Annotated in this window: 108 protein-coding genes, 2 tRNA genes, 1 other RNA gene and 1 pseudogene (1 of these 112 running past the window's edge); 67 read left to right on the top strand and 45 right to left on the bottom strand. The window is 32.2% G+C overall.

The genetic code is table 11. The annotated features are described in order from the left end of the window. On the bottom strand, positions 1–674 hold the 5' portion of the coding sequence (locus TD29_RS04250; RefSeq protein WP_040279128.1) for a TIGR03915 family putative DNA repair protein. The gene continues 100 nt to the left of window position 1, outside the view; the window shows 674 of its 774 coding nt (coding positions 1–674); its start codon is at positions 672–674; its stop codon lies off the left edge, out of view. Next, on the bottom strand, positions 675–1937 hold the full coding sequence (locus TD29_RS04245; RefSeq protein WP_040279163.1) for a putative DNA modification/repair radical SAM protein: 1263 nt from the start codon (positions 1935–1937) through the stop codon (positions 675–677). It abuts the gene before it with no gap. Between the two features lie 157 nt (positions 1938–2094). On the opposite strand from TD29_RS04245, the gene TD29_RS04240 reads away from it, so the two are divergent. After that, positions 2095–2703: a hypothetical protein gene (locus TD29_RS04240; protein ID WP_040279161.1), complete on the top strand. Its 609-nt coding sequence runs from the start codon at positions 2095–2097 to the stop codon at positions 2701–2703. Between the two features lie 2 nt (positions 2704–2705). Here the strand turns inward: TD29_RS04240 and TD29_RS04235 are convergent, their stop codons facing one another. Next, positions 2706–4226 carry a GH3 family domain-containing protein gene (locus TD29_RS04235; protein WP_040279126.1) on the bottom strand — a complete coding sequence of 507 codons (1521 nt, stop codon included), beginning with the start codon at positions 4224–4226 and terminating at the stop codon, positions 2706–2708. 140 nt (positions 4227–4366) lie between these two features. Here TD29_RS04235 and TD29_RS04230 point away from each other — a divergent pair, with 140 nt between their 5' ends. Both TD29_RS04230 and TD29_RS04225 read left to right on the top strand, forming a co-directional pair. After that, positions 4367–4876 carry a DUF421 domain-containing protein gene (locus tag TD29_RS04230; protein ID WP_040279124.1) on the top strand — a complete coding sequence of 170 codons (510 nt, stop codon included), beginning with the start codon at positions 4367–4369 and terminating at the stop codon, positions 4874–4876. Between the two features lie 24 nt (positions 4877–4900). Next, entirely contained in the window at positions 4901–5518 is a 618-nt protein-coding gene (locus tag TD29_RS04225; protein WP_040279123.1) for a LysE family translocator, read from the top strand. On the opposite strand, the gene bshA is transcribed toward TD29_RS04225, so the two are convergent. The 14 genes from bshA to TD29_RS04155 form a co-directional block, all read right to left on the bottom strand. Then, complete coding sequence (gene bshA, locus TD29_RS04220; RefSeq protein ID WP_040279120.1) at positions 5515–6651, bottom strand: N-acetyl-alpha-D-glucosaminyl L-malate synthase BshA; 1137 nt, start codon at positions 6649–6651, stop codon at positions 5515–5517. The genes TD29_RS04225 and bshA overlap by 4 nt on opposite strands. Before the next feature lie 30 nt (positions 6652–6681). Next, positions 6682–9636 (bottom strand): glycoside hydrolase family 3 N-terminal domain-containing protein, encoded by a 2955-nt coding sequence (locus TD29_RS04215; RefSeq protein WP_040279118.1) that lies wholly within the window; start codon positions 9634–9636, stop codon positions 6682–6684. Between the two features lie 134 nt (positions 9637–9770). Then, the gene (locus TD29_RS04210; protein ID WP_040279117.1) at positions 9771–10427 is read right to left on the bottom strand and encodes a hypothetical protein; all 657 of its coding nucleotides are present in this window, start codon (positions 10425–10427) and stop codon (positions 9771–9773) included. A gap of 8 nt (positions 10428–10435) precedes the next feature. Then, positions 10436–11659: a phosphoserine phosphatase SerB gene (gene serB / locus TD29_RS04205; RefSeq protein WP_040279160.1), complete on the bottom strand. Its 1224-nt coding sequence runs from the start codon at positions 11657–11659 to the stop codon at positions 10436–10438. A 68-nt stretch (positions 11660–11727) separates the two neighbouring features. Next, positions 11728–12213, bottom strand: coding sequence for a hypothetical protein (locus TD29_RS04200; RefSeq protein WP_040279115.1), 486 nt, complete (start codon positions 12211–12213; stop codon positions 11728–11730). A 35-nt stretch (positions 12214–12248) separates the two neighbouring features. Beyond that, on the bottom strand, positions 12249–13742 hold the full coding sequence (locus TD29_RS04195; RefSeq protein WP_040279114.1) for a PH domain-containing protein: 1494 nt from the start codon (positions 13740–13742) through the stop codon (positions 12249–12251). Continuing rightward, complete coding sequence (locus tag TD29_RS04190) at positions 13729–14247, bottom strand: PH domain-containing protein (RefSeq protein ID WP_040279113.1); 519 nt, start codon at positions 14245–14247, stop codon at positions 13729–13731. Before TD29_RS04190 ends, TD29_RS04195 begins: the two co-directional genes overlap by 14 nt. 15 nt (positions 14248–14262) lie before the next feature. Beyond that, on the bottom strand, positions 14263–14937 hold the full coding sequence (locus TD29_RS04185) for a hypothetical protein (RefSeq protein WP_152611460.1): 675 nt from the start codon (positions 14935–14937) through the stop codon (positions 14263–14265). Beyond that, positions 14934–15134 (bottom strand): hypothetical protein, encoded by a 201-nt coding sequence (locus TD29_RS04180; RefSeq protein ID WP_040279111.1) that lies wholly within the window; start codon positions 15132–15134, stop codon positions 14934–14936. Before TD29_RS04180 ends, TD29_RS04185 begins: the two co-directional genes overlap by 4 nt. 5 nt (positions 15135–15139) lie before the next feature. Then, entirely contained in the window at positions 15140–15931 is a 792-nt protein-coding gene (locus tag TD29_RS04175) for a (Fe-S)-binding protein (protein ID WP_040279109.1), read from the bottom strand. A gap of 71 nt (positions 15932–16002) precedes the next feature. Then, on the bottom strand, positions 16003–16344 hold the full coding sequence (locus TD29_RS04170) for a hypothetical protein (protein WP_241485203.1): 342 nt from the start codon (positions 16342–16344) through the stop codon (positions 16003–16005). Continuing rightward, positions 16344–17675, bottom strand: a complete 1332-nt coding sequence (locus tag TD29_RS04165) for a 4Fe-4S dicluster domain-containing protein (RefSeq protein WP_040279108.1) — start codon at positions 17673–17675, stop codon at positions 16344–16346. Before TD29_RS04165 ends, TD29_RS04170 begins: the two co-directional genes overlap by 1 nt. Before the next feature lie 14 nt (positions 17676–17689). Beyond that, positions 17690–18643, bottom strand: a complete 954-nt coding sequence (locus TD29_RS04160; RefSeq protein WP_040279106.1) for an MlaD family protein — start codon at positions 18641–18643, stop codon at positions 17690–17692. A gap of 78 nt (positions 18644–18721) precedes the next feature. Beyond that, positions 18722–19837 (bottom strand): N-acetylmuramoyl-L-alanine amidase family protein, encoded by a 1116-nt coding sequence (locus tag TD29_RS04155; protein WP_040279104.1) that lies wholly within the window; start codon positions 19835–19837, stop codon positions 18722–18724. 122 nt (positions 19838–19959) lie between these two features. Here TD29_RS04155 and TD29_RS04150 point away from each other — a divergent pair, with 122 nt between their 5' ends. The 9 genes from TD29_RS04150 to TD29_RS04110 all read left to right on the top strand — a co-directional run bounded on the left by TD29_RS04150 (position 19960) and on the right by TD29_RS04110 (position 28374). After that, positions 19960–22731 (top strand): putative LPS assembly protein LptD, encoded by a 2772-nt coding sequence (locus TD29_RS04150; protein ID WP_040279103.1) that lies wholly within the window; start codon positions 19960–19962, stop codon positions 22729–22731. Between the two features lie 9 nt (positions 22732–22740). Beyond that, complete coding sequence (locus TD29_RS04145) at positions 22741–23121, top strand: Rid family detoxifying hydrolase (protein WP_040279101.1); 381 nt, start codon at positions 22741–22743, stop codon at positions 23119–23121. Positions 23122–23229: 108 nt separating this feature from the next. Continuing rightward, the gene (locus TD29_RS04140) at positions 23230–23868 is read left to right on the top strand and encodes a peptidylprolyl isomerase (RefSeq protein WP_040279100.1); all 639 of its coding nucleotides are present in this window, start codon (positions 23230–23232) and stop codon (positions 23866–23868) included. After that, positions 23868–24575 (top strand): 16S rRNA (uracil(1498)-N(3))-methyltransferase, encoded by a 708-nt coding sequence (locus TD29_RS04135; protein ID WP_040279099.1) that lies wholly within the window; start codon positions 23868–23870, stop codon positions 24573–24575. The genes TD29_RS04140 and TD29_RS04135 overlap by 1 nt, the downstream gene beginning before the upstream one ends. A 149-nt stretch (positions 24576–24724) precedes the next feature. Then, positions 24725–25345, top strand: a complete 621-nt coding sequence (locus tag TD29_RS04130; RefSeq protein ID WP_394331530.1) for a DUF4159 domain-containing protein — start codon at positions 24725–24727, stop codon at positions 25343–25345. A gap of 11 nt (positions 25346–25356) precedes the next feature. Next, positions 25357–25539: a hypothetical protein gene (locus TD29_RS04125; RefSeq protein ID WP_040279098.1), complete on the top strand. Its 183-nt coding sequence runs from the start codon at positions 25357–25359 to the stop codon at positions 25537–25539. Positions 25540–25565: 26 nt separating this feature from the next. Next, positions 25566–26072 (top strand): TrmH family RNA methyltransferase, encoded by a 507-nt coding sequence (locus TD29_RS04120; protein ID WP_040279097.1) that lies wholly within the window; start codon positions 25566–25568, stop codon positions 26070–26072. Between the two features lie 24 nt (positions 26073–26096). Further along, positions 26097–27185: an AI-2E family transporter gene (locus tag TD29_RS04115; RefSeq protein WP_040279095.1), complete on the top strand. Its 1089-nt coding sequence runs from the start codon at positions 26097–26099 to the stop codon at positions 27183–27185. Between the two features lie 7 nt (positions 27186–27192). Beyond that, positions 27193–28374: a class I SAM-dependent methyltransferase gene (locus TD29_RS04110; protein ID WP_040279094.1), complete on the top strand. Its 1182-nt coding sequence runs from the start codon at positions 27193–27195 to the stop codon at positions 28372–28374. Between the two features lies 1 nt (position 28375). On the opposite strand, the gene TD29_RS04105 is transcribed toward TD29_RS04110, so the two are convergent. The 4 genes from TD29_RS04105 to TD29_RS04090 all read right to left on the bottom strand — a co-directional run bounded on the left by TD29_RS04105 (position 28376) and on the right by TD29_RS04090 (position 30261). After that, a complete protein-coding gene (locus tag TD29_RS04105) occupies positions 28376–28801 on the bottom strand; it encodes a hypothetical protein (protein WP_040279093.1) in 426 nt (141 codons plus the stop codon). Positions 28802–29101: 300 nt separating this feature from the next. Beyond that, positions 29102–29857, bottom strand: coding sequence for a hypothetical protein (locus TD29_RS04100; protein ID WP_040279091.1), 756 nt, complete (start codon positions 29855–29857; stop codon positions 29102–29104). 246 nt (positions 29858–30103) lie between these two features. Further along, a tRNA-Arg gene (locus TD29_RS04095) sits at positions 30104–30177 on the bottom strand. A 9-nt stretch (positions 30178–30186) separates the two neighbouring features. Then, positions 30187–30261, bottom strand: a tRNA-Pro gene (locus TD29_RS04090). 121 nt (positions 30262–30382) lie between these two features. On the opposite strand from TD29_RS04090, the gene TD29_RS04085 reads away from it, so the two are divergent. From TD29_RS04085 to TD29_RS04005, 17 genes are all read left to right on the top strand, one after another. Further along, positions 30383–31489 carry a PQQ-dependent sugar dehydrogenase gene (locus TD29_RS04085; protein ID WP_040279090.1) on the top strand — a complete coding sequence of 369 codons (1107 nt, stop codon included), beginning with the start codon at positions 30383–30385 and terminating at the stop codon, positions 31487–31489. Continuing rightward, a complete protein-coding gene (locus TD29_RS04080; protein ID WP_084203384.1) occupies positions 31486–31941 on the top strand; it encodes a c-type cytochrome in 456 nt (151 codons plus the stop codon). Before TD29_RS04085 ends, TD29_RS04080 begins: the two co-directional genes overlap by 4 nt. 50 nt (positions 31942–31991) lie before the next feature. Further along, complete coding sequence (gene udk, locus TD29_RS04075; RefSeq protein WP_040279089.1) at positions 31992–32600, top strand: uridine kinase; 609 nt, start codon at positions 31992–31994, stop codon at positions 32598–32600. A 2-nt stretch (positions 32601–32602) separates the two neighbouring features. Further along, a complete protein-coding gene (locus TD29_RS04070; protein WP_040279088.1) occupies positions 32603–32905 on the top strand; it encodes an FtsB family cell division protein in 303 nt (100 codons plus the stop codon). After that, positions 32898–34274, top strand: coding sequence for a methylmalonyl-CoA mutase subunit beta (locus TD29_RS04065; protein WP_040279087.1), 1377 nt, complete (start codon positions 32898–32900; stop codon positions 34272–34274). Before TD29_RS04070 ends, TD29_RS04065 begins: the two co-directional genes overlap by 8 nt. Positions 34275–34281: 7 nt before the next feature. Then, positions 34282–34950, top strand: coding sequence for a hypothetical protein (locus tag TD29_RS04060; protein ID WP_040279086.1), 669 nt, complete (start codon positions 34282–34284; stop codon positions 34948–34950). Between the two features lie 92 nt (positions 34951–35042). Continuing rightward, entirely contained in the window at positions 35043–37166 is a 2124-nt protein-coding gene (gene scpA, locus TD29_RS04055; protein ID WP_040279085.1) for a methylmalonyl-CoA mutase, read from the top strand. Between the two features lie 128 nt (positions 37167–37294). Further along, a complete protein-coding gene (locus TD29_RS04050) occupies positions 37295–38464 on the top strand; it encodes a hypothetical protein (protein ID WP_040279084.1) in 1170 nt (389 codons plus the stop codon). 34 nt (positions 38465–38498) lie between these two features. Further along, complete coding sequence (locus tag TD29_RS04045) at positions 38499–39002, top strand: hypothetical protein (RefSeq protein ID WP_052466970.1); 504 nt, start codon at positions 38499–38501, stop codon at positions 39000–39002. Between the two features lie 119 nt (positions 39003–39121). Continuing rightward, complete coding sequence (locus tag TD29_RS04040; RefSeq protein WP_040279082.1) at positions 39122–39886, top strand: ParA family protein; 765 nt, start codon at positions 39122–39124, stop codon at positions 39884–39886. Continuing rightward, on the top strand, positions 39886–40785 hold the full coding sequence (locus TD29_RS04035; protein ID WP_040279081.1) for a ParB/RepB/Spo0J family partition protein: 900 nt from the start codon (positions 39886–39888) through the stop codon (positions 40783–40785). Before TD29_RS04040 ends, TD29_RS04035 begins: the two co-directional genes overlap by 1 nt. Then, on the top strand, positions 40775–41362 hold the full coding sequence (locus TD29_RS04030) for a DUF5683 domain-containing protein (protein WP_040279079.1): 588 nt from the start codon (positions 40775–40777) through the stop codon (positions 41360–41362). The genes TD29_RS04035 and TD29_RS04030 overlap by 11 nt, the downstream gene beginning before the upstream one ends. 3 nt (positions 41363–41365) lie before the next feature. Then, positions 41366–42067, top strand: a complete 702-nt coding sequence (gene dapB / locus TD29_RS04025; protein WP_040279078.1) for a 4-hydroxy-tetrahydrodipicolinate reductase — start codon at positions 41366–41368, stop codon at positions 42065–42067. Positions 42068–42131: 64 nt separating this feature from the next. Beyond that, on the top strand, positions 42132–43709 hold the full coding sequence (lepB, locus tag TD29_RS04020; RefSeq protein WP_040279076.1) for a signal peptidase I: 1578 nt from the start codon (positions 42132–42134) through the stop codon (positions 43707–43709). 115 nt (positions 43710–43824) lie between these two features. Further along, positions 43825–44103 carry a hypothetical protein gene (locus TD29_RS04015; protein WP_040279075.1) on the top strand — a complete coding sequence of 93 codons (279 nt, stop codon included), beginning with the start codon at positions 43825–43827 and terminating at the stop codon, positions 44101–44103. Between the two features lie 12 nt (positions 44104–44115). After that, positions 44116–44733, top strand: coding sequence for a WbqC family protein (locus TD29_RS04010; RefSeq protein WP_040279074.1), 618 nt, complete (start codon positions 44116–44118; stop codon positions 44731–44733). Beyond that, positions 44733–45041 (top strand): DUF6122 family protein, encoded by a 309-nt coding sequence (locus tag TD29_RS04005; protein WP_040279072.1) that lies wholly within the window; start codon positions 44733–44735, stop codon positions 45039–45041. Before TD29_RS04010 ends, TD29_RS04005 begins: the two co-directional genes overlap by 1 nt. 113 nt (positions 45042–45154) lie before the next feature. On the opposite strand, the gene TD29_RS04000 is transcribed toward TD29_RS04005, so the two are convergent. The 8 genes from TD29_RS04000 to TD29_RS03970 form a co-directional block, all read right to left on the bottom strand. Further along, positions 45155–46177 carry an endonuclease/exonuclease/phosphatase family protein gene (locus TD29_RS04000; protein WP_040279071.1) on the bottom strand — a complete coding sequence of 341 codons (1023 nt, stop codon included), beginning with the start codon at positions 46175–46177 and terminating at the stop codon, positions 45155–45157. 5 nt (positions 46178–46182) lie between these two features. Continuing rightward, positions 46183–47058 (bottom strand): rhomboid family protein, encoded by an 876-nt coding sequence (locus tag TD29_RS03995; protein WP_040279070.1) that lies wholly within the window; start codon positions 47056–47058, stop codon positions 46183–46185. Then, positions 47055–47882 carry a rhomboid family intramembrane serine protease gene (locus tag TD29_RS03990; protein WP_040279069.1) on the bottom strand — a complete coding sequence of 276 codons (828 nt, stop codon included), beginning with the start codon at positions 47880–47882 and terminating at the stop codon, positions 47055–47057. Before TD29_RS03990 ends, TD29_RS03995 begins: the two co-directional genes overlap by 4 nt. A 3-nt stretch (positions 47883–47885) precedes the next feature. Then, positions 47886–49745 carry a DNA mismatch repair endonuclease MutL gene (mutL, locus tag TD29_RS03985; protein ID WP_040279067.1) on the bottom strand — a complete coding sequence of 620 codons (1860 nt, stop codon included), beginning with the start codon at positions 49743–49745 and terminating at the stop codon, positions 47886–47888. Continuing rightward, positions 49745–50032, bottom strand: a complete 288-nt coding sequence (locus tag TD29_RS03980) for a CD225/dispanin family protein (RefSeq protein WP_040279066.1) — start codon at positions 50030–50032, stop codon at positions 49745–49747. The genes mutL and TD29_RS03980 overlap by 1 nt, the downstream gene beginning before the upstream one ends. A gap of 3 nt (positions 50033–50035) precedes the next feature. After that, positions 50036–50257 carry a hypothetical protein gene (locus TD29_RS18355; RefSeq protein WP_152611459.1) on the bottom strand — a complete coding sequence of 74 codons (222 nt, stop codon included), beginning with the start codon at positions 50255–50257 and terminating at the stop codon, positions 50036–50038. Between the two features lie 235 nt (positions 50258–50492). After that, positions 50493–50975: a 6,7-dimethyl-8-ribityllumazine synthase gene (gene ribH / locus TD29_RS03975; RefSeq protein WP_040279065.1), complete on the bottom strand. Its 483-nt coding sequence runs from the start codon at positions 50973–50975 to the stop codon at positions 50493–50495. Between the two features lie 2 nt (positions 50976–50977). Continuing rightward, positions 50978–51751 carry a tetratricopeptide repeat protein gene (locus TD29_RS03970; protein ID WP_040279063.1) on the bottom strand — a complete coding sequence of 258 codons (774 nt, stop codon included), beginning with the start codon at positions 51749–51751 and terminating at the stop codon, positions 50978–50980. A 120-nt stretch (positions 51752–51871) separates the two neighbouring features. Here TD29_RS03970 and recF point away from each other — a divergent pair, with 120 nt between their 5' ends. The 8 genes from recF to TD29_RS03930 all read left to right on the top strand — a co-directional run bounded on the left by recF (position 51872) and on the right by TD29_RS03930 (position 60385). Further along, positions 51872–52951 carry a DNA replication/repair protein RecF gene (recF, locus tag TD29_RS03965; RefSeq protein WP_040279062.1) on the top strand — a complete coding sequence of 360 codons (1080 nt, stop codon included), beginning with the start codon at positions 51872–51874 and terminating at the stop codon, positions 52949–52951. A gap of 82 nt (positions 52952–53033) precedes the next feature. After that, complete coding sequence (locus TD29_RS03960) at positions 53034–53471, top strand: hypothetical protein (RefSeq protein WP_040279061.1); 438 nt, start codon at positions 53034–53036, stop codon at positions 53469–53471. A 61-nt stretch (positions 53472–53532) separates the two neighbouring features. Further along, positions 53533–53829: a DUF721 domain-containing protein gene (locus tag TD29_RS03955; RefSeq protein WP_040279153.1), complete on the top strand. Its 297-nt coding sequence runs from the start codon at positions 53533–53535 to the stop codon at positions 53827–53829. 27 nt (positions 53830–53856) lie between these two features. Further along, the gene (locus TD29_RS03950; protein ID WP_040279060.1) at positions 53857–54669 is read left to right on the top strand and encodes a metallophosphoesterase; all 813 of its coding nucleotides are present in this window, start codon (positions 53857–53859) and stop codon (positions 54667–54669) included. Between the two features lie 60 nt (positions 54670–54729). Further along, on the top strand, positions 54730–57144 hold the full coding sequence (locus TD29_RS03945; protein ID WP_040279059.1) for a penicillin acylase family protein: 2415 nt from the start codon (positions 54730–54732) through the stop codon (positions 57142–57144). 2 nt (positions 57145–57146) lie between these two features. Continuing rightward, on the top strand, positions 57147–57503 hold the full coding sequence (locus TD29_RS03940; RefSeq protein WP_040279058.1) for a hypothetical protein: 357 nt from the start codon (positions 57147–57149) through the stop codon (positions 57501–57503). A gap of 184 nt (positions 57504–57687) precedes the next feature. Beyond that, positions 57688–59931, top strand: a complete 2244-nt coding sequence (locus TD29_RS03935) for an FUSC family protein (protein ID WP_040279056.1) — start codon at positions 57688–57690, stop codon at positions 59929–59931. Between the two features lie 85 nt (positions 59932–60016). Next, complete coding sequence (locus tag TD29_RS03930) at positions 60017–60385, top strand: DUF2200 domain-containing protein (RefSeq protein ID WP_040279152.1); 369 nt, start codon at positions 60017–60019, stop codon at positions 60383–60385. A gap of 59 nt (positions 60386–60444) precedes the next feature. Here the strand turns inward: TD29_RS03930 and TD29_RS03925 are convergent, their stop codons facing one another. Next, the gene (locus TD29_RS03925; protein WP_040279055.1) at positions 60445–60864 is read right to left on the bottom strand and encodes a nucleoside-diphosphate kinase; all 420 of its coding nucleotides are present in this window, start codon (positions 60862–60864) and stop codon (positions 60445–60447) included. 266 nt (positions 60865–61130) lie between these two features. On the opposite strand from TD29_RS03925, the gene TD29_RS03920 reads away from it, so the two are divergent. Genes TD29_RS03920 through TD29_RS03910 form a run of 3 tightly spaced genes read left to right on the top strand, consistent with a single transcriptional unit; the run spans position 61131 to position 63923 of the window. After that, positions 61131–62147 carry a DHH family phosphoesterase gene (locus tag TD29_RS03920; RefSeq protein ID WP_040279054.1) on the top strand — a complete coding sequence of 339 codons (1017 nt, stop codon included), beginning with the start codon at positions 61131–61133 and terminating at the stop codon, positions 62145–62147. After that, positions 62147–62689 carry a gliding motility-associated peptidyl-prolyl isomerase GldI gene (gene gldI, locus TD29_RS03915; protein ID WP_040279052.1) on the top strand — a complete coding sequence of 181 codons (543 nt, stop codon included), beginning with the start codon at positions 62147–62149 and terminating at the stop codon, positions 62687–62689. Before TD29_RS03920 ends, gldI begins: the two co-directional genes overlap by 1 nt. 34 nt (positions 62690–62723) lie before the next feature. Continuing rightward, positions 62724–63923 (top strand): peptidylprolyl isomerase, encoded by a 1200-nt coding sequence (locus tag TD29_RS03910; protein ID WP_241485202.1) that lies wholly within the window; start codon positions 62724–62726, stop codon positions 63921–63923. A 73-nt stretch (positions 63924–63996) separates the two neighbouring features. Here TD29_RS03910 and TD29_RS03905 read toward each other — a convergent pair whose 3' ends face one another. After that, positions 63997–65460: an aminoacyl-histidine dipeptidase gene (locus TD29_RS03905; protein ID WP_040279050.1), complete on the bottom strand. Its 1464-nt coding sequence runs from the start codon at positions 65458–65460 to the stop codon at positions 63997–63999. A gap of 414 nt (positions 65461–65874) precedes the next feature. Between TD29_RS03905 and TD29_RS03900 the strand changes: the two genes are divergently transcribed. From TD29_RS03900 to TD29_RS03890, 3 genes are all read left to right on the top strand, one after another. Continuing rightward, positions 65875–66945: a DUF3810 domain-containing protein gene (locus tag TD29_RS03900; protein ID WP_040279048.1), complete on the top strand. Its 1071-nt coding sequence runs from the start codon at positions 65875–65877 to the stop codon at positions 66943–66945. Positions 66946–67043: 98 nt separating this feature from the next. Continuing rightward, positions 67044–70061 carry an amidohydrolase family protein gene (locus TD29_RS03895; RefSeq protein WP_052466968.1) on the top strand — a complete coding sequence of 1006 codons (3018 nt, stop codon included), beginning with the start codon at positions 67044–67046 and terminating at the stop codon, positions 70059–70061. Positions 70062–70144: 83 nt separating this feature from the next. Further along, positions 70145–71455, top strand: a complete 1311-nt coding sequence (locus tag TD29_RS03890; RefSeq protein WP_040279046.1) for an amidohydrolase family protein — start codon at positions 70145–70147, stop codon at positions 71453–71455. A gap of 72 nt (positions 71456–71527) precedes the next feature. Here TD29_RS03890 and TD29_RS03885 read toward each other — a convergent pair whose 3' ends face one another. After that, positions 71528–72334, bottom strand: coding sequence for a DUF6503 family protein (locus tag TD29_RS03885; protein WP_040279044.1), 807 nt, complete (start codon positions 72332–72334; stop codon positions 71528–71530). 117 nt (positions 72335–72451) lie between these two features. After that, entirely contained in the window at positions 72452–76861 is a 4410-nt protein-coding gene (locus tag TD29_RS03880; RefSeq protein ID WP_040279043.1) for a DUF7619 domain-containing protein, read from the bottom strand. A 198-nt stretch (positions 76862–77059) separates the two neighbouring features. On the opposite strand from TD29_RS03880, the gene TD29_RS03875 reads away from it, so the two are divergent. From TD29_RS03875 to TD29_RS03800, 16 genes are all read left to right on the top strand, one after another. Continuing rightward, a complete protein-coding gene (locus TD29_RS03875; protein WP_040279042.1) occupies positions 77060–77860 on the top strand; it encodes a TrmH family RNA methyltransferase in 801 nt (266 codons plus the stop codon). 2 nt (positions 77861–77862) lie between these two features. Continuing rightward, positions 77863–79098, top strand: a complete 1236-nt coding sequence (locus TD29_RS03870; protein WP_040279040.1) for a M48 family metallopeptidase — start codon at positions 77863–77865, stop codon at positions 79096–79098. Positions 79099–79186: 88 nt separating this feature from the next. Further along, positions 79187–79846: a hypothetical protein gene (locus TD29_RS03865; protein WP_152611458.1), complete on the top strand. Its 660-nt coding sequence runs from the start codon at positions 79187–79189 to the stop codon at positions 79844–79846. 112 nt (positions 79847–79958) lie between these two features. Beyond that, on the top strand, positions 79959–82163 hold the full coding sequence (locus TD29_RS03860) for a RelA/SpoT family protein (protein WP_040279038.1): 2205 nt from the start codon (positions 79959–79961) through the stop codon (positions 82161–82163). A gap of 107 nt (positions 82164–82270) precedes the next feature. After that, the gene (locus TD29_RS03855) at positions 82271–82726 is read left to right on the top strand and encodes a Fur family transcriptional regulator (protein ID WP_040279151.1); all 456 of its coding nucleotides are present in this window, start codon (positions 82271–82273) and stop codon (positions 82724–82726) included. Positions 82727–82733: 7 nt separating this feature from the next. Beyond that, positions 82734–84005, top strand: a complete 1272-nt coding sequence (locus TD29_RS03850; protein WP_040279036.1) for an adenylosuccinate synthase — start codon at positions 82734–82736, stop codon at positions 84003–84005. 6 nt (positions 84006–84011) lie between these two features. Then, positions 84012–84386 carry a hypothetical protein gene (locus tag TD29_RS03845; protein WP_040279035.1) on the top strand — a complete coding sequence of 125 codons (375 nt, stop codon included), beginning with the start codon at positions 84012–84014 and terminating at the stop codon, positions 84384–84386. A gap of 270 nt (positions 84387–84656) precedes the next feature. Continuing rightward, a complete protein-coding gene (locus TD29_RS03840) occupies positions 84657–86387 on the top strand; it encodes an OstA-like protein (protein WP_052466967.1) in 1731 nt (576 codons plus the stop codon). Continuing rightward, positions 86388–87566, top strand: coding sequence for an aspartate aminotransferase family protein (locus TD29_RS03835; RefSeq protein ID WP_040279033.1), 1179 nt, complete (start codon positions 86388–86390; stop codon positions 87564–87566). Between the two features lie 173 nt (positions 87567–87739). Continuing rightward, positions 87740–89143: a tetratricopeptide repeat protein gene (locus TD29_RS03830; RefSeq protein ID WP_040279032.1), complete on the top strand. Its 1404-nt coding sequence runs from the start codon at positions 87740–87742 to the stop codon at positions 89141–89143. Positions 89144–89229: 86 nt separating this feature from the next. Further along, a complete protein-coding gene (locus TD29_RS03825) occupies positions 89230–90225 on the top strand; it encodes a DUF368 domain-containing protein (RefSeq protein ID WP_040279031.1) in 996 nt (331 codons plus the stop codon). A 1-nt stretch (position 90226) separates the two neighbouring features. Continuing rightward, positions 90227–91243 carry a DUF368 domain-containing protein gene (locus TD29_RS03820; protein WP_040279030.1) on the top strand — a complete coding sequence of 339 codons (1017 nt, stop codon included), beginning with the start codon at positions 90227–90229 and terminating at the stop codon, positions 91241–91243. Further along, complete coding sequence (locus TD29_RS03815; RefSeq protein WP_040279028.1) at positions 91240–91980, top strand: shikimate dehydrogenase family protein; 741 nt, start codon at positions 91240–91242, stop codon at positions 91978–91980. The genes TD29_RS03820 and TD29_RS03815 overlap by 4 nt, the downstream gene beginning before the upstream one ends. A 79-nt stretch (positions 91981–92059) precedes the next feature. Continuing rightward, complete coding sequence (locus TD29_RS03810) at positions 92060–94072, top strand: DUF349 domain-containing protein (RefSeq protein ID WP_040279027.1); 2013 nt, start codon at positions 92060–92062, stop codon at positions 94070–94072. Between the two features lie 3 nt (positions 94073–94075). Then, positions 94076–94648 carry a hypothetical protein gene (locus tag TD29_RS03805; protein WP_040279026.1) on the top strand — a complete coding sequence of 191 codons (573 nt, stop codon included), beginning with the start codon at positions 94076–94078 and terminating at the stop codon, positions 94646–94648. A gap of 135 nt (positions 94649–94783) precedes the next feature. Beyond that, entirely contained in the window at positions 94784–95248 is a 465-nt protein-coding gene (locus tag TD29_RS03800) for a nuclear transport factor 2 family protein (RefSeq protein ID WP_040279025.1), read from the top strand. A 171-nt stretch (positions 95249–95419) separates the two neighbouring features. On the opposite strand, the gene TD29_RS03795 is transcribed toward TD29_RS03800, so the two are convergent. From TD29_RS03795 to TD29_RS03765, 7 genes are all read right to left on the bottom strand, one after another. Next, positions 95420–96217: a hypothetical protein gene (locus TD29_RS03795; protein ID WP_152611457.1), complete on the bottom strand. Its 798-nt coding sequence runs from the start codon at positions 96215–96217 to the stop codon at positions 95420–95422. A gap of 12 nt (positions 96218–96229) precedes the next feature. Further along, positions 96230–96778 (bottom strand): 1-acyl-sn-glycerol-3-phosphate acyltransferase, encoded by a 549-nt coding sequence (locus tag TD29_RS03790; protein ID WP_040279022.1) that lies wholly within the window; start codon positions 96776–96778, stop codon positions 96230–96232. 1 nt (position 96779) lies between these two features. Continuing rightward, positions 96780–97862, bottom strand: coding sequence for an iron-containing alcohol dehydrogenase family protein (locus TD29_RS03785; RefSeq protein ID WP_040279020.1), 1083 nt, complete (start codon positions 97860–97862; stop codon positions 96780–96782). Between the two features lie 46 nt (positions 97863–97908). Further along, positions 97909–98529, bottom strand: a complete 621-nt coding sequence (locus TD29_RS03780; RefSeq protein WP_040279018.1) for a CatA-like O-acetyltransferase — start codon at positions 98527–98529, stop codon at positions 97909–97911. Next, positions 98529–99233 carry an HAD family hydrolase gene (locus TD29_RS03775; protein ID WP_040279017.1) on the bottom strand — a complete coding sequence of 235 codons (705 nt, stop codon included), beginning with the start codon at positions 99231–99233 and terminating at the stop codon, positions 98529–98531. Before TD29_RS03775 ends, TD29_RS03780 begins: the two co-directional genes overlap by 1 nt. After that, a complete protein-coding gene (gene kdsB / locus TD29_RS03770; protein WP_040279016.1) occupies positions 99234–99962 on the bottom strand; it encodes a 3-deoxy-manno-octulosonate cytidylyltransferase in 729 nt (242 codons plus the stop codon). A 347-nt stretch (positions 99963–100309) separates the two neighbouring features. Then, the gene (locus TD29_RS03765) at positions 100310–101737 is read right to left on the bottom strand and encodes an ATP-dependent DNA helicase (RefSeq protein ID WP_040279014.1); all 1428 of its coding nucleotides are present in this window, start codon (positions 101735–101737) and stop codon (positions 100310–100312) included. 207 nt (positions 101738–101944) lie between these two features. On the opposite strand from TD29_RS03765, the gene TD29_RS03760 reads away from it, so the two are divergent. The 3 genes from TD29_RS03760 to TD29_RS03750 are packed head-to-tail and all read left to right on the top strand — an operon-like array spanning position 101945 to position 104050. Next, the gene (locus TD29_RS03760; RefSeq protein WP_241485201.1) at positions 101945–102685 is read left to right on the top strand and encodes a hypothetical protein; all 741 of its coding nucleotides are present in this window, start codon (positions 101945–101947) and stop codon (positions 102683–102685) included. 4 nt (positions 102686–102689) lie between these two features. Then, the gene (locus TD29_RS03755; RefSeq protein WP_040279013.1) at positions 102690–103493 is read left to right on the top strand and encodes a DUF3822 family protein; all 804 of its coding nucleotides are present in this window, start codon (positions 102690–102692) and stop codon (positions 103491–103493) included. Continuing rightward, the gene (locus TD29_RS03750) at positions 103493–104050 is read left to right on the top strand and encodes an RsmD family RNA methyltransferase (RefSeq protein WP_040279012.1); all 558 of its coding nucleotides are present in this window, start codon (positions 103493–103495) and stop codon (positions 104048–104050) included. The genes TD29_RS03755 and TD29_RS03750 overlap by 1 nt, the downstream gene beginning before the upstream one ends. A gap of 33 nt (positions 104051–104083) precedes the next feature. Here the strand turns inward: TD29_RS03750 and rnpB are convergent. After that, positions 104084–104394, bottom strand: an RNA gene (gene rnpB / locus TD29_RS17800) — RNase P RNA component class A. Positions 104395–104506: 112 nt separating this feature from the next. Here rnpB and TD29_RS03745 point away from each other — a divergent pair. The 4 genes and pseudogenes from TD29_RS03745 to TD29_RS03730 all read left to right on the top strand — a co-directional run bounded on the left by TD29_RS03745 (position 104507) and on the right by TD29_RS03730 (position 108161). Further along, a pseudogene (locus tag TD29_RS03745) lies at positions 104507–106250 on the top strand (DNA polymerase III subunit gamma/tau). Positions 106251–106260: 10 nt separating this feature from the next. Beyond that, positions 106261–106824, top strand: coding sequence for a hypothetical protein (locus tag TD29_RS03740; protein ID WP_152611456.1), 564 nt, complete (start codon positions 106261–106263; stop codon positions 106822–106824). Between the two features lie 2 nt (positions 106825–106826). Then, positions 106827–107408 carry a tRNA-(ms[2]io[6]A)-hydroxylase gene (gene miaE, locus TD29_RS03735; RefSeq protein WP_040279010.1) on the top strand — a complete coding sequence of 194 codons (582 nt, stop codon included), beginning with the start codon at positions 106827–106829 and terminating at the stop codon, positions 107406–107408. Positions 107409–107441: 33 nt separating this feature from the next. Continuing rightward, positions 107442–108161, top strand: a complete 720-nt coding sequence (locus tag TD29_RS03730; RefSeq protein WP_040279009.1) for a T9SS type A sorting domain-containing protein — start codon at positions 107442–107444, stop codon at positions 108159–108161. Positions 108162–108242: 81 nt separating this feature from the next. Here TD29_RS03730 and TD29_RS03725 read toward each other — a convergent pair whose 3' ends face one another. The 4 genes from TD29_RS03725 to TD29_RS03710 form a co-directional block, all read right to left on the bottom strand. Beyond that, the gene (locus tag TD29_RS03725) at positions 108243–108776 is read right to left on the bottom strand and encodes a porin family protein (protein ID WP_040279008.1); all 534 of its coding nucleotides are present in this window, start codon (positions 108774–108776) and stop codon (positions 108243–108245) included. Positions 108777–108935: 159 nt separating this feature from the next. Then, entirely contained in the window at positions 108936–109841 is a 906-nt protein-coding gene (locus tag TD29_RS03720; protein WP_040279006.1) for a Ppx/GppA phosphatase family protein, read from the bottom strand. Positions 109842–109844: 3 nt separating this feature from the next. Further along, positions 109845–111896 (bottom strand): polyphosphate kinase 1, encoded by a 2052-nt coding sequence (ppk1, locus tag TD29_RS03715; protein ID WP_040279005.1) that lies wholly within the window; start codon positions 111894–111896, stop codon positions 109845–109847. Then, on the bottom strand, positions 111896–112381 hold the full coding sequence (locus TD29_RS03710) for a SixA phosphatase family protein (protein ID WP_040279004.1): 486 nt from the start codon (positions 112379–112381) through the stop codon (positions 111896–111898). The genes ppk1 and TD29_RS03710 overlap by 1 nt, the downstream gene beginning before the upstream one ends. A gap of 338 nt (positions 112382–112719) precedes the next feature. Here TD29_RS03710 and TD29_RS03705 point away from each other — a divergent pair. Then, on the top strand, positions 112720–115343 hold a 2624-nt coding region (locus TD29_RS03705; RefSeq protein WP_174435335.1), incomplete at its 3' end, for a SprB repeat-containing protein.

Here is a 115343-nt window from a genome sequence, read left to right as displayed (position 1 = left end):
AAATAATCTTTCCATAATTGTTGAAATTCAAATTCTTGCTCAGCAAAAAAAGAGGAGTCTGTTTTTGTAAAATCAAATAATTTAGGAAATTCCATATTAACGATTTCAACATGTTCTAAATCATAATACAAACCATAATGACGTTTTATATCATAAATCATCCATTTTTGATCTGCATACCGTTTTCTAAAATGTTTTGAAATGAGAGGTAAAACATTAAAATCGGGCTCTATGCTTGCAAAATAAATAGAGTCTTTGGTTAATCTAAATCGCACAAAAGCTTCCATGCGGTGTTTTTCTCTACCTACCATTTTTGCAATTTGAGCAACCTTTAAAACCGATGCATGTGAATAATCTTTACCAACGCTAACGGTATTAGAAAACACATATTTTATGTAGTCTAATAATAAGTTTTCAACACCTATCTGTTCGCTTAAAAAAGCATAATACATTTGGTGTGTATGAGATGAAGATAGTTTTGTTTTAAGACCTTTGTATACGCGGTTTGCTTTGTTCTCTTCAGTTATAATTGAGATCGTTTCAGCAAACAAACCACTTTGTGCTGTACACTCATGTTCAATGCTTACATGTGTAAGTTTGTGCTCAAACACATAAAAAACTGCGCTTAGAAACCCATCAAAAGTGCCGTCGTAAATAAGTGTTTTATCTTGCATCTATCCAAATAAGCTCAATTGGTTACTTAAGGTCTTGGTGTATTTGCTCGTAGAATTTTGCAGTATTAACCCTTTTATTTTTTCTGCAGAAAGATCTCGTCGTTCAAATTGATTACTCTCACAAACCATAAAATACTGTGCTCTATTTAAAGCAATACCTATTTTTTTAAGATGCTCCCAATTTAAACGTCTAAAACGTCTCGCGTTTAAAATTTTATACACCGATTTCATACCTAAACCTGGTATTCTTGCCAACATTCGTTTATCTGCAGTATTGACATCTACAGGGAATTCATGAAGGTTTCTCAAAGCCCAACTCAATTTAGGATCAATATCTAAATCTAAATGCTGATGTTGTGCATTTAATATTTCACTAACATCAAAACCATAAAAACGCATGAGCCAATCGGTTTGATATAATCTATTTTCTCTAAGCATAGGTACTGCGCTCCCAATTTGAGGTAAACGATTGTCATAGCTTATTGGGACATAGCCAGAATAGTAAACACGTTTTAGATTATATGATTTATAAAAATGATTAGACGTTTGCATTATTTGAAAATCATTTTCGTCACTAGCACCAATTATCATTTGTGTGCTTTGACCTGCAGGCGCATATTTTGGTGTGCTTTTAATAAGTTTCTTTTCAGCTTTATACTGTATAATTTCATTTTTCACCTTAACCATAGGCTTTATAAAATCTGCTCTATTTTTATCTGGTGCTAATTTTTTTAAACCTGCCTCAGTGGGTATTTCTATATTCACACTCAACCTATCTGCATACAAACCTGCTTCTCTCATTAATTCATCTGACGCTCCAGGGATTGATTTTAAATGAATGTAGCCATTAAAGTTTTCTTCTAACCTTAATTTTTTTGCTACGGAAACGAGCCTTTCCATGGTATAATCTGCATTTTTAAATATTCCCGAACTTAAAAACAAGCCTTCAATATAATTACGTCTATAAAAATTGATGGTGAGATCCACCACTTCTTGAACTTTAAAAGCGGCACGTTTTATATCATTACTTTTTCTAGTTACACAATACGCGCAATCAAAAATACAATGATTGGTAAGTAAAATTTTTAGTAAAGAGACACAACGACCGTCCTCAGTGTAAGAATGACAAATACCCATTCCGGTAGAATCTCCCAAACCTTTGTTTTTGTTCGTTCTATTACTTCCACTAGACGAGCATGATACATCATACTTGGCTGCATCTGCTAGAATTTTTAATTTTTCCTGTGTACGTTGAAAAGACATGAGTAGAATTAATTTAAACGATAAAGATCGTAATTTTTCAAACATAATACTAATTATTTTTAAACATATGTTTGAAACAACATCGTTTTTCAAATGCGTTAATAATTACTTTAAAAATTGCAATCTTTACATGAAGAAATACCTAAACTTAGGCGTAATGAAATTAATCTTACACGTTTTAATTCTAACTATAAGTTCCTTTATGAGTGCACAACATATTATACCAGATTCTATAACTAAACAAGTGAATACAGCCTTAGCTTACTATCCGCAATTAGAGACTATACATATTGAGTTTAGGTTTAAGAAGACTATTAAAAAATCAACAATGCAAGCTCGACCTAGGTTTGGCAGTTTTTTCCGAAGTAAAAAAAATCGTAAGTATGTTATTTTAATTAGTGAAACGTTCAAAATTTCAGATACAACATTTAGAACTAGAGATATCCCTTTTGATATTTTTACGGGTTGGATTGGCCATGAATTAGGACATATTATGGATTATCAAGACCGAAATAAGCTTAATTTAATATGGTTTGGGATTAAATACTTATTATCAGACAATCATATTATTGAAGCCGAGCGTGCAGCCGATGGTTTTGCTGTATCTCATGGCATGGAAGATTACATATTAAAAACCAAAGATTTTATTTTAAATCATGCTGATATTACAGAAACCTATAAAAATAGAATAAAAAAATACTATCTATCTCCCGAGGAAATCATGGAGCTTGTTCAAACTAGAGATAGCCTTTTAATTAAAGACTAACGCTAGCTTACAAAAGCTTCCCAATCGTTAAATTTGTCCTCTCCCATGACCCGTTCCATTTTTACTTGTCCGCCTTTTTTCTTATTCTTAGCATTCCAATCATAGAATTTATCTGGAGCAATTAAATGCACAACTACACCATGCAATGCTTTACCTCTAGCCACTTTATAATTTTTATTTGCATTTTGCAAACTGTGATCTAATGCCTTAGCTACCGCGTCTTGATGTTTTTGATCTAGCTCAGTGCCTAAATACCAAAAATGATAAAACTCGCCATCATCACCTCGTTTAGCGCAAATGGTGTATTCTGGTATTGTAGTATCAAATTTCTCTTCTAATTCGCGCATTGCAGCATCCATTTTATTTACCGACAATTGAGAACCAACAGTATTTAAGAAGAATTTTGTACGACCAGTAATCTTAATTTCTGCACGTTCGATATCGGTAAATTCGATGGTATCACCAATTAAATAGCGCCAAGCTCCACTAACTGTACTTATGATTAAAGCATAATCTTGATCTAATTCAACCTCGTTTAAAGTTAACGCAGGAGCATCATTAGTTAATGATCCATCTTCATTAATATATTCTGGTTTAAATGGAACAAATTCAAAATAGATACCAGTATCTGTATTTAACTGCATAGCGTCGGTTTCTGGACGCACTTGTGTCGCTATATAACCTTCGCTGGCTAAATATGTATCTATAACAGTCACCGGTTTGCCCAATAAAGCTTGAAAGCTTTTTTTATAAGGGCCAAAAGCTACTCCACCTGAGGTATATACTTGTAAGTTAGGCCAAATATCATGAATATTATCAAGTTTATGATAGGTAATAACTTTTTGAAGCATAAGCTCTATCCAAGATGGAATACCACTTAGTGCTCCAATATCCCAATCTTTTGCGCGCTCAGCAATACGTTGCACACGATCGTCCCAATCATCAATTTTAGCAATCTCTTCGCCTGGTTTGTAATAGCTTCTAAACCATGACGGAATTCTACTTGCACTAATACCACTAATCTCGCCTTCGAGATGATCATCTTTTTCGTCTAAATCTGTTGAACTTCCCAACATCATGATTTCTTTTTCAAAAAAATCGGCAGGCAAATCAAAATTATTAAGGGCAAACACTTGTTTGATACCAGATTGTCTAATCGCTTCAATCATATCATTTGTAACAGGAATACGTTTACTCGTTTTACCCGTTGTACCAGAACTTAATGCAAAATATGACGGATTTCCAGGCCAAGTAACATCATGCTCATCTTCATGAAGTTTATGCCACCAATCATCATTCATTTTATTGTAATCGAAATAAGGAATTAATTCTGCAAAGCTGTTTTCAATATCATCAGATTCTAAAATAGATTTAAAATTATAATACTTTCCAAACTGTGTGTCTTTTGCTGTGTCTAGCAATAATTTTAATGTGTTTTGCTGATTTTCTACAGGAGAAGTTTCCGAAGTAAACGTATCCTTTAAATTTATAATCCCTTTGATTATGCTTCCTAAAATTGCCATGTGTTTTGCGTTTGTTCAAAAATCATGATAAAATACAACAAATATTAATTCTATTGCTAATACTATTAACCGTATCAGTTTGGATAATTGTATGCAGTTATTCTATTCCCTATTTTAGAACCCTAACAAAATCTAAAATTATGAAAGAGTGGTTTTCAATATCTTCGGAAAGTTTAATTGCCATTATACTAACAGCTATAGGCATTTACATTGCGCTAGTGATCATGACGCGAATAAGCGGAAAACGTAGTTTCTCCAAAATGTCTAGTTTTGATTTTGCTATAACCGTAGCCATAGGGTCTATTATCGCTACTGTTATTGTGTCTAAATCTGTGTCTTTACAACAAGGTATTATTGGTTTATTAAGTATTTATGTGATACAAATAAGTGTTGCCTTTGCTAGACGACTTAAATGGGTAGAACAAATAATGGATAACAAACCAACGTTACTCATGAAGGATGGTAAAATAATAGAAGGCAGCTTACAACGATGTCATGTTACCGAATCTGATCTTAAAGCAAAACTTAGAGAGGCTAACGTTATACAACTATCTGAAGTTAAAGCGGTTATTTTTGAGTCAACTGGAGATATATCTGTATTACATGGTAGCGACGACAAAGATATCGATGATTGGATCATGGACTTTTAAACTTACCTTACTCAAAACATTTATATGATTATACTTACTTGTATTATTTTAGGATTTGCAATTGCTGCCACTGGTAGCCTTAGTCCTAGTTTTTTAAATTTAACGGTTGTAAAATTTAGTTTAAAGAGTGGTCGGAAATCGGCTTACTATTTAATTGGAGGTTTTGCAACTGTATTATTTTTTCAAGCTAATATTGGCGCTTATTTATCTAGTGTTTTAATGAAAAACTCAGAATATATAACCATCATTCAAAAAATTGGAACTGGCATTTTAATTCTTTTATCTATCAACTTTTTTAGATTACACTTTACAAAAAAACAACATCAAAAAAAGGTAGATATAAAAAAGTCTAGAGCATATTTACATGGTATAGGCATGTCATTGTTAAACACATTCGCTATTCCCTTTTACTTTACGACAATATCTTTTTTAATTGGTTTAGACTACTTTGAATACACATTACTTAATAGCTTCTACTTTTCTATAGGATCCACTATTGGTTCATTCACCATTTATGCTTTATATGCAACTATAGCGAGCAGGATAGAACATAAATTAACGTATATAGCTACAAAATTGAATTTTATTATTGGGTGCTTAACAGGTGTTGTTGGTATAGGTAATTTGTTATATCTAATTTAAAGTACCATACACTGTTTTAAAGTGTCTTCATAAATGGCTTCATATTGAGGTACAACTTCAAGTATTCCAAATTTATTAGCAACCACTTTTGCATTCTTTTTAAACGCATCTAAAAGATTAGGATCTTTTAATATTTTGAGTGCATTTTTAGACATATCATCTACATCATTTATTTCACTTAAATAGCCCGAAACGCCATGTTCATTTACTTCTGGTATACCTCCTGTATTACTTGATATTACTGGCACTCCAGATGCCATAGCTTCTAAAGCTGATAATCCAAAACTCTCGGTTAAGGATGGTAATAGAAATAAATCACTAAAACAGAGTATTTTGTCTATTTCATTACTATTTCCGAAGAAAACAACCTTATCACTTATACCTAACTTTTCACATAAACGTTCTGCTGGTTCTCGTTCTGGGCCTTCACCAACCATCATTAGTTTAGCGGGAATTTCTTTTTGGATTTTATGAAATATTTTAATCACATCAGGTATTTGCTTTACCTCTCTAAAATTAGAAATATGCGTAATTATTTTCTCGTCATCTGTAGCCATCATTGCTCGTTGGCAATCTGTAAATTTAGGTGCATACTTCACTAAATCTATAAAGTTAGGCACGACATGAATGTCTTTTTTAATTTCAAATAAGCGCAACGTGTCTTCCTTTAAACTTTGAGACACAGATGTTACAGCATCTGATTTATTAATGCTAAATGTTACTGCAGGTTTATAAAATGGATGACTACCAACAAGCGTAATATCTGTACCATGAAGTGTGGTTACTATAGGCACATAGATTCCTTCTTCTTGCAACATTTTTTTAGCCATATAAGCTGCATATGCATGAGGAATAGCGTAGTGCACATGTAAAATTTCAATTTTATGAAGCTTTACCATATCTACCAATTTACTAGATAATGCTAACTCATACGGTTGATATAAAAACAGCGGATATTCTGGAACATTAACTTCATGATAATGTACATTATGACTCAACAATTCTAAACGAACTGGTTGACTATAGGTTATAAAATGTATTTCGTGACCTCGCTTGGAAAGTTCTAATCCTAACTCTGTGGCTACAACTCCACTTCCTCCAAAGGTTGGGTAACATACTATTCCTATTCGCATTGTCTTTATACTATTTTCTAGATTATAAACTTAATTACTTTGGCTTACTATCGTTTCATTATCATCTTCAACAATAATGGCTTCGTAAATTAATCGTTGTATTTCTGTTCTAATGTTTTCTTTTAGCAATCTATTTTTACCTGCTTTAGGATAGGTTCTATTCGCTAAAAAGATATACACTAATTCTTCATCAGGATCTGCCCAAGCATAGGTTCCTGTAAATCCAGAATGCCCAAAACTCTTCATAGACAAACAACCACATGTTGGACCTTCTTCTCCTAATTGTGGTTTGTCGAAACCAATGCCTCGCCTTACATTTTTATGCTTATAATATGTGGTATTAAATTTATCTATGGTTTCTGGTTTTAAATATCGTTTACCACCATAGAACCCTTTTTGCAAATACATTTGCATAATTTTAGCCACATCATTTGCATTACTAAAAACACCTGCATGTCCTCCTACTCCGTTCTGCATTGCAGCTCCCATATCGTGAACATAACCACGTACTTCTTTATATCTATAATAATCATCTACTTCTGTAGGGATCAAATTGCGGTCTGAAAACTTTGGCGACGGATTATACGTTGTATAATTAGCACCTAACGACTTGTAAAAATGTTCTTGCACCAACTCATCTAATGGCTTTTTGTAATACCCTTCGATATATTTTTTTAAAATGTAATAAGGCAAATCACTGTAACGATAGCGTTGCGTTGAAAGTAAATCGGTTTCTCTTATTATTTTTTGAATAGAGTCTGGATAGTCTGATCGTAAATACATTTGTTCAGCCACTTTAATATTAAATTTTGGCGTTGCTGTGCGTCTGTAATATTTTGGATCTGGTTTTCTCGTGGCAGAATCTAAAGTTGCTACATAAAATGGAACCCAAGGTCGCAATCGTGCATAATGTGATAACATTTGCTTTATAGTCACATTCTTTTTATTTGTATTTAAATATTCAGGTAGTATTTGAGATAATTTTGTGTTTAAAGACAAAGCTTTCTTTTCTTCTAGCTCCATTAATAACGGAAGTGTTGCTAAAATTTTAGTGAGAGAAGCCACATCATACATATCTTCAAATGTTACTTTTTCTTTACCATCATAGGTATGCTTTCCAAAATTTTTATTGTAAATCACTTTTCCTTTACGCGCAACTAATAATTGAATACCAGGTGTCATTTTTTGATCAACAGCATATTGCGCAATAGAATCTAAACGTTCTAGTTTTTTTGAACTCATCCCAACGCGTTCTGGTAAACCATAGCTAAGTGATTGCATTGCGGTATATTTTATACCATCACCAACTTTAAAATGCTCACCTAAAGACACAGGAATGGTTCCTTTAGCAGCAACACCTCCAAAAATAGTTTGCGCAGATATTTGTTGGGCAATATCACTATTTTGATAACTCATTATGATACCTTCAATATTCTCTGTGGTAGACAAATCAATCATCGCATATGGTCTCGCAAAAACATCAAGTATTACTGTATTAGTTCTAGCAATTTCATACAACCATACTAGCTCTTTATCTTTAAACTTATAACCTTGCCACGGATTATCATTCTTTTTATGAAACCCAACAATAACCGTATTATAATTTTGAAGTTTGGTAATAAGTTCATCTAATCTATTAGCTTGCACTCTATGAACTTTGGCATACTTTTTAAGCTCATTATAAAATGTAGATCCTGAGCTATCGCCTAATTCTACGTAAGCAATTTTCTTAGTTTCTAAATTCCGTAGAGGTAAAACATGTTCTTTGTTTTTTAGAACAGTTGTTGAAGCTTCCATTAATTCTTCATACAAGACGTCATCCTTTAAACGATTTAAATCTTCTACTAAGGTTGAAGTACCAATAGGTTCATAATGATCTAAACCTACTTTAAATTTTGCCATTAATATTTTCTTTACAGAGTGCGCTAGACGTTCTTCGGTAATTTCTTTGTTATTATAGGCTTCAATAATTTTCGCAATTGCTTTTGGTACATCTTCGGAAATGAGCAACACGTCATTTCCCGCTTTTAAAGCTGCTAAATCTATCTCGCCAGGCGTACTATAATTTGAAACCCCTTTCATTTCTAGAGCATCAGTAAAAATAAGTCCTTTAAATCCTAAGCTATCTTTTAAGATATCTGTAACAATATGTTTTGATAATGATGAAGGAAAGCCATCACGAGGCTCTAAACTCGGCACATTTAAATGCGCTACCATGACACTAGACAAGCCTTTTTTAATCAACTCACGATAAGGATATAATTCTATAGAATCTATACGTTTTTCATTAAAGTTGATCGTTGGTAAAGTTTTATGAGAATCGCTATCTGTATCACCATGTCCAGGAAAATGCTTAGCATTGGCTAATACGCCTGCATCTTGCATACCTTTCATGAATGCTAGTCCTTTTTCTGTGACGTTATCTCGATCTTCTCCAAAAGAGCGATTACCAATAATTGGATTTTTAGGATTTGTATTAATATCTACAACTGGAGCAAAATTAAAATGCACACCAATACGTTTGCAATGTTCACCAATATGATATCCTGTTCGTTCAACTAATGCATTATCACTTATAGCACCTAAAGTCATATTCCAAGGAAAAGCGTATGTAGAATCTAAACGCATACTTAAACCCCATTCTGCATCCATACCTATTAACAAAGGTGTTTTAGAAATAGCTTGGTATAAATTATTCTGTTTCGCTTGAGCTACAGGTCCACCAGTAGAAAATATTAATCCTCCAATATGATATCTATTAATGAGATTGGCTACAGCGGTTTGATTAGATTTTTTAGCATCAGAAAACGCTCTAACCATAAAGAGTTGTCCCACTTTTTCCTCGATAGACATTTTACTGTACACACTATCTACCCATTTTTGTTGCGCTTCATAATTTTTATGCGCTAAAGGATGACTCGCATCTTGAGCAATCACGTTTGGTATAAGGGTAAGGCAAAAAATAAAGGACAATATATATCGCATAAAATAAAGGTCTTTGAGGGTTGTTCTTATACAGAACTAAAAACTATGCCAAAATAGTATTTTTGAGATGAAGAATAAAAGACTTTATGATAGATTTATAAAGAAGTTTGTAAACAAAAAAAATTGCCTTTTAACTATAACTTAAAAAATCGACTAATCTTATCAAAAAATGATGGTGATTCTAGCGTCGCAGCATTATCATTAAACGTGAGATTTTCGTCAAGATTTTCTAATGCATCTTTAGCCTCTTCTCTAACCTCTAATTGTGTTGCGTTTTCAGCAATATGCTTCATACGATTAATCCAACTACTTACTTCGGCAATGTCATCATCCTCATCATATTCTATTAAAAACCAATCTAGCAAATTCAAAAGCTGCAAATTCAACTGTTCTTCATTACTAATATGAAGTGCAGAGGTTATGACATTAATAATTTCAATATAAATAGTTTCATCTTTAGAATAGATGTCTTCAGTTTCTATATCTTCAAGAACCTCAATATATTCTGGCTTAATTTGTTTTGTCTGTGCTAATACAATAACACGTTTAATTTCATCTAATAAAAATTGATTGAAAGCTACCGAAAACTCAGACAATGCCTCATAAACGATACTTAAGCTTGAGAATTCTCTAGGTAGTGTATTGACACAATAATTTTTAATAGCATCTGGATTTTCATTGGCAAATTTGACAATATCTTTAGCAAAACGTCTTGATACTTTTTCATCAGCATTAATCCAATTTTTTAATTGCTCTTTTTCATGACGTTTTAATTGTGCTATGATATCCATTTCTCTTGTTATTTTAACAAATCAATATGTCTATCGTGATAACCTAATAAATACAATACACCATCTAACCCAACACTAGAAATAGAACTTTGTGCATTATCTTTTACTTTTGGCTTGGCATGAAATGCAATCCCTAGTCCTGCTAAATTAAGCATTGGCAAATCATTAGCACCATCACCAACAGCAATGGTTTGACTTATATGAATACCTTCATTTTTAGCTATGTCTTTAAGATATTCGGCTTTTTTATTTCCATCTACAATGTCACCCAAATATCCTCCTGTTAGTACTCCATCTTTTATTTCTAATTGGTTAGCATAGACATAATCCATACCTAATTTTTTTTGTAGATAATGTCCAAAATAGGTGAATCCTCCAGACAAAATTGCTGTTTTAAAACCGTAACTTTTTAAAGTGTCAATCAATCGTTTTGCACCTTTTGTAATGGGTAAATTAACGGCAACCTCCTCTAAAACGTCTTCACGTAAACCTTTAAGCAATTTCATACGTCGCTTAAAACTCTCGTTAAAATCAATTTCACCTTGCATTGCCGACTCTGTAATGGCTTTAACTTCATCACCAACACCAGCCAATTCAGCAAGTTTATCAATAACTTCGGCTTGTATAAGCGTAGAATCCATATCAAAACACACTAAGCGCCTATTTCTTCGGTAAATATTATCTTCTTGAAATGCAATATCTACATCCAAATCTCTAGATATTTGCATGAATTTTTTAGTCACCTCTTCTTTACAAATAATTTTACCTCTAACCGATAATTGAATGGATGAACGCGGATAATCATCAGTGTTTGTTAATGAAATACGACCAGTAAGCCTTTTAATAGCATCAATGTTTAAGTTGATTTCTGAAATAACTTTGGTTACTTCGGAAATTTGCTCGGCTGAAAGTTTTTCACCTAATATGGTAATTATGTATTTATCTTTACCTTGTTGACTTACCCAACTTTCATAGTTTTCGGAAGTAATTGGACTAAACTTTGCGGTAATTCCTAACTCATAAGCCTTAAATAATAATTCTTTTAAAACAGATGCCGAGTTCTCACCAGATTGTACCTCAAACATTATCCCTAAAGACAACGTATCATGAATATTTGCTTGACCAATATCTAAAATTTTAGCATCATATTGTGCTAAAACGCTTGTTAAGCTTGATGTTAAACCAGGTTTATCCTGTCCCGAAATATTGAATAAAAAAATCTCATTAGACATGATGTTTTCTTCCAATTCTTTTAAAACAGCCTCTTTATTCCTATTCATTAATACGTATTTTCAATACATTATTTTAAAAATCTTCCGTGCCAACTTTCGCTAGCTGGAACTTCCCAATTTTCTTTAAACTCAGCTATATTATTGACCATATTATTGAACACAATTGTATTTTTTGAAACCGCTTTGTCTTTAGCCATTTTCTTAAAATCAATTAATGTTTTATGAGCTACAAATTCTCCTTGCTTGTATGAAACATTCATTTTATCCATTAAATCAACATTATAATCTTTTTCTAATTGTTGAATAAAATGTACTGAAGCGTCAATACTACACCCTGTAGCCATATTTAAATTTTGGTTTAAAGCAATAACTATAAACCTTTTATATTCAATTGTATATCCAGATTGCAAGTCGCTTCCATGAGCGGTCCAATTTTCAATAAAGATATCTAGTTTTTCTTTTATTTCTAAAAGTTCTACCTCAGAAAATGATCTATTGGCTTGGTAGATCCAAACGCGTGATTCTTCTGGGAGTGTATTAAAATCAACTAACATAATTCTTCTTTTTTTCTATAAACAAAAATACAATTTTACATCCAATCCTTATCTTGAGATTCTACCTTAAATAATAAATAATCATAAATAGATCTTGCCTCCTGTTCTAAAACATAAGGGATTTTCAAAACCTTAGACGCTGTATAAATGTATACAGATGAAATTTCTATTCGTTTCTGAAACATGGATTGCTTTAGTTTTACGGCTTGAATTTTATGAATTTCTAGAATATTGGTTGTAGTGTCAATAAATCCGCTTCCTATGGTGATAAATTCATCATCTATTTTATAATACGATTTACTATATGTTTTAATAATATATAGAACAGCCAATACAATTAAAGCAATATTGATGTACCACATCCTATTTCCGAAGATAAGAAAACCAGGTATATTTATAATTGAGATTAAAAATATCATTTTATAAGCTAAAATGCGTTTGTAATATGGTTTTGGCTTTGAGGCCTCTATTTCACTGTCATAATTGACTAATAATTTTCCTAGTAAATGGTCTAATTGATGTTTTTCTAAGGCGATGATTTCAAAGTTTTTTCTTTGCTTTGCATTAACCATAGCTTGCTTTACTGAGAGCGTATGGAGTCCGAAATAGTGCTTAATTCGATTTGTAGTTACTACAATATTTTGAATTCTACTTGGCGTTAAGCTCAATGATACTTTATTAAATAAACCTTTATTAATCTCAATTGTTTTTTTGTTTTCTATAACCTGTAGATTAAAATTTACTATAAACGTTTTGACAATTGAAAACAACATGGAGATCAAAACGATAATAAAAACAAGAATTGCATTTGCTATTAAAACATTAACAATACTCCCTTCATTTATTTGAATGCTGTCTTCTAGCCGATCAATAAAACTCAAATTATTGATATAATCTTTAAATTCATAATATAAACCAAAAACAAAAGAAGCAATAATTGCAAAACTTCTTAAATGATTTTTTGAGATACCTTCTAACAATAAGCGCTTTGGAGAGGCTTTAAAAAAGACATTATTCTCAATAACTTCATGATTTTCATCATGTAATTGAGACGATACACTGTATAATTCAGATTTAAGTTGTAAGGCTGTTGACCTGTCTAAAGCACTTATTTCTATTTCTGATTTTTGATCTCCTGCAGTTTCTATATTCACAGAAACGACATTGATGAGCTGTTGTAACCAGTTTTGTTTAAGATATACATTTTGGATTTTTGACTTCGGAATAATGGTATTATCCTTATTAATTATACCTCGTGTTAAATGAAAATCATCTAAACTCACATGAAACTTGAAGTTTTGATAGTTTAGAATAGCTATGATTAGAATAACAAATAATACAAAAAGGAGTATCAATATTAAATTTGTTGGTGTTAAAAACCCCAAGTATTTCTTTTTCATTATGGAAAACCCGAATGCTAAAAAAAATACACCAAATTTTCTAAAAAACTGAAACGTTTTAAAGGCAAATATAATGAGAATACCTTTTGAAGATTGTCTTGTTGGCTGAGAGAAATTAGTGGTTTCCATTGACTTTAGCGCTTAGAAAGTCATTTATTTGCTTAGCCTCTTCAAATGGTAAACCATCAATTTTTAAATCACTACCAGATTCACCAGCTGTAAAGATTTTTAATGTAGAAAGTTTTAATTTTCTAGCCAACCAACTGCGAGACTCTTCAATATGTTGAATTCTAGAAATAGGTACTGTTGTGATAGAATTTACGAGTAGTCCTTTTGAATAAATAATATCTTTATCACGTATGGCATACTTTCGCTTTTTAAAGGCTAGAATAGATAATATTAAGTTGCATACACATACAAGTAAGGCAAATCCAAAGATGTACATAGAGGCATCAGGTAACTCTTCTTTTTCTATGATGAATTTACCTGCCAATACAACTAACCCAATACAAATTACATAAACAAGAGCTTTATTTAAAAGGATAATTTTTAAGTAATTTTTTGAAATAGGCTTAAGCGCAACAGAAGAGATCTGTGGTAATGTGTCAATCTCTATTTGTTGATTTAGAAACATGATATGGATTTGAGCTTAGTCTTCTACTAATTCTATATAAGTGATTACCTTTTTCTTCACATAACGACTTTCGCTTAAATCATAGAAGTGATCTTCATTAAAGTACACTCTAAACTCTTTTTTTAAGTTTGATTTTTTCAAAAGTTTTGTGCCTACAAATTGACCGTGTACTAAAAAAACATGCTTTTTATCATAAGAATCTACAAGCTCGATATAGGAAATGGCATCGTTATTTAATGAGACTATTTTACCTTCAATGTTTAAATCTGCTTCTGTTGGAGGTGCTGGAGGTGGTGGAGGAACATCATTAAACTCACGATTTAACTCATCATCTTCTTCAATAAAATCGACTAATTGATCTTCTGAAAACAGAGCCATGAAATCTTCAAGACACGTTGTTGTCATCAACATACCAACTTCTTCTCCTATAGATTCAAAATCTTCTAACCCTTTGTCAGACAATTCTTTTGATTTTTTCTTGTGACTATTATAACTTTTAAGTAAGCATAAGCCTAAAGCCATTTTCTTTTGGTTTAGAGACTTACCTTCAGTAAATAAGGTTGTATCTTCACTAATGCAAGTACAGGTATCATCGGTAATTAACTGGAGTACTTCATCTCTTGATAAATCTTGTCCGAATGCAAAACCCATTGTTAACAACAGGAAAATTAAAGTAAGTCTTTTTCTCATGATTTTTTATTGTGTTTTTTAAAATTTCTATAGGTTAAAAACCCATACATTAAGCAACCAAATACAAAGTAAAAGGCTAATCTAGGCCAAGAAAACCCTCTTCCCATAAAATAGTCAAATATAGCAACTACAATTGTAAAAATTGTACCACCAATGAGACCAGCTGTAATGACTCGTTTTTTACTTATCTCTGCCATCGTAGTTATAAGTCTTGTGCGTTAGCAATCAATTCGGCAATGTCCATAACTTCAATATCGCCTTCTTTTTCTTTGTTTTTTACACCATCGGTCATCATGGTATTACAAAACGGACAACCAGCGGCAATAATTTGTGGTTTTACCTCTATGGCTTGCTCAGTACGTTCTACATTGACTTCTTTATTTCCTGGTTCGGCATCTTTAAACATTTGTGCTCCTCCTGCTCCACAGCATAAACCTCTTGATTTACAACTTTTCATTTCGACTAGCTCAGCATCTAGTTTTCTAATAAGATCTCTAGGTGCTTCGTAAACATTATTTGCTCGCCCTAAATAACATGGATCATGAAAAGTAATTCGTTTTCCTTTAAATTTACCACCTTCAATTGTTAGACGATTATCGGCTAATAACGTTTTTAAAAACTGCGTGTGATGCATTACCTCATAATTACCACCTAATCCTGGATATTCATTTTTAATGGTATTAAAACAATGCGGACAAGAGGTTACAATTTTCTTTACCTCATAAGCATTCATAACTTCAATATTAGTAACGGCTTGCATTTGAAACAAGAATTCGTTTCCTGCTCGTTTAGCAGGATCTCCTGTACAACTTTCTTCGGTTCCTAATACAGTAAATTCTACGTTTGCCTTATTTAACAACTTAACAAATGCTTTGGTTATCTTTTTTGCTCTGTCATCAAAGCTTCCTGCGCATCCTACCCAAAATAATACTTCGGGTTGTTTACCAGCTGCCATAAATTCTGCCATTGTTGGCACTTTGAGTAATTCGCTCATACTTATATTTTTATGTTCTAAAATGCGATACTTAATGTATTACTTCGGAAATTAGAACTATTTTGTTTTAGTTAATCTTCTTCTATAATTGCTGCAAAATCTTTTTTAGCAATTCTTATGTAAATGGCGAGTTTTTTGTCACCTTCTTTCATTTTATTTACTGGATCGTAGCTTTCTAACTTTGCTCTTCTCATGGCTTCAACACCTATAGCTTCCTTTTGAAAATCAGTACAATAATCGCATAATACTTTTATTAGCTTAACATCTTTAACTTCGTTTTGACGGTATTCTATAAGTGTATACGATTTAATTTGTAATGAATCTTTTTTATAAGATTGTGCGCTTATAGCTATAGAATTTATTAAAAAGACTATAAGGCAAAGGAGTTGATATTTCCGAAGAAAAACAATCATTAATTTTCGTCTTTCCAGTTTAAACGATCCATTTGGTTGTAAGGCCAAGGTGCGCCATTATTTTCAATATTGGTCATCATATTATTGAGTTCCATAGGTGCTGCACTTTGCTCCATCACTAAATATTGACGCATTTGCATGATAATATTTAATGGATCTATACTTACAGGACAAGCTTCAACACATGCGTTACAACTTGTACAAGCCCAAAGTTCTTCGTTGGTAATATAATCGCCTAATAATTGTTTCCCATCATCATTAAACACACCTTTATTGGCATCGATATTTTTACCGACTTCTACAAGACGATCTCTTGTATCCATCATAATTTTACGAGGTGATAGCTTTTTACCTGTTTGATTTGCTGGACATTCGCTAGTGCATCGTCCGCACTCTGTACATGTATAAGCGTTTAATAAATTCACCCAACTTAAATCTTGAACATCACTAGCTCCAAATTTTGCAGGAACTTCATCTTCTGTGCCTTCTGGTGCGGCTGCAAATGGATCTGCGTTTGGATCCATCATCATCATAACTTCGGTAGTTACAGCTTCTAGATTAGAAAATTGACCTTTAGGTTTTAAATTTCCGTAGAACGTATTAGGAAAAGCTAATAGGATGTGTAAATGCTTAGAAAAGTATAAGTAATTTAAAAATGCGAGAATGCCTAAAATATGCATCCACCATGCTGCTCTTTCAATAATGATAAGTGTTGCATTTGATAATCCATCAAAAATTGGCAGTAACCATTGGCTTATAGGAAATGAACCTGCTGTGTGATAACCTTCAGCTCCATTGAGTTGTAATTGTAAATCTGCACCATTCATGGTTAAAAATAAACACATGAGTACAACTTCAAAATATAAAATGATATTACCATCACTTTTAGGCCAACCTTTCATTTCTGAGCTCATAAAACGTTTAAGTTTTATAACATTTCGTCGTATCCAAAATACGACAACTGAAACCAAAACTGCAAACGCTAAGAGTTCAAAAGTCCCTATTAGTATATCATATATTTCTCCTGCTCCAGAAAAAATACGGTGTGTACCAATGAGTCCATCAATAATGATTTCTAGTACTTCTATATTTATAATAACAAACCCTACATAAACAATAATATGTAAAAAACCAGCAATTGGTCGAACAACCATTTTACTTTGACCCAAAGCTATTTTAGCCATGTTTTTCCAACGTTGAGGCTTATCATCGCTGGTATCAACATCTTGACCTAGTTTAATATTACGTCTTAATTTTCTAACATTATTAGCAAAATATCCAAGACCTATGAAAAGCGCTATGGCAAATATAATTTGTGGTAGAATACCCATATATGATTGATTTATTAGTCTTTATCTTCAATTTCGTTGCCGTCGGCATCGTAACGTTTAGGTTTTTTTCCGAAGATAGAAAAATGTACATAACGTTTAGGATTTAATTTCATGTCTTCTAGTAATTGCTCCATTTGCAATGCTGCTCCCTCTAGGTTTTGGTATAAACCTTCATCTTTTAAAAGTTTACCTATAGAACCTTCTCCATTTTCTATACTTGTCATTAAATTATTAACGGTTGCCAGTGTATTATCAAGACTAGCAACGGTTTCAGAAAGTTTCACATCTTTTAAATCTCCTGTAATAACGGCTAAATCTTGTGATATTGAATCAAAATTACTGAGTATTGAACTTAATTTTTCATCATTATTTTTAACTAAAGCATTTACAGAATAAGACACCGATTTAAAAGATTTCATGGTTTCATTTAACTCTGCGATGGCACTTTTAATTCCGCTATCAGATTCATCTATTACTAAACCGTTAAGGTTGATCAATAAAGAATCTGCAGAGGATAGTGTCGCGTCTAGATTACCGCTAATATCAGAAAAACTATTGGTAAGACTAGAAACGAGGTCTTCTTCAACTTCAGACGCTATAAAATCACCGGGTTTTGCTCTTTCTCCTTCGTTACTTACAACAATGGCTAATGCATTTCCACCCATTAATCCGGTTTTATACAATCTCACTTTAGATTGTTTAGAAAAATCTAATTGATCATCTACAGTAAAAGAAACTCGTGTTTTTCCTGTATTAAAATCATAAATGATATTTTGAATTTTACCAACATCATTCCCTTTTACTGTTACAGGTGAAGCTTTGGTTAAGGCGTTGTAATCAAACTCTGTAAAATAGGTGTCATCAGAGCTAAATAGATTTTTTCCGCCAAGATAATTGATTAAAAAGTACATTAACAATAAACCCGAAAGAACGAGTACTGCTGCTTTAATTTCTCTTGAGATTTTCAAATTTTTCAATTTTGAGGTTACAACAAAATTAACAATAATAATATAAAGAATGTTTCTAATTAGAAATAAAGAAGTTTTCTAATTCGTTGCTGTTGATATGGCTTCGGAAACATCTATTTTATTTCCATCTTTATAAGCTACAACAAAACAGTCTTTATAACCTTTTGCTACAGCCTTTTGTTGCATTTGTTTAATAGCGTTATAATCTGAAGTATAGCCATAATAATACTTATAAACCTTACCTACTTTCTCTCTTGAGATGTCTGACAAACCTTTAAAATTATAGGATTTTGGAGCTATTTCTCTAGAGCTGGCAGCAATTTGCACTTTAAACACCACATTTTCTATGATTTGTGATTCTCCTGTAATTTCAACGGTTTCAATTTCGGTACCTTGATAAATATTTTCACCAACATTTTGCTCTACATAGGATTTATAACCCATAATCGCTTTTTTGATACCAGAAGCCATTTTTGTTTGTCCAGACTTAGTGTTTAAAAATTTCCCTTCGGCATTATTGGTTAAGAAACCTACCTCAATAAGAACACTAGGCATATATGTATTGTGCAACACCCACAAACTAGCTTGTTTTAAACCTCTACTTTTACGTTTTAGGCCTTTTTCAAAATTATCTTCAACCATTCTAGCCAGTTTGATACTGTTTTCTGTGTATTCTTCAGATAAAAGTCCAAGTACAATTAGAGATTCTGGAGAGTCAGGATCAAAGCCTTCATAGTGTTTTTCATAATCTGATTCTAAGAAAATAACTTCGTTTTCCTTTTTAGCTATTTCCATATTACGCTTTGTATTGGCTACTCCAAGTACAAAGGTTTCTGTGCCTGAGGCTTGAGAGCTGTGTGCATTACAGTGCACAGATACAAATAAATCGGCATCAGCATCATTTGCTATTTTTGCACGTCCTCTAAGCGTTACAAATACATCTTTTGTTCGGGTATAAATAACTTTGATGTCTTTATTTTTCTCTAACTCTTTACCAACTTGAAGTGTTATTTTAAGAGCAATGTCAGACTCTTTATGGCCATTACCAGTGTTACCAGAATCATGACCACCATGACCAGCATCTAGAACAACGACAAATTTGTCCTTATCCTTTTGAAATCCATGTGCAGTTGTTAAAATACTGGTAAATAAAAAACCTACCAATACTAATATATTACGTGATGTCGTTTTCATACGTGTTTAACGTTTTATCAACTCGTTTTATTTTAAGAATCACAGCATTAGGTCCTCTAATGATTTGAGACTTAATATAAATTGAATGAATTATAAATTAATCATAAAAAATCTATGTAATTTTGGGAATTCAAAAACCGAGCCATACTTTAGCAAAAATACATTTAAAAGCATTGCGTACAAAAAGCTTACACATACTTTTTACCTTAAGTTTTACCATGTTTATTAACATGTTTTGCTTGGCTCAAGAATTGCCTAAACCTAAGGAGCCTATAAAACCTACAACAAAAAATGACACTACTATTGTTAGTGTAGGTAAAATTCTCGACACTCCTAAAAACTTAAAGGAAACCGATAGTACAAAAACGGATTCTATTCCGAAGAAAAAAGAAACACTAGAAAGCATTGTAAAGTATAAAGCCACAGATTATGTGCGCATGAACCAGCGTAAAAACACGACCACTTTATTTAACGAAGCCGAAGTAAACTATGGCGACATGAATATTAAATCTGGTATTATTGTCATTAATCATGGTAAAGATTTAGTATATGCAGGACGTGTAAAAGATAGTTTAGGTAATTATTCTCAAGCACCTGTATTTACACAAGGAGAAAGTGTGGTTGAGCCTGATTCTATTATTTTTAATACGGTTAGTAAAAAAGCTATAATATTTAATTCTAAAACAGAGCAAAGTGGAGGAACCATTATAGCCGAGAAAACCAAAATGGAAAATGACTCCACTTTGTTTATACAAAATGGAAAATTTACAACATCAGAAAATCTCGATGATCCAGAATATTATTTCTTAATGCGAACCGCAAAAGTTGTACCTGGTGTGAAAGTGGTTACCGGTTTAACCAATTTATTTATTTACGATGTACCAACACCAATTGGCTTACCCTTTGCTTACTTTCCGATGTCTAAAAAACGTACTTCTGGAGTAATTATGCCAACACCTGGACAAGAATTAGCAAATGATCGTGGGTATTTTTTACAAAATGGAGGCTATTATTTTGCCATAAGTGATTATTTAGATTTAGCAGTATTAGGTGATTATTATACCAATGGTAGTTATGGTTTACGTTTTGAATCTAATTATGCATTACGTTATAAATTTAAAGGAAATGTAAGCTTTAGATATGAAAATCTAATCAATAGTGAAGCCGGTTTTCCCGATTTTTTAAAGTCTACTATTTATAATATTCGTTGGTCTCATTCTCAAGACGCTAAAGCAAATCCTAATTCTCGATTTTCGGCATTTGTAAACTTGGGTAGTAGCGAGTATTATAGAGAATCTATTAACCAATTAAATTTAGCCAATACACAAAATAACACCTTGTCGTCTTCTGTATCTTATTCTAAAACCTTTCAAGGAGAACCGCAAGTCAATCTAAATGTTACTGCGACACATTCTCAAAACACAAATACTCAAGAAATTAATATGACCTTACCTACAGTGCAAGCTAGTGTTGGTCGTGTATATCCTTTTGCTCCAAAAACAGGATCAAAAAAAGGTATTATTGAAAATATAAATTTTCAATATAATGTAAGAGGTGAAAATAGGATTCAAACTACAGACTCCTTATTTTTTAAGTCTGAAATGTTTGATGATGCACAAATTGGTGCTTTACATTCTATTCCTGTTACTACAAATTTTAAGGTCTTTGATTATTTTAGTATGAGTGCCAGTATGAATTTTGAAGAAAATTGGACCTTTAACACCATTAATAAGTATGAAGATGTAGACGGTACGGTTATTACAGAAGAGCTAAATCAATTTGATCGCTTCTTTACTTACAACCTTAGTACCAGTATTGGAACCACAGTTTATGGTATGTTCGATTTCAGAAAAGAAGGAAAAGATCCTGCAATACAACAAATTCGTCATGTTATGCGACCATCTATAAGCTATAACATTAATCCAGCTTTTGATCAATATTATGATACGTTTGAGACAGCAAATGCAGATGGAGAAACTGTAGATGAAGTTAATAGAGAATTCACAAGGTTTGAAGGCTCTCTCTTTGGTACACCTAACAAGACATTTTCTAGCTCAATGGGTATCTCATTAAGTAATAATTTTGAAGCTAAAGTTAGAGATAAAGACAGCACAGCAACCGAACCAAAGAAAATTAAATTATTAAATAGTTTAAACTTTTCTACATCGTATAACTTTGCAGGAGATTCTTTACAATGGAGTCCATTGCGAGTTTCTGGTGGTACAACCATATTAAAAGACAAAATGAATATCAATTTTGGTATGGTTCTGGATCCTTATGCATTAGATAATAACAATAGAAAAATTGACGCCTTTAACATTAATAATGGTGGTAGTTTATTTAGATTAACATCTGCCAATTTAAATCTTAGTTATACGCTTTCTAGTTCAACATTTGTGAGCACTGGAAATGAAGACGATCCTGCCATGCAAAATAATTTAAGAAGTGGTGGTCGAGCTGATGATCTATTTGGTAAACCTCAAGATTTTGCCGACCAACGATTAACAGATGATGAAAATGACCAAGATGACAAAGAGGTAGAATCTGAACTCTATAACTTTAAAATACCTTGGAGTTTAAGATTAGCATATGCTGTTAATTACGGTAACTCTGCTAGACAAAATGCCATTTCGAGTAATTCACTCATGTTCTCTGGTGACGTAGAAATATCACCAATGTGGTCTATTGGAGCATCCTCAGGTTATGACTTTGTAAACAAAGGCTTTACTCAAACACAACTACGTTTTGAACGTGATCTACTAAGTTGGAGAATGAATTTTACTTGGGTTCCTTTTGGACCTTATAATTCATGGAATTTCTTTATCGGTATTAAATCGAGCTTACTTAAAGATCTTAAATACGACAAGCGTAAACAAAGTGATCAACGACTATAATAAGATCTTATGAAAACGATAATTAATACACCCAATGCTCCTGCTCCTATTGGACCTTACAATCAGGCCGTTTTAACAGGCAACACCTTATATACATCTGGACAAATTGCAATTAATGTGCAATCTGGCGAATTGGTTTTAGATTCTATTTCTTCGGAAACGGAACAAGTCATGCAAAATTTGAAAGCTGTATTAAAAGCCGCAGACATGACTTTTGAAAATGTTATCAAGTCATCAATATTTATTAGTGACATGAACAATTTTAGCCATATCAATGACGTATATAGTAAATACTTTGATGCAGAAACTGCTCCTGCTAGAGAAACTGTAGAAGTTGCTAATTTACCTAAATTTGTAAACGTCGAAATTAGTATGATTGCAGTAAAATAAACTATTTTTAGAGTTATAAACAATCATTTCTTGAGAACTTCATTTCACAACCGTTATATATATGTTTCAAGCTAGTACTTTTGAAACAAATTATAAATACACCATATTATGCTTAAAAATCTACTTGTCACTGCCTTACTATTTTCTACTACAATTGTAATTGCACAAAAGGATTTTGAAAAATCATTAGATTCTATTCAAACGCTAGATGATGTCACTATTTTCTTTAAAAAGAATAACACTGTAAAAGGCAAAGTCATTGTTTTTAATGAGGAAAAACACAAAACTCGTATGGCAGAAGACATCTTAAATATGGGTTTAGGATCTAAAAAATACTTTAAAGATGCACCTCAAAAAACGTATTATAAAGTGATTGAAAAAAATGAAATCCCATATTATAGAGTAAGTTGTGTATATATTGATGGTAGAAAGCGATCTATTAAAGATGTAAATATCATTAGAAACCAAGTAATTGCAAAATATCAAGACGGTTATAGGTTTACCGATTTAGCCAAACAATTTTCAATGGATAACACGGCCAAACAAGGAGGCGATTTAGGTTGGTTTACAAATGGGGATTTACACCCAGAGTTTGAAAGACAAGTAATTGAAGGCGATTATAGAAAAGATGATATTTTTAAAATCGACATTCCAGATATTAGCGCTTACTACGTGGTTTTAATCACCCATGACAAACGCTTAATAAAAGAGTCGAAAGTTTTAAAAGTGACTGAACCTAGAAAATAATGCAACTCTTTTATAATAAAGACTTAACACAACACGATACAGAACTTCGCTTTACCAAAGAGGAAAGCAAACATATTGTAAAAGTTTTACGTAAGTCTATTGGTGATATTTTACACATAACAAATGGTGACGGTTGGTTGTTTACTGCGGAAATTATTCTGGCCGATTTAAAAAATTGCATCGCAAAAATTACATCTCATACATTACAGCCTAAAAAAAATTATAAGCTTCATCTTGCCGTAGCACCAACAAAAATGAATGATCGCTATGAATGGTTTCTAGAAAAAGCTACCGAAATTGGCATTGACAGTATTACACCAATTTTTTGTGATAATAGCGAACGAAAAGTTATCAAAGCAGAACGTTATGAAAAAATCTTACAGTCTGCCATGAAACAATCCTTAACCTGTTATTTACCCAAATTAAATAAAGCGATATCAGTTAAAGATTTTATGACACAAAAGTTTGATGGGCAAACATTTATTGCGCATTGTGAGCAAACAAATAAAAAGTCGCTCAAACAAAGTTTAAAACCAAACCAAGATATTACGCTCTTAATTGGGCCTGAAGGTGATTTTAGTTTAAAAGAAATTAATTTAGCACTACAACATAATTTTACACCTGTAACTCTTGGAGACACACGACTACGAACAGAAACTGCTGCAATTGTTGCATGTCACTCTGTAGTATTTACCAATGAATCTTAAAAAGTCATTGACTTTATAAACTAAATATTTTGGTAAACATTGAAGAAATTAACGTTATTTAAACGGGTTTCAGTACTTTTAATTTCTATTTTTGATTTATGAGGTTTATTTCTAAATATTTTACAATTCACACTTTAATAGTATTGATTTTGGCTAGTATTACAACAGTCAACAGTAATGCTCAGGATTTAGCAATTGTGAAATATAAAGGAGGTGGTGATTGGTATAGTAATCCAACTGCGCTTCCTAATCTTATTAGCTATTGCAATGCCAATATTAAAACCAAAATGAAAACAAAACCGCAAGTTGTAGAGGTTGGTAGTATTGATATTTTTCAATTTCCTTTGTTGCACATGACAGGTCATGGTAATGTGTTTTTTTCTGATGAAGATGCTAAAAACCTAAACAAATACTTAACATCTGGTGGTTTTTTACACATTGATGACAATTATGGTATGGAACCTTATATTAAAAAGGAACTCAAAAAAGTATTCCCAAATCTCGATTTGCTAGAGCTTCCAAAAAATCATGAGATTTTTAATACAGCTTATAAATTCCCTGAAGGCTTGCCTAAAATACATGAGCACGATGGTAAACGACCACAAGCCTTGGGCATTTTTCATAAAAACAGACTGGTTCTTTTATTTACATTTGAAAGTGATCTTGGTGATGGTTGGGAAGATCCCGAAGTTCATAACGATCCTGAAGATGTTAGAGAAAAAGCACTTAAAATGGGAGCAAATATTGTAAAATATGCTTTTGAGAATTAAAACTTTTAACTATGAAAACTGTATTTTTTAAAGGCATTGGTTTGGTTTTAGTTATCGTATTTTTACTTTTACCATTGGCTGAGATAAACTCACACACCTATACTTTAGGAATTTCTAATTTTAATTATGCCTGCGAATGCTTTGGCTGTTTTTCAGTACCTTTTGATTGTAATGGGTTAAGAATTTTTAACTAGAACCTTAATACTGTATTATACTTAAAATGCAACTAGACCACTACTCTATTAATTTTAATGCTCATACATTTCCAATTACAGTTATTTGTGAAAACGTCACCAATGCGCCAAATATTGGCAGTTTGTTTAGAACAGCAGATGCTTTTGGTGTTGAAGAGTTGGTGTTTTGTGGAGCACATATACCATTAGGTAGAAAGATGACCAAAACATCTAGAGCTACTGAGAAATCTGTTAAATTTAAACAAGCAGCCGAAGCTTTAACTGTGGTTTCTGAGTTAAAACAGAAAGACTATACTATTATCGCGCTAGAAATCACCTCAAAAAGCAAGGCATTGGTAGATTTTATATTTCCGAAGCATAAACCCATTGCTTTAGTTATTGGAGATGAGAATTTTGGGGTTTCAGACACAATATTAAAACTTTGCGATGCAGTGATTCACATTGATATGTTTGGCCAAAATAGCAGTATGAATGTGGTACAAGCCACAAGTGTAACTTTATATGAAATAACAAAGCAAATAAAACAGTCTTAACTAAAGTCTTTATATATTTACTACATGAATTCTAGAATAATAGCAAATGGCATATTAAAAGCAGTTGGCGTAATTGTTGGCATTGCCTTGATTTTGTTTTTTTTATACAAAATACAATCTGTTATTATTTACATTCTTATTGCAGGAGTGATTTCTCTTATTGGCAGACCTATTGTCATGTTTTTAAGAAAGCGATTAAAATTTAACAACACGATTGCTGTTGTTGCCACAATGCTATTTTTAGTCGGTATTTTTGCAGGTATTGTTAGTTTGTTAATTCCGCTTTTGGTAGAACAAGGACATAACTTATCTCTATTAGATATAGATCAACTTAGAGGAAATATTGAATCTTTATATACAGAATCAATTAGTTATTTAGAGCTCAATCATATTGACGCAGAAGAAGCGATAAAAGAATCGAAAATTTTGTCTAATATGGATTATAGTATCATACCAAATTTTCTAAATAGCTTTGTATCTGGATTGGGAAGCTTTAGTATAGGCTTAATGTCTGTGTTGTTTATCGCTTTTTTCTTTTTAAAAGATAGCAGTCTATTAAAAAAAGGGATCATGACTTTTGTACCTATTGACAAAGAGATGAACACAAATCGTTCTATGTCAAAAATATCAGATTTGTTATCACGTTATTTTGTTGGGCTATTCCTTCAAATATTTATTCTATTTGTTATTTACACTATAGGTTTGTTAATTATAGGTGTTAAAAATGCCGTAGTTATTGCATTTTTATGCGCTCTCATTAATCTAATCCCATATCTAGGACCATTGATTGGCGGAGTTTTAATGCTGTTTTTAGTAATGACTAATAATCTTGGAGAGAGCTTTAATGACATCGTTTTACCAAATCTCATGTACACGTTTATCGTTATAGGAGTCGCTCAATTGGTTGATAATTTCTTTAGCCAGCCTTTTATTTTCTCTAAAAGTGTAAAATCGCATCCCTTAGAAATTTTCTTGATCATTATTATTGCAGGACTCATTTTTGGAGTGGTTGGCATGATTGTCGCTGTTCCTGTTTATACAGCTATAAAAGTGGTTTTAAAAGAGTTTTTAGCAGATAATAAATTGGTAAAAAAACTAACCAAAGGCATATAATTTTTTTTTGAATTCTGACATTTTAAATACCGAAATACAAGCGTTTATTTCTAATAATCTTACAACAAACATATCTAAGATTTTATTAAAAGGCACCAATTTTGAAACCGTGTCAACACAGGAAATTATAGAGCAAATTGAAGCAAAAGCTAAAAGCAAAAAGAAACTTCCTAATTGGTTTTCTTCGGAAAAGATATACTACCCAAATAAGTTAAATATAGAACAAACGTCATCTGAAATTACTGCAAATTATAAATCCACATTATTTAAAGGAAATTCTATTATTGATATTACTGGTGGTTTTGGTGTAGACTGTTTTTATTTTGCAAAACAGTTTGAAGAGGTTGTACACTGTGAGATTAATGAAAACTTATCTAAAATTGTTAACTACAACTATACGCAACTTAATGTTAAAAACATAAAGACCGTTGCCTTAGATGGAATCGATTATTTGTTATCTAATGAAAAACATTACGACTGGATTTATATAGATCCTTCTAGAAGACATGAGAAAAAAGGAAAAGTGTTTTTTCTAAACGATTGTTTACCAAATGTACCATTTCATTTAGATACGTTATTTAATTATACAACCAATATAGCCATAAAAACCTCTCCACTATTAGACTTAACTATTGGAATAAATGAATTAAAACATGTAAAAGACATTCATGTAGTTGCAGTTAAAAATGAAGTTAAAGAACTCATTTGGGTTTTAGAAAAAGGGTTTACAGGAAATATATCTATTAAAACGGTAAATATTATAAATAACAATATAGAAGCATTTTCATTTAAATTAAATGATGAATCCATAAATATGTCGAGCTATAGTGAACCTCAAAAGTATTTATATGAGCCCAATGCTGCTATTTTAAAATCTGGTGCTTTTAACAGTGTCTCAAAACAATTAAATGTCTCAAAACTCCATCAACATTCACATCTCTATACTAGCAATGAGCTCACAATGTTTCCTGGTAGATCTTTTAAAATTGAATCTATAATTGATTACAACAAAAAAAATATAAAGGCACTAAATATTTCAAAAGCCAATATTACAACTAGAAATTTTCCTGAGACTGTACAATTAATAAGAAAGAAGCATAACATAAAAGATGGTGGAAACACCTATCTCTTTTTTACAACTAACTATCTTAATAATAAAATTATAGTAATAGGTTCTAAAACTAATTGAGTTATAAAGTATCTGGAGATCCAGCAACTAAATAATTATCGGCTCCAATTACCATGTCATAGCTCATACACTGATCCATAGAATGCACAACTTTATCATCCTGCAATCCTGTTGTGTTTTTAGAAATGTTAAAAATAATCTCATCAGGAGCAAATGTTAAATACCCAGACTGATCATTAGGTGCAATATTATCTACAGTATGTAAAATTGTTCCGTCAATAGATACAACTTGTAACGTAATAGAAATCGAACCGTTGTTGGTAATTCTCGCCTGAGGATCTTGATCTAAGCAATCAGATTGTACATTAGGGCTTTCAGGAAAAGCTTGTTGTTGCAGCTCTTCATTTTCAATTGATTCATTTGAACAATTAAAAAGCGTAGTCATAACAATTGCACATGCAATTGCATTTTTAAGTAGGTTTTTCATCGATTTGGGGTTTAATGAAATTCACCGCAAATATAGTTGTAAAATTAAATAATACAAGCTTTTTTATCGTTGAAACACAATAATTATTCGACGAAATACATTTTTTAGATAAAACTATCGATGAAATACATGATTAATTGACAACAAATCGACTAAAATTTTAACATACAAATGTTCGTAAAGCCCAGTAATACTTGATGTTTTGAGAAATACCAAAAAAGCAGTATTGACTTTCAGCATATAGCGCTAGAACACAGACGATTGACTGTTAAAATTGAATAAAAAGTTATTAACAATTCATTATTTATTCTCTACTAATCTATTTTTAAGTGAATTTTCTGACTTTAAACGCTTCAAATATGTAGCAAATTTCAGAAGATCTAACTCTTGAGAGTCATCAATTTTATGAGTTTTAATATATGCTAAAATTTCAGTAGCGCTCTTCTCATATCGTTTTTTAATATCTTTTCTTTTAGTTGAAAGTTTGATTAACCTCTCAGAATTATCAACATAGTAATAATTTATTTTTTCTTTATAATAAGCAGGTTTTGCTTTATCATAACTACTTTTAGCCTCCTTTGCTTTAACATAAGAATACGATATGCGCTTTAATAGTATATCACTAGTATTTAAAATATTAAAATAATCAATCATGTCCTGTCCAAATGCATCCTTATAAACAACCGCTTTATAAAATTGATTGGTGCCATTAAATGAAATTTTAACATCTTTTAATCTTTTAATATTATATACATCATCATTATCTCCTTTAATTTCAATTTCATTAGATATGGGATTATATCTAGCTGAATAAACGGTTGACTTTCCATTTACGTTTATCGAAGCTGTTTGAAAATCATCTATTATTTTTTTGTTCGCTTGAGTTACAGGAAAACTAATAGCTCTACTTTCAGAAAAAAAGTTGTTGTAGTCATAACTTTGACCAACTCCTACTTGATCATAACAACCAGCAGCTACACAATCTGGTACTGCATCTTGAGCTGTTACTGTTAAAGTGCCAACTATGAGTGTGGCTAATAAAAATAAATGTTTCATAATACTGAATATGTTAGTTAGACAAAATAATGATTTAAATTGATAAGCATCAAAAACTAGACCATTATGTTAAAATTTTAACAAATTTATTATAGAAAAACAAAAAAACAGCATAAAACTTAACCTTAATGGATTAAAATCTTAATTATTTTATGAAAACCGTTATCACTTAGTGTTGAATTTAAAAATGAAAGATATTATTATTAAAAAACAAAAAAGTCTTACCAATTAAGGTAAGACTTTTTGTGAGCCCTGAAGGATTCGAACCTTCGACCGCCTCCTTAGAAGGGAGGTGCTCTATCCAGCTGAGCTAAGAGCCCTCAATAAAGTCGGGGTGGCAGGATTCGAACCTGCGGCCTCCACGTCCCAAACGTGGCGCGATAACCGGGCTACGCTACACCCCGAATTTGGTTATCTCATATTTTAAGAATAATAAGTTTCTCAAAATTTCGAGGTGCAAATATATACCTTTTCTTTAAAAATTGACAACTTTTATTATTAAATTTAAACATAAAATTTATTTTCATGAAAATTCTAGTACAATCTCTTATTATTACCGGTTTATTAAGTTTTGTTGCCTGTGCACAAGATAAAAACCCAATTAACACAGAACATTCTTACGAACTCGTTGTATCAGAATTAATTAACCCTTGGGGATTTACTTTTTTACCTGACCAAAGCATGCTAATTAATGAAAAAGAAGGTAAGATTATTCATTATAAAAACGGAATAAAAACTGAAGTTAAAGGTGTACCAAAAGTTTACAATCGCGGACAAGGTGGCTTATTAGATATTAAATTACATCCTAAATTTAAAAATAATGGATGGCTTTACTTAACATACGCATCATCTGAAGGTGAAAACAAAGGAGGACATACAGCTATCATGAGAGCTAAATATGCTAACGATTCATTATTTGAACAAAAAGTGCTTTATAAGGCCACTCCAAATACAACTAAAGGTCAACATTTTGGTTCGAGAATAGTATTTGATGATAATGGGTATTTGTTTTTTACTATTGGCGAGCGAGGAAATCGTGATGATAACCCTCAAGATATTACTAGAGATGGTGGCAAGGTTTATAGATTACATGATGATGGCACTATTCCAACAGACAATCCATTTGTGGATCATGAAAATGCTAAAACAGCCATCTATTCTTATGGACACAGAAATCCTCAAGGTATGGTCATACATCCAGAAACTAGAGATATCTGGACTCATGAGCATGGACCAAAAGGAGGTGATGAAATTAACATCATAAAAGCTGGAAACAATTATGGTTGGCCAATAATAACCTATGGTGTTAATTATATAGGCACTAAAATAACAGATGACACTGCAAAACCCGGAATGGAACAACCGTTACATTATTGGACACCTTCTATAGCGCCAAGTGGTATGGAATTTATTTCAAGTGATAACTATAAAGGATGGGAAAACAATTTATTGGTGGGATCTTTAAAGTTTCAGTATTTAGATAATTGCTATATTGAAGACGGAAAAGTTATCAAAGAAGAACGTTTATTAGACGGCTTAGGTCGTGTGAGATCAATAAATCAAGGACCTGATGGATACATTTATGTAGGAATAGAAAATTTAGGTATCGTAAAACTAATTAAAACAAAATGATGAAAATAACTTATGTATTAGGATTAACGCTTTTGTTAATATCGTGTAATTCTTCGGAAAAAAAGAAAGAACTCTCAGTTGTAACTATTTCCGAAGAAAATATAAATCAACAAAGTTCTGCACTTAAAGAAAGTATAATACGTGGTAAAAGCATTTACGACGATTTTTGTGTCTCTTGTCATTTACCTAACGGAAAAGGTGTACCTAAGGCATTTCCTCCTTTAGCAAATTCAGACTATCTTAAAAATAATCGAGCAAAAAGCTTAAAAGCTATTAAATATGGTCAGTCTGGCGAGATTACAGTAAATGGTCAAAAATATAATGGTGTAATGTCTCCATTAGGGTTAGAAAATAACGAAATTGCCGATGTCATGAACTATATTACAAACAGTTGGGGTAATTCAAACGATAAGTTAACAACTGTAGATGAAGTTTCGAAAATTGAACCTTGATATTACATCATAATTGCTAAATTTGTCACCAAAATATTAGTCTTTTATATATGCTTATTATAGGAATTGCCGGTGGAACTGGATGCGGAAAAACAACAGTTGTAAATCAAATACTTAACGAATTACCAGAAGGTGAAGTTGGAATAATATCCCAAGATTCATACTACATGGATACAACACACTTAAGTTACGAAGAGCGTGTTAAAATTAATTTTGACCATCCAAGATCTATAGATTTTGAATTGTTAGAACAACATTTAAGAGAATTAAAAGCTGGAAACGCAATTGACCAACCAGTATACTCGTTTGTTAAACATAATCGTACTGGTGATATTGTAAAAACAAACCCAAGAAAAGTTATTATTGTTGAAGGTATTTTAATACTTACAAATCCAGAATTACGTAAATTATTTGACATCAAAATTTTTGTGCATGCAGATAGTGACGAACGACTAATTAGACGTTTAAAACGTGACATAACTGAGCGTGGACGAGATATTAATGAAGTTTTAACACGTTACCAAAATACGTTAAAACCTATGCACCAACAATTTATTGAACCCATGAAAGAATATGCAGATATCATCATACCAAACAATAAATATAACACGGTTGCTGTAAATATAGTTAAGACTATTATTAATGAAAAACTAAGTTAAATATCAAGAAGTTTAGAAACATATTTATTATTGTATTTGTCTTTTTTGCTATTTGGATGCTTTTTATAGACTCTAATTCGCTTTTAATTCATCGTGAACTCAATGAAGATATTTCAGATTTGGAAGACGAGAAAGCCTATTATAAAAATGAAATAGAAAAAGACCAAAAAGCCATAAAAGAATTAAGTACAGATGACGGTATTGAAAAACTAGCTCGAGAGAAATATTATATGAAGAAAGAAAATGAAGATATTTACATCATAGAATACGAAGACAGCTTAAAATTAGAACACAACAATGAGTAAAATACTATTTAATAATTTTACTAAAGTATCTTCTAAACAATGGAAACAAAAAATCCAGGTAGATTTAAAAGGTGCAGATTATAATGATACATTAATTTGGCATACAAATGAAGGTATTGATGTTAAACCATTTTACCATAAAGACGACATAGATACTAAACCTAACGTGGTAAACTCAAAAGCCACAGCGTTTAAAATTTGTCAGTCTATTTATGTTTCAAATACAGCAAAATCCAATGCTAAAGCCATAGATGCTTTATCTAGAGGTGCAGAGTCTGTAGAATTTATTATTCCTTCAAAAGACATTCTAGCCAAAGATCTCCTTAAAAACATAGACACCTCCTCTACTCTAATATCATTAAAATTACTTTTTTTATCTTCGGAATATGTAAAAACCATCACAAAAGAACATTCCGTAGATATCCAAATCGATATCATTGGACAACTTGCTAAAACAGGAAATTGGTTTGATAATCTAAAAAATGACCACACACACTTTGAAACCATTATAAAACACACTAATTTAATTACAATACATGCTAATTTGTATCAAAATGCTGGTGCAAATATGGTGCAACAACTTGCTTATGCTTTAGCACACGTCAATGAATATTTCAATCACTTAGATAATAGCATTGATAGCCAATCAAAAGAAAACATTAAAGTTGCCTTTAATATTTCCGTAGGTACAAATTATTTTTTCGAAATTGCTAAATTAAGAGCCTTACGAATATTGTTTAAAGCACTTTCTAGTGATTATGGTTTTAATACCAATTGCCAAATAAATGTTACGCCAACAAAACGAAACAAAACCTTATATGACTACAATACCAATATGTTGCGCACAACAACAGAATGTATGAGTGCCATTTTAGGAGGAGCAAATCGTATTACAAATCTAACTTATGATGCCATATATCATAAAGATAATGAGTTTGGCGAACGTATTGCTAGAAATCAATTACTCGTATTAAAAGAGGAAAGTTATTTTGATAAAGTTGATAATCCTGCAGATGGTGCGTATTATATAGAAGCGTTAACAACGCAATTATGTGATAAAGCTTTGGAGCTATTTAAAGATATTGAAATAAATGGCGGATTTTTATCACAGCTTAAATCTGGCACTATTCAGAAAAAAATAAAAGAAAGTGCAACAAAAGAACAAGATCAATTTAATGCTGGAGATATTACCTTATTAGGCACCAATAAACACCCAAATATGCAGGATAAAATGAAAGATGCTTTAGAACTTTATCCTTTTGTTAAAACCAATCCTATAAAAACTTTAATTGAACCTATAATTGAAAAACGATTAGCTGAAACTTTAGAGCAACAGCGTTTAAATGAAGAACAATCAACCGAAAATTAATATAATCATGAAATACAAATTAATATTACTTGCCATTTCTTTATGTCTATTTAATTGTAAAGATGAAACTAAAACTAAAGAACAAAGTCCTAACCAAATTGTAGATTTTGACTATAAATTTCCAAGTGTTCAAAAGCTCATTGACTGTGAAGGCGTTGATAACGGTATTTACCAAGAAGCAATACAATCATTTGAAGAAGATCTTGCCAACTTCTATACACCAGGAACTCCTGTTCTATCAAGAGCTTATAGCCTTTTTGTAAGTCAGGCAATATCAAATAAAGTAGATTATTCTAAAATGGTTTCAGATCATACAAAAAAGGTCCTAGAAGCGCTCAAACAAGATAAAACCCTTTGGACAACCAATCCTGATGGTAGTAAAGTTGATTTTTCACACCCTATTTTTAAGTGTATTGGAGAAAATATCAAAGATGAACAACTACAACAAACATTTAGCGCTTTAATTGAAACTAACAGTATGAGTATTAGAATGTTTGAAGGCCAATTAAAACGTAATACCTTTGGCATGAAGGACGATAAATATTTAGCTGCATACGTGGCTTTAGAGTTGTACTACGGAAAAATTTATGATAGAGACCTAAGTAAATCAACAGAAACCTTTGCTAAGGGTAAATCACAAACAGAACATGCAGCTGGTGACGGTCACAACCATTAAATGAATGAATTACAGATGAATCAATCATGTTATCAATATTTATTCTAAGTCATATAAAATCTACAATTCATTTATAGAAAAATAGTCGTAAAATAATGCGTAAAAACATTCAACATATTACCTTATCATCTACTACTAACCATGACAAGTCAGTAAGCGAAAAGACATTTAGAACTGCCGAAGATATTGATATCAAATCTTCCTACACTAAAGATGATTTATCAAATGTAGAGCATATAAATTTTGTAGCAGGAATTGCGCCCAACCTTCGTGGACCGTATTCTACAATGTATGTAAGAAGACCATGGACAATACGTCAATATGCAGGTTTTTCAACTGCCGAAGACAGTAACGCTTTTTATCGTAGAAACCTTGCTGCTGGCCAAAAAGGACTTTCCGTGGCATTTGATTTAGCAACACATCGTGGTTATGATAGTGATCATGAACGCGTTGTAGGCGATGTAGGAAAAGCAGGTGTCGCCATAGATTCGGTTGAGGATATGAAAATTCTCTTTGACCAAATTCCTTTAGATAAAATGTCGGTTTCAATGACGATGAATGGTGCTGTGTTACCAATTATGGCATTTTATATTGTAGCTGCCGAAGAACAAGGTGTTGATCCCAAAGAGTTAGCCGGTACGATACAAAACGATATCTTAAAGGAGTTTATGGTGAGAAACACCTATATCTATCCTCCTACACCTTCCATGAAAATTATCTCAGATATTTTTGAATATACGAGTAAAAACATGCCAAAATTTAACAGTATAAGTATTTCAGGTTATCATATGCAAGAAGCTGGAGCAACCTGTGATATAGAATTGGCGTATACCTTAGCCGATGGTTTAGAATACATAAAAAAAGGATTAGAAGCAGGAATGGATATTGACACCTTCGCTCCTAGATTATCTTTCTTTTGGGCCATTGGTATGAACCATTTTATGGAAATTGCTAAAATGCGAGCAGCTAGAATGTTATGGGCAAAATTAGTGAGTCAATTTAACCCTAAAAATCAAAAATCTCTAGCTTTACGCACACACTGCCAAACATCTGGCTGGAGCCTCACTGAGCAAGACCCTTTTAATAATGTCGCGCGAACAACAATTGAAGCTGCTGCTGCTGCTTTTGGTGGCACACAAAGTTTACATACCAATGCTTTAGATGAAGCCATTGCTTTACCAACAGACTTTTCTGCGCGTATTGCGAGAAATACGCAAATTTTTTTACAGGCCGAAACAGGAATTACAAAAACTGTTGATCCGTGGGCAGGAAGTTATTACGTTGAAAAACTTACACATGATATTGCTCAAAAAGCTTGGACATTAATTGAAGAAGTTGAAGAACTTGGCGGAATGACAAAAGCCATTGAAGCAGGTATCCCAAAATTACGAATAGAAGAAGCTGCAGCTCGTAAACAAGCGCGAATAGATTCTAACCAAGACGTTATTGTTGGTGTTAATAAATATCGTTTAAACGAAGAAGACCCTATTTCAACACTAGAAGTTGATAACCAAACGGTAAGAATAGGCCAAATAAAGCGCCTAGAACATATAAAAGCTACAAGAAACACAGAAGCTGTTAGCAATGCATTATTAAAATTAACTGAAGCTGCTCGCTCAAAACAAGGAAATTTATTAGCTTTAGCCGTAAATGCAGCGAGAGAACGTGCTACTTTAGGTGAAATTAGTGATGCTCTCGAAAACGTGTTTGGACGTTATAAAGCACAAATTAAAACATTTTCTGGTGTGTATAGTAAAGAAATAAAAGACGATAACAGCTTTCAAAAGGCAAGGCTACTCGCAGATCAATTTGCTGATCAAGATGGTCGTAGACCTCGTATCATGATTGCCAAAATGGGACAAGATGGTCATGATCGTGGAGCTAAAGTCGTAGCTACTGGTTATGCCGATGTAGGCTTTGATGTGGATATTGGTCCGCTATTTCAAACACCAAAAGAAGCTGCTAAGCAAGCTGTTGAAAATGATGTGCATATTTTAGGTGTATCTTCCTTAGCTGCAGGACATAAAACTCTCGTACCTCAAGTGATAGAAGAACTAAAAAACTATGGTCGAGATGATATTATGGTCATCGTTGGAGGCGTCATCCCAAAGCAAGATTATCAATATTTATTTGACGCTGGAGCAGTTGCCGTTTTTGGTCCTGGAACTAAAATTAGTGATGCAGCAATTAAGATCTTGGAGGTTTTGATTGATTAAAAAACTAATACAAATTTTATAATTTTACTTAATATTTTCACATTTAAAATATTACACAAAAAGTTGTAGTTTAGCATTTTATAAACCAAAAACGAACTGCTGAGTTAAAGCATAATACCTTCTAACTTATGATTAAAAAATACTATGTTGTTATAATCTTTTTTCTGATAAATGCTCACATTGTATTCGCACAAAACTTTGATATTCCAGGAGAAGTTTTGGTAAATGGAAATTTTCAAAAAGGTCTATTTTCAAATAATATAGATAATTCTAATGATAAGCTAAGTTTTAAATTCACTAGTGATAATAAAATAATTAATCTTAAAGACAAGCAAGGGATAGTGTTTAAATTTGACGCTTTAAATCAAATTTACCAGACTCTAAATACAGCTGACTCAGTAAAACTTTACATTCTTCTTGTTGAAGGAAAAGCATCACTTTTTAGCAACATAGAATCAAATCAGTATTTCATTCAAAACCTATCTAAAGACTCAAAATCGATTAAACTAGAAGATTTCAATAAAGATTATAAAAGAAATTTTGGTATTTTATCTGTGGTATTTGAAGATTGTTTGGAAGTAAGATCTCAATTAAAAAATGAATCAATTAATAAAAAAACTCTAATTACTTTAACAGAAAGTTATAATAAGTGTGAGTCATACACAGAAGGTTACCAATTAACATCAAAACAGAAATTAAATTTAAAATATAAGTTTCAAAAAACAATATATTCTTTTGATTTTGGAGGCGGTATCTACTTTAATAGTTTTGAGTCTATTGTTCGCGATGCTCAATCTAGTGTTTCTGAAAGTAACAATACAGGATTCAGTGTTTTTGCTGGTATAAATGTATCGCCTTCTCATTTTGGCAGACTTAGAGATAAACTTTATTTTGACATCTCTCTAAACTATATAAGCACACCAGCATTTGAAAACGAATTTTTTGATATAGAAAGAAGCTCATTTTTATTAAATGTATCACCTACTTTCTATTTTAGACATCAAAAAAAAATAAATCCATTTGTACGAGTTAATTTTGGCTTAAACTTTACTGATTACGACTTAAAATCTAATGGAACTTCAATATTTTCAGACATATCAGGTTCAGGAACTAGCTTTATTTATGGATTTGAAACAGGTATTCAAATTAGCAAAAGTTTTGAATTAGTATTTCTATATCAGCCTAAAACTCAAGAAACTTATTCTGTTTTTTTAAATAATAATTTTGAAATTGACGTAGAGACAAGTGCTTTTGCATTAAAAGCATCATATATCATAAACTTTAAAAAGAAACCTTAAACGATAATTATTGGGTATTTATTTAAAATTATAATTGAACCGTAATCATTACACATTAAAAGGCAACACACTCACACTTTTTGTTAAACCCGCTCCTATTGTTGTGAGTGTTTTAATGTTTGTGTTTAGCTTTATGCTTTTTACTCTTCCCATAGTTGGATTGATACGTTACATTTCCGAAGGAAACGGAATCAAAGCAGGATTTTTTCTAATGATTTTTATCTTTAGTTTATTAGGTTTTTACCTCCTACGTATTGCGCTTTGGAATACCTACGGAAAAGAGGAAATTACATTTTCAAACAATCTATGTACATATACAGCAAACTACCGATGGTTTAAAGATGGTGTAAAAACGGAATACTTTGACACTATAAATTTTGCGAAAAACCCAGTTGGTTATTTAGAAGACAATAATTACACACTTGTGATTGAAGACTTTAATGCCGAAAATGAGATAATGTGCGTTATAAAAATGCCTGAAACCACATTAGAACAATTAATTAGAGAACTAAAAGAAAACATTGGCAATGCTTACTAATTTCAATAGATAAAATCTTCACGAAGTGTTAACAACTTCAATTTCCAAAACTCACAAATAATCGTATTTTTACGCTAGAGAAATTTTGAAATCTCTTTAAACCTAAACCAAATCATTTAATGGGTAAAATCATTGCAATTGCCAATCAAAAAGGAGGTGTTGGTAAAACAACAACATCTGTAAACTTAGCAGCTTCATTAGGTGTGCTAGAAAAAAAAGTATTGCTTATTGATGCAGATCCTCAAGCCAATGCAACTTCTGGCTTAGGACTAGATGTAGAGCAAGTTGAAATTGGAACTTATCAATTACTAGAACACACAGCAACTGCAGAACAATGTATTATTGCTGCAGATTCTCCAAATGTAGATATAATACCTGCACATATTGATCTTGTGGCTATAGAAATAGAACTTGTTGATAAGGAAGACCGTGAATATATGCTTGAAAGAGCTATTGGTCACTTAAAATCATCTTACGACTATATTTTAATAGATTGTGCACCATCACTTGGTTTGCTAACACTTAATGCATTAACATCTGCCGACTCTGTAATTATACCTATTCAATGTGAGTATTTTGCATTAGAAGGTTTGGGTAAATTATTAAATACGGTAAAAAGTGTTCAAAAAATTCATAATAAAAATTTAGATATTGAAGGCTTACTATTAACCATGTTCGATTCTCGTTTACGCTTGTCTAATCAGGTTGTAGAAGAAGTCCAAAAACATTTTAGTAATATGGTTTTTGAAACCATAATTCAAAGAAATGTAAGATTAGGAGAAGCGCCAAGTTATGGAGAAAGCATCATTAAATATGATGTAAGTAGTAAAGGCGCAACCAACTATTTAAGTTTAGCTAAAGAAATTATAAATAAAAACGCATAATGGCTAAGGCAACAAAAAAACAAGCACTTGGTAGAGGTTTATCAGCATTGCTGAAAGACCCTTCTAACGATATACAATCTGCTCAAGACAAAAACGCTGATACTATTATTGGCAATATCGTTGAATTAGATTTAGATGCTATTGAGATTAATCCCTTTCAACCAAGAACTAATTTTAATGAAGAAACCCTAAGAGAATTAGCGTCTTCTATTAAAGAACTTGGTGTTATACAACCCATAACAGTTAGAAAATTAGAGTTTAATAAGTTTCAACTAGTTTCAGGTGAGCGACGTTTTAGAGCATCAAAACTTATAGGATTAGCTACAATTCCTGCGTATATTAGAATCGCTAACGACCAAGAGTCGTTAGAAATGGCATTGGTTGAAAACATACAAAGGCAAGATTTAGATCCAATAGAAATTGCCTTATCGTATCAACGATTAATTGATGAAATTGCACTAACCCAAGAACAAATGAGCGAGCGTGTAGGTAAAAAACGATCTACTATCGCTAACTATTTACGTTTATTAAAATTAGACCCAATTATTCAAACTGGTATGAGAGATGGTTTTATTTCTATGGGTCATGGTCGTGCCATGATTAATATAGAAAACCAAAACGACCAATTAGATATCTACGAGAAAATAATAACAGATAAATTATCGGTTAGAGCTACTGAGGCTTTGGTAAAAAACTATAACCAACCTACCAATAAGAAAACGGTTGAATCCCAAGAACTTCCTAAATTTGTTAAAAAAGGTGTAAAAGAATTTTCTGAATACTTTGGGCATAAAATTGCCGTTAAAGTGTCAAAGAATGGTAAAGGTCAAATTACAATTCCGTTTCATTCTGAAGAAGATTTTAATCGTATAAAAAAATTAGTTCAAAGTGCTAAATAAATTAGTCTATACCAGTATTTTATTTCTCCTTTTCAGTTCTATTACATTTGCACAAAATGATAAAACGACTGATGAAGTAGACACAAATTTAATGGTTGTTCAAGATTCTATCTCCACAAAAAAAAGAGCACCTTTAGATGTGCTTGCGCCTTCAAAAGCAGCATTTTACTCTGCTGTGCTTCCTGGATTAGGTCAAGCCTACAATAAAAAATATTGGAAAATCCCATTAGTTTACGCAGCTATAGGAATTCCCGTTTATCTCTACATTCAAAATGATAAAGATCTTGATTTATATAGAGATGCCTACAAAAGACGTTTAGCTGGTTTTAGCGATGATCCGTTTCAAAATATCTCTGACGACGGACTTATTAGAGCGCAACAACAGTTGAGACGAAACAAAGAATTAGCATTATTAATTGCAATTGGCATGTACGCATTAAACATTGTAGATGCCAACGTTGATGCACACCTACTCCAATTTAATGTGGATGAAGATCTTTCTCTTAGACCACATTTTAAGTACAATCAAATGGAAAATAATACCAATCTAGGCTTAACCCTAAATTTCAAATTCTAAACTATGAAAATTGCATTGTTAGGCTACGGAAAAATGGGTAAAGCAATTGAAACCATTGCTTTAGATCGTGGTCACGAGATTATATTAAAAGTCTCAAGTGCTTCGGAAAGTTTTACACTCCAAAACTGTGATGTTGCCATAGACTTTAGTCTACCAACTTCTGCAGTTGCTAACATTTCAAAATGTTTAGAAGCTGGTGTTCCAGTAATATCAGGAACAACAGGATGGCTAGATGATTATGATAAGATGGTCTCACTTTGCGACACTAAGCAAGGCACATTTTTATATGCATCAAATTTTAGCTTAGGAGTAAACATATTTTTTGAGCTCAATAAGACCTTAGCTAAATTAATGGCCAAATTACCAGAGTATAACGTTTCCGTAGAAGAAATTCATCATACACAAAAATTAGATGCACCTAGCGGAACCGCAATTACACTTGCAAACGGTATAATTGACGAAACAAATTATGAAAAATGGACCTTAGATACGCCAAACCAAAATGAGATTGGTATTTTTGCAAAGCGTATTGAAAACGTTCCTGGAACTCATGATGTAAACTATGACTCTGAAGTAGATAGCATTCAAATTAAACATACTGCGCATAGCCGACAAGGTTTTGCTTTAGGTGCTGTGATCGCTGCAGAATATGTTCATGATAAAATAGGAGTATTTACGATGAAAGATGTCTTAAATATTAGTTAATAGCTAAGTTAGATGTAACGTTTTTAAATACTTTTCAACTCATTAAAGAAATTAAACTATAGATATGACAATTACACAATGGTTAATCTTTATTCTAGTGATCCAAATCATTCATGGTCTTGGAACCTGGAAGCTTTACGTTAAAGCTGGTCGTCAAGCATGGGAAGCTTTTATTCCTGTGTATAACGCAGTGGTATTAATGAAAATCATTAATCGTCCTTGGTGGTGGACTATCCTACTCTTTGTTCCTATTGTAAACCTCATTATGTTACCAGTAGTTTGGGTAGAAACAGCTAGAAGTTTTGGTAAAAACGAATTTCTAGACACCTTTTTGGCAGTAATATCTTTAGGGTTTTACAATTTCTATCTTAATTACGCTGCAGATCTAAACTATATCGAAGATAGAGATTTAGAACCAAAATCTAGTTCTGGAGATTGGACAAGTTCTATTTTATTTGCTATTGTTGCAGCAACTATTGTGCATACTTATTTTATTCAACCCTTTACAATTCCGAGTTCATCACTAGAAAAATCGTTATTAGTTGGAGATTTCTTATTTGTAAGTAAGTTTCATTATGGAGCTAGAATCCCTATGACAACGGTTGCCACACCAATGGTGCATGATACCATTCCTGGTTTAAATGTAAAATCTTATGTGTTTGATGATAAGTTTGAAGATCGTAAAACCTCTTTAAAAAACAAATTACAGCTACCTTACATGAGGATTCCTGGATTTGAAGATATTGAACGTAATGATATTGTAGTTTTCAATCAGCCAGCAGATACATTGTTGGATATGAATAAATTTTCACCAGATCGTAATTATTACAAACCAATAGACAAGAAAACTAATTTAGTTAAGCGCTGCGTTGGTGTACCAGGAGATTCTCTTGAAGTAAGAAACGGCTACGTTTATATCAATGGTAAATTAAATGAATTACCAGATCGTGCTAAACTTCAATTTGCATACGAAGTCAAATTAAAAGGATCGTATAGCAGTGAACAAATTTATGGAGGATTAAAACGTTATGATATTACCGATGTTTACCCTACATCTCAAAACACATTGCTTATTGAGGCAACTGTAGATGCTGCAGCTCAAGCCAAAAACCATCCAAACATTGCCAGTATTACTAGAAGCGAAACACCAAGAGGTATCGATTCTAATGCTCTTTTTCCAAGAGCTGCAGGTTATGATTGGAGTTATGATAATTTTGGACCAATTTACATCCCAAAGAAAGGTGAAACCATTGAATTAAATATGGAAGACTTACCACTTTATAAACGTGTAATTGGCGAATACGAAAGAAACAGTATTGTTACGAGAGGTAATCAAATATTCATCAATGATCAACCAGCAACATCTTACACTTTTAAACAAGATTATTACTGGATGATGGGAGATAATAGAAACAACTCAATTGATGCTCGTGCTTGGGGTTACGTTCCGTTTGACCACGTTGTTGGCAAACCTGTCTTTATTTGGATGAGCTGGGACGGACTTAAAAATCCACGTTGGGAACGATGGTTCACAACTGTAGGTGGTTCTGGCAACCCTGTGTCTTATTTAATTCCTTTTTTAGTGTTATTAGCCGCTTGGTTTGGCTTTAACGCTTGGCGAAGAAAGAAAAACGCTAAGTAAATATTTCATAACTTTAGTCTCATTTCTATAAGTAAAACATATAGAAATTTTATAGTATTAATTTTAACTTTAGCTATATCAATGATATAGTGAAAGTTCCCTTAAAATTATAATTATGAAAACTAATTTATTTGACGTCAAAGCTATCATAAATAGCTATGCTGAGCAATCAAATACATCTGAAACTGAAGTTATTGAGCAACTTAAAGTTTATTATTTTAATAAAGAAGTCAATAAAAACCTGAAACTTTATAAAAAAGGCAAGAAAAAAGTGAGAGATATTACTAAAGATTTAAAAATCTCTCATCGTAAGTTTTACGCTATTTTAGAGCAAAAAAATATAGCACATAAAAAATATAATAAAGCGAATTCTAGTATAACACTAGACCGTTAATACGTTAATAAATTGAGCTTACTTCATCCTACATATTTTCCTAACGTTGCCCATTTTGTAGCGATGCTTACTACAACAGATCTAGTATTTGAGGTTTGTGATAACTATCAAAAACAAACCTATCGTAATCGTACCTCAATTTATGGTGCCAATGGGAAATTAGATTTAAATATTCCTGTGATATATTCTCAAAAAAACAGGCAAATTTTTAAAGACGTTAAAATTTTTAATGAAGAAAATTGGCAAAGTCAGCACCTCAAATCATTAGAGTCTGCTTATAGAACATCACCATTTTACGAGTTTTATATTGATGATTTAATGCCTTTATTTACTTCGGAATTTGACACCGTCATGGCATTTAATTTTAAATGTTTAGAGCTTATTTTTGAATGCCTGCAACTTCCGTTTGAGTATACTGTTACAAAAACTTTTGATATCAAAGCTATAGAAACAATTGACGCAAGACCATTAGCAAATAGCAGAAAAGAAATTCTACAAAATTTCACACCTTATGCACAAGTGTTTGATGATAAACATGGGTTTTTAAACAATTTAAGCATTCTAGATCTATTATTTAATGAAGGCCCAAATACCGAGTTATATCTTAAATCTCAAACTTTAAACTTGTAATGTTACAACCCATCGTACATTACGGCATTCATTTTATAGTGCCAATAGTAGTTGCTCTTATCTTTTTTAGAGAAAACTGGAAAGTAGCTTCATTAATCATGTTGGCTGCAATACTTATCGATTTAGACCATTTGCTTGCCAACCCAATTTTTGACCCTACACGATGCAGTATAAATTATCATCCGCTACACTCCTATTATGCTATTGGTGTTTATATGGTGTTGACGCTTATCAAAAAAACTAGAGTGATTGGATTAGGCTTATTAATTCACATGGTAGCAGATTGGGTAGATTGTTTGCTGATGTAAGTGCATTGTTAGGCTAAAACTATCTTACAATATTACTATTATTGCCTATTTAAAATTTCCGAAGAAAAAAAACTTAGTTGCGTAAGCATAATACACTTAAAAATGAAAGCTACCTACTTAATCTTCACTTTAGCCATCACAGGATAGTGATCGCTATACTTAACATCAAACGTTTTAAATGCATTAATTTCAAAGGTGTCATCAACTAACACAAAATCGATACGAACAGGAAAAAATTTAAAATCAAATGTTCTACCAAAACCATTACCTGCTTGCTTAAAAGCGTCTAGCATGTCGCCTTTTATTTCTTTATAAACATATGAATAAGCTGTATTATTAAAGTCGCCAGAAATGATGGTTTTATAAGGCGATTTATTTTTATGATCTAAAAATTGCTCGGCTTGCGACTGTTGCATTTTAAAAGTTGAACTCACTCTTTTGAATAAGTTTTCAGAATTTTCTTTAGATAACTTCTCTACTGCTGGATCAATTCCTGAGGATTGTAAATGCACATTATAAACACGTAAGGTGTCTTTACCTTTCACAACATCTACAAAAATAGCGTTGTTTGATGTATGCGGAAATTCTATGGATCCAGAATTTATAATAGGAAATTTAGTGTAAATAGCTTGACCATTTTTTACCTTCTTTCCTGTGAGTTCAATATATTTATAAGGAAACATACGAAGGTTAACATCATCATCTGATCTATATTCTTGCATGCAGAGAATATCTGGATTTTTTTTTGAAATAAACGCAGACATATTTGCTTTAAGGTTTGTATCCTTTATCCAATCAAACACATTAAACAAACGCACATTGTAATTCATTACTGAAATGTTCTCTGCATCATCAATATTTTTGGAAGAGGATAATTTATACAATGAAAACACATAACTATAACCTAAAGCTAAAACAACTAAAGAGACCATTAATTGCTTTTTAACTTTAAGCAACCAGTAGATTACAAACAGTATATTAACAATTATTAAAAATGGTACAGCTAGACTAAGAACTGATAGAAACGCAAATTTTTTAGGTTCGATATACGGTAAAACATAAGACAAAAGCAAAGCAAATGCGATCAATGAATTGATAACAAATATGAGTTTATCATATAGCTTAAGCTTTTTCATCTGGTTTAATTCTTTCCTGCTTTAAATAAAAATGCTTTCTCTTCTTTTGTTAAACTCTCATAGCCACTTTTACTAATTTTATCTAGTATAAGGTCTATTTTCTTTTGGTTATTAAACTCATTGAACTCTTCTTTATTGTGACCTGCCATCGTATTTTTCTTATTACGATGCACCGTTTTAAGAGGCGATTTTTTACTAAATAAATTAGTAATATTATCCATAAGTTTTGCAAAACCAAAACCTATATCATTTCCTTTTACTAATTGTGTAGCGTAGAGATACCCAATTAAACTTCCGCCTAAATGCGCAACTTTTCCGCCTTGATTAACACCAAAAAGTCCAATCACATCAATAACGACTATAGCTGCACCAATATGCCATAGTTTTATAGATATTGAAAAGAAACGTGTTTCGCGATTAGGCATATAGGCACATAAAAAAATCAATAATGCATTCACTCCTGCAGACGCTCCAACTAATGAGCCAACGGTAAAAGAAAATGAATCTGGCAATACATTATAAACCAATAAAAAAGAAAGGCCACCAGCTAAGATACCTAAAAAATAAATAGTTAAAGATTGCCTTGACGGAAACAAATTAACCATACTTCGAGATACAAAATACAAAACCACCATATTAAATAAAAGGTGAAAAAAATCGTAATGTGTAAATCCGTACGTCAATAAAGTCCAAGGCTTAAAGATAAAATCTGAAAGCTCTTTTGGCAGTTCCAACCAGGACAACGTATATGATCTAGGGATATGTCGAATCACTTGAATCAACCATCCAATAAAAAAAATCAAGACATTAATAGCCATGATTTTTTCAAAAACGTTTAAATTTTTGAGTTTGTCTTTAAAGTCGTTATTTAATGAGGTCATCTATCCCAACGATTTTTATTAAACTGTGTTTTTTTCCAATACCACATAATCAAGAAGCCTGTAATTGCTCCACCTACGTGAGCCATATATGCTGTATTACTTGGACTAAAGAAGGATTGACCAGTTACTGCCGAAATAACATCTAAAATAATAATTCCAGGAATAAAGTACTTCGCCTTAATAGGTATTGGCAAAAAAATCATCATCAATTTAGCTTCAGGATTCATCATCCCAAAAGCAGCTAAAATACCCATAATACAACCAGAAGCTCCAACCATTGAAGCCATTGTAGCTTTATTCATTTCAAAAAGTGCACCAAACGTATCACTTTGTATTTGCGGACCAGCATAATTATAATTGGTTAGTACATCAATTAATCCTGTTCTAAACAACTCAGGCACAATGTAGTTTCCTTCAATAGCATTTATATTTGAAATCGCATGAATCACCTCTTGGCTTAATCCAAGACCTGAAATACCTTGAGCTGCCGTATAATATTTAAAATAATAATACCCAAGCTGAAAGAGCATGGCTCCTAATCCTGCCGATATATAAAGAAATAAAAACTTCTTTGACCCTAATTGCGTCTCAACCGCAGTACCAAACATCCATAAAGCAAACATATTAAATAAAATATGAGTTACGCCTCCATGCATAAACATGTGCGTGATAATTTGCCACGGCATGAAAAAATTATTCTCAGGAAAATATAAGGCAAACCATTGCTGAAATAATTGACCATTTCCAATAGTAAGAGTCCCAATAAACATGATTACGTTAATAATAATCAAATGTTTTACCGTATCTGTTATTCCTCTAATCATAGGTTATATAAATTTTTTATCAAAGTCATCTACACTCATAGTAATAAATGTCACTTTATTAGTAGGAGAAACCGTAGGTTCTTTACAAGCAAATAAACTATTAACTAGATGTTCTTGTTCAAAACGCGATAAACTTTGACCCGTTTTAATTGCCAAGCTTTTTGCCATAGACTTGGCCAACAAATCTGTAGCACTAAAATGACTATCTGGCACTTCTTGCTCAACATCACTAATAAGCTGTTCTAAAATAATAGAAACTTCACTTTCAGGCACATTAACTGGCACACCAGTGATTTCTATTTTTTCTTCGGAAAATGATAAAAACACAAACCCTGTATGTTCTAAATCTACTTTTAACTTTGTAAGTATATCCATTTCTGAAGTAGAGAACTCTAAACTTAAAGGAAACAGAAGTTGTTGACTTACAGACTCCTTAACCGTTAAGTGTTTAAGTAACCCTTCATACAGCACACGTTGATGAGACCGATGCTGATCGAGAATCATCATTCCAGATTTTATGGTACTTATAATGTATTTATTGTGTAATTGATAGGTGGTTTGTTTGTTTTCAATTTGTTTATCTCCATTAAATAATGAGGTGTTTTCTGGCTCACTTTCAAACCGTACTTCGCTAAAATCGTTCTCGGTTTTAGTGCCTTTAGATTCTAAACCTACATACAAACTTTCCCATTGGGCTGCAGGTTCTTTTTTATAACTAGAAGTTGAACCATTAGATCTACTAAGTGATTTATCTTCTCGAAACGGGTTAAAAGAACGATCCACCTCTACTGTTGGAGTTGGTGCACTTTTAGTTTCAAAATTGTATGGTGTGTCGAGGTTGTTATCACGATCAAAGTCTAAAACTGGTGCAATATTAAATTGCCCTAAACTATGTTTTACTGCAGAACGTAAAATGGCATACAATGTATGTTCATCATCAAACTTAATTTCGGTTTTTGTAGGATGAATATTAATATCAATACTCTTTGGGTCTACTGTAAGATTTAAAAAATAGCTAGGATGACTACCATCTTTTACCAAGCCGTCAAAAGCAGAGTTTATAGCATGATTTAAATAAGCGCTTTTTATAAAACGATTATTAACAAAGAAAAATTGTTCATTTCTTGTGCGCTTTGCAAATTCGGGCTTACCTACAAATCCGGAGATTTTTAGCACTTCAGTTTCTTCTTCAACAGGAACCAGTTTCTCGTTTGTTTTATTTCCGAAGATATTAACAACACGCTGTCTGTAATTACTTTTAGGAAGATTGAAACTCTCACTACCATTGTGATACATCAAAAATTCTAGATCTGGATGTGCCAGAGCTACACGTTGAAATTCATCTACGATATGTCTAAGCTCAACGTTATTAGATTTCAAAAAATTGCGTCGTGCAGGAATATTAAAAAACAAATGTTTAACGCAAAGCGAAGTGCCTGTTGGTGTCACTGTCACTTCTTGATTTTTAATCTCACTACCTTCAATTTCTATGATGGTACCAAGTTCATCTTGATCTTGTTTTGTTTTTAACTCCACATGAGCAATGGCAGCTATACTTGCCAACGCCTCACCGCGAAAGCCTTTTGTATTGAGACTAAATAAATCTTCGGCAGAACGTATTTTTGAGGTGGCATGACGCTCAAAACTTAAACGAGCATCTGTAGCGCTCATACCTTTACCGTTATCTATTACTTGAATTAAAGTTTTACCAGAATCTTTAATTACTAATTTTATTGAGGTTGCACCTGCATCAATAGAATTTTCTAGTAATTCTTTTACTACAGATGCTGGTCGTTGTACAACTTCACCTGCTGCGATTTGGTTTGCAACATGGTCTGGTAACAATTGAATAATGTCTGCCATTAGCGTTTAAGGGAGAATATTGATAAATCGAAATCTATGATAATTAGAAAGACAAGAATTAAAGCAGCGATAATATATAAAATACGACGATTGGCACCAGTTTTATCACCATTGTATTTATAATCATCAATGGCACTGCTAAATTTATTTTTCAAGCCGTTGTTATTTCCAACTGTGACTCTGTACTCATCAAACTTGTGTTTAAGTTCAAACGGATTTCCTTCACCTTTGTAATAACGTGGTTTATAATCAAATTTTTTATTTTTTCTTTTGCCTAAAATTCCCATAATCTACGTTGTTTGGTAATGTGTTAAAAGATACCATAATGCAATTATCATACCTAAAATAACGAGTAATAGCGGTAATGAAATTGCACGCTTACTTCTATGTTTACCATGTCGTTTAACAGCTTCCCATTGGGTTTTAAGATGTTCGTCGTCATTACGAGATGATTTTTGATTTCTCGGAATGTAATTAAAACTCTTGCTTTTTCGTTGTTTGAATAAACTCACTGCTTCACGCGTCTTAGTAATTCAAAAGTACAGAATTTACTAGGAAAATTGGGATTTTGACTCCTAAAAATTGTTAACATTTGTATCTCTCGCAATCCCGAAAGCTTTCGGGAGCTAAGTCGGAAAGCTCACTTAGATGAAATTAATTTTCCCTTCAGAATTATTAATAATCGAGAAATAGATTATATTATTTTGAGCAATAGAATTGTAAGTTAAAATTTCCGAAGAAAAAACCTTATTTAGAACGTAAGGTTGCCATTTTGATAGCTGCAATACCTGCTTCGGTACCTTTATTGCCATGCTTTCCTCCAGAACGATCTATAGATTGTTGCATAGTATTATCGGTAAGTACACAGAAGATAACTGGAGTATTGGTTGCGATATTTAAATCTTTAATGCCTTGAGTAACACCTTCACAAACAAAATCAAAGTGTTTGGTTTCGCCTTGAATTACGCACCCAATAGCAATGACAGCATCTACCTGTTGTTCAATCATTTTTTTGCTTCCGTAGATCAACTCAAAACTTCCAGGAACGCTCCAAGTAATGATGTTTTCTGGTAATGCACCACAATCTTCTAAGGCATCAATTGCACCTTTTAGAAGTCCGTTAGTGATGGTATCATTCCATTCTGAAACAACAATCCCAAACCGAAAATCTTTCGCGTTTGGGATTGTGTTTTTATCGTAACTAGATAAATTATGATTTACAGTTGCCATATTTAGTTTTTAGCTTCTGATCTTCCTATAAAGATATCAATATTTTTTGCTTGATCTGAAGTATCAAATTCAGCTTTGATACGCTTGTAATATTCTAAAGCTTTAGCATTGTTTCCTAAAGATTGTGCAACGTTAGCAGCTTTTAAAAGATACATTGGTGTTGTATAATCGTTTGTTGAAGCCGTGATTGCTTTTTCGTAATATTCTAATGCTTCTGGTAATTGATTTAATTGTACAAATGCATCACCCATTCCTCCTTTTGCAATTGGTCCTAAAACGGCATCATTAGTACTAAAGTCACCTAAATATTTAACAGCATTTGTATAATCTTTAAGATTTAAATACGCCATACCTGCATAATAATTAGCTAAATTTCCTGCAGGTGTAGATCCATATTGATCAACGATATCTGTTAATCCTAATTTACCACCAACACCATTAAGGGCTAATGTATAAAGAGAATCTTTGTTTGCACCAGCAACTGCTTCGTCAAAAGATTTTTGAGCAGAGTACATTTCATTCATTGCCTCATCAGCTTTTGGCTCAGCAATAAACTTCTTATAACCTAAGTACCCTAACATAATTAATGCAGCTACTCCAATGATAATAAAAATACCTTTTTGATTCTTCGCAACAAAATCTTCGGCTTTATTAGCACTTTCATCAAGTGTATTAAATACTTCAGCAGTTGTAGATTCTTCCTCTAAACCTTCAATTGTTTCAGCTTTCTCTTTGACAGCTTTTGGTTTATATCCTCTTTTCTTATATGTTGCCATAATTCTTTATTTGTGGCGCAAAAATAAAATTTTTATTGGGATTTAAAAGGTAAATTATTTGTTATTTTTACTTCCGCGTATAATAATAACGACCAAACACAAATATTCCCTTTTAATTTTATGATTTTAAACACGTTAAGCTTAGTTAATTACAAAAATTTCGAGCAACAAGATTTCGAATTTGATACTAAAATTAACTGTTTCGTCGGTTCTAATGGTGTTGGTAAAACAAATGCACTAGATGCGATTTATCATTTATCCTTCGGAAAAAGTTACTTCAACCCAATTGCGTCTCAAAATATAAAACACAACGAATCCTTTTTTGTTGTAGATGGTATTTTTGACAAAAATGATAAAACTGAAAAAGTAGTCGTGTCTTTAAAACGCGGACAAAAAAAAGTGATCAAACGCAACGGTAAAGCCTATGATAAGTTTAGTGATCATATTGGATTGATACCCTTAGTAATTATTTCTCCTGCAGATCGTGATTTAATTATTGAAGGTAGTGATACACGAAGAAAATTTATAGATAGCGTTATTTCTCAAAGCGACAAGCCTTACCTTAATAATTTAATAAATTATAATAAAGTACTTTCACAACGTAATGCTTTGTTAAAATATTTCGCCTTAAATAATACTTTTAATGCGCAAACTTTAGAGGTGTATAATGATCAATTAGACACCTACGGAAGCGAGATTTTTAAAACTCGAGACACCTTTCTCAAAACATTTATTCCTATTTTTAAAGCACGCTATAAAGCGATTAGTAATGATAATGAAGAGGTAAATCTCAATTATAAAAGTGATTTGTTTGATGATGATTTAAAAACGTTACTAGCCAAAAACATTAATAAAGACAAAGCCATCCAATATACTAGTGTAGGGATTCATAAAGATGACCTTAATTTTGAAATTGAAACCTACCCAATTAAAAAGTTTGGAAGCCAAGGTCAACAAAAATCATTTTTAATAGCTCTAAAGCTAGCACAGTTTGATTTTATTAAACAACAAAATGGAGTGACTCCTCTCCTATTATTAGATGATATTTTTGATAAATTAGATGAAAATCGAGTTGCTCAAATTATTAGATTAGTTGATAATGATGATTTTGGTCAGTTATTTATAAGTGATACACATGCTGAACGTACAGAAAATGTAGTGAAGCAAATTCATCAATCCTATAAGATTTTTAAGTTATAAACCATTAATTCAAAAATTAACTATCATTCAGGGCGTAGCGAAAAATCTCATCATTAAAAATACTTTTATTACATTTAAAACTATGACTTACAAAAAACTTTTTATTCTCATTATAACCATAGCGTTTTTTAATTGCTCTAGTACTCCTAATGATGTACTGCCTCAAGTTTCTGGCTATTGGGAAATAGATGAAGTTACCTTAAGTGATGGCTCCAAACGAGACTATAATTTTAATGACACAATCGATTATATTGAAATTTCTGATAGCTTGTCAGGTTTCCGAAGAAAACTAAAACCAAACTTTTCAGGAACTTTTGAAACGTCAAATAATGAAGAACGTTTTAACATTAAAATAGAAAACGATAGTCTAAATATATATTATAAAACACCTTTTGCCCAATGGAAAGAAACAGTTTTAAGTGCCAATGAATCTCAATTAATTATTCTTAATAATACCAATAAAGATGTGTATATTTATAAGCGTTATGAATCTTTCGATTTAAAATTAGAAACTGAGTAAATCCAATTTCCGTAGATATATTATATAAACAAATAAATCTCCGATGTCTCGGAGAATGAATATGGCAAAACGACACAACGATAATTTACCAATTAGTGACATTCTAAAAGAATTTGTTGAAGCAAACAAACTACAGTCTGGTTTAGACAAAGTAGATGTAAGAGATGCTTGGGCTAAAATGATGGGAAATGGTGTTAATAATTACACAACAGATGTATCTCTTGATAGAGATGTACTCTATGTAGCATTGAGTTCTAGTGTGCTTCGCGAAGAATTAAGCTATGGTAAACAAAAAATTGTTGATATGCTTAACGAATCTATTGGGAAAAAAGTAGTGAATAAACTAGTTTTGCGCTAAATCACCAAAGCCTCTAGTTATATTTACATGCCCAAATTTTCCAGAAGAATATTCATAAAAAGAGTAAGTCTTGCTATTACAGCGCTATTAGTAATAGATGCTTTTTGGTTTGAAAAATATATTATCGATTGGAATTACTTTGATATCTCAAAAGGTACTGAACCTAAGATAAAAACAATTCAAATTTCAGATTTACATATTGAAAAACTAAAATCCTTTCACATCTCTATTGCTGAAAAAATTAATGCGCTAAAGCCTGATCTCATATTTATAACTGGAGATGCTGTAAATACAACAGAAGACATTGAAATATTATATTCATTTTTAAAATTAATTGATAAAACCATACTAAAATACGCCATTTTAGGAAATTGGGAATATTGGGGAAAAGTAGATGTAGCACAATTAAAAACAATGTATGCCAAAACCAATTGTGAGTTATTAATTAACGAAAATAGAACGGTAACCCTTAAAAATCGCCAAATTTCTATAATTGGTCTTGATGATTTAATTGGTGGAACGCCAAATTATAACATAGCTAAAACGCATCTAGAAACCTCAAACACCAATATCGTGTTATCTCATTGTCCGCAATACAGAGATACCATTGCAAAACTTGATGAAGACGCACAAATTGACCTCATTTTATCTGGTCATACACATGGTGGTCAAATCGCTTTTTTAGGATATGCTCCTGTAACTCCTGTGGGTAGCGGACGCTATCTTAAAGGTTGGTATAACAATATTGAACCAAAAATGTACGTTTCTAAAGGCATAGGAACCAGTTTATATCCTATTCGATTTGGAGCACGAGCCGAAATGGTTGAGATAGACCTTTAAATTCCATTTAAAATTCTCACATTATTTCAGTAATTTCATGCGAAATTATATATCAACCACATGAAATACATCAAACTTATCATATCGTTTGTACTTACGATCGTCGTGTTTTATGCACTCAACACAAAACTTGGTGCAATTCCTCCTATTGGTAAATTCTTAAATCCTGCAGGTGGTGTTTGGCAAAATGAAACCAATGAGGTTCTCGACGGAAATGTGAATATTCAAGGTTTGTCTGCTTCAGTAACCATTCATTATGACGAACAATTGATTCCGCATATTTTTGCAGAAAATGAAGTTGATTTATACAAAGCTCAAGGATATATAACCGCTAAACATAGACTCTGGCAAATGGAATTTCAAACGCATGCAGCTGCAGGACGTTTATCTGAAATTGTTGGTAGCGATGCATTAAGTTACGATCGTACAGCACGTAGACGTGGTATGGGATTTGGCGCAGATAAATCATTAGAAAAAATGCAAGAAGACCCAGAAGTTATTGCTTTTTTAGAAGCTTATCGTGATGGTGTAAATAGTTATATAGAAACATTAGATGCCAAAAATCTACCTGTAGAATACAAATTATTAGACTATAAACCAGAACCATGGACCACAAAAAAAACTGCACTTTTACTCATGTATATGACAAAAATGCTAGCTGGAGGTGATGATGATTTAGAATACACAAATATGTTACGCAAATTTGGTAAAGATCGTTTTGACTTGCTCTTTCCAGACTTTTATGACATTACAGACCCAATCATCCCAAAAGAAACCGATTGGAGTTATATTGACGTTGACATTACAAAAACGCCTCAAAGTGAATTACCTCAAGATACCATTTCACAAACTATAGAAAAACCACATCCTGATAATGGCAGTAATAATTGGGCAGTATCTGGAGCAAAATCTGTAACCGGAAATCCTATTCTGGCTAATGATCCTCATTTAGGCTTAAACATACCTTCCATTTGGTTTGTAATGCAATTAAGCACACCAAATCACAATACAATGGGAGCAACATTACCTGGAGCATTAGGAGTTATTTCAGGATTTAACACTCATGTTTCTTGGGGAGAAACTAATGCTACTCGTGATGTATTAGATTGGTATAAAATTAAGTTTAAAGACAGTACTAGAACACAATATAAATATGGTAACGATTGGAAAAATACAAATGTTCGTGTTGAAGAAATTAAAGTAAGAGGTGCTAAAACCTTTATAGACTCAGTAATTTACACACATCATGGACCAGTAACTTACGACCATAATTTTATGGGTGACAATGAAAAATCTGGTTATGCTATGAAATGGATTGGACATACAGGAGGCAATAATCAACGACCATTTTTAGCATTAAATAAAGCCAAAAATTATGAAGATTATGTCACTGCTTTAAAAGATTACACTGCTCCTGCTCAAAACTTTGTATTCGCGTCTACCGATGGTGATATTGCCATTTGGATTCAAGGCTTATTTCCTAATAAATGGAAAGGTCAAGGTAAATTTTTATTAGATGGTTCTAATCCCGACCATGATTGGCAAAGTTTCATTCCGCAAGCATTTAATGCACATACTAAAAATCCTGAACGTGGTTTTGTAAGCTCGGCAAACCAACATCCTGTAGATGAGCAATATCCTTTTTATGTATTTAATGATGGATATGAAACTTATAGAAACCGTGTTATAAATGACTTTTTCAACTCAAAAGATACCTTTTCGGTAAACGATTTTAAAAATCTTCATAATAATAACTACAATTTGAAAGCGGCTGAGTTATTACCTTATATGTTTAAAACTATGGATGTGAGTAGTTTGACTTCCGAAGAAAAAGAAATTTACAATCAAGTTAAATTGTGGGATTTTAATAACGATATAGAAAAACTGGGACCAAGTATTTGGAGAGCTTGGTGGTATAAATTGTACCCAATGATATGGGATGAATTTGATAGCGAAACAGAAGCTATGACCTCTCCTTTTGCCTATCAATCTATTTATTTATTAACCAATCAACCAAACGATCCCTTTATGGATATAATGGAAACACCAAATAAAGAAAACGCACACGACTTGTTTTTATTAGCATTTAAAGAGGCGGCAAAAGAGCTGTTAGATTGGAAAGCCACGCATGGTGAATATCATTGGCAAGCTTACAAAGCTACTCGCGTTAGCCACTTGCTACAAGGGTTACCAGCATTTTCTAGATTTGACTTACCTATTGGTGGAGATGCCAGTATTGTTAATGCAACTTCAGAAACACATGGTCCTTCATGGCGAATGATTGTAGAAATGAGTTCACCTCCAAAAGCTTTAGGAATTTACCCAGGAGGGCAATCAGGAAATCCAGGAAGTATGTATTATGATAATTTTGTTGATGATTGGGCAATTGGTAAGTATCATGAATTAAACTTTTTACCAAATGCAACGTCAACCAATCACATTATGGCAACCCAAATGTTAACACCAAGCAATTAATTATGAGCAAAACTAATAGTATCAACTTCGTCGTTACCATAATCATCGCGGCAATATTATCTCAATTCTTACCGTGGTGGTCTGTGATGGTTGCAGGATTTGTGTCTGCATTATTTTTTAATCTGAAACGTGCTGCTACATTTTTTGTGCCTTTTCTAGCTATATTTTGCTTTTGGTCCATTTATGCCTTTATTATGAGTAGCGCAAATGATTTTACATTAGCAAAAAAAATTGCTGTACTCCTACCACTGGGAGGAAATCCTTATGTATTAATTTTGGTTACAGGATTAATTGGCGGTTTTGCTGCAGGAATTGCCGCAATTTTTGGGAATATACTTGGTAGTTTGGTTAGGAAGTAAATTAAAAAGATTCAAATTAAACTTATTTAAGATTTATCGTTTCTAAGCAATAACGTAACTCATCTTTAAATAGTCATAACATTTTTCTTATCATCAAAATAATATAAAATTTGAATTTGACTTCTACTTATAAGTTATTCTTCATTTCTATTCCCTTAACTTTGCTTTCTAATTGCAAAACCTTTTGAACGAACTACTCAAACAACTAGAATTATTTTTTAAAAGCTCAGACTTTTACAAAGGCATTCGTTTGGGTGTAGCTATTATCATTCCGTTTATAGTGCTCTACCTTTTGGGTTATTTTGATTATGCTCCTGCAATTGTTGTAGGTGTATTTTTAAATGCACCTGGAGATATACCAGGAAGTGTAAAACGAAAGGTCAATGCTATTTTAATTAGTATTGCTTTAACGATGGTAATTACCGCTATCATTTTATTCTCAAAACCACTTCTTCCCCTATTAATCATTGCAATTGCCTTAATTTCATTTGCAGTATCACTCATTTCGGTATATGGATTTAGAGCATCTATGGTCTCTTTTTCTAGCTTGTTAGCCATGGTTTTAGCTTTTGCTATTCATAAGGAAACTGCTCAAGACATCTTTGTTCATGTTGGTTTAATGGGAATTGGAGGCCTTTGGTATTTAGTTGTATCCTACATCTTTCAAAAATTAGCTCCTAGAAAGGACCAAGACCAATTATTATCTGACACTTTATTTTTAATTGGTGATTATTTAAAATTACGCGCCAAATTACTAACTAAAACCTCTAAACGTGATGAGATTTTAAAGCAGACCTTTACACTGCAACATCAAATCAATGAAAAACATGAGACCTTACGAGAAACACTATTTTCTGAACGTAAACGTTCAGGACGTTCTCGTTATGAAGAAAAACAACTACTCATTTTCATATCCTCAATCAATATTTTTGAATTGATAGAAGCTACACATTTAGATTATAAAATGATTGACCGCATTTTTGGCGAACGTAAAGAATTCTTAAAAGCCTCCAAAAAGCTCAACAAAATTATGGGTAATCACCTCATACGTTTATCAGAATTATTAATTCAAAATGACAAAATCCCAAATAAAGAAAACCTTCTTACTGCTCTAGCAAAGGCTAACGATTCTATAAATGATTATGTAGCTACCGTTAAGCTCCCAAAAGCGCGTGAAGGCGCACTAATGTTAAGAAATCTATACGATTACCAAGAGCAATTACTTCAAGAAATAAGAGCGATTAGACGAGTCATGGCTAATGTCAAAGACGCCTCTAAAGTGTCCATCAAACGACAAGATTCTAGTCAGTTTTTAACACTTCAAGAGTATAGACTTAATGTATTAATTCAAAATCTAAGTTTCGATTCTACCATATTTAGACATTCGTTACGGTTAATGATAGCTATTGTATTTGCTTATTTGCTTGGCTATTATCTAGATATAAAAAATACATATTGGATTCTATTAACCATAATTGTTATCATGCGACCAAGTTATGGTCTTACTAAAGAGCGTTCAAAAGATAGAATTATTGGTACTCTCATAGGAGCTGCCATTTCTGTAGGTATTGTAGTGATCACACAAAATACAATGGTTTATGCCGTTCTAGCTATTGTCTCGTTAATTTTGGCGTTTTCGTTAATTCAACAAAACTATAAATCAGGTGCAGCTCTAGTCACTATAAGTGTTGTTTTTGTGTATTCATTGGCTAATCCAAATGCCTTTGAGGTTATTCAATATCGAGTTATAGATACAGTTATTGGAGCTATAATTGCTATAGTAGCTAACTATTTAATTTTACCAAGTTGGGAAGCCAACAATTTAAAACAGGTCATTTGTAAAGCCATAAAAATGAATAACAATTATCTTTTGGCAACACAAAACTTGTATCAAGATAATACAGTACATAAACATGCTTATAATTTAGCAAGAAAAGAAGCCTTTTTAGCTATAAGTCATTTAAATGCTGCATTTCAAAGATTAACACAAGATCCAAAATCAAAGCAAAAAGAATTTCAACTTATTTATGAAATTGTAACACTAAATCAAACAATGGTTTCTGCAATTGCATCTATAGGCAGTTTCATTATTAATCATAAAACAACAGCAGTTTCTAGAGAATTTGATGTGCTTATTGCTAAAATTTCAAACACATTACAATTAACCTATGGTTATCTAGATGATAATAGTACTGCGGAAATTTTAGAAGAATTGCCATTAGAAGATGCACAAGATAAGCTTTATACAAAATACAAGGACTTGTCTAATTTACGTGATGAAAACATCAAAAAAGGACATACCGAAATAGATACAGAAACGCTTCATGGCTTGCAGGAAGCCTATCTCATTGCTAATCATATGAATTGGTTACAATCACTATCAGAACATCTTAAAAAAGCAACACGCAGTTACAATACTGCTTTATAACTGCCATTAGAGATTATTTTATTTTAAAAATAACTAACTTCGTTTGCAGCAAATTTCAGCATTAAAAATTAAAACTAGACAAATTATGAGTACAACACCAGAACACGATGCACGAATTGCAAACATGAAATTTTTCTCTGTATATCCGCATTATGTTACAAAAGTGGAAAAAAAAGGTAGAACCATTGAAGAATTACATCAAGTGATAGAATGGCTCACTGGCTACACTGAAAAAGATTTACAACAGCATATAGATGACAAAATCACTTTCGAAACTTTTTTTAAAAATGCAAAAATACATCCTAATGCGCACCTCATTAAGGGTGTTATTTGTGGTTATCGTATTGAAGAGATCACAACTACGTTAACAAAACAAACTCGGTATTTAGATAAATTAATTGATGAATTGGCAAGAGGTCGTAAAATGGAAAAAATTTTAAGAGTAGAGAAATAGAGCAACAAAAAAAGCGCAACCATTGGTTGCGCTTTTTTAATATTGTAAAAATGTTCTAATTAAAACATCTCTCTACCTGAAAAATGGAAAGCACCTTCAATAGCTGCGTTTTCATCGCTATCACTACCATGAACTGCATTTTCTCCCATAGAAGCTGCGTATAATTTTCTAATCGTACCTTCTGCTGCATCGTCAGGATTTGTAGCACCAATTAAAGTTCTAAAATCTTCAACTGCATTTTCTTTTTCTAAAATTGCAGCAACAACTGGTCCTCTTGTCATGTACTCAACTAATTCACCGTAAAAAGGTCTTTCACTATGAACTTCGTAAAATGCTTGAGCATCACGAGTTGTTAAATGAGTTAATTTCATTGCTACGATTCTAAAACCTGAAGCAGTGATTTTTTCTAAAATTGCACCAACATTCCCTTTTTCAACAGAATCTGGTTTAAGCATTGTAAATGTTCTATTTGTAGCCATTTTATTTTTGATTAAATATATTTAGTATTAAATAGGTGTTTATCAAACTGTAAATCAACATGTCATACATAACAATGACAAAAGTGTTTTTACAATTTTGTGCAAAAGTAATCTATTTATCAAGAAATACAATGTTTTATAAACGACAATTTTACGATTCAAATATCAACTATTTAAAGAACTTCCTGTAAAGTTCATTTTGAGAACCTCGTATTTATTGATAAAAAAACGAACCAAAAAAATGAAAATATGTATCTTCGTAACCTATGAATAAAGAAGATATTAAAAGCATAAAAGAACTGTTAAGTTCTCCAAAAAAAATAGTTATAATTCCTCATAAAAATCCTGATGGTGATGCCATTGGCTCTACACTTGGATTATTGCATTATTTAAACACTTATAATCATGAGGCTGTTATAATTGCTCCAAATGATTATCCAGATTTTCTAAAATGGATGCCTGGAGAAGCTTCTGTTTTAAAATATGACCAACATAAAGACGAGTGTGATGCCTTGCTCATTTCCGCAGAACTAATTTTTACTCTAGATTTTAATTCTCTTGGAAGAATTGGTGCTATGCAAGATGCTGTGGCAAATACCAAAGCCATTAAAATTATGATTGATCATCATCAACAACCTGATGATTATGCACAATTTATGTACTCTGATGTGAGCATGTCTTCTACCTGTGAAATGGTTTATAACTTTATTGATATGTTGGACGACACAAATAAAGTTGATGCTGATATCGCGACTTGCTTATATACTGGGATTATGACAGATACTGGCTCGTTTCGTTTTCCATCAACCACAAGTGCAACACATAAAATTATAGGAAACCTGATTGAAAAAGGTGCTAATAACGCTCAAATTCATAATAATATTATGGATACTAACAGTTATGAACGTACGCAGTTATTAGGTAAAGCACTGAGTAATTTAAAAGTAATACCAGAATATAGAACAGCGTACATCACATTAACGCAAGAAGAACTCAATAGTTTTAACTTTAAAAAAGGAGATACCGAAGGTTTTGTAAATTACGGTTTATCTTTAAAAGGCATTATTTTTGCTGCTATTTTTATAGAAAGTCAGCAAGATAATATCATTAAAATATCATTGCGTAGTAAAGGTGATTTTTCGGTAAATGAACTATCACGTGCTCACTTTGAAGGTGGAGGACATACCAATGCGGCAGGTGGAAAAAGTGATTTGAACATGAGCGATACCATTGATAAATTTATTAGTATATTGCCTCAATATAAAAAAGACCTCAAAGCTTAATGAAATATATCACTCTTTTTATAATCGCTGTAGTGCTTTTTAGCTGTAAAACGCCTGAAGCACGTCAACCTGAGTCTGTACAATCAGGTTCTTTTTATAAAGAATCTGCAGAGCGTAATAAAAAATTAAACGCGAGAGAACGCACAAAAATTGAAGCTATAATGGCACAAAATCCTGAATATGATTATGTCGCTTCAAATAGCGGATTTTGGTACAGATACCACACCAAAGTTGAAATGGATACGACTACTGCTAGTTTTGGAGACATTGTTAACTTTACATATAACGTTAAAGATTTTAATGGGAATACTATTTACTCTGAAAAGGAACTTGGCAACCAAACTTATATCATGGATCAACAAGAGATTTTCACAGGTTTACGCGAAGGTTTAAAATTGATGAAGCCAACAGAGACTGTCACATTTCTATTTCCGTCGCAAAAAGCCTACGGATATTATGGTGACAAAAATAGAATTGGAACCAATATCCCTTTAATAGTCAAAGTAACTTTAAATAATATAACACAAAAAACCAATAATTAGAATGAAATTGATTAGTAAAACACTCCAGATTTTAATGCTATGTTTAGTAGTAACTGTAGTTTCATGTAAGGAAGAGTATCCTGATTTGGAAGATGGTCTCTATGCCGAAATAGTAACTAGTAAAGACACTATGATTGCTAAATTATTTTACGACAAAGTGCCTGTAACTGTTGCTAATTTTGTTGCATTAGCTGAAGGAACTCACCCTATGATGACAGAAGAATTTAAAGGAAAACCATATTATGATAGTCTTACATTTCATCGTGTGATGGATAAATTTATGATTCAAGGTGGTGATCATACTGCAACAGGTACCGGAAATCCTGGATATCGTTTTACTGCAGATTTTGACCCAACATTAAATCATGATAAGCCAGGAATGCTATCTATGGCAAACAGCGGCGGATTTAACACTAATGGAAGTCAATTTTTTATAACAGAAGTACCTTACCCAAGTTTAAATGCCTATGATGCTAATGGAGAATTAAAACCTTGTGAGCAACGTGGTACAAGCTGTCATTCAGTATTTGGAGAATTAGTTAAAGGTATTGAGGTACAAGATGCTATTTCTAATGTTGCTGTTGATCCTAGATCAAAAAAGCCTATTGAACCTGTATATATTTTAAAAGTAAATATTTTAAGAAAAGGATCTGCTGCTAAATCATTTAATGCAGCTAAAGTTTTTGAAGCAGAATTACCAAATGTTGAAGCAGAAATTAAACAAATAAAAGAAGACCAAAAAGCAAAAGTTGAAGAAGAACGTCTAGAGCGTGAAGAAAAAATTGCAACAGCTTCTGCAGAAACTAAACCACGTATAGAAGAGTATACTTCTAAAACAACTGCATTGGCCTCTGGACTTAAAAAGTTAGTGCTAACAGAAGGTAAAAATGAAAAAGCTAAAGCAGGAGATTCTGTAAAAGTATTCTACGAAGGTTATTATACAGATGGTCGTTTATTTGATAGTGATCGTGTTGAAATCGCTGAAAAGTATGGTATGTTTAACCAAAACCGTGCAGATGCAAATGCTTATGGTCCTACACGAATGTATGTAAGTCCTAATGCACAAATGATTCCAGGGTTTAAAGAAGCGCTAACAACTTTAAATGTTGGAGAAAAAGCATTCTTTTATTTACCTTCACATCTAGCTTATGGTGAACGCGGTAATAGAGGTATACCTCCTAATACAGATTTAACTTTTATAGTTGAATTAGTAGAAGTGGTTAAGAAAAAGTAAGTCCCTTTATAAGTATAAACAAAAAAGGCGATTTCAATATGAAATCGCCTTTTTTACGTTAATATAATTTTTGTTATTTCTTCGGAATATGCTTTAAAATTTCCAATACAAATTCCCAATATTTTTGAGCTGAAGATATTTGAGCACGTTCATCTGGAGAGTGAGCTCCTTTGATGTTTGGACCAAAACTAATCATATCCATTTCAGGATAATGAGTGCCTAAAATTCCACATTCTAAACCAGCGTGACACGCAGCAACATGTGGTTCTTCTCCTCCATTAAGTTTTTTATAAAGTGGCACCATAACTTTTAAAATGTCACTATCCATATTTGGTGTCCAACCAGGATATTCTCCTCCAAATTCGACTTCGCAACCTGTTAATTCAAAGGTAGCACGCAGCATATTAGCCAAATCCCATTTAGAACTCTCTACCGAGCTTCTTGTTAAACAGCCAATTTTAACAGCACCATCTTTTACAATTACACGAGCCACATTATTTGAAGTTTCTACCAAATCTTTAATATCTGCACTCATTCTATGCACACCATTTAAAGCAGCATATAATGCTCTTGTTAATCCTTCTTGAACTCCTAAATCCATAATATGTGTTGGTGTCTCAATTCTAGACACTTCAATCACCATATCTGGTTCCATAGTTTTATATTCTTTTTTTATAGCTTCGGAAATATCTTTCATTTCAGACATAAAAGCCTCTTCATGAACAGCATCTATAGCTACAATAGCATTGCTTTCTCTCGGAATAGCATTTCGTAGACTTCCACCATCAATTTCAGAAATACGCAAACCATAATTCTCAAAACCATCAAACAGCACTCTATTCATGATTTTATTTGCATTGCCTAAACCTTCGTGAATTTGCATACCACTATGTCCTCCTTGTAAACCTTTGACGGTAACTTTAAATCCTATTTTAAACTCAGGAGTTTCTTCTTGCTCATACGTTCTTGTAGCAGTTACATCTACTCCTCCTGCACAACCTACTCCAATTTCATCATCTTCTTCGGTATCTAGATTTAAAAGTATATCTCCATCAAGTAAACCTCCTTTTAAACCCATGGCTCCTGTCATTCCTGTTTCTTCATCAATAGTGAATAAGGCTTCAAGCGCTGGATGAGCAATATCCTTACTTTCAAGAATTGCCATAATAGTTGCCACTCCTAAACCGTTGTCTGCTCCTAATGTAGTTCCTTTTGCACGTACCCAATCTCCATCAACATACATATCAATACCTTGTGTATCAAAATCGAAAACAGTATCATTATTTTTTTGATGTACCATATCTAAATGCGATTGCATCACTATGGCTTTACGATCTTCCATACCAGACGTTGCTGGTTTTTTAATAATCACATTACCAACTTCATCTTCTATAGTTTCTAAACCTAAGCTTGCGCCAAAGTCTTTCATGAATTTAATCACGCGTTCTTCTTTTTTAGAAGGTCTTGGTACTGCATTTAGATCTGCAAATTTATTCCAAAGGGCTTTTGGTTCTAATTCTCTTATTTCTGCACTCATATAAATTATAACGTTTTAAATTAAGGAGGATTTAGAGTTTTTCCTCTTCGGAAATAGCAACTCTACCATCCATTTTGCAAAGTTACAAATTGTAGGTCAACTAGCTCAAACATCCTGCAAGGTTTTTGAAACCTTGTAAGTATCTATAAAAACCTAATTAATACTTATTAAAATATCTACAAGGTCTAAAAGCACCTTGCAGGATAATAGTGTTTATTAACACAATAACCTCTCTCGCTACTCCTGATTGCAGTGACAGCCTTTTGGAACAAAAGCTATAACGAAAAGCAGGAAACCAACTTTACTAAGCAATAAAAAGCTGCGGTTCACACACCAATTGTAACATTTTAAAATGCCTACAAGCTTTTTAAAACCTTGCAGGATAATACGTCATACTTTTAGTATTTTTGAACCATGCTCAAACACAAAAAGCTTATCATAGCATTGTCTATTATTCCTCAGGTTATTATTCTGAAAATCATAGCAAACTTCCCTAATTTTGTAGAGAAAGTCTACAGTCATGGCATTTATATTTGGATTTCTAAAGCCATGCGCTTTGTATTTGGATGGTTACCATTTTCGGTTGGCGATGTGCTGTACACCTTACTAAGTTTGTATATTTTAAGATGGTTATTTCTAAATAGAAAGCGTATAATTAAAGACACTAAACATTGGTTTTTAGATGTGTTATCTGCAATTTCGGTGGGTTATTTTGCATTTCATTTACTTTGGGCTTTTAATTATTACCGTTTACCACTGCATAAATCTTTAGACATTGATCATGATTATACCACTCAAGAATTGGTAAATTTAACACAACAACTCATTACAAAAACAAATGCTTTGCAACTAGAATTAGCAAAAACTGATTCGCTAAAGGTCATTATGCCTTACTCTAAATCTGAAATTTTAAAAATGATTCCTCAAGGTTATGATAAACTCTCAAACGTATTTCCATACTTAGAATACCAACCTCGAAGTATTAAAAAGTCATTGTACAGCACTCCTTTAACGTATATGGGTTTTTCGGGATATCTAAATCCGTTTACAAATGAAGCACAGGTTGATGGCTTAATTCCGTCGTATAAATTCCCAACAACTGGAAGTCATGAAGTGGCGCACCAACTAGGATATGCGGCCGAAAATGAAGCCAATTTTATTGGTAGTATGGCTGCCATGCATCATCCAGATGTCTATTTTAAATATTCTGGACATGCCTTTGCTTTGCGTCATTGCTTAGGAGAAATTTACAAGCGAGACACTATAGTTTACCAGGAGCTATTGCCATCATTACACAAAGGTATTCTATACAATTATCAAGAGGTAAGAGACTTTTGGAATGATTATCAAAATCCAACAGAGCCATTGTTTAAAGCTACATATAACAATTTTCTAAAAACTAATAACCAAGCTGGTGGCATGGAAAGCTATAGCTATGTGGTTGCCCTTTTAGTAAATTATCATAAAAAACATCCTTTAAACTAGTTTGCCTTTTACTTCGGAAACGTTAAAACTCCAATTTTAGTCTATGGTTATGTTGATAATTATTTATCTTTAGAAGGAATAATTAATCAACCAATTATATGAATAAAATCAAGTTCGCAATGGCGCTCTGCTTTTGCAGTTTTGCATTATTTGCACAAGACTATTTCCCCAAAAATGATGGTGTAAAAACCAAAAGCACAAATTTTAAAGCCTTCACTAATGCTAAAATTTATGTGACTCCAACTCAAATTATTGAGTCTGGCACTCTTCTCATTAAAGATGGTAAAGTTGTAGCTTCTGGTCCACAAGTGAGTATCCCTAAAAACTCAACAGTTGTTAATTTAAAAGGTAAAACGATTTACCCATCTTTTATTGACATGTATTCTAACTTTGGTGTAAAAAAACCAGAACGTACTGGTCGAGGTCGTGGGCAAACACCTCAATATGGACCAAGTAGATCTGGTTATTATTGGAGTGATCATGTGATGCCTGAAAATAAGGCATTAGATAAATTCAACTATGATTCTAAAACTGCAAACGACTTATTAAAAGCAGGTTTTGGTGTTGTTAATACCCATATTGAAGATGGTATCGTTAGAGGCTCTGGAACTCTAGTTGCACTAAACTCAATTGATGGCAATGACATACGTATTTTAGACCCAAACTCTGCGCAGTACTTTTCTTTTGAAAAAAGCGCAACGTCTAGACAGTCATATCCAAGTTCTATCATGGGAAGTATGGCCTTATTACGACAAATGTATTCTGATGCTAATTGGTATGCTAATGGCAATAGTAAAACAAAAGATTTATCTCTAGAAGCATTAAATGCGAACAAAAAGCTCGTACAAATTTTTGGAGCTGGTAGTCGAGCAAACGCAATGCGTGCAGACAAAGTTGGTGATGCCTATGGCGTTCAATATGTAATTTTAGGTGGTGGAGACGAATATGAGCGTATCTTAGATATTAAAGCAACAAATGCATCATACATTATACCTGTTAATTTTCAAAATGCTTACGACGTAGAAAATGCTTTTTTAAGCAATTCACTATCATTAAGTGATATGAAAGCATGGAACCAAGAACCAGCAAATGCTAATATTCTTGCAAACAATGGGATTAACTTCGCATTTACAACTCATAATTTAAAAGCGACCAAAACGTTTATTCCTAATCTTATTAAGGCTATAGAATACGGACTTTCAAAAGAAAGAGCTTTACAAGCCTTAACAACTGTTCCTGCGCAATTGTTAGGAAAGTCTTCGGAAATTGGCGCACTACAAAAAGGGTTTCAGGCGAATTTCTTAATTACATCTGGAGATATTTTTGAAAAGAAAACTACAATTTTTGAAAACTGGGTTCAAGGACAAAAAACGGTGTTAGAAGATATGAACATCCAAGACCTTACAGGAGATTATGAATTTAATTTAGCTGGTGAATCTTATAAAATGGCTTTAAAAGGTAAACCTAGTAAATTAAAATCTGAAATTACGAGTAACAATAAAAAGCGTGGCTCTAAAGTCTCTTTTACAGATGATTGGTTGAGTATTTCCATGACAACAAAAGATTCTACCGAGCAACAATTTATTAGAATAATTGCAAATGCTACAAATGGAAATACGCTAAACGGAAAGGCAGTATTTCCTGAAGGTAATGAAGTTACTTTCTACGCCAAGAAAAAGAATACAGCTAAAAAGCCTTCCGAAGACAAAGAAAAAAATAAAAAGGAAGACGATGAAGATGCAACCGCTTCAAAAGACATCATGCCTATCACCTACCCAAATATGGCTTATGGTTTTGCAGAATTACCAAAACAAGAAACACTCCTTTTTAAGAATGCAACGGTTTGGACAAATGAAAAAGACGGAATTTTAGAACACACAGATGTTTTAATCAAAAATGGAAAAATCACTAAAATAGGGAATGATTTATCTGACGGTAATGCAAAAGTTATTGATGCCACTGGAAAACATTTAACCTCTGGTATTATTGATGAACATTCGCATATTGCTGCGGCTTCTGTCAATGAAGGTGGACATAATTCGTCTGCAGAGGTAACTATAGAAGATGTTATTGATGATGAAGATATCGATATTTATAGAAACCTTGCAGGTGGTGTAACCTCTATTCAAATTTTACATGGATCTGCAAATCCTATTGGAGGACGCTCAGCGATTATTAAATTAAAATGGGGAGAATCTGCTGAAAATTTAATTTATAATGATAGTCCGAAATTTATAAAATTCGCGCTTGGAGAAAACGTAAAACAATCAAATTGGGGAGATAATGCAAGAAATAGATTTCCTCAAACTAGAATGGGAGTTGAACAAGTATACATTGATTACTTCACAAGAGCAAAAGCCTATGATGCCTTAAAAAAAAGTGGAAAGCCATATCGTAAGGATATTGAAATGGAGGTTCTTGCTGAAATTTTAAACAAAGAACGTTTTATCTCTTGCCATTCCTATGTACAGAGCGAAATTAATATGCTCATGAAGGTGGCCGAAAAATTTGATTTTAACATCAACACCTTTACTCATATTCTTGAAGGTTACAAAGTAGCCGATAAAATGAAAGCACATGGTGTTGGTGGATCAACCTTTAGCGATTGGTGGGCTTACAAATATGAAGTGAATGATGCCATCCCTTACAATGCTGCTATTATGCATAATGCCGGAGTTGTGGTTGCCATAAATAGTGATGATGGTGAGATGTCTCGTCGTTTAAATCAAGAAGCAGCAAAATCGGTTAAATATGGAGATGTTAGTGAAGAAGATGCTTGGAAATTTGTAACCTTAAATCCAGCTAAATTACTACACTTAGATAAGCGTGTTGGAAGCATAAAGGTTGGTAAAGATGCTGATGTAGTTTTATGGACAGATCACCCAATGTCAATTTATGCAAAAGCAGAAAAAACAATTATTGAAGGCGTTACTTATTTTGATTTAAAACGTGACGAAATTTTGCGTGCACAAATCAAAAAAGAAAAAAGTGAACTTATTAATGCGATGATGAAAGCAAAAAATAAAGGCTTAAAAACACAACCTATAAAAAAGAAAGAGAAAGATCAAATGCATTGTGATTATATGGGACATTACTCTCAAGCACATAGTCATTAAGCGTATCACTACAATTAGTGATTACAAATTAAATCCAATTATTGTATGATACTAGATTATAAATAATTGATAAACCAGTTAAAATGAAATATAAAAATATAAAATTAATGTTGTTTGCAGTGATGAGCTTTTCAATAAGCTTTGCCCAGCAAACACCTGCTCCTAAACAAAGTAAAACTATAGCTATTACAGGAGCAACCGCTCATATTGGAAACGGAGAAATCGTTGAAAATAGTATCATTATTTTTGAAGATGGCAAACTAACGTCTGTGGCAGATATGACGCGTATAAAAATGGATATGTCTGGTATAGACATTATTGATGCTAGTGGCAAACATGTGTATCCAGGGTTTATTGTACCAAATTCCACATTAGGTTTAGTAGAAATTAGTGCAGTAAGAGCAACCAATGACGATAATGAATTAGGCTCATGGAATCCACACATTAGGAGTTTAATTGCTTACAACTCTGAGTCTAAAATTGTAGAATCTATGAGGCCAAATGGTGTGTTACTAGGACAAATAACACCTCGAGGTGGACGAATCTCTGGCACATCTTCTGTTGTACAATTTGATGCTTGGAACTGGGAAGATGCTGTTATAAAAGAAGATGATGGCATCCATATGAATTGGCCAAATAGTTTTTCTAGAGGACGTTGGTGGTTAGGAGAAGATCCTGCCATGAAACTTAATAAAAACTACGACAAGCAAGTTACCGAAATCACAGACTTCTTTCAAGCTACAAAAACCTATATGGCTGGAGATAAAACCTCAACTCATTTACCATATGAAGCGACCAATGGACTATTTGATAATACCAAAACCTTATACATTCATGTAGATGACGAAAAGGGTATCACAGATGCAGTTAACTTTGCTAAAGCTAATAAAGTTTCTAAAACTGTAATTGTTGGTGGTTACGAAGCTCATAAAGTTGCAAGTGTATTGAAGCAAAATAATATAGCCGTGTTATTACAACGTGTGCATACAAGACCAGATCAAACAGATGATGATTATGATATGCCATTTAAATTAGCAAAACTCCTTACAGATAAGGGAGTGACTGTGGCTTTAGAAACAAGCGGACAAATGGAACGCATGAATTCTCGTAACCTTCCTTTTTATGCAGGAACAACAGTTGCCCATGGCTTAACAAAAGAACAAGCTTTACAATTAATTACATTAAATCCTGCTAAAATTTTAGGAATTGACAAAATGTATGGTACACTAGAAGTTGGTAAAAGTGCAACATTATTTATAAGTGAAGGTGATGCCTTAGATATGAGAACAAATCGTGTAACTCATGCTTTTATTGATGGTAGATTATTAAGCCTAGATACACATCAAACTGAATTATGGCAACGCTATTCTAACAAATACAAAACACAAAACTAATACGAAGTATAAACCCATAAAAAAACCTGTTAGCCGTTTAAACTAACAGGTTTTTTTATATCATTTACTTATTTATTCAGTCACGTATTCTGCGTTATCTGGCTTAGCAAATACTGAGGCTTCTTTTAAATCTGTGGTTAATACAATATCGGTAAAATCTGTGGCTTTCCGTTCTGTTGTTGGCACACCATCTTCAACATTAAACCACGTTAATCGCTTTGGAAGTTTTATTCCATTAACCTTTTGCCAATCGCTATATTGTATAAACGACCATTTTTTACTTTTCTCTTTAGAAAAATAGGTTACCGTATATGCAAGCCATGCCATTTCTCCTGTTTTAGAATCGTAATAGATAATGTATTCATCGTCTGGTGATTCTCCTACTCCACTTTCGTAAGAAATTTTAATTCCTGGATAAGATTGTCCTTCAAAACTTAAAGGTTCAACATCCTCGTAATTAATTCCATCATCTGCTAATACAAAAGGCATTGCATAGAAATAGAACATTAAATTATAATAAAATTTAGGTTTAACGTTGCCTACATCATCTTGTTTTTTTAGTAACCACGCGTCTTTACCATCATAACCAATGTTATATGCTGGTGTTTCTATAAGAGAAAATCTATTATTTAGATCTGTTGTCGTAATTTCTGTACCAGATTCTTTATCAATCGTAAACTTTAGAGTTTTCATTGATTTCCATGTGTCAATACCTCCATGTGTTTTAAACACTTTAGAAATATGTTCTGGATAGACACTCGTTGTAACGTCTAAGTTTTCTTCGGAATAATCAATAGACTCAACAGCATTGGCCTCTTTGTTGTCTTTACAAGATGTAAAAACAAATAATACAATTAGTAATAACGATGATAATTTCATTAGATATTTTTGTTTTGGTTAATTTATTATAATAAATGCATTTGACGAAGTTACTCTGAAAAGCTTACAAAAAAAGCCTTAGAAATATCTAAGGCTTTTTAAACGAATTAAATTCAATTATTCTATAATCAGTTTTTTAACTAAACTTTTGTTATTTGCGTGTAATTCAATAAAATAGAAACCACTTTGTAAATCGGCAATATCTAATTCTAGATTATTTCCTTCGGAAATGTGCTGTTCTAATACTTGTTTGCCTTGGAGATCGATAATGTTAACGGTTACATTTCCGAAGTTAGAAGCATTTAAACGAATATTTACCACATTTTTAGCCGGATTTGGAAACATATTAAAAGCTATAAAATTTGAATCGGTAACCGAAAGTGCATCTTCTACAAATTCTGTGTTAAAAGTATTGGTTACTATAGGTGCATTATAATCAAAGAAAATAGATGCCGTATTTGGGATAATGTCTCCAATATCATATCCAGATTTTGGTTTAATCCTGAAGTGTACAAATCCTTGACTAGCATCAACATCATCTTGCTCTGCAGCTAAGTTGATATCTTCAAAAAACCACTCTAAATCGGTTTCTGTTCTTGTGACTACGTAATCATGACTAGATCGCAACATTTGGAATGTGGTCTCATCTAATTGACTATCTAATGCATTGTCGATTCTCACAAATTCGGCAGCTGCTGTTCCTAAGTTTTGGAAACGAATGGTGTAATACAACCACTCATCTGACGCTACAAAACTATCATAATTTACGCGTGGTCCATGAGATTCTCTCATATCGTTTGGATCCCAAGATCCAACTACCATTTCGGATAATGTTGAGAAATTATTAGTAGCAACAAGGTCATTACTATTTGTAACATAATTTGCTGTATTGGTCACAATGTCTCCTAAATCTAAAGTAGCAGGACAAGTTATTGAAATGTCAATATACTCAACTGCTCCAGGTTGTAGGTTGACAAAATCTACTGTAAACCCTGTTGCAGTGTTATTAATGGTATAATTAGGATTTACACTTGTTACTCCGTTATACACAAGAAGTGGGTCTACAATAAACTCTACTGTGCCAGAGGCTATGGTTGTAAATCCATGGTTTTCTAATACAAGATTGTTTTCATGAGTAAAACCAGGTCTTGGTGGTGTCCAGTAATTAATTAAATACACTGCTAGATCTTCACAACTTTGTTCTTCTATTACTGGGAAATCTACAGTTTCTGTTGCTCCATTAGCAACTGAAATTGAATCATATATACTTGTTGTGATATCGTAACATCCTTCAGATTCTTGGTATAAATTAAATGTAAAATCATACACATCTGTCTCATTAATTGTTACAATTTGAAATGAACCAGTTGATGAGTTTACGATGTTCATATTTCCGTCGTTATTCACTTCATACGTAAAATAACCATTAGAGAAATTAGGTTCGGCCACATCAAACATTGAGTTTGTATTTTCATCTATAAATGCATTAACTTCTATTATACCTACTGCACTAGAACAATACACGTCAAAATCAAACTGCTCTGAACAACAAGCACTACCTGTAGCACAACTTACAGAAGCATCAGTATCAAAGACTACTGAAATTGTTCCGCCTGAAGAAGTAAAACTCATCCCTGTAAAATCACCATCATTTCCATAAGGCAAGTTTGAATTTAATACAGTACCATTTGAATCTATAATAGAGATTTCGTCAAAGTTAACTTCGGCTCCACCTGAATTAAAGAAAATGGTAAGTGGTTCTCCACTATCACTTTGAAAACTAAACTCTGAGGTGTCATTATTGCCATAGCAATACGTTGTATTAAAGCCACCATCATCACAAATAATGGTTTGATTAGGGTTTGGTCTTGTTGTAAAACTTTCTTCAGTACAACCTGTAGCATCTCCATTAGTATTGTAAGCAATGACAGTTACATAATAGGTTGTATCATAATCTAACGTACCAATATCATAAGTTAAAACGCTTCCTACATCTTCATTATCAAAAACGTCTATTCCGCCCGATGTGGTACCTATAGATAATTTATAACCTGTAACTAAGCCAGAGGCCATAGTCCATGTTAGTTCAACATTCTCATTAACATTATCATCACCATTTACAGGAGTTGTTAATGTTGATGTACACAATGGTACAGCTGTTGTATCAAAACAACTTACATCATAATCTAACGGTTCATAATTTTGATCGGCACATGCAAAAACTTCATCAGAGTCAACATAAACTGTAAGCGTGTCACCTGTAGACATAAATGTTAAACCTGTAAGATCTCCATTGTTTCCATAGCCACTGTATATTACAGTACCATCTGAATCTACAACTGTTAACTCGTCCCATCCATCTTCTACTTCTCCAGAATTAAAAATGACTTGCACTGGAGAACCATCTACACTCGTATATGTGTATTGATCTGCTGAGTTAATTTCATAACAATAGGTTGTGTTTACTGGTGCATCTTCACAATTTATTTCAATTGGACAATCTTCAGACATAATGTTAAACGTCTCAACAGAAAAACAAGTATTACTAATATTTTGAACATTTACAAAAATAGCCTGAGGGTTTGTAATCGCAGTATATTCTTCGGGTATAGTGATTGCATTAGCTTGATTAAAGGCATCATTATTAGTAAGATGAAAGCTTATATTAAAGTTAGTTGGATCGTCACCATTAAATAATTGTGCGTATATTGTTGTTAAGTCGAATACACCAGCAGATCCACATGCTATGATATCATCTGGTTGCGTTGTAATAGGTGTTTCTCCTAACTCAACATAAGTTTCTCCATAAGCAGAACACCCAGTAATTTCATCTGTAACAGTCACAGAGTATAAGCCAGCTTCAAAAACAATAATTTCTTGATCTGTTAAACCATTACTCCATACATAAGTTAAGTTTCCACCAGAAGCACCATTTACAAAAGGCGATAAAATCACTTCTTGCCCAGAACAAATAGTGTTTGGTTCGTTATAAAACAAAACTTCTAAACTTGAATTAAAGTTGACATATAAGCTTTCAATTGAAAAATTACCTGTAGAAATTTCTTCTATTCTAACATATATTGTTGTTGTGTTTGCACTCATACTAAAATTCTCAGGATTAGTAATGGCGTCAGTTTGTGTTTCGGCATTAGTTAGAGCTAAGTAATATGTAAACGTATAGTCTGTAACAGTTTGACCATTTAGCATATTAACTTCTTGCGTTGTTAAATCGACATCAATAATATCGTTAGGAGAATCAGCACATACATTAATAATTGCAGATGATGAAGCAACACAATTTACATCCACAATTAACTCCAATAACCCTACATATGAACAATCACCATATATTGTAGAGACTCTAAAATAAACTGTTTGACTTAAGGGTATGATATTAAAATAAGGAGAAGCTATAGGATTAACATCATTATAGGCATCAGGTTCTGTTTCATAATACGTTACAACTACTGTTGAGTTATCAGCACCATTTAATATTTCTAATGATTTACTTTCTAAATCAAATAGTGCTAAACCATCATCATCGTCATCACAAACTACAAGTGGTGTTGGGTTTGAAACAAAGTTAAAATCGTTTATAACCACTTCAAAATCTGTAAAAGAGTCACAGAAATTTGCAGAGGACACATAAAATTGATAATAACCCGTTTGAGTTACTTCTAATGTCGAGTTATATTCACCTGATAGTAAAATTCCATCATAGTACCATGAATAGCTAAAATTAGGATCATTTAATCCAGAATCTACTATAATTGAGGTACCGTTACAAATTTCATACACATCTAATAAGTTGGGTATTGGAGTAGAATTAACGACAAGGTCAAATGAAGTTTGCTCTAAATTACCTGTAGATAACTGCATAACATTAACGTAGATTGTTTGCGGATTGGTAACATTAGTGTAAATATTAGGTAATGGGTTTAATTGAGCATCTGCATCTTGTAATGTAGCATAATATGAAACAGCATAACTATTTGGACTTAATCCAGCTAAAATTTCTTGATTTTTTTGTGATAAATCAAACTGAGCAAACTCACCATTACCATCATCACAAGCAAAATAATCCGTTGGTTGATTAATCACAAAAGGACCTTCGTTACATAAAACTTCTGCTATCCAACCTGTAGTATTACCAGCATCATTACTAACAAAATGTAGCGTTAAACAACCCGATGTGCTATTTGCTTCTATAAAACCAGGAGAATCGACACCAGAATAACTTCCAATTAAAGGACTATTAACAGAAGTCCCATCATAAATTGATAAAACATCTTGATTTATTTGAGTAGAAAACTCTAAAAAGTTTATAGACATATAGCCACCTTCATTTGGTGAACATAACGTTAGCGTAAAATCTTCATTACTATTATAGGTTGAATCAGCTCCTCCAGAATCTGTGAGTAGAAAATCACACTCAGTCCAAGAACCATTTTGCATGGTAAGGTCTTGAGCTTTTATAAACGTTGTAAAAAAAAGGGCAATTAGCGGAATGAGTAATTTTGCTTTCATAAATAAGAGTTTGTTTGGTTGTTACAAGTTACAAATCAATATCAATTAACATAAGATATGTATCACTATTATAACAACATAAGTATAAGTTTTCCTACCCTATAATTGTATTTATCTAATTCTCTTAGTAGATTAATGCACTATATAACTGATAAAATGTAAATTTGCTAACTTTCATCAATACCCAATTTTAACAGCATGAATCACAAAGCAATCACGAGTACACAAAACCAACTTATAAAGCAAATTGTTGTTTTAAAAGAAAAATCTCGTGAGCGAAAAAAAACGGGTCTTTTTATAATTGAAGGTCAACGTGAGCTCATGCTTGCCATCAAAGCTCATTATAGTATTAAAACAGTGTTATTTTACCCAGAGTTGATTTCAAATGATGATTTAAATTTACTTATTTCTTCGGAAATAGAACGCATCCAAATCTCTAGAGATGTGTTTGAAAAATTGGCTCATCGTAGCTCTACGGAAGGCATTATTGCAATTGTTGAAATGAAACAGCATAGATTGGAAGATCTAAAATTTCTGAAGAAAAACCCTTTAATTTTAGTTGCAGAAGCGCCAGAAAAACCTGGTAATATTGGCGCAATACTCCGTACAGCAGATGCTGCAAATATAGATGCTGTTATCATTGCCAATCCCAAAGGTGATTTGTACAATCCAAATATTGTAAGATCTAGTGTTGGCTGTGTGTTTACAAATCAAATTGCAATTGGTAGTACAAATGAGATTATTGCCTTTTTAAATAAAAACGAGATCAATATTTACAGTGCTATTTTGCAAGAAGCTATAAATTATCATGAGCAGGATTACACCACATCTACAGCTATAGTTGTTGGCACCGAAGCTACAGGCTTAAGTGATGCATGGCGAGAAGCATCAACTCAAAATATTAAAATCCCTATGCAAGGAGAGATTGACAGTATGAATGTATCTGTTGCTGCCGGAATTTTGATTTTTGAGGTTAAACGTCAACGAAATTTTAATTAAATATGACAGCAACTACACTATACTACATTATCATTTTTATAATCGTTATCAATTTTATCATTGACAAGGTTTTAGATTACCTCAATGCAAAAAATTACGACAATCCAATTCCTACAGAATTACAGGATGTTTATGACGATACCGAATACAAAAAATCCCAAACCTATAAAAAAACCAATTACAAATTTGGCATTTGGAGCGCGCTGTTTTCAATAGTGCTTACTTTAGGGTTTCTGCTTTTTGATGGATTTGAATATGTAGACAACATCGCAAGACAATTTAGCGACAACTCTATTGTGATTGCTTTAATTTTCTTCGGAATAATTATGCTTGGTAGTGATATCGTTTCTACACCATTTAGCTATTATAAAACCTTTGTGATAGAAGAACGCTTCGGTTTTAATAAAACCACAAAAAAAACCTTTATACTTGATAAATTAAAAGGCCTTGTAATGATGGCAATTATTGGTGGCGGAATTCTTGCGCTCATCATTTGGTTTTACGAGCAAACACAAGAGTTATTTTGGTTGTACGCTTGGGGAATTGTGACCATTTTCACCATATTTATGAATATGTTTTACTCCAAATTAATTGTGCCTTTATTTAATAAACAAACCCCTTTAGAAGATGGGACTTTGCGTAATAAAATTTCGGCATATGCAACATCTGTAGGTTTTAATCTCGATAAGATTTTTATCATAGATGGTTCTAAACGCAGTACAAAAGCTAATGCCTATTTTTCTGGTTTTGGGAGTGAAAAACGTGTGACACTATTTGATACCTTGGTCAAAGAATTAGACGACGAAGAAATTGTGGCAGTACTTGCACATGAGGTTGGGCATTATAAAAAGAAACACATTATTTTTAATTTGGTAGCATCTATTGCTTTAACTGGATTAACGTTGTTTGTATTGTCTGTATTTATTTCAAATCCGTTGTTATCAAATGCGTTAGGCGTTAAAATCCCAAGTTTCCATGTTGGTATGATTGCTTTTGGGTTGCTCTATTCGCCGATTTCCGAAGTAACAGGTTTAATAATGAATCAACTCTCGCGTAAATTTGAATATCAAGCAGATGACTATGCAAAAACAACTTATAAAGGAGAACCTTTAATATCATCACTTAAAAAATTATCAAAAAATAGCTTGAGCAATTTAACGCCTCATCCTGCTTATGTTTTTATGCATTATTCACATCCTACGTTGCTAGAAAGAGTAAGGAATTTACAGGATTCTTAATTAAAAAAACGTGTTGAAATATTAAAATAACGTAATTTTTTACGCAACCTTTTTGTGAATCCCACATCTATCTAATAAACAACAACTTATGCGACTTAAAACAACTTTTCTACTATTTTGTTTTCCTTTGCTAATGATGTCGAGATGTGAAGACCCATTTCCTGCTGGTCTTGAGACAACGGTTAGTGGTAAATTAATTGATGAAACTAGTAATACACCATTACAGGGTCAAAAATTAAGATTAAGTGAAAATTTACAAAATGCACCTTTTAGATATATAGATTCTACACTAACAGATATTGACGGATATTATTCAATGACATTTACAACTTCTGGAGAAGGAATTAGATACTATCTTGAAGCAGAACGAACTGATTCTATTTGGGATAATCAATATGGTATAAGAGAAATAGATAGTATTGGTCACTTCAATACAATTAATTTAGACTTTTTAAAATTATACCCATACACCATAAATATCACTGGTGAAAATTTGATAGATGCAACAATTTATATGAATAGCTTGTACACTTTAAACAATACTATTAACCCCTTATTGGGATCAAATTTCTCAGAAACAAGATCTTTATTTATTAGTCCGTATTATAATCATCAACTCAAATTTTATAGACCTTTAGAAAACGGTGAAGATGAAATATACGTACACATAATTGAAGCGTCAAATATCTATGATGAAAATGTAATCAATATAACGCTAACAGACGATCTATTTGAAACTGTAAATTAATTGTAATTTACAACCAGTATATAATTTTTAAGTTTTATACTTTTGATGAACTTCTTATACAAAACCCTAAAAACACATTGCACAATAAAATTATTGTGCTTACTTTAGTTCTATGACAGAGGAAGCCATAGAAAAAGAAAATGCAGAGATTGCAAAAGCCTATAAAAATCTTTTAAAAGTAAGTTATCAAACGCTTACTAAAGAAGACAAGCTACTCATTCGCCAAGCGTTTGAGGTGGCTTTAGATGCGCATAAAGATCAACGTCGAAAATCTGGAGAAGCTTATATTTTTCACCCAATTGCAGTAGCAAGAATTGTGGCAAGTGAGATAGGCTTAGATGCAACAAGTATTGCCTCTGCTCTACTTCATGATGTTGTTGAAGATAGTCCAGATTACACAAAAGATGATATTGCTCGACTTTTTGGTGAAACTATTGCTCGTATTGTTGATGGATTAACAAAAATCTCATCCCTTAGTAAAGAGACAGATGTTTCTACTCAGGCTGAGAATTTTAGAAAAATGCTACTCACACTCAATGATGATGTGCGTGTGATTATTATTAAAATTGCCGACCGTCTCCATAATATGCAAACTATGGACTCTATGCGACCAGACAAGCAAGAGAAAATAGCTTCAGAAACCCTATACATATACGCACCTTTAGCTCACAGAATAGGTTTATACAACATCAAGACAGAGCTCGAAGATCTTGGTATGAAATATACTGAGCCTGAAGTTTACGACGACATCTTAGAGAAAATGCAAGAGAGTAAACAAGAACAGGATGAATACATAAAAACATTTTCAAAAGTCATTGAAGACTCCTTAGATAAAGAAGGCTTAAACTATGAAATTAAAGGACGTCCAAAATCTATTTATTCCATTAGAAAAAAGATCTTAAAACAAGGTGTAGATTTTGATGAAGTTTATGACAAATTTGCGGTAAGAATTATTTATAAATCAGATTTTAAGAATGAAAAATTCTTAGCCTGGAAAATTTATTCTATCGTCACCGATCATTTTACACCCAATCCAACACGACTTCGTGATTGGATCTCTTCACCTAAATCTACAGGTTACGAAGCACTTCATATTACGGTTATGGGTCCAAAAAATAGATGGGTTGAAGTACAAGTACGTAGTGAACGCATGAATGAAATTGCAGAAAAAGGGTACGCTGCGCACTACAAATATAAAGAAGGAAATGCTGAAGATGCTCTAGACACTTGGATTGGAAAACTACAAGAAGCCTTAGAAAGTAATGAAACCAATGCCGTAGATTTTGTAGAACAGTTTAAACTCAACCTCTACTCAAAAGAAATCTTTGTGTTCTCTCCCAAAGGAGACTTAAAGTCTTTACCAAAAGGTGCCACACCTCTAGATTTTGCATTTAGTGTACATACTGAAGTAGGAATGAAAACCAAAGGTGCCAAAGTAAATGGCAGACTGGTACCACTAAGTCATGAACTCAACAGTGGTGATCACGTTGAGATTTTAACTTCGGAAACGATAAAACCTAACCGAAATTGGTTAGATTATGCAACCACAGCTAGAGCCTTAAGCAAAATAAAATCGGCACTAAAAGCAGATAAAAAAGACCTTGCCGAACAAGGAAAAGAAATTTTAAGACGAAAATTAAAGCAACTCAAAATTGCATTAGATGAAAAGTCTATCAATGAAATGGTTACCCATTTTAAATTAAAAACAAGTTTAGATTTATTTTACCGTGTTGGGATAGGCACTATTGACAACTCAATGCTCAAAGACTATGCTTCATCAAGAAGCAATATGTTTATGAGTTATATTAAAAATAAAATTCGAAAACCTTCTGTTGCTCCAGATATTGACAAAGATGAAATCACCTCTAAATATGACCAACTCGTTTTTGGAAAAGAAGAAGAAAAATTAGACTATAAACTATCTACTTGCTGTAACCCTATTCCTGGTGATCCCGTTTTTGGATTCTTAACAATTAATGACGGTATTAAAGTTCATAAAAAAAATTGCCCAAATGCCTTAAGTATGCAATCTAATTATGCATACCGAGTCATGACTGCAAAATGGATAGACTCCTCACAACAAGTATTTGCGACACAAATAAAATTATCAGGAATCGATAACCTTGGTCTAGTTAATAATATTACTCAAGTGATTTCTTCTAACATGCATGTTAATATGAAGAGCATTAGCTTTGAGTCTGATGATGGCATTTTTACAGGAAAAATAAATGTCGTCGTACCTAACATAACCATGTTAAAAAAGCTCATTGATAATCTTAAAAAAATTAATGGAATCGATAAAGTAACAAGAGTTTAAAACCTAAAATTAACGCTTCCATTTTTTAGCTAAAATTTATAATATTTTTGGTTTAAAAATGTGTAAATTTGGAGCTTGAAGAAATGAAAACTCCACACGAGTTAAAAATGAGCAAAAAAACAGAACAGACTAACCAAGAGATTGTAAAAAACGTTTTTACAAAGTTTCTAGAAGAAAAAGGGCATAGAAAAACACCTGAACGCTACGCGATACTTCAAGAAATCTATGAAAATGAAGAACATTTTGATATAGAATCTTTGTATATCAAAATGAAAAATAAAAACTATCGTGTTAGTCGAGCTACGCTATACAATACCATTGAAATTTTAATGGAATGTGCACTAGTTAGAAAACATCAATTTGGTCAAAACCAAGCGCACTACGAGAAATCGTATTTTGACAAACAACATGATCATGTGATTATGACTGATACAGGAGAAGTTATAGAATTTTGTGACCCTCGTATTCAATCTATCAAAAAAACAATTGAAGAGGTTTTTGATATATCGATCTCTAACCACTCTTTATATTTCTACGGAACAAAAAATAAACCAACTAATTAATTACACAATGGCAGTAGATCTACTACTAGGATTACAATGGGGCGACGAAGGCAAAGGAAAAATTGTTGATGTACTCACCTCCAAATACAATATTATTGCTCGTTTTCAAGGCGGACCAAATGCAGGTCACACCCTAGAATTTGACGGTATCAAACATGTATTGAGAACGATACCTTCTGGGATTTTTCATACAGAATCTATGAACGTTATTGGTAATGGTGTCGTTATTGATCCTGTTGTTTTTGTGCAAGAACTTGATGGTTTAGATCAATTTAAATTAGATTACAAGTCCAATTTAATTATTTCTAGAAAAGCACATGTCATTTTACCTACACATCGCTTATTAGATGCGGCCTCAGAAACCTCTAAAGGAAAAGCTAAAATTGGCTCAACCCTTAAAGGTATTGGTCCAACTTATATGGATAAAACTGGTCGTAACGGTATTAGAATTGGTGATTTAGAACAAGACAATTGGAAAGAAAAATATAGAGCTTTAGCAAACAAGCATGAAGCCATGATTGGATTTTACAATGTAGATATTCAATACGATTTAAAAGAAATGGAAGAAGAATTCTTTACTGCTGTAGAGCGTTTAAAAGAATTACAGTTTATTGATAGTGAAGAATACTTAAACCAAGCCTTAAAAGCAGATAAGCCAATTTTGGCAGAAGGTGCTCAAGGCTCATTATTAGATATCGATTTTGGAACCTATCCATTTGTAACATCATCCAACACTACGGCTTCTGGAGCATGTACAGGTTTAGGTGTTGCGCCAAACAAAATTGGTGAAGTATTCGGTATTTTTAAAGCTTACACGACTCGTGTTGGTTCTGGCCCTTTTCCTACAGAATTATTTGATGAAGTTGGATCTGATATGGCAAGAGTTGGTCATGAATTTGGAGCAGTTACAGGACGACCAAGACGTTGTGGTTGGTTAGACCTAGTGGCTCTTAAATACGCATGCCAAGTAAATGGTGTGACACAATTAAGTATGATGAAAGGTGATGTACTTTCTGGATTTAAAACCTTAAAAGTATGTACAGCTTACAAATACAACGGTGAAACTATTACACACTTACCATTTAATATAGAAGAAGAAAACGTTACTCCTATTTATACAGATTTTAAAGGTTGGAAAGATGATTTAACTAAAATGCGAAACGTGTCTGAATTTCCTTCGGAATTAAATGACTACATCTCATTTCTAGAAAAAGAATTAGAAATCCCAATAACCATAGTTTCTGTAGGACCAGATCGTACACAGACTATTCACAGATAAATATTAATGAAATCTGTTTTATACTGTATTATAATTCTATCTTTTTTTAATGTTTTTGAGCGTCGTTGTTCAAATTTTAAATCTGGAAGTTTTAAATACAAAAACACAGATTATCACGAATGGACTTTTATTAGAAACGACACTCTTCAAATAGAAGAAAATTCTGCTTCTGGTGTTATCATTTATAGTAAAATAGAATGGTTGACAGATTGTAAGTACAAACTTATTTGTACTAAAGTTGACAATTCCACTGTAGATGATTCCGAATTTATAGGTACCGAATTTATAACTACTATTTATGACACGAGTAATAGTAGTTATAAATGTCGTACATCAAGCACATTAGGAACCATGGAATTTGAGATTATAAAAACTAAATAACACTGTAAACTTTAAACAGGCTTATACTCTATTGTCACATTATGTCGTTATTTTACATGATAAAATATGTATCACAGTAGTACTTTTTTTTACGATAAAAATGTTATTTAAAACGCCGTGAATCCTAATGTCTCTAGTACATCAGTTCAATTTCTCTACTAAAAATCTGTTAACAGTTACATTTCCGAAGAGATAATAGTTATTTTTGAAATAAATTAAACAGCCTTGACTCTAGCATTAAGATATTTACTACTCATTACATGTTGTTTTATGACAGCAGTTTCTCATGCGCAACAACCCAAGAAAATCTATATAGAATATTCGGGTTTTACAGTTAGAGACTCATTAAAAGGAGAAAATATTACGACGTTTGTACGAAGTGACCAAGGCCAAATTCATATTGTTCATGAAGGTATAGATATGTGGTGCGATAAGGCATTGTATTACCAAAATGAAGATTTTATTGAAGCGTATAGTAATGTGAGAATGAAGCAAGGCGATACGATAAATATGAGTTCAGATTATGCTGAATATAGTGGTATTACTCAATTAGCAATTGCTGCAGGTAAAGTGATTTTAACAGAGCCACAATCTACACTAACTACAGATACACTCTACTTTGATCGCACCAAACAACAGGCTTATTATAACAGTAAGGGTAAGGTTGTTAGAGATTCATCTGGTACAATTACGAGTCAAATTGGGAGGTATTATATGAATGAGAGTAAATACCGATTTTTAAAAGATGTCATTTTAGTGAATCCTGAATATACACTAGAAACAAATCAGCTCGATTTTTATTCTGAAACAGGCCACGCTTTTATGTATGGTCCTTCTACCATAACAGGTGACGTAAGCAAAGTATATTCTGAACGTGGTTTTTACGACACCAACAATGATTTTGGATACTTTATAAAAAACTCTAAAATAGATTATGATAATCTTCAAATTGAAGGTGATAGTTTATATTTTGATCGTAATCGCAGTTTTGCTTCTGCAGATAATAATATTACAGTAACTGATACGGTAAATAAGACCATAATAAGAGGTCATCATGGTGAAGTATTTAGAGCTAAAGATTCTTTATTTATTACCAAACGTGCTTTAGCGATAACAGTTCAAGAAAACGATTCATTATATATACATGCAGATACGTTGATGGTTACTGGCAAACCAGAGCATAGAATCACTAGAGCGTTTTATAATGCAAAAATGTATAAAAGTGATATGAGTGGAAAAGCAGATTCTATTCATGCCGATCATAAGTCTGGATTAACTCAACTTATCAATTTAAAGCGTTTTAATACAGGTGATGCCTTTTCTATTGCCAGAAAACCTCTCATTTGGAATTTAGGCAATCAAATGTCTGGAGATTCGATACATCTTATTTCTAATGTTGAAAAAGAAGAATTAGACTCCCTTAAAGTTTTCAATAATGCATTTTTAATTAGCAAAGACACCTTAGGTGATGGTTTTAATCAAATTAAAGGGCAACGACTAATTGGCTTGTTTAAAAACAATGAACTTTATAATGTAGATATTATTAAAAATGCTGAAATTATTTTTTACAGTAGAGATGATAAGGACACTTTAATAGGGATTAATAAATCAAAATCTGGTAGTATTAATCTTCAGTTTGATGGACCATATAAAGTGATTACACTTTTAAATCAGGTAGATGGTGAAATTTATCCGGAGAGCCAATTTCCGAAGAATGCACGAAAATTTAGAGGTTTTGACTGGAGAGGTGACGAACAACCAAAAAGTGTAGACGATTTATTTAGTGAGGATCCTCCATTAAATTTACCAATAATAAAAGGCTTAGATCCTTATGTTGAAGATGAAGAATTTGTGGATGAAGCACTTTTAAAACGTATTGAAAAAGCGGGTGAAAAAGATAAAGACGAGATTAATAAAGCAGGACGTCAATTACCAAAACCCACTAAAAAAAGAGATTCTACACAGCAAATTTTAAAACCTTTAGTTAAAAAAGGGAATTAAATGACATCAGATTTTTATAAATACCAAGCACAAACCACGCCTCACCCATTGGCTATGACTATTTCACATGCCGAAGGTTCATATATTTATGATACCACCCAAAAGGCGTATTTAGATTTTGTAGCTGGTGTTTCTGCTTGTAGTTTAGGCCATAAACACCCTAAGGTCGTTGCTGCTATTAAAAACCAATTAGACAAATATCTACACGTAATGGTTTATGGGGAATACATCCAAGAACCTGCTGTAGAATTAACAAAACTACTAGCATTACATCTCCCTAAACCTCTAGAAAAGACATATTTAACCAATTCTGGTGCAGAAGCCGTTGATGGTGCTATAAAACTCGCTAGACGTGTTACAGGTAGAAGTGAGATTATTGCAGCACATCATGCTTATCATGGCAACACTATGGGAGCTCTAAGTGTTATGGGATTTGAAGAACGCAAACAACCGTTTAGACCTTTAATCCCAGATGTGAGCTTCATTAGCTTTAATACTTTTGAAGATCTATCAAAAATCACAACCAAAACTGCTGCTGTTATTTTAGAAACCATACAAGGAGGTGCAGGTTTTATAGAGCCTAAAGCGGGTTACCTAGAAAAAGTTAGGCAACAATGTGATGCTGTTGGCGCTTTATTAATTTTAGATGAAATTCAACCAGGAATTGGACGCACAGGTAAATTATTTGGTTTTGAGCATTATAATTGTACACCAGATATTTTAGTTACTGGAAAAGGATTAGGTGGCGGAATGCCAATTGGAGCCTTTACAGCGTCATCAGCTCATATGAATTTACTGCAGGACAACCCTAAACTTGGCCATATCACAACTTTTGGTGGACATCCTGTAATTGCTGCGGCAGCCTTAGCTACATTACAAGAAATTACAGAAGGTAATTTAATGGCTCTAGCTTTAGAAAAAGAACAATTAATTAGACACTATTTAAAGCATTCTTTGATTACTGAAATTCGCGGACGAGGATTAATGTTAGCTGCAATTACAACATCAGCAAACATTACAAATGACGTGATTTTAAAATGTAAAGACGAACAATTAATTCTATTTTGGCTTCTGTTTGAACCTAAAGCAATCCGAATTACGCCACCTTTAACGATCTCAAATGACGAAATTATTAAAGGTTGTAAGATCATTTTAAGGGTTTTAGATTCAATTTCTTAATATTTTTCTCAACAAACAATATCAGATAATGCATTGTTTTTAAACCACTTAAACCAAACCATCTAAATGTTAACTACAAGTGTTAACTACTTTGTTAAAAACATTGAACCAAAAAAAACAAAATCCATTCTTGATAACTGTACATTTATTTAAACAAACAATGCTATTTGCTTATGGAGTTTGGTCTACCCGAAGACAACAATAATATCTCGCTTAAAAAATTTGAATCGATGCTCAAAACGAATAATGTTTTGTTCTTTGATTCTAATGAATTTGAAAACATTATACATCACTATTTAGAAATAGGGAAAATAGCGTTGGCAAAAAAAGCGATTAAATTAGGTCTAGATCAACACCCTTCTTCAATCAACTTAAAACTATTTCAAACCGAAATTCTAGTATTAGAAAATAAGTTTGATGACGCCAATAAAGTACTTGAAGCGCTTCATGTTATAGAGCCAAATAACGAAGAAGTTTACATCCAAAAAGCCAATGTGTTATCTAAACAAGATATGCATGAAAAAGCAGTAAATACATTGTTGATTGCTTTAGATTTAGCTACAAATAATGAAGGGATTGGTGATTTGTATGCCTTAATTGGTATGGAATACTTATTTCTAGATCAATTTGAAAATGCAAAACTATATTTTAAAAAGTGTTTAGATATAGACTTAGAAGATTATTCAGCTCTATATAATATCATCTACTGTTATGATTTTCTTGAGGAACACAATGACGCGATTACATTTTTAAATTCTTATGTAGATCAAAACCCTTATTGCGAAGTAGCTTGGCACCAATTAGGCCGTCAATATGTAACCATTAACGACTTAGACAAAGCACTTGCTGCTTTTGAATTTGCTATAATTTCAGATGACAGTTTTGTAGGCGCATACCTTGAAAAAGGTAAAGTTTTAGAAAAGAAAAAGCACTTTTTAGAAGCTATTGAGAATTATAAAATCACATTAGCTTTAGAAGAACCAACTTCATTTGCACTGCTTAGAATTGGACATTGTTATGATAAATTAAAACAGTATGATTTAGCCGTACAGTATTATTATAAAACAGTACATGAAGACCCTTTATTAGATAAGGGTTGGATTGCAATTACTAAATTTTACAACAAGCAAAAGAATTATCAAAAAGCTCTATTTTATATTAATAAAGCTATAAATATTGATAGCGAAAATGTGGTTTATTGGAAACTCTATGCACAAATTAATTCTCGTCTTAACTTTTTAGAAGAAGCCGAACATGGTTATAAAAAAACTTTAGATTTAGGTAACTATGAGCTTCAAACGTGGTTATCTAGAGCAGATATTCTAATAACATTAGGAGAATTTGAAGCTGCTATTTTAAATCTGATTCAAGCTGCCGAATTTCATCCAGAAACTGCCGAAATAGAATTCCGTTTGGCTGGATTAAATTTTACATTACATGAAAACAGCAAAGGTCATTATCACCTTAAAAATGCAGTACTTCTAAATCATGAGTTTGAATATATCATCGAAGAATTATTTCCAAAAGTACTACAAAGACCAACAGTGAGAGAAATTTTATTAGCGGCTAAAAAGTAGTCATATCACCTATTTTTCTTTTGTAGTTTGAATCCAATAAAACGATTGGTATTTCCTATCTTTACTGTTCGTTATTACAATCAACTATGCAAAGACAATTTAAAGATTACTTTTTTATCTCACTTAAAGGAATCGCCATGGGAGCAGCAGACGCAGTTCCAGGTGTCTCTGGAGGAACAATAGCACTTATTTCTGGGATTTATGAAGAATTAATTTCTACAATCGCCAATGTAAATTTATCTATAGTTACAACGTTACGAAAAGAAGGGTTTAAAGCGTTTTGGACACAACTCAACGGAAACTTCTTATTAGCTTTACTAACAGGTATTGGAGTCAGTTTTGTGGTATTTATGCGTATTGCAAAATTTCTATTAGAACAACATCCTATATTAATTTGGTCATTTTTCTTCGGATTAATTATAGCAAGCATTTGGTTTGTTGGTAAGCAAATAGAAAAATGGAATCTAGCTACCATAATTGCCGTCATCTTTGGTGCAGTTATGGCCTATTACATCTCAACCTTACCTTCGTTAGGCGCAAATGATAATCCGTATTTTCTATTTTTAGCTGGTGCAATAGCTATTTGCGCCATGATTTTACCTGGTATTTCAGGCTCATTTATTTTAGTAATACTTGGAGCTTATAAAACCTTAAGTGATGCACTCCATGATTTTGATATAAAAAAAATCGCCATTTTTATGACTGGAGCAGTTATAGGATTATTAACCTTTAGTCGTGTTTTAAAATGGTTATTTAAAAATTACTACAACACTACTCTAGCGCTTTTAACAGGATTTATAATTGGATCACTTAATAAAGTTTGGCCATGGAAAAAAACGCTATCCGTTTTAGACGATAGAACTGGTGCAATTGAAGACTTCATCAAAATATCTGACGTAGGTACATTATCAATTTTTCAACAACAAACTAATGATTTTGAAACTTATAAAACGGTTTTAGAAGAAAGTATTTTACCTGGATCTTACTCTGGAGACGCACAATTATGGCAAGCTATTCTATTAATGGTTTTTGGGTTTTTAACCATTTTTCTTCTTGAAAAAGTAGGCGCCAAAAAACAATAAAATGCAAAGTACACGAACTCTCAAAGATCGTATTTTCTTAGTCATTAAAGGACTTGGAATGGGAGCTGCAAATAAAGTTCCTGGCGTTTCAGGTGGTGTTGTTGCTTTTGTGGCAGGTTTTTATGAAGAGTTTATATATTCACTTCAACGTGTTAATAAAACAGCATTAAAACTATTAGTTAACGGTAGGTTTCAAAGTTTTTACAAGTACATAAATGGTAAATTTTTAAGTCTATTATTCTTAGGAATGATAGTTAGCTACTTTAGTATTTCAAAAATTTTAGACTATTTTATTGAACACTTTGAACTCTACGTTTGGAGTTTGTTTTTTGGGATGATTATTGGCTCAATTTACTATATTAATAAAGACTTTAAAGATTGGAATTTTAAAAGTATACTATCACTTATAGTTGGTGTTAGCCTTGGAATTGCAATAAGTTTCTTAGATCCAGCCAAAGAAAATGACAATCTGTTCTTTGTTTTTTTCTGTGGTATTATTAGCGTTTCTGGCATGACGTTACCTGGATTCTCAGGATCATTTATTCTTATTCTTTTAGGTAATTATATTCTACTGCTTGTAGATTCGGTGAATGCCTTGTATGATACAATTTCAGATATGATAACAGGAGATTTCAGCTTTATTCAAAATGAAGTAAGAATAAGACTTCTTAAAGTACTCAGCGTATTTACACTTGGCTCTGTGGTTGGCTTAGTATCATTTTCACATATTTTGAATTATGTACTCAAACATTATAAAAGTATTACTACTGCATCCATTATTGGGTTTATTGTGGGTTCTTTAGGTGTAGTTTGGCCATGGAAGAAAACCATTTTTAAAACCCATGGTGACGGCTCCTTTTTACTAGATTCTAGAGGCGAAAAAATCATAACTAATTATGAACGCTTCCTACCTCAGTTAGAAACTCAAACATACATTGCAATTGTATATATCATTTTAGGCATCATCATTGTGCTCGCTCTAGAACGCTATGGTCAACACACAAAAACAAGTATATGAATAGATTAGGTTTAATTGGCAAAGATATTTCATACTCATTTTCTAGAGGGTATTTTGCAACTAAGTTTGAAAAGCAAAATTTACCATTTACTTATGAGAATTTTGATTTGCAGCACATTTCAGAATTTAAAAAACTCTTTACCAAACCTCATAATATTGTTGGGTTTAACGTCACGATACCTTACAAAGAAGCCATTATACCATACTTGGATAGCTTGAGCAAAAAAGCTAAGAAAATTGGAGCCGTAAATACGATTACAGTTGATAAAAAGGGCAAATTAAAAGGCTACAATACAGATTGCTATGGCTTTAAAAAATCAATTAAACCCTATCTTAAACCATACCATAAAAAAGCATTAATTCTTGGTACAGGTGGTGCGTCAAAAGCAATTGCTTACACACTTAAAGAGCTAGATATAACATTTGATTATGTATCTAGAACAAAAAAAACTGGTGTTAAATTTACTTATGAAACACTTACTTCGGAAATTTTACAGAAATACACCTTTGTTATAAATAGTACACCAATTGGAACACATCCTAATGTTGAAGACTGTCCGAAAATTCCATATGAAGGCATTACCGACAAACACTTTCTATTTGATTTAGTCTACAATCCTAGTGAGACAAAATTTTTAACCATAGGCAAATCTAAAGGTGCAGCAATCTGCAACGGACAAAAAATGTTAGAGTATCAAGCTGAAAAAGCTTGGAGAATATGGGATTTAACCCCTTAAACATTCTAAACAGCGACTTCTTTTTTGTAAATCAGACACTTGTTACTATATTAGCCTTCTAATATTAAAACATTGAAAAATGTCTGAGAATGATAACCTGCAAGAAGCAGATGGAAACAAAGCAATAAATTCTAACGAAGCACCTCTAACTTCAGAAGGTTCGCAACCTGAAAGTGAGCCAATTTCCGAAGTAACAAAAACGACCATAGAAGATGTTGTTGACACTACTACTGAAGAAGTAAAAGAAGCTCTAGAACCAGTTGAAGACACTAAAGTTGACGACGCTACCAAAACAGATGCTCACGTTGAAGAAATTGACGAGTCTAATGCTGAAGATGCTGAAGATGAAGAGAATATTGAACGACATACATTAGAGTCTAAAGACTACCACGCTATGTCTATGGAGCAGTTAACGATAGAGTTTGAGCAACTTATAGAAAACCATAAAGTACAAAACATTAAATCACAGGTTGAAGAGATTAAATCTGAATTCAACTCAAAATTTGATGCCTTACTAGACGAAAAAAAGGAAGAGTTTTTAAGTGAAGGTGGTAATGAAATTGATTTTTACTACGCTTCTCCTGTTAAAAAACAATTTAACAATGTTTTTAAAACGTATAGAAACAACCTAAGCGCTTATTATAAAAAGCGTGAAAATGATTTAAAAGGTAATCTAGAAAATAGGTTACAGATTATTGAAAAAATAAAAGGTTTGGTTAACGATGAAGAAAACATCAATACAACATATAAAATCTTTAAGGATTTACAAGAACAATGGCGAAATGCTGGTCCGATACCAAGAGACCGATACAATAATGCATGGAATTCGTACCATCATAATGTAGAAGTTTTTTACGATGTATTGCATTTAAATCGTGATTTAAGAGACTTAGATTTTAAGCATAATTTAGAGCAAAAAACTAAAATTATTGAACGCGCTGAAGAATTAGCTGCAGATAATAATATTAATCGTTCGTTTAGAGAATTACAAGTTTTACATAAAATGTGGAAAGAGGAATTAGGTCCTGTTTCTAGAGAACATCGTGATGAAGTTTGGGAACGTTTTAGTAAAGCCACTAAAACTATACATGACAAGCGTCAAGATTATTATGCAGATTTAGATAAAGCTAGTGAGAAGAATTTAGAGGTTAAAGAAGAGATTATTTCTAGGATTGCTGCTATTTCTAACGATCCTTCTAACGCTCATAATGCATGGCAAAAGAAAATAAAATCTATTGAGTTATTAAGAGAAGAATTCTTTAAGGCAGGAAAAGTACCTCAAAAAGTAAATGAAGCTACATGGGCTAAGTTTAAAGATGCGGTAAGAACTTTTAATCGTCAAAAAAATAGCTTCTATAAAAATCTCAAGAAAGATCAATATGATAACTTAGAGAAAAAGAAAGCGTTAATTCAAATTGCCTTAGATAATAAAGATAATGAAGATTTAGCTGCTACAACACCTTTGATGAAAAAAATACAAGGTGATTGGAAAAAAATTGGACACGTACCTAGAAAAGATAGTGACAAAATTTGGAAGCAATTTAAAGGAGCCTGTAATGCGTATTTTGATAGATTAAATTCTAAACGAGATGAAGCCAACAAAGAACTAATGGTCTCTTATGAGCAAAAAAATGCTTTGCTTAAAGAAGTGAATGCTTTAGAACTATCTGGTGATTCTAAAAAAGATATCGTTACAATAAAAGAAAAGATTGCAGCCTGGAAAGCTATTGGTCATGTACCTTCTAACAAACGATATATTGATGGTAAATTTAACAAAGCTCTTGACGCATTGTTTGGTAAGCTAGATATGGATAGAGCTAAATTAGAGATGATCAAATTTGAAAATAAGCTTGAAAGTTTAGCTCAACCTGGAGGAGATACTAGAGCTTTAGACAACGAGCAAAACTTTATCAGAAAAAAGATTGGAGATATTAAAGGTGAAATTATTCAATTAGAAAATAATATGCAGTTTTTCTCCAATGTCGATGATAACAACCCTTTAGTTAAAGAAGTCATTAAAAATGTAGATAAGCATAAAAAGAACTTATCCATTTGGGAAAATAAATTAAAGAAGATTAAGAGCATGTATTAATTGATGCAAGACTTAAAATCAAAATGGATTCAAAGTGAATTGGATGAATGGACAGAGTTTAATGCAATACAATTGCAAAACACACCATTTACAACTGATACTAAAGGTGTTTTAATTAATGGTTTTCCCAAATATGCTGCACCATTTTTGAGTTTTGATCTAGAGAATTATGATTGCAAATTTCAAACTATAAACGCTTATTATTCAGGATATACACTGAATCCTAAAACAAAACACTATTGGTTTTTTGGATCTGACGAAAATGGAAATCCAATATGTATAGATTCTAATTCAAATGATAAAATAATATTATTAGATCATGAGCAGGAATTTGAACCCATTCAAACCATTAACAACAATGTTTTAGAACTGTTTGCATGTCTGTTAGAATATAAACATTTTATAGATTTAATTAATTCTCAATTTGGAAAAGATGGATTCTTTGATTTAAAATATACGACCAAACATGTCAATGAATTGCAAAAAAAATTGGAGCGTATAAATTTGAATATTTTTGAAGACTCCAATTTTTGGCGAAGTGAAATAAACTTGCTTTTTGAAAACATAAAAGCTTAACTATAAAAAGACCATCATTTCTGATGGTCTTTTCTCTTTTTCATAGCAATTTAAAAGCAAATAAATGCTACTACTCTATTTACGTAACTACTTAAAATTTGGTTTTCATATACAAATATTGATTAACTTTAATTCATGAATTCAATTATAGAAAATTTTTACAGTGCATTTAAACATCAAGATGCAGAAACTATGGTAGATTGTTATCACGATGATATAGTTTTTGAAGATCCTGCTTTTGGAATTTTAAAAGGTGAGCAAGCAAAAAATATGTGGCGCATGTTAATTAGTTCTCAAAAAGGTAAAACGTTTAAAGTAGACTACTCAGATATAAACTCTAAAAACAATATGGGTAACGCAAAATGGGAAGCAAAATATAATTTTAGTAAAACTGGTAGACCTGTTCACAATAAAATTGTTGCACATTTTGAGTTTAAAGATGGTAAAATTATAAAGCACTTAGATACTTTTAATTTACACACTTGGTCTAAGCAGGCTTTTGGTTTAAAAGGGTATTTACTTGGAGGCACTTCCTTTTTTAAGAAAAAGCTAAATCAACAAACTAATCAACTATTAACTAAGTTTGAAAATAACTTATAAAATAAAAAAAGCTACCTAAATAAATAAGTAGCTTTTGTAATAATTAATTCTGTTTCTTTTTAGGGACTTACGTTTACTTTATGTTTCAGTATTAATTACACTATTTGTATTTCAAAATGTATGCCAAAGTAGTACATGTACTCTAATTTACAATTTGAATTCGTTCAAAAATTATTCGGCAAATATACAATTACTATCATCATCAAAAGCACCTTTTGTATCACAAATTTTAAATAATTTTTCATTTTTATAATACTTTCGTTTTGAATACTTACCATGTGCTTTGTGTAATTCAATACGATCAAAACCCTTGCTATCATAACTTATTTTAGCAATCCCAGATATTGGCTCATTATCAACATAATAGATATTATATAGCAATTTACCATCAGATCGAAATGCGATATGAGACTTTTGTTTTAGGCCGTAAATATCAATTACATTAATGGTGTCATTATTTACAACCTCATATTTTGGAGCGCCTCGTCTCACTTTATATTTATGTTTTGTTTTTTTAATAATCTCATCGTTTAATGTCACCACTTTTGGTTCTGATTTTAAATTAGAAATTTCATAAATCAAATCATATGTACAATTACATTCTACGAATTCTTCAGCAAACACCTCATTAACTTCGGTTATTGAATCATTTATTTTTATGGTTTCTTCTGAAATTTTAATAAAATTATGATACCTCAATTTAAGGGTATCATTAGCCATCGTTATTTCTCCTTTAGCTGTTCGTTCACAATTTGTTGCTACAACAATGTTATAAATATGAGATGTTTTTGTAATCGTGTGATTTAAAATACGATTTTGAATATTGTGCCTATTTCCGAAGTAAAACTCCTCACACTCTGACGATGTATATCTAATTAATTGAGGACTGTCTCCTTGAGCATTACAAAATATCGAAGTAAAACAGAGTAGCACAACATTAATGAAATAAAATATATGACGACTACTCACGTGAGAATTTAATTAAGAATACTGAGGTATTTTACCAACAACGCCTTTGTAAAACGCTTTCATAAATGCAAAATCTGCTTCCACATCATCTGTAGGATAAAACGGTTCTGAAATATGATTTTGTTTATTTTTAAAATCTAAAGTAAACATGATAATTGGTACATTGGCTGCTTTAGCAATGTAATAAAACCCTGTTCTCCATTCGTCAACTTTTTTACGTGTTCCTTCTGGAGCTAGAGTTAATCTAAACTCTTCTTTGTTTTTAAATAATTGGGCAATGGCTTCTACTTTATTTTGACCCGAAGTTCTGTCTAATGCAGCACCACCTATGGCTTTAAAATAATATTTTAATGGCCAAACAAACAATTCTTTTTTAGCCACAAAATTTGTTTTAATTCCTGTGACTTTCCGTAGATACAACCCGATAAAGAAATCATGCCAACTGGTATGTGGAACAGCAATAATAACTGCTTTCTTTACAGTGTCTTGAGAAAAATTAGTATTGCCTGTGACTTTCCAACCTAATAATTTGAAGTAAATAATACGAGCTAGCCATCTCATATTACATCTTTTGATAAAGCGCTCTCAGTGTATCTCGAGTAATAACTTGTTCCCAGTTTTTACCAATAGCGTTTTCCCACAATGGTGTTAAACTTAGAGCAACATCGATCATTGTATCAAACTCATCATCTCCTAAATGCGCACATATACCTTGAGGTATTGTGATATTATGCTTTTCTTTCATGGCTTTATACATGGCAACACCTTCTGGATAATACTCCTCCAAATGTTCAAAAACAATACAGTTTCCTACACCATGTTTTATTCCTAGAAGATAACCTAAGCCATAGCTCATGGCATGTGCCACTCCAACTTGAGAATAAGCAATGCTCATACCGCCATGCCAAGAAGCCATCATTAACTTATCTTGAGACTCTTCAACAGAGAGCGTATCAGACAAAAAGATTTCTTTACAAAGCTCTAGAGCTTTTTCTCCATAACTTTGGCTAAATGCGTTTAAAAACGTTCCGTTTAAAGATTCTATACAATGAACAAAACAGTCCATACCTGTATAAAACCATTGGTCTTTTTGCACACCTGCAGTTAATTCTGGATCTAAAATAACTTGATCAAAAGGTGTAAAATCACTGTTAATTCCTAATTTTCGTTCAGGACCAGTTAAAATTGTGGTTCTAGAAACCTCGGCTCCTGTACCAGAAATGGTTGGAACACCAACATGATATATTGCTGGGTTTTTAACTAAATCCCAACCTTGATAATCTTTAGCTTCTCCTTCATTAGTAATCATAATAGCAACCGCTTTGGCAAGGTCCATAACAGTGCCTCCTCCTATGCCTATAATACCAGATGGTCTATCTTTATGATTTAATATAATTTGCTCAACAAGCTCATCAACTTGAGATGTTTTGGGTTCTTCTTTAGAAGACACATAAATTAATTGATCTTCATAAGCTAATGATAATCTAGATGTTATTAAAGGGTTGCCTTTAAAAACATCATCTACCAAAAATATAAATGGAGCTTTTATATTTAATCGTTTAGGAGCGATTATATCTCCTAGCTGATTAAAACTGCCTCGTCCAAAAACGACTCTGGACACCATTGGATAATTTTTATAACTCATTTATTTGTCTTCTTTAACAAAAATAAAAACATAGTTGGATTTATCTTTATTTATTTAAATAATGTTGGAATTTTTCAGCAAATAATCCAATATGATAACCATCAACTAATGCGTGGTTTACATTTATAGATACATTCATCATCATTTTTCCATCATTTTCTTTAACTAATTTACTAAAAGCCAATTTGGGTACAGAATCTAAAACACCAGAAACAGGTTCTTTATGACCAGAGAAATTCATCCAAGGCATTGCAGAACAGTGAACACACATTAGGTCATTTCGTAAAGGAAATAATGCTCCTGTGGTTTCAATTCTATTTTTTTCTGAAATGAGATGACTTAAAAACTGGTCTAATTTGGTATCAAATTCTATATATGAGAACCCAAATGTTTGGTTTGATCGCATTAACGTTGCTGATGCATTAATGGTATCGTACTTAACGACCTGATCATCTATTATTCTCAGTTTTAATTCATCTACTTCGTTTATAGCTTTCATACAATCATGCAAGTACTTTCCGAAGAAAGAAACATTATTTGATTTTGCGTACAGATAGGCTTTACTTACTTCAACAGGAAATGTAACAGCAAAATAAGGATCTTTTAAGGTTTTAAAATGATCGTAATGCTGCTTGCGTTTCCAGGTATTTAAATCGATAATTTCCATTAATTCAAAATCGGTTTTAATTCTGATAAACGTGTTATCGTTTTATAGGCTTTATTTTTAATGTCATTCTCTCCTACTTGCTCATGCAACCATGTGGTGTGAAACGGAATATGAATTGCTTCTGCTCCAATATTAACTAGTGGCAAAATATCAGATTTTAACGAATTGCCAATCATTAAAAACTCTGAAGGTTCAATATCTAAATGATTTAGAACTTTTACATAATTAGCTTCTTGCTTATCACTCATCACTTCTATATGATGAAAATATGACGCTAAATTAGACTTTTCTAGTTTACGTTCTTGGTCTAATAAATCCCCTTTTGTTAACACAATTAACCTATAATTTTTAGATAATGTTTTTAAAACATCCTCAATTCCATCTAATAGCTCAACAGGTGCATCAAGCATATACTTACCAATATTTAAAATCTCGGTAATAGTTGTATTAGATACTTGATTATTTGAAATCTCAACAGCCATTTCAACCATAGACAAAACAAAACCTTTAATGCCATAACCATAGAGTGGCAGGTTTTCTATTTCTTTTTTAAACAGTTCTTGATCTATTTTGTTGGCAGTTTCATATGGAGCCATTAGTTTGGCGAACTTTAATTCGGCCTCACGAAAATAGGTTTCGTTGACCCAAAGCGTATCATCTGCATCAAAACCAATGACTTTTATATTTTTATAATCTGTATTCAATTATTTCCAGAGTTTTTTAGCGCGTTCTAGATCTTCAGGTGTATCAATTTCTACACCTTCTATTGTAGTCTCAACCATTTTAATTCGCTTACCATATTCTAAATATCTAATACACTCAATTTTCTCTGTAGCTTCAATAAATTGCATTGGTAATTTATAAAAATCTAATAAGGCTTCTTTTCTAAACGCATAAATACCTTTATGTTTAAAATAGCGTGCTCCTGCGTCTTTATCTCTAGGAAACGGAATTGGACTACGAGAAAAATACAAGGCAAAATTGTTTTGATCTACAATAACCTTAACCGTATTAGGGTTATTAATTTCATCCCAATCTTTAATTTCTACCATTAATGATGCTAAATCAATCTCCTTATTATGATCGTCTTTAAATGCTTTTAACACTTTTTCTAAACTCTCACGTTCTGTAAAAGGCTCATCACCTTGAACATTAACCACAATATCAACATCTAAATCTGCTACAGCTTCTGCAATGCGATCGCTACCTGATTGATGTTCTTTTTTACTCATAATGGCTTTACCTCCATTTGAAGTTATTTCATTAAAAATAATCTCACTATCTGTTACTACATAAACCTCGTCAAATAATTGAGTGGCAACGGTAGCTTCATAAGTTCTTAAAATCACGGTTTTACCTTCTAAATCTTGCATCAATTTAGCGGGAAAACGTGATGCACTGTAACGTGCAGGAATCATTGAAATTATTTTCATGTGAACAACATTGAGTGGAGTATCAAAAATAAAGATTTAAAATTAGTTAATGACTTAAATTTATCTAAAAAGAATTAACGAAGTTTGATTTTGTATCCATAATAAAGGTATGTGTAAGGATTTCCTTTTATTTTGATTTAATTTATGTATATAATTTGCTAAAAACCCAACATATCCTGAACTACCATTACATTATATATAAGGTAGATTTTGTAGCTTGTGATCTACTGTAACAATTTAAAAGTTTTTGTGGTGTACGTTTAATGGCTTCGGAAATATTAAAATCTTACCATAATAGCCTTTAAAAACGAGGTATTGAAGTTGGCACATTTCCAAAGTTATACAACTTATTCATCTTCAAAAAACTCATTTTTAAAACCTATAAGATATAATTTTTCTTTGGCTCTGGTTGCTGCCGTATATAACCATCTCATGTAGTCTTTATCAATGCCGTTTGGTAAATAAGGTTGTTCTACAAAAATGGTATTCCATTGTCCACCTTGAGATTTATGACAGGTTATAGCATATGAAAATTTAACTTGTAAAGCGTTAAAATGTTTATTGCCTTTAATCTTTAAGAACTTTTTGTAGTTAGAGGTTTCATCTTCAAAATCTTTTTGAACCTCTTGATATAAACGGTTACTTTCTTCGTAGGTAAGTGAAGGTGTTTCGGCTTCAATGGTATCTAGTAACAATACGGTTTCAAAGGGTTTCATGTTTGGATAATCTACCATTTGAATTTTAACTTCGGCAAAACGAAAATCATACAGACTTTGTATGGAGAAAATCTCTAATACCTGAATAATATCACCATTGGCTATAAAACCAGCTTCGGTAGTAGGTTTAATCCAGAAATAATTGTTTTTAACGACCATTAAAAAATCGCCTACAGTAAGTTCGTTTTCATTAAATAGAATTCGGGTTCTAATTTGTTGGTTATAAAGATTAGCTCGTTTATTACTTCTTACTATTATTGCTGTGTCTTCATGACCATTTGCACTATATGAATCATTAATAGCGTCCATCACTTCATGACCATCTATAAGTCTAACAATATCTTTAAAACCATTGAGATTAAAGGTAAACGACTCATAAAAATCATCTTCAATAACTTCTCGAATTCTAGTTGCATTACTTAAAATGCCAGAATCTTGACTTTGTCTTACCACTTCATCAAGTTCAATCGTCGTTACTAACTTATCATAATTCAAAGCGAGTAGTCTTTGGTCTAGCGCTGGAGACAAATCTGATTTTACAGGTGGTAACTGTGCTTTATCACCTATAAGTAGTAATTTACACTTATGTCCAGAATACACATAACTCATTAAATCATCTAATAAAGATGAGCTATCAAAATTTTTAGCGTCAGAAGGTGTGTCTGGTATCATGGAAGCTTCATCAACAATAAATATAGTATCGCGATGTTTATTTGGTTGCAAAACAAAATTTACACCTCCTCCTCTATCTTTCTTTGGGAAATATATTTTTTTATGAATTGTAAAGGCCTCTTTTTTTGAGTAATTGGAGATTACTTTAGCTGCTCGACCAGTTGGCGCTAATAAAATGGCACTTTTTTTTGTATGCCATAAATGTGTTACAATTGTACCTGTAATACTTGTTTTACCTGTACCTGCAAATCCTTTTAACAGGTATAAGGCGTTAGAAGAATCATCAAAAATAAAATTTGATAATTGCTCTAAAGCAATGGTTTGCTTTAAAGTAGGTTTAAAAGGAAACTTTTGAACAAGTAATTTGTAAAAATCTGATGCGGTCATTTATATAATAGGTCTGCAAATAAAAATGCAAGGTAAGGTTTAAAGCCGAAACGATTTAATCACTACCAAAACAAATTTTTGTTATAGAATATGAAAGTTATTTTATATCTTTCAACTTTGATTGAAATTATATCTACAATGTTTTAACGATTAAAAAAAAATTGTAGATTTGTGTAACTCCTTAACAAAATAAAAAAAACACTAACTATGTTAAAAGTAATTCTTGTAGTTGTTGGCCTAATTGCACTAACAATTGGTATCGTTTGGCTAATCGATAAATTTGTACCTAAAAAATTAAAACCAGTAATCAATATCGTATTATGGGCTTTAATTATATTTTTAGGTTACTTAACGTTTAACTCGGTATATGGAGAGATCAAATTTAATAAATTGAAAGATGAGCGTTATAAAAAAGTTATTGTTCAATTAATTGACATAAGAGATGCAGAATTAGCGCATAAAACGGTTAAAGGTCAATTTACTAGTGATTATGGAAAACTTGTGAACTTCATTGAAACTGGTAAATTTACAATTACACAACGTAGAGATACAACAGTAGTTGATGAAGAGTTAACAAAACGATTTGGTGGTGTAACTATGACTAAGTCATTAGTTTTAATTGATACCCTTGGTTTCGTTTCTGTAAAAGATTCATTATTTGGTGCAGATTCTCGTTATAAAACAATGATGAATTTACCAGAAGGAATTGGTCCTGCAGGTTCTAAAATTAATTTAGATGCTGGAGTATTAGCTGAGTCTAAAATACCAGTTTTTGTAGCATCTGTTGATAAAGAGGTTATTTTATTTGATCAGGATAAAAACCTAGTAGCAAAAGAAAAAGAAGTAATGTCTGTAGATGGTGTTAGAGGTTCTAAACTTCAAGTTGGTTCTATGCAAGAAGCAGATACTAAAGGAAACTGGCCTAAAAACCTAAGTACAAATAACTAAAATATTGGCACAAAATAGTATTAAAGCATTGTCCATTCAAATTCGTTTGAGTGGACTTTCTTTTTGCATTCTAAATAGAACGAGTAACGTTATTGAGTTCATTAAACATGTACTTTTAGAAAAAAAAGCAACGCCTTACGAATTGCTTAATGACCTAAAAAATACGATAGCTTCTCATACTGAATTCCAACAACCTTTTGACTCTGTAACTTGCATTTATCAAAATGAATTATCTTGTCTAGTCCCAAACGAGTTATTTGATGAAAATAACATGGCAGACTATTTAAAATTTAATGCAAAGATTTTAAAAACCGATTTTATAAGTTTTGATCATTTGGTAGCAGCAAAGAGTGCTAATGTTTATGTACCGCTTATAAATATTAACAATTATATTTTTGAAACCTTTGGTAGCTTTGATTATAAGCATGCTTCGTCTATTATGATAGAAACATTTTTACAGCAAGCTTTACAATCTTCAGAAACAACATTTTGTATAAATGTTAATGATGCCACGTTTGAAATTATATGTACTGAGAACAAACGACTTCTTTTTTACAATACATTTGAGTACGCTACAAAAGAAGACTTTATATATTACGTTCTATTTACAATAGAACAATTAAAATTGAATCCAGAAACCATTAAAATAAGTCTTACTGGTAACATCAAGGTTGATGATTCTCTCTACACTATTCTATACAAGTATATAAGGTTTGTAGAATTTTTACAACCAAATTATAATTTTGATTTTCAAACTGAATTAGAAACTCACCACAGTAATTTTATTTTATTAAACAGCTTTAACTAATGCGCATTGTATCAGGAAAATATAAAGGTCGTAGAATATCTGCACCAAAAAAGTTACCCGTTAGACCCACAACAGATATGGCTAAGGAGTCTCTATTTAATATCATCAATAACTTATACTATTTTGATGACATTTCGGTGTTAGATTTATTCTCTGGAACAGGAAATATAAGCTATGAATTTGCCTCTAGAGGTACAACACAAATAACTGCTGTAGATGAAAATTATGGTTGTATCAAATTTATAAATGAAACAGCAGAGAGTTTTGAAATGCCAATTTCAACCATAAAAAGTGATGTCTTTAAATATTTAGAAAGATCACAACAACAGCATACCATCATTTTTGCAGATCCGCCTTATGATTTTCCTACTGAAGAATTTGCCAAAATACCAGAATTAGTATTTCAAAATACATTACTAGAACCTAACGGGATATTAATTGTAGAACACTCAAAACATACCGATTTATCTCACTTAGACCATTATAACAACTCTAGGAGTTATGGCGGCAATATGTTTAGCTTTTTTGAAGCTACTGCTCAAGATGAAGAAGAATAAAAAAAGCCCTTTAGAAAACTAAAGAGCTATTTTTGAGTAAGTAAATCTATAAGCCGAATCCTGTATTAAAACGTAACGTTTTAACCCTTATCATTTATCTACGTTTACTGTTACCAGCAAACTTTAGCTGTCTACCCTCTAGCATCGCGCGTGTACGCTCAAACACTAGTATACATGACATTGCACCACATAGAGTTTACCTGGTTTCACTACAGCATGACCTGTACATACTTTCTGTTGCACTTTTCCTCACCTCTCGATGGATGGCTGTTAGCCACTATGATTGCACTATGGTGTTCGGACTTTCCTCAGAAACGAATCTCTGCGATAAGGCGATTTACTTATTTGCAAAAGTACAATTAATTGTTAATAACTCCTTTTAATTCTTAGCTTCATAATTCCTATTTTTATACTGAATGTTTAACTTTGTAATTCGCTCAAAAAAGTCAAGTAAAATTGGAACACTTCGTCGTATCAGCTCGCAAATATAGACCCGAAACATTCAAAGATGTTGTTGGCCAGCAAGCTATTACAAACACTTTACTTAACGCTATTGAAAATAATCATTTAGCACAAGCACTTTTGTTTACTGGTCCGCGTGGAGTTGGCAAAACAACATGTGCTCGTATTTTAGCTAAAATGATTAATAGTGATGGTAATGAAACTAATGACGAAGACTTTGCTTTTAATATTTTTGAGCTCGATGCTGCATCAAACAACTCTGTTGATGATATTAGAAGCTTAACCGATCAAGTACGTATACCACCACAAGTTGGCAAATATAAAGTGTACATTATTGATGAGGTACATATGTTATCTTCTGCAGCATTTAATGCCTTTTTAAAAACTTTAGAAGAGCCACCAAAACACTGTATTTTTATTTTAGCAACGACTGAGAAACATAAAATCATACCAACCATTTTATCACGTTGTCAAATTTTTGATTTCAAACGTATCACAGTAAAAGATGCTAAAGAGTATTTAAAATATATTGCACAAGAGCAAGGTGTCAATGCAGAAGACGATGCGCTACATATTATTGCCCAAAAAGCAGATGGAGCCATGCGTGATGCGCTTTCTATTTTTGATCGTGTGGTGAGTTTCTCCGGAAAAGAGCTCACTAGACAATCGGTTACCGAAAATTTAAATGTTCTCGATTACGAAACCTATTTTACAAGTACTGATTTAATTTTAGAAAATAAAATACCAGAATTACTTATTCAGTTTAATACAACCTTATCAAAAGGGTTTGATGGTCATCATTATATTGCAGGTTTAGCCTCACATTTTAGAGATTTACTCGTTTGTAAAAATGAAAAAACTATCGAGCTTCTAGAAGTTGGTGAAGACACAAAAGCAAAATATCTAGAACAATCTAAAAGTGCTCCTCAAGACTTTCTATTAAAAGGAATTGGGCTAGCTAATGATTGTGATTTAAAATATAAAGGCAGTAAAAACCAGCGACTTCTGGTTGAACTTTGTCTCATGCAGCTTGCCTCTATCACTTTTGATGGAGAAAAAAAAAAATAGCAAATCTTACATAATTCCTGCTTCTTACTTTAAAGCTAAAGGCATAACTCCTATTCCTGTTAAGGTTAATAAAGATAAACTTGCTCAAAACCAACAGGTTTCACCTGTGAGCACTACGAATTCAAAAAATCAATTAGAAAGCAATAAACCTACTACAAACAAACCTGTAGTTGCCGAGCCACCACGACCTGTATTAGATTTAAAGAAAGATCAACGTACATCTGGCTTGTCTTTAAAAAGTATAAGAGCAAAAAAAGAACATCAAATTAGGCAAATGGAAGTTGTCATAGATGTTGAAAATTTACCTAGAGAAGAATTTGCAGAAGAAGATTTTTATAACGCGTGGAACTCTTATGTGAAACAACTTCATAAAAAAGGTGAAAAAATTATGGCATCCATTTTAGAAATGGATACACCAAAACTTAAGGGTACAGATATACACTTATCTTATCCCAATGAAACTCTTAAAATTGAATTGGAGGGAGCTCAATATCCATTAATGGAATTTATTAAGAAAACGCTTAAGAATTTTGATTTAAAATTAGTGATTACGGTTAACGAAGAGATCGCTAAAAAATATGCGTTTACAGCAGAAGATAAATACGAAAAACTCAAAGAAAAAAATCCCAATATTGAATTACTAAGACAAACTTTTGGCTTGGATATCTAAATCAATTAATATGAAAAAACTAGTTCTTTTTATTCCTGTAATTATAGTATTAATTTTATCGTCTTGCGATGGTAGAAAAAGTAAAATTGACCGATTAAATGATGCCGTTTCAGAGTTTAACAATCGCGAGATATTAATTGACTTAAAAGATTATTATCCTGAAGGTTACACAGAAACTAAAACAGATTCTATCATATCTAAAACGTTTAGAGTAAGCGTAAAGAATTATACGGTTATGGATAAGAAAATACTACTCAACGAGACTGTAAAAAACTTACATAAAACATCGCAATTTCATCGTGTTTTTGAATCTGATATCGTAGTTAGTGTAGAAGATAAAATTATTTATGACAGGCACATTTCCGTAGAAAAATTTAAAGATTTTGAAACTTCAGATTTTTGGAATAATGCAACTTTAGAACATGTTTGGGTCAATCAAGAAACCTCAAATAATTTGACATTATCATTGGGTGTTTCTATATTAAACCCGAAGAATAAAGCGTTTAAATTGTACGAAATCCTCATTGACAAATTAGGTAACGAACGTTTAACATTAATAGAAGACCATAGTTAATTATGTTAGGATTAAAATTACCAACAGATCCTAGATGGGTCAATATCGTTGAAAAAAACATAGAAGAGATTCTTACAGATCACGCTTATTGTGAGCAAAAAGCAACGAGTACTGCCATTTCACTTATTGTAAGTTTCCCTGAATATACTGAATTAGTAACTGAGATGACTGCGCTTGTAAAAGAAGAAATTAGTCATTTTAAAATGGTTCATGATAGAATCATTGCTAATGGTTGGGTTTTAGGTCGTGATCGTAAAGATGAGTATGTGATACAGTTACTTAAGTTTTTCCCAAAAGGCGGAAGTAGAACGACTCAATTGGTGCACAGATTATTATATGCAGCACTTATTGAAGCTAGAAGTTGTGAGCGTTTTAGATTACTCTCTGAAGAATTAAAAGACAAAGATCTTGCAGAGTTTTATAGAAATTTAATGGTTAGTGAAGCCAATCATTATACGATGTTTTTAGGTTTTGCTAGACAGTATGGAGACCGTGACGATGTTGATGAGAAATGGCAACAACTTCTTGATTATGAAGCAGATATTATGAAAGATTTAAGCAAAAAAGAGACGATACATGGTTAATTTTTTTATCTTAGATGGAAAATTAATTAACTTATGAAACAGATATACTTACTTTTTATTTTATTGTTTTCTTTTAATTTATCGTCTGCTCAGGATGACGATCTTTTTGGGGAATGGTTTTTATATCATTTAGTCATTGATTCAAATCAAGTTAACAATCCAAGTTCTATATTACCTGCAATTGAATTTTGGTCTGATCCAATTAATAACAATGAATTCGAATTCTTCGGATTTGCCATTTGTTCAGGCTATGGAGGTACTTATCATTTTAATGCTCAACAAACTCTCGACATTGATAGTTTTACCGAAACACAAGGGAATCCTTGTAACACTAATGAAGAGAATCTTTTTGAAACTCAATATTTTTACATGGTTTTATCATCAAACCCACTTTCAGAACTCAACTATGATATTACAGGAACTGGAGAAGATGCGACTTTAGTTATTACAAACTTATTAAATGGAAATCAAGCTTTCTATGGTAGACAAACTTTATCAATACACGAAAACGAGCTTATTACTTCGGAAATATCATTAAGCAGAAATCCTGTAGCCAATAGTTTAAACCTTTCTACTGCACAAAACTTAGTCGGTTCAAACTACGACATTTTTTCTATTAGTGGTCAACATGTTACAAATGGTGTTTTAGACTCTAATTCGATTAATGTAAATCAATTACAATCTGGATTATACTTCTTAAAAGTATCTACCGATGATGCTATTTTTGAAACGGTTAAATTTATCAAGGAGTAATATTTCCGCAGAAAAAAAATAAAACGCATAAAAAAGCTTCAGTATAACACTGAAGCTTTTCTATTTTATATTTGAGGGTAATTAGATTCTAATACCAAAACCAAATTGAAAGGTTGTGTTTTGTGCTTCTAAGTCTGTAACTTCATCATCTAGTATATTACTTAAACCATAGTGAACACGTGCATCAATAAACAATTCATCGGTAATCATATATTCAACGCCTCCAACTCCAGAGAATGTAAATGTTGCAAAACCATCATTATCTTTCCAAGTTTTTAAACTTGCCATGGGTCCAACACCAACAGAGAATTTATCACCTAGGCCAAAACGTGCCATAATTGGCATTTGGATATAGTCTGCTCTTAACTCGTCTGCTTTTCCACCTTCGGCAGAATATTGCACTTCAAATTGAACCGAAAAATTATCTGAAACACCGTAATCTACAAATCCTCCAAAGGCAAATCCGTTTCTATGTTGATTAGTAAATGTTGCATCTGGATCAAAATCTAAATTTGAAATATTTAATCCACCTCTAACTCCATAGCTCACTTCTTGAGAGAAAGACAATGTTGTTACAGTAATACATAATAATAAGGTAAGTAAAATTGATTTCATTACAAATATTTTAAATTAGGGTTCTCTAATTATCGAGAATACGTTCTAAATCCTACTAACTATTAGCAAAGATTTGAGACTGCTAATATAGGCTGAAATTTAAAAATAAAAAATTAATATCGTTTTTCTGAGCTTAAAATGCGCTTAACATTCAATTCTTTAAAGATCTATACTTGATACTGTTTTAAAGAAAATACTTTTAATAATTCCGTCTGACAAACCAATTTTAGGCACATAAATATCTTTAGCACCACTCCATTTCATAGCAGATAAATAAATTCTAGTTGCTGGTATAATCACATCTGCACGATCTTGATTAAGTTCTAGCTCTGTGATACGTTCTTCATACGAATAGGTTTGCAATTTATTGTAATAAGAGGTTAAATAGAAATACGTTAGCGGCTTACCTATAGCTTTTCCCGAAATTTTAAATATTTTATTAATGTTACCACCAGACCCAATGAGATCGAGAACATCATAACCCATAGTATTGGCTTTGATCCACGTTTCTAATTCTTGCCAAGTCTCTTTTTTAACAATATCATTGAGCAACCTAACCGTTCCTATTTTAAATGATTTTGACGCAACTGTATTCCCTAGGTGAATAACACTAAACTCTGTACTACCACCACCAACATCTACATATAGGTACGTTTTATCTGGTTTTATATACGAATGCAAGTCTGTAGCTGCAATTATAGCAGCTTCTTCTTCTCCTCCAATGATATCAATATCAATATTTGCATGTTTTGAAATGAGTTTGGATAATTTGGGTCCGTTATCAGCTTCACGCATTGCTGATGTAGCACACGCCTTATACGTGACCACCTTATGAGATTTCATTAATAATTTAAAGGCAAACATGGTATCTAGCATGCGCTTTTTATTTCCTTCAGAAATTTTACCGGTCAAAAACACATCTGCTCCCAACCTAATAGGCACACGAACTAAAGAGGTTTTTTTAAATTTAACCGGATGACCTTTTTGCTCTATAATACTAGAAATCAAAAGCCTAACTGCATTAGAACCAATATCTATTGCGGCATATTTTTTAATGCTTAACATACACTATGAATTCAGTTTTTCTTTGAAATAATCGTAAAGCGCAAACTGCGCTCTTACTTTTTCTTTATTATTTTTTCGATACTCATTATTTTGAGCGCCTTCAATTATTCTTGCTTTCACGTTGTCATTCCAGCAAATATCAAAAACATCTAATAATTCTTGTTTAATATCTTCTTGATAAATTGGGCAACTCACTTCTACTCTATTTTCAATATTACGTGTCATCCAATCTGCCGAAGAAATATAAACCTTTGTATCATTATCATTACAAAATACATATAATCTTGTATGTTCTAGAAATTTATCAATGATACTAATGACTTCAATATTTTCGCTCATACCTTTAACACCAGGAATTAAACAACAAATACCTCTTACTATCATTTGAATTTTAACTCCAGCTCTACTCGCCTCGTAGAGTTTATCAATCATTTTATAACTAGATATACTGTTTAATTTAAGTTTAATGTAAGCTGTTTTGCCTTGTTTTACATTTTCTATTTCAGTATCAATAAGCGCAAAGAGTTTTGATTTTGTGTAATGTGGAGATGTAATAATGTGTTTATATCTATGGATACGATAGTTTGTATTAAAAAAGTTAAACACTTTATTAATATCTTTCAATATTTTTTGATTTGCCGTAAACAATGTAAAATCGGTATAAACTTTAGCAGTAGATTCGTTAAAATTTCCTGTACTTATAAATCCGTATCGTTTTATCGTATTTCCTTCTTCACGTTCAATTACACAAATTTTACTATGCACTTTTAAACCAGCAACACCAAATAATAGATTCACACCTTCATCTTGCATTTGCTCTGCATAATCTATATTTGCTTGTTCATCAAATCGTGCTCTAAGCTCAATAACTACAGTTACTTTTTTACCGTTTTTAGCAGCATTTATTAATGAACTGGCAATATGCGAAATTTGAGCGAGTCTATAGATAGTAATTTTAATGGATTTCACTTGTGGATCTAGTGCAGCTTCCCTAAGAAACTTTACTACATAAGAAAAGGTTTGATAAGGTGTGTGTAGCAAATAATCTTTTATGGCAATAGAACTGAAAATACTGTTTTGAATACTTAACCCTTTAACTTTTAATGGCGTAATTTTCTGATACAGCAAATCTGTTCTTCCTAAACTTGGAAAATCCATATAATCTCTTCGATTATGATAACGGCCACCAGGAATCACACTATCTTTAGTTTCTATTCCCATTTTATCCATGAGATAGACTAATGTTTCTTCATCTATCGTTTTATCATAAACAAAACGAACAGGGTCACCAATTTGACGGTCTTTTACACTATCAGAAATTTTTTCAATAAAACTTTTACTTAAATCACTATCAAAATCCAATTCACCATCTCTAGTGATTTTAATCATATTAGCATCAATACTAGTATAATTAAAAATGTTGAAGATATCATCTAAACAATATCTTAATATATCATCTAAAATCATAATATAGCTCTTCCCTTCTATTGAAGGAAGCACAATAAAACGATCCATAGATTTAGGAATTTCAATAAGAGCGAATTGTTTTTGACCATTTTCAAACTCCATTTTAACTGCCAAATACGCCGAAATATCTTTAAGTACCGGCAATTCTAAGGAATCATTTAAAACTATTGTTACCAATGCTGGACTTACATTCTCGATAAAATATTTTTTTACAAAATCATGATGTTCTTTTTTTATAGTAGTCTCATTAACAATATAAACCCCTTCATTCTCCAATTTTTGACCAATGTTTGCCAATATATCTAAACTCGTACTTTGCTGTTTAATAACAACTTGAGTAATGATTTTTAAAAGTTCAGAAGCTTTGATTCCCAGCTCACTTTTACCGCCTTTACCAGCTTCATCGATTCGTTTTACAGTAGCATAACGTACTTTAAAGAACTCATCCAAATTATTTGAAAAGATCCCTAAAAACCGAAAGCGCTCTATTAACGGTACACTTTCATCTGCTGCTTCTTGTAAAACTCTATCATTAAATTGAAGCCAACTTAACTCTCTATTTATATAGCTATTTTTATCTTTCGTCATTATTTTAAATCTCTTGGGAAAATTGTAAATCTCGTGTTTCCTTTATTAATATCTATCCATGATTTTACATCAAAATCAATGACTACTAAACCACTTGTTGGTAGATTATCAATATATGAATTACCAAATATATTGCAAATTGATGTGAAAGCATGATTATGTCCAAAAATCATAACGTTTTGATAATTTTCATTTAAACTTCTTAAAAAATCAATAACCTGTTCTCCTCCAAAGTCATACAAGTCTTCCTTTATTGATAGTTTAGTATGATCATAATTTAAATTATCCATAAATATTTTACAAGTTAAGAGTGCTCTATTTGCTGGACTAGAATACACACCATCTAGCTGTAAATTTTTGGTTTTAAAAACATTAGAAACTAAGGAAGCATCAGTATTTCCTCTCTTTTTTAATGGCCTATCTCTGTCTGAAACCTGATGTTTCCATGAAGATTTTGCATGCCTTACAAGTATAATTGTTTTCATTTATTCGTTTAAATGCATTTTTTGTCGATAAAATGTTGCATATCTCCGTTTTAACGTTTATTTTGCACACTTTAACAGTTCTATTAATCAAAAGTAATAGAAATAAGTTCATTTAATCCGTTAATTTATTTCAAAAAACCCAAATCTAAAATATATTAATAAATTCATTTAGTGGTATAATAAATCACCTTGCTTCCCTCAAAAAAATATTATAATGTCTTTTAAGCGTACTAAGTTTAAAAGTAAATTATAGATATTAATCATTTTTAAAATATCGCTTTGCGAAAATATATAGTTTGTTAATCATTTTTATTGCAAAAAAATTTACAACTAAAATTATGAAAAATAACATTACTTCATCTTTTTTCAAATTATTAACAATTTGTTTTTTGTCATTATTATTTATTAATAATGGATTTGCACAAAAGCAAGCTAATAAAGAGTCTGATTATTGGCCAAAGACAAGTAAATTATCTGGGGAAGAGTTTACAAATTATATGGAAACGTTAAAAAAACGTGCCACCATATATAATGAAAATAAAGCTACATCAAGTCTTACTTATAATCAAAGAAATACAGAAACTAATCCTGTAGGAACTTGTAACGTCATTACTTGTGGTTCTTTTAACATGGCTGATATCACTCCTAATAATAACGGACTATCAAACTTTCAAACAGCTGTAGATGGTAGTACCTATTCTGGTGACGTCATATATGACTGCTGGAATGATGAAGGAACCGTTGATTATTCAGAAGGACAATATATATCATATTCAAATGTAGATGCCAACATTGATACACCTGCTATTATTTCACCCTCTCCTGATGGTGGAGGATTTTCAATTTTTTCATATCAAAATGAAAGCATTGAACAGAATTTAGGGGTACATCCAAATGCGACTTATCGTGTATGTTTTGAAATTGCTGTCATTCCTCGTTATAGTAATAATGATGGTAGTTTTGTTGAGTTTATTCCAAACTTAAATTTTGGTATAAGTAGTGGTGGAAACCAAATTGTTGACCCATTAACATATACCCACGATGATTTGAATGTTCATCCCTTAAATGATTTTCCTGTCTCCCTATCTACTGCAACCACTGGACCGTTCCAAAATCCAGGTGGTTGGACAGAGATTGATCCTTTTTGGGAGACAGTTTGCATTACTTTTCAGTCTGATAATTCAGGCATAGTAAATGTTTTTTATAAAACTCAGGATCCGGGAAGATCTGTAGTTTTAGTTGATGGATTAAGACTTAGCCTAGAAGGATATGCCATTCCTCCTGCACTAACTATAGATAATATAGATACTGGTAGTAATGGTATAGATATCTTTTGTGAAGCATTCTCTATTGACTTAGATACTTATGTAACTTCACCAGGACCAGCAGGTTCTGTATTAACCTGGAGTACAGATTCAGATCCTTTAAATACAGCTGCACATATGTCAAACACAGTTGTCAATACTCCTGGCACATATTACGTATTTTATTACAATCCCGTAGACTTATGTGCCTCACCAGCAGGTTCACTGGATTTAATAATTTCTGATTTGACCGCTACCGTAGAATCAAAATCTAATGTTGAATGCACAGATAATTCTAATGGCTCAGTAGTAATATCTGCTACAAATGGAAATCCTCCTTATAACTATGCTTTAGATGGTGGTTCATCTCAAGATACAAATATGTTTAATGATATAAATATAGGTGCACATTCTGTAGAGGTTACAGACTCAAACAATTGTTCAGTTACTGTTAATTTCAATATCGTTTCGAATGATACTGAAGCCCCTACAGCCTCTAATCTAAATAGTATCACTGTTCAATGTATAGAGGATGTACCTAACTACAATATAGAAGATGTTTATGATGAGTCCGACAACTTAACATTGAACCCACTTGTAGCTTTTGTATCTGACGTTTCAAATAATTTAACTTGTCCTGAAACAATTACAAGAACATATAGTATAACCGATGATTGTGGTAATTCGAGTAATGTTACGCAAACTATTATAATTAATGATACTATCGCTCCAACTTTAAATGTACCTCCTAAAATTTCTATAGAATGTAATAACTCTATTAACCCCTCTGCTACTGGTACTGCAACAGGAAGTGATAACTGTGGTGAGGTTACAATATCGTATTATGACAATTCGGTTGTTGAATGTGGCAGCACTCAAACTATTAAACGTGAGTGGACGGCTACTGATAACTGTGGTAACACAACATCAGCAAACCAAATCATAATCATAGAAGACACTACAGCTCCTACATTGATTATACCCAATGATATCACTATAGAATGTTCAAATTCTACAAACCCCTCTAATACAGGAAATGCTCAAGCAAATGATACTTGTGGTAATGTAACAATGTCCTACAATGACGTATCAATTGCTTATTGTGGCTCTTCAGAAATAATTACTAGAACTTGGACAGCTACCGATGATTGTGGTAACACAATGTCATCAAATCAAACCATAACTATTGAAGACAAAACAGCCCCAACTTTAAATATCCCAGCAGATGCTACTGTAGAATGTACAGCCTCTTATAATCCTTCTGAAACAGGAAATGCTACTGGAACAGATAACTGCGGTAGCGTAAATATTTCGTATAGTGACACTTCTGATACAGGATGTGGTAACAGTGAAACAATTACGCGTACTTGGGTCGCTACCGATGAGTGTGGAAACACAACTGCTCTTGACCAAATTATTACTATAGAAGATAATATCGCTCCTAGTTTAAATATACCTAATGATATTACTGTAGAATGTGGAGACTCTATCGATCCATCTACTACTGGTACAGCAACAGGAAGCGATAATTGTGGAGCTGTAGCAATTTCTTACACTGACACCGCTAATACTAATTGTGGTAACTCAGAAACAATTACACGTACTTGGACCGCTACTGACGATTGTGGAAACACAACTACTCTAGACCAAATTATTAC

Origin of the sequence: Psychroserpens damuponensis, from assembly GCF_000826655.1 — a bacterium.
Lineage (GTDB): Bacteria > Bacteroidota > Bacteroidia > Flavobacteriales > Flavobacteriaceae > Psychroserpens > Psychroserpens damuponensis.
The sequence above is the reverse complement of the archived record's forward strand: the minus strand, read 5'-3'. Positions and strand labels throughout refer to the sequence as shown.

Excerpts from the sequence above, each read along its gene's own strand:
- gldI (WP_040279052.1), top strand. The coding sequence starts at position 62,147 with ATGAAATATATCACTCTTTTTATAATCGCTGTAGTGCTTTTTAGCTGT.
- TD29_RS04015 (WP_040279075.1), top strand. The coding sequence starts at position 43,825 with ATGAAAACTAATTTATTTGACGTCAAAGCTATCATAAATAGCTATGCT.
- mutL (WP_040279067.1), bottom strand. The coding sequence starts at position 49,745 with ATGGCAGACATTATTCAATTGTTACCAGACCATGTTGCAAACCAAATC.
- TD29_RS04190 (WP_040279113.1), bottom strand. The coding sequence starts at position 14,247 with ATGTTTCTAAATCAACAAATAGAGATTGACACATTACCACAGATCTCT.
- TD29_RS03880 (WP_040279043.1), bottom strand. The coding sequence starts at position 76,861 with ATGAAAGCAAAATTACTCATTCCGCTAATTGCCCTTTTTTTTACAACG.
- TD29_RS03740 (WP_152611456.1), top strand. The coding sequence starts at position 106,261 with ATGAAAAAACTAGTTCTTTTTATTCCTGTAATTATAGTATTAATTTTA.
- TD29_RS03900 (WP_040279048.1), top strand. The coding sequence starts at position 65,875 with ATGCTCAAACACAAAAAGCTTATCATAGCATTGTCTATTATTCCTCAG.
- TD29_RS03885 (WP_040279044.1), bottom strand. The coding sequence starts at position 72,334 with ATGAAATTATCATCGTTATTACTAATTGTATTATTTGTTTTTACATCT.
- TD29_RS03920 (WP_040279054.1), top strand. The coding sequence starts at position 61,131 with ATGAATAAAGAAGATATTAAAAGCATAAAAGAACTGTTAAGTTCTCCA.
- TD29_RS04170 (WP_241485203.1), bottom strand. The coding sequence starts at position 16,344 with ATGATTGTTTTTCTTCGGAAATATCAACTCCTTTGCCTTATAGTCTTT.
- recF (WP_040279062.1), top strand. The coding sequence starts at position 51,872 with ATGATTTTAAACACGTTAAGCTTAGTTAATTACAAAAATTTCGAGCAA.
- TD29_RS03840 (WP_052466967.1), top strand. The coding sequence starts at position 84,657 with ATGACAGCAGTTTCTCATGCGCAACAACCCAAGAAAATCTATATAGAA.
- TD29_RS04230 (WP_040279124.1), top strand. The coding sequence starts at position 4,367 with ATGAAAGAGTGGTTTTCAATATCTTCGGAAAGTTTAATTGCCATTATA.
- TD29_RS04085 (WP_040279090.1), top strand. The coding sequence starts at position 30,383 with ATGAAAATTCTAGTACAATCTCTTATTATTACCGGTTTATTAAGTTTT.
- miaE (WP_040279010.1), top strand. The coding sequence starts at position 106,827 with ATGTTAGGATTAAAATTACCAACAGATCCTAGATGGGTCAATATCGTT.
- TD29_RS04120 (WP_040279097.1), top strand. The coding sequence starts at position 25,566 with ATGCAACTAGACCACTACTCTATTAATTTTAATGCTCATACATTTCCA.
- TD29_RS03760 (WP_241485201.1), top strand. The coding sequence starts at position 101,945 with ATGTTAAAAGTAATTCTTGTAGTTGTTGGCCTAATTGCACTAACAATT.
- TD29_RS04235 (WP_040279126.1), bottom strand. The coding sequence starts at position 4,226 with ATGGCAATTTTAGGAAGCATAATCAAAGGGATTATAAATTTAAAGGAT.
- TD29_RS04050 (WP_040279084.1), top strand. The coding sequence starts at position 37,295 with ATGATTAAAAAATACTATGTTGTTATAATCTTTTTTCTGATAAATGCT.
- TD29_RS03750 (WP_040279012.1), top strand. The coding sequence starts at position 103,493 with ATGCGCATTGTATCAGGAAAATATAAAGGTCGTAGAATATCTGCACCA.
- TD29_RS03805 (WP_040279026.1), top strand. The coding sequence starts at position 94,076 with ATGCAAGACTTAAAATCAAAATGGATTCAAAGTGAATTGGATGAATGG.
- ribH (WP_040279065.1), bottom strand. The coding sequence starts at position 50,975 with ATGGCAACTGTAAATCATAATTTATCTAGTTACGATAAAAACACAATC.
- TD29_RS03710 (WP_040279004.1), bottom strand. The coding sequence starts at position 112,381 with ATGAAAACAATTATACTTGTAAGGCATGCAAAATCTTCATGGAAACAT.
- TD29_RS03820 (WP_040279030.1), top strand. The coding sequence starts at position 90,227 with ATGCAAAGTACACGAACTCTCAAAGATCGTATTTTCTTAGTCATTAAA.
- TD29_RS04185 (WP_152611460.1), bottom strand. The coding sequence starts at position 14,937 with ATGAGAAAAAGACTTACTTTAATTTTCCTGTTGTTAACAATGGGTTTT.
- TD29_RS03895 (WP_052466968.1), top strand. The coding sequence starts at position 67,044 with ATGAATAAAATCAAGTTCGCAATGGCGCTCTGCTTTTGCAGTTTTGCA.
- TD29_RS04135 (WP_040279099.1), top strand. The coding sequence starts at position 23,868 with ATGCAACTCTTTTATAATAAAGACTTAACACAACACGATACAGAACTT.
- serB (WP_040279160.1), bottom strand. The coding sequence starts at position 11,659 with ATGTCTAATGAGATTTTTTTATTCAATATTTCGGGACAGGATAAACCT.
- TD29_RS04140 (WP_040279100.1), top strand. The coding sequence starts at position 23,230 with ATGCTTAAAAATCTACTTGTCACTGCCTTACTATTTTCTACTACAATT.
- TD29_RS04155 (WP_040279104.1), bottom strand. The coding sequence starts at position 19,837 with ATGAAAACGACATCACGTAATATATTAGTATTGGTAGGTTTTTTATTT.
- TD29_RS03955 (WP_040279153.1), top strand. The coding sequence starts at position 53,533 with ATGGCAAAACGACACAACGATAATTTACCAATTAGTGACATTCTAAAA.
- TD29_RS04080 (WP_084203384.1), top strand. The coding sequence starts at position 31,486 with ATGATGAAAATAACTTATGTATTAGGATTAACGCTTTTGTTAATATCG.
- TD29_RS03785 (WP_040279020.1), bottom strand. The coding sequence starts at position 97,862 with ATGAGTTATAAAAATTATCCAATGGTGTCCAGAGTCGTTTTTGGACGA.
- TD29_RS03875 (WP_040279042.1), top strand. The coding sequence starts at position 77,060 with ATGAATCACAAAGCAATCACGAGTACACAAAACCAACTTATAAAGCAA.
- TD29_RS03855 (WP_040279151.1), top strand. The coding sequence starts at position 82,271 with ATGAGCAAAAAAACAGAACAGACTAACCAAGAGATTGTAAAAAACGTT.
- TD29_RS03995 (WP_040279070.1), bottom strand. The coding sequence starts at position 47,058 with ATGACCTCATTAAATAACGACTTTAAAGACAAACTCAAAAATTTAAAC.
- TD29_RS04005 (WP_040279072.1), top strand. The coding sequence starts at position 44,733 with ATGTTACAACCCATCGTACATTACGGCATTCATTTTATAGTGCCAATA.
- TD29_RS04240 (WP_040279161.1), top strand. The coding sequence starts at position 2,095 with ATGAAATTAATCTTACACGTTTTAATTCTAACTATAAGTTCCTTTATG.
- TD29_RS03765 (WP_040279014.1), bottom strand. The coding sequence starts at position 101,737 with ATGACCGCATCAGATTTTTACAAATTACTTGTTCAAAAGTTTCCTTTT.
- udk (WP_040279089.1), top strand. The coding sequence starts at position 31,992 with ATGCTTATTATAGGAATTGCCGGTGGAACTGGATGCGGAAAAACAACA.
- TD29_RS03825 (WP_040279031.1), top strand. The coding sequence starts at position 89,230 with ATGCAAAGACAATTTAAAGATTACTTTTTTATCTCACTTAAAGGAATC.
- TD29_RS03800 (WP_040279025.1), top strand. The coding sequence starts at position 94,784 with ATGAATTCAATTATAGAAAATTTTTACAGTGCATTTAAACATCAAGAT.
- TD29_RS03870 (WP_040279040.1), top strand. The coding sequence starts at position 77,863 with ATGACAGCAACTACACTATACTACATTATCATTTTTATAATCGTTATC.
- TD29_RS03960 (WP_040279061.1), top strand. The coding sequence starts at position 53,034 with ATGACTTACAAAAAACTTTTTATTCTCATTATAACCATAGCGTTTTTT.
- kdsB (WP_040279016.1), bottom strand. The coding sequence starts at position 99,962 with ATGAAAATAATTTCAATGATTCCTGCACGTTACAGTGCATCACGTTTT.
- TD29_RS04100 (WP_040279091.1), bottom strand. The coding sequence starts at position 29,857 with ATGAAACATTTATTTTTATTAGCCACACTCATAGTTGGCACTTTAACA.
- lepB (WP_040279076.1), top strand. The coding sequence starts at position 42,132 with ATGACAATTACACAATGGTTAATCTTTATTCTAGTGATCCAAATCATT.
- TD29_RS04175 (WP_040279109.1), bottom strand. The coding sequence starts at position 15,931 with ATGAGCGAATTACTCAAAGTGCCAACAATGGCAGAATTTATGGCAGCT.
- dapB (WP_040279078.1), top strand. The coding sequence starts at position 41,366 with ATGAAAATTGCATTGTTAGGCTACGGAAAAATGGGTAAAGCAATTGAA.
- TD29_RS03890 (WP_040279046.1), top strand. The coding sequence starts at position 70,145 with ATGAAATATAAAAATATAAAATTAATGTTGTTTGCAGTGATGAGCTTT.
- TD29_RS03845 (WP_040279035.1), top strand. The coding sequence starts at position 84,012 with ATGAAATCTGTTTTATACTGTATTATAATTCTATCTTTTTTTAATGTT.
- TD29_RS04165 (WP_040279108.1), bottom strand. The coding sequence starts at position 17,675 with ATGGGTATTCTACCACAAATTATATTTGCCATAGCGCTTTTCATAGGT.
- TD29_RS03780 (WP_040279018.1), bottom strand. The coding sequence starts at position 98,529 with ATGGAAATTATCGATTTAAATACCTGGAAACGCAAGCAGCATTACGAT.
- TD29_RS04125 (WP_040279098.1), top strand. The coding sequence starts at position 25,357 with ATGAAAACTGTATTTTTTAAAGGCATTGGTTTGGTTTTAGTTATCGTA.
- ppk1 (WP_040279005.1), bottom strand. The coding sequence starts at position 111,896 with ATGACGAAAGATAAAAATAGCTATATAAATAGAGAGTTAAGTTGGCTT.
- TD29_RS03810 (WP_040279027.1), top strand. The coding sequence starts at position 92,060 with ATGTCTGAGAATGATAACCTGCAAGAAGCAGATGGAAACAAAGCAATA.
- TD29_RS03815 (WP_040279028.1), top strand. The coding sequence starts at position 91,240 with ATGAATAGATTAGGTTTAATTGGCAAAGATATTTCATACTCATTTTCT.
- TD29_RS03850 (WP_040279036.1), top strand. The coding sequence starts at position 82,734 with ATGGCAGTAGATCTACTACTAGGATTACAATGGGGCGACGAAGGCAAA.
- TD29_RS03730 (WP_040279009.1), top strand. The coding sequence starts at position 107,442 with ATGAAACAGATATACTTACTTTTTATTTTATTGTTTTCTTTTAATTTA.
- TD29_RS03835 (WP_040279033.1), top strand. The coding sequence starts at position 86,388 with ATGACATCAGATTTTTATAAATACCAAGCACAAACCACGCCTCACCCA.
- TD29_RS04215 (WP_040279118.1), bottom strand. The coding sequence starts at position 9,636 with ATGCGATATATATTGTCCTTTATTTTTTGCCTTACCCTTATACCAAAC.
- TD29_RS04145 (WP_040279101.1), top strand. The coding sequence starts at position 22,741 with ATGAAAACGATAATTAATACACCCAATGCTCCTGCTCCTATTGGACCT.
- TD29_RS04210 (WP_040279117.1), bottom strand. The coding sequence starts at position 10,427 with ATGGATATCATAGCACAATTAAAACGTCATGAAAAAGAGCAATTAAAA.
- TD29_RS04115 (WP_040279095.1), top strand. The coding sequence starts at position 26,097 with ATGAATTCTAGAATAATAGCAAATGGCATATTAAAAGCAGTTGGCGTA.
- TD29_RS03725 (WP_040279008.1), bottom strand. The coding sequence starts at position 108,776 with ATGAAATCAATTTTACTTACCTTATTATTATGTATTACTGTAACAACA.
- TD29_RS03930 (WP_040279152.1), top strand. The coding sequence starts at position 60,017 with ATGAGTACAACACCAGAACACGATGCACGAATTGCAAACATGAAATTT.
- TD29_RS03905 (WP_040279050.1), bottom strand. The coding sequence starts at position 65,460 with ATGAGTGCAGAAATAAGAGAATTAGAACCAAAAGCCCTTTGGAATAAA.
- TD29_RS03865 (WP_152611458.1), top strand. The coding sequence starts at position 79,187 with ATGCGACTTAAAACAACTTTTCTACTATTTTGTTTTCCTTTGCTAATG.
- TD29_RS03860 (WP_040279038.1), top strand. The coding sequence starts at position 79,959 with ATGACAGAGGAAGCCATAGAAAAAGAAAATGCAGAGATTGCAAAAGCC.
- TD29_RS03970 (WP_040279063.1), bottom strand. The coding sequence starts at position 51,751 with ATGGCAACATATAAGAAAAGAGGATATAAACCAAAAGCTGTCAAAGAG.
- TD29_RS04000 (WP_040279071.1), bottom strand. The coding sequence starts at position 46,177 with ATGAAAAAGCTTAAGCTATATGATAAACTCATATTTGTTATCAATTCA.
- TD29_RS04035 (WP_040279081.1), top strand. The coding sequence starts at position 39,886 with ATGGCTAAGGCAACAAAAAAACAAGCACTTGGTAGAGGTTTATCAGCA.
- TD29_RS03830 (WP_040279032.1), top strand. The coding sequence starts at position 87,740 with ATGGAGTTTGGTCTACCCGAAGACAACAATAATATCTCGCTTAAAAAA.
- TD29_RS04245 (WP_040279163.1), bottom strand. The coding sequence starts at position 1,937 with ATGTCTTTTCAACGTACACAGGAAAAATTAAAAATTCTAGCAGATGCA.
- TD29_RS04195 (WP_040279114.1), bottom strand. The coding sequence starts at position 13,742 with ATGGAAACCACTAATTTCTCTCAGCCAACAAGACAATCTTCAAAAGGT.
- TD29_RS04200 (WP_040279115.1), bottom strand. The coding sequence starts at position 12,213 with ATGTTAGTTGATTTTAATACACTCCCAGAAGAATCACGCGTTTGGATC.
- TD29_RS03940 (WP_040279058.1), top strand. The coding sequence starts at position 57,147 with ATGAGCAAAACTAATAGTATCAACTTCGTCGTTACCATAATCATCGCG.
- TD29_RS03790 (WP_040279022.1), bottom strand. The coding sequence starts at position 96,778 with ATGAGATGGCTAGCTCGTATTATTTACTTCAAATTATTAGGTTGGAAA.
- TD29_RS04180 (WP_040279111.1), bottom strand. The coding sequence starts at position 15,134 with ATGGCAGAGATAAGTAAAAAACGAGTCATTACAGCTGGTCTCATTGGT.
- TD29_RS03950 (WP_040279060.1), top strand. The coding sequence starts at position 53,857 with ATGCCCAAATTTTCCAGAAGAATATTCATAAAAAGAGTAAGTCTTGCT.
- TD29_RS04225 (WP_040279123.1), top strand. The coding sequence starts at position 4,901 with ATGATTATACTTACTTGTATTATTTTAGGATTTGCAATTGCTGCCACT.
- TD29_RS03945 (WP_040279059.1), top strand. The coding sequence starts at position 54,730 with ATGAAATACATCAAACTTATCATATCGTTTGTACTTACGATCGTCGTG.
- TD29_RS03720 (WP_040279006.1), bottom strand. The coding sequence starts at position 109,841 with ATGTTAAGCATTAAAAAATATGCCGCAATAGATATTGGTTCTAATGCA.
- TD29_RS04065 (WP_040279087.1), top strand. The coding sequence starts at position 32,898 with ATGAGTAAAATACTATTTAATAATTTTACTAAAGTATCTTCTAAACAA.
- bshA (WP_040279120.1), bottom strand. The coding sequence starts at position 6,651 with ATGCGAATAGGAATAGTATGTTACCCAACCTTTGGAGGAAGTGGAGTT.
- TD29_RS03925 (WP_040279055.1), bottom strand. The coding sequence starts at position 60,864 with ATGGCTACAAATAGAACATTTACAATGCTTAAACCAGATTCTGTTGAA.
- TD29_RS04060 (WP_040279086.1), top strand. The coding sequence starts at position 34,282 with ATGAAATACAAATTAATATTACTTGCCATTTCTTTATGTCTATTTAAT.
- TD29_RS03980 (WP_040279066.1), bottom strand. The coding sequence starts at position 50,032 with ATGGGAATTTTAGGCAAAAGAAAAAATAAAAAATTTGATTATAAACCA.
- TD29_RS03910 (WP_241485202.1), top strand. The coding sequence starts at position 62,724 with ATGCTATGTTTAGTAGTAACTGTAGTTTCATGTAAGGAAGAGTATCCT.
- TD29_RS04040 (WP_040279082.1), top strand. The coding sequence starts at position 39,122 with ATGGGTAAAATCATTGCAATTGCCAATCAAAAAGGAGGTGTTGGTAAA.
- TD29_RS03990 (WP_040279069.1), bottom strand. The coding sequence starts at position 47,882 with ATGATTAGAGGAATAACAGATACGGTAAAACATTTGATTATTATTAAC.
- TD29_RS04105 (WP_040279093.1), bottom strand. The coding sequence starts at position 28,801 with ATGAAAAACCTACTTAAAAATGCAATTGCATGTGCAATTGTTATGACT.